The sequence below is a fragment of the Dawidia soli genome, from assembly GCF_018598185.1.
GTDB lineage: Bacteria > Bacteroidota > Bacteroidia > Cytophagales > Cyclobacteriaceae > Ohtaekwangia > Ohtaekwangia soli.
The window spans coordinates 1-115,343 of sequence record NZ_JAHESC010000023.1; the positions used below are offsets into that span (position 1 = coordinate 1).

General features: G+C 53.3%; 101 protein-coding genes and 1 riboswitch (1 of these 102 running past the window's edge). Of the genes, 72 read left to right on the top strand and 29 right to left on the bottom strand.

Annotated features, from left to right (window positions below; translation table 11 throughout):
• The first annotated feature begins 122 nt into the window (after window positions 1-122).
• Complete coding sequence (locus KK078_RS16155; protein ID WP_254091332.1) at window positions 123-743, top strand: ATP-binding protein; 621 nt, start codon at window positions 123-125, stop codon at window positions 741-743.
• Window positions 744-1,052: 309 nt separating this feature from the next.
• On the opposite strand, the gene KK078_RS16160 is transcribed toward KK078_RS16155, so the two are convergent.
• Genes KK078_RS16160 through KK078_RS16170 form a run of 3 tightly spaced genes read right to left on the bottom strand, consistent with a single transcriptional unit; the run spans window position 1,053 to window position 4,542 of the window.
• The gene (locus KK078_RS16160) at window positions 1,053-2,090 is read right to left on the bottom strand and encodes an O-methyltransferase (protein ID WP_254091333.1); all 1,038 of its coding nucleotides are present in this window, start codon (window positions 2,088-2,090) and stop codon (window positions 1,053-1,055) included.
• Window positions 2,090-3,451: an ATP-binding protein gene (locus KK078_RS16165; RefSeq protein ID WP_254091334.1), complete on the bottom strand. Its 1,362-nt coding sequence runs from the start codon at window positions 3,449-3,451 to the stop codon at window positions 2,090-2,092. Before KK078_RS16165 ends, KK078_RS16160 begins: the two co-directional genes overlap by 1 nt.
• Window positions 3,448-4,542, bottom strand: coding sequence for a DNA cytosine methyltransferase (locus KK078_RS16170; protein WP_254091335.1), 1,095 nt, complete (start codon window positions 4,540-4,542; stop codon window positions 3,448-3,450). Before KK078_RS16170 ends, KK078_RS16165 begins: the two co-directional genes overlap by 4 nt.
• A 69-nt stretch (window positions 4,543-4,611) precedes the next feature.
• Here KK078_RS16170 and KK078_RS30830 point away from each other — a divergent pair, with 69 nt between their 5' ends.
• Window positions 4,612-5,013 carry a very short patch repair endonuclease gene (locus KK078_RS30830; protein ID WP_394370569.1) on the top strand — a complete coding sequence of 134 codons (402 nt, stop codon included), beginning with the start codon at window positions 4,612-4,614 and terminating at the stop codon, window positions 5,011-5,013.
• A 1,613-nt stretch (window positions 5,014-6,626) separates the two neighbouring features.
• Here the strand turns inward: KK078_RS30830 and KK078_RS16175 are convergent.
• Genes KK078_RS16175 through KK078_RS16185 form a run of 3 tightly spaced genes read right to left on the bottom strand, consistent with a single transcriptional unit; the run spans window position 6,627 to window position 8,025 of the window.
• Window positions 6,627-6,860, bottom strand: coding sequence for a hypothetical protein (locus KK078_RS16175; protein WP_254091336.1), 234 nt, complete (start codon window positions 6,858-6,860; stop codon window positions 6,627-6,629).
• A complete protein-coding gene (locus tag KK078_RS16180; RefSeq protein WP_254091337.1) occupies window positions 6,857-7,261 on the bottom strand; it encodes a DUF5675 family protein in 405 nt (134 codons plus the stop codon). The genes KK078_RS16175 and KK078_RS16180 overlap by 4 nt, the downstream gene beginning before the upstream one ends.
• A complete protein-coding gene (locus tag KK078_RS16185) occupies window positions 7,261-8,025 on the bottom strand; it encodes a hypothetical protein (protein ID WP_254091338.1) in 765 nt (254 codons plus the stop codon). The genes KK078_RS16180 and KK078_RS16185 overlap by 1 nt, the downstream gene beginning before the upstream one ends.
• A gap of 213 nt (window positions 8,026-8,238) precedes the next feature.
• Here KK078_RS16185 and KK078_RS16190 point away from each other — a divergent pair, with 213 nt between their 5' ends.
• The 11 genes from KK078_RS16190 (at window position 8,239) to KK078_RS16240 (ending at window position 23,843) form a co-directional block, all read left to right on the top strand.
• Window positions 8,239-8,436 carry a hypothetical protein gene (locus tag KK078_RS16190; RefSeq protein WP_254091339.1) on the top strand — a complete coding sequence of 66 codons (198 nt, stop codon included), beginning with the start codon at window positions 8,239-8,241 and terminating at the stop codon, window positions 8,434-8,436.
• Between the two features lie 753 nt (window positions 8,437-9,189).
• On the top strand, window positions 9,190-9,621 hold the full coding sequence (locus KK078_RS16195) for a hypothetical protein (protein WP_254091340.1): 432 nt from the start codon (window positions 9,190-9,192) through the stop codon (window positions 9,619-9,621).
• 27 nt (window positions 9,622-9,648) lie between these two features.
• Complete coding sequence (locus tag KK078_RS16200; protein ID WP_254091341.1) at window positions 9,649-10,272, top strand: hypothetical protein; 624 nt, start codon at window positions 9,649-9,651, stop codon at window positions 10,270-10,272.
• Window positions 10,265-11,701 carry a S1 family peptidase gene (locus KK078_RS16205; protein ID WP_254091342.1) on the top strand — a complete coding sequence of 479 codons (1,437 nt, stop codon included), beginning with the start codon at window positions 10,265-10,267 and terminating at the stop codon, window positions 11,699-11,701. The genes KK078_RS16200 and KK078_RS16205 overlap by 8 nt, the downstream gene beginning before the upstream one ends.
• A gap of 805 nt (window positions 11,702-12,506) precedes the next feature.
• The gene (locus tag KK078_RS16210; protein WP_254091343.1) at window positions 12,507-12,947 is read left to right on the top strand and encodes a hypothetical protein; all 441 of its coding nucleotides are present in this window, start codon (window positions 12,507-12,509) and stop codon (window positions 12,945-12,947) included.
• Window positions 12,948-12,963: 16 nt separating this feature from the next.
• The gene (locus tag KK078_RS16215) at window positions 12,964-15,063 is read left to right on the top strand and encodes a YCF48-related protein (protein ID WP_254091344.1); all 2,100 of its coding nucleotides are present in this window, start codon (window positions 12,964-12,966) and stop codon (window positions 15,061-15,063) included.
• Window positions 15,064-15,164: 101 nt separating this feature from the next.
• Complete coding sequence (locus tag KK078_RS16220) at window positions 15,165-16,622, top strand: T9SS type A sorting domain-containing protein (protein ID WP_254091345.1); 1,458 nt, start codon at window positions 15,165-15,167, stop codon at window positions 16,620-16,622.
• Window positions 16,623-16,640: 18 nt separating this feature from the next.
• A complete protein-coding gene (locus tag KK078_RS16225) occupies window positions 16,641-19,487 on the top strand; it encodes a T9SS type A sorting domain-containing protein (RefSeq protein WP_254091346.1) in 2,847 nt (948 codons plus the stop codon).
• 11 nt (window positions 19,488-19,498) lie between these two features.
• Window positions 19,499-20,299: a DUF4625 domain-containing protein gene (locus KK078_RS16230; protein ID WP_254091347.1), complete on the top strand. Its 801-nt coding sequence runs from the start codon at window positions 19,499-19,501 to the stop codon at window positions 20,297-20,299.
• A gap of 29 nt (window positions 20,300-20,328) precedes the next feature.
• Window positions 20,329-22,788, top strand: coding sequence for a TonB-dependent receptor (locus KK078_RS16235; RefSeq protein WP_254091348.1), 2,460 nt, complete (start codon window positions 20,329-20,331; stop codon window positions 22,786-22,788).
• A gap of 2 nt (window positions 22,789-22,790) precedes the next feature.
• Window positions 22,791-23,843: a succinylglutamate desuccinylase/aspartoacylase family protein gene (locus KK078_RS16240; RefSeq protein WP_254091349.1), complete on the top strand. Its 1,053-nt coding sequence runs from the start codon at window positions 22,791-22,793 to the stop codon at window positions 23,841-23,843.
• A 188-nt stretch (window positions 23,844-24,031) separates the two neighbouring features.
• Here KK078_RS16240 and KK078_RS16245 read toward each other — a convergent pair whose 3' ends face one another.
• Window positions 24,032-24,193: a nucleotidyl transferase AbiEii/AbiGii toxin family protein gene (locus tag KK078_RS16245; protein WP_317195933.1), complete on the bottom strand. Its 162-nt coding sequence runs from the start codon at window positions 24,191-24,193 to the stop codon at window positions 24,032-24,034.
• Between the two features lie 116 nt (window positions 24,194-24,309).
• On the opposite strand from KK078_RS16245, the gene KK078_RS16250 reads away from it, so the two are divergent.
• From KK078_RS16250 to KK078_RS16260, 3 genes are all read left to right on the top strand, one after another.
• Window positions 24,310-24,771 carry a (2Fe-2S)-binding protein gene (locus tag KK078_RS16250; protein ID WP_254091350.1) on the top strand — a complete coding sequence of 154 codons (462 nt, stop codon included), beginning with the start codon at window positions 24,310-24,312 and terminating at the stop codon, window positions 24,769-24,771.
• Between the two features lie 6 nt (window positions 24,772-24,777).
• Window positions 24,778-27,057 (top strand): xanthine dehydrogenase family protein molybdopterin-binding subunit, encoded by a 2,280-nt coding sequence (locus KK078_RS16255; protein ID WP_254091351.1) that lies wholly within the window; start codon window positions 24,778-24,780, stop codon window positions 27,055-27,057.
• Window positions 27,058-27,288: 231 nt separating this feature from the next.
• On the top strand, window positions 27,289-27,957 hold the full coding sequence (locus tag KK078_RS16260; RefSeq protein ID WP_254091352.1) for a matrixin family metalloprotease: 669 nt from the start codon (window positions 27,289-27,291) through the stop codon (window positions 27,955-27,957).
• 126 nt (window positions 27,958-28,083) lie between these two features.
• Here KK078_RS16260 and KK078_RS16265 read toward each other — a convergent pair whose 3' ends face one another.
• Window positions 28,084-28,971 carry an alpha/beta fold hydrolase gene (locus KK078_RS16265; RefSeq protein WP_254091353.1) on the bottom strand — a complete coding sequence of 296 codons (888 nt, stop codon included), beginning with the start codon at window positions 28,969-28,971 and terminating at the stop codon, window positions 28,084-28,086.
• Window positions 28,972-29,088: 117 nt separating this feature from the next.
• Here KK078_RS16265 and KK078_RS16270 point away from each other — a divergent pair, with 117 nt between their 5' ends.
• Window positions 29,089-29,457, top strand: a complete 369-nt coding sequence (locus tag KK078_RS16270; protein WP_254091354.1) for a MerR family DNA-binding protein — start codon at window positions 29,089-29,091, stop codon at window positions 29,455-29,457.
• Between the two features lie 14 nt (window positions 29,458-29,471).
• Here KK078_RS16270 and KK078_RS16275 read toward each other — a convergent pair whose 3' ends face one another.
• Together KK078_RS16275 and KK078_RS16280 are read right to left on the bottom strand one after the other, a co-directional pair.
• Window positions 29,472-30,362 (bottom strand): restriction endonuclease, encoded by an 891-nt coding sequence (locus KK078_RS16275; RefSeq protein ID WP_254091355.1) that lies wholly within the window; start codon window positions 30,360-30,362, stop codon window positions 29,472-29,474.
• Between the two features lie 107 nt (window positions 30,363-30,469).
• Complete coding sequence (locus tag KK078_RS16280; protein WP_254091356.1) at window positions 30,470-30,889, bottom strand: putative quinol monooxygenase; 420 nt, start codon at window positions 30,887-30,889, stop codon at window positions 30,470-30,472.
• A 259-nt stretch (window positions 30,890-31,148) separates the two neighbouring features.
• On the opposite strand from KK078_RS16280, the gene KK078_RS16285 reads away from it, so the two are divergent.
• Together KK078_RS16285 and KK078_RS16290 are read left to right on the top strand one after the other, a co-directional pair.
• The gene (locus KK078_RS16285; RefSeq protein ID WP_254091357.1) at window positions 31,149-32,711 is read left to right on the top strand and encodes a S8 family peptidase; all 1,563 of its coding nucleotides are present in this window, start codon (window positions 31,149-31,151) and stop codon (window positions 32,709-32,711) included.
• A 105-nt stretch (window positions 32,712-32,816) separates the two neighbouring features.
• Complete coding sequence (locus tag KK078_RS16290) at window positions 32,817-33,173, top strand: hypothetical protein (RefSeq protein ID WP_254091358.1); 357 nt, start codon at window positions 32,817-32,819, stop codon at window positions 33,171-33,173.
• On the opposite strand, the gene KK078_RS16295 is transcribed toward KK078_RS16290, so the two are convergent.
• On the bottom strand, window positions 33,174-34,406 hold the full coding sequence (locus KK078_RS16295; RefSeq protein WP_254091359.1) for a clostripain-related cysteine peptidase: 1,233 nt from the start codon (window positions 34,404-34,406) through the stop codon (window positions 33,174-33,176).
• Window positions 34,407-34,564: 158 nt separating this feature from the next.
• Window positions 34,565-35,161 (bottom strand): class I SAM-dependent methyltransferase, encoded by a 597-nt coding sequence (locus tag KK078_RS16300; RefSeq protein WP_254091360.1) that lies wholly within the window; start codon window positions 35,159-35,161, stop codon window positions 34,565-34,567.
• Between the two features lie 157 nt (window positions 35,162-35,318).
• Between KK078_RS16300 and KK078_RS16305 the strand changes: the two genes are divergently transcribed.
• On the top strand, window positions 35,319-35,675 hold the full coding sequence (locus KK078_RS16305) for a nuclear transport factor 2 family protein (RefSeq protein WP_254091361.1): 357 nt from the start codon (window positions 35,319-35,321) through the stop codon (window positions 35,673-35,675).
• 102 nt (window positions 35,676-35,777) lie between these two features.
• Window positions 35,778-36,443 carry a Type 1 glutamine amidotransferase-like domain-containing protein gene (locus tag KK078_RS16310; RefSeq protein ID WP_254091362.1) on the top strand — a complete coding sequence of 222 codons (666 nt, stop codon included), beginning with the start codon at window positions 35,778-35,780 and terminating at the stop codon, window positions 36,441-36,443.
• A gap of 17 nt (window positions 36,444-36,460) precedes the next feature.
• On the opposite strand, the gene KK078_RS16315 is transcribed toward KK078_RS16310, so the two are convergent.
• The gene (locus KK078_RS16315; protein WP_254091363.1) at window positions 36,461-39,214 is read right to left on the bottom strand and encodes a T9SS type B sorting domain-containing protein; all 2,754 of its coding nucleotides are present in this window, start codon (window positions 39,212-39,214) and stop codon (window positions 36,461-36,463) included.
• 89 nt (window positions 39,215-39,303) lie between these two features.
• Here KK078_RS16315 and rlmD point away from each other — a divergent pair, with 89 nt between their 5' ends.
• The 19 genes from rlmD to KK078_RS16410 all read left to right on the top strand — a co-directional run bounded on the left by rlmD (window position 39,304) and on the right by KK078_RS16410 (window position 64,443).
• Window positions 39,304-40,725, top strand: a complete 1,422-nt coding sequence (gene rlmD, locus KK078_RS16320) for a 23S rRNA (uracil(1939)-C(5))-methyltransferase RlmD (protein WP_262898706.1) — start codon at window positions 39,304-39,306, stop codon at window positions 40,723-40,725.
• 350 nt (window positions 40,726-41,075) lie between these two features.
• Window positions 41,076-41,651: a gluconate 2-dehydrogenase subunit 3 family protein gene (locus KK078_RS16325; RefSeq protein WP_254091365.1), complete on the top strand. Its 576-nt coding sequence runs from the start codon at window positions 41,076-41,078 to the stop codon at window positions 41,649-41,651.
• Window positions 41,648-43,357 carry a GMC oxidoreductase gene (locus tag KK078_RS16330; protein ID WP_254091366.1) on the top strand — a complete coding sequence of 570 codons (1,710 nt, stop codon included), beginning with the start codon at window positions 41,648-41,650 and terminating at the stop codon, window positions 43,355-43,357. The genes KK078_RS16325 and KK078_RS16330 overlap by 4 nt, the downstream gene beginning before the upstream one ends.
• Window positions 43,358-43,850: 493 nt before the next feature.
• Window positions 43,851-45,155: a pyridoxal phosphate-dependent aminotransferase gene (locus KK078_RS16335; protein WP_254091367.1), complete on the top strand. Its 1,305-nt coding sequence runs from the start codon at window positions 43,851-43,853 to the stop codon at window positions 45,153-45,155.
• 369 nt (window positions 45,156-45,524) lie between these two features.
• A complete protein-coding gene (locus KK078_RS16340) occupies window positions 45,525-48,008 on the top strand; it encodes an ABC transporter permease (RefSeq protein ID WP_254091368.1) in 2,484 nt (827 codons plus the stop codon).
• A gap of 415 nt (window positions 48,009-48,423) precedes the next feature.
• Complete coding sequence (locus tag KK078_RS16345; protein WP_254091369.1) at window positions 48,424-49,005, top strand: hypothetical protein; 582 nt, start codon at window positions 48,424-48,426, stop codon at window positions 49,003-49,005.
• A gap of 579 nt (window positions 49,006-49,584) precedes the next feature.
• Window positions 49,585-49,734: a hypothetical protein gene (locus KK078_RS16350; protein ID WP_254091370.1), complete on the top strand. Its 150-nt coding sequence runs from the start codon at window positions 49,585-49,587 to the stop codon at window positions 49,732-49,734.
• Between the two features lie 87 nt (window positions 49,735-49,821).
• Complete coding sequence (locus KK078_RS16355) at window positions 49,822-50,709, top strand: branched-chain amino acid transaminase (protein ID WP_254091371.1); 888 nt, start codon at window positions 49,822-49,824, stop codon at window positions 50,707-50,709.
• Between the two features lie 139 nt (window positions 50,710-50,848).
• Window positions 50,849-52,534: a dihydroxy-acid dehydratase gene (ilvD, locus tag KK078_RS16360; protein WP_254091372.1), complete on the top strand. Its 1,686-nt coding sequence runs from the start codon at window positions 50,849-50,851 to the stop codon at window positions 52,532-52,534.
• The gene (gene ilvB / locus KK078_RS16365; RefSeq protein ID WP_254091373.1) at window positions 52,509-54,275 is read left to right on the top strand and encodes a biosynthetic-type acetolactate synthase large subunit; all 1,767 of its coding nucleotides are present in this window, start codon (window positions 52,509-52,511) and stop codon (window positions 54,273-54,275) included. Before ilvD ends, ilvB begins: the two co-directional genes overlap by 26 nt.
• 31 nt (window positions 54,276-54,306) lie before the next feature.
• Window positions 54,307-54,603: an ACT domain-containing protein gene (locus KK078_RS16370; RefSeq protein ID WP_254091374.1), complete on the top strand. Its 297-nt coding sequence runs from the start codon at window positions 54,307-54,309 to the stop codon at window positions 54,601-54,603.
• 55 nt (window positions 54,604-54,658) lie between these two features.
• Window positions 54,659-55,732, top strand: coding sequence for a ketol-acid reductoisomerase (ilvC, locus tag KK078_RS16375; RefSeq protein ID WP_254091375.1), 1,074 nt, complete (start codon window positions 54,659-54,661; stop codon window positions 55,730-55,732).
• Between the two features lie 55 nt (window positions 55,733-55,787).
• Window positions 55,788-57,041 (top strand): threonine ammonia-lyase IlvA, encoded by a 1,254-nt coding sequence (ilvA, locus tag KK078_RS16380; protein ID WP_254091376.1) that lies wholly within the window; start codon window positions 55,788-55,790, stop codon window positions 57,039-57,041.
• Between the two features lie 916 nt (window positions 57,042-57,957).
• Window positions 57,958-59,364 (top strand): 3-isopropylmalate dehydratase large subunit, encoded by a 1,407-nt coding sequence (gene leuC / locus KK078_RS16385; RefSeq protein ID WP_254091377.1) that lies wholly within the window; start codon window positions 57,958-57,960, stop codon window positions 59,362-59,364.
• A 28-nt stretch (window positions 59,365-59,392) separates the two neighbouring features.
• Window positions 59,393-59,980, top strand: coding sequence for a 3-isopropylmalate dehydratase small subunit (leuD, locus tag KK078_RS16390; protein WP_254091378.1), 588 nt, complete (start codon window positions 59,393-59,395; stop codon window positions 59,978-59,980).
• 51 nt (window positions 59,981-60,031) lie between these two features.
• Window positions 60,032-61,132: a 3-isopropylmalate dehydrogenase gene (gene leuB / locus KK078_RS16395; RefSeq protein ID WP_254091379.1), complete on the top strand. Its 1,101-nt coding sequence runs from the start codon at window positions 60,032-60,034 to the stop codon at window positions 61,130-61,132.
• A 61-nt stretch (window positions 61,133-61,193) separates the two neighbouring features.
• On the top strand, window positions 61,194-62,354 hold the full coding sequence (locus KK078_RS16400; protein WP_254091380.1) for a 2-isopropylmalate synthase: 1,161 nt from the start codon (window positions 61,194-61,196) through the stop codon (window positions 62,352-62,354).
• A 102-nt stretch (window positions 62,355-62,456) separates the two neighbouring features.
• Window positions 62,457-63,290, top strand: a complete 834-nt coding sequence (locus KK078_RS16405) for a sugar phosphate isomerase/epimerase family protein (RefSeq protein ID WP_254091381.1) — start codon at window positions 62,457-62,459, stop codon at window positions 63,288-63,290.
• Between the two features lie 10 nt (window positions 63,291-63,300).
• Window positions 63,301-64,443, top strand: coding sequence for an acyltransferase family protein (locus tag KK078_RS16410; protein WP_254091382.1), 1,143 nt, complete (start codon window positions 63,301-63,303; stop codon window positions 64,441-64,443).
• A gap of 128 nt (window positions 64,444-64,571) precedes the next feature.
• On the opposite strand, the gene KK078_RS16415 is transcribed toward KK078_RS16410, so the two are convergent.
• The 4 genes from KK078_RS16415 to KK078_RS16430 all read right to left on the bottom strand — a co-directional run bounded on the left by KK078_RS16415 (window position 64,572) and on the right by KK078_RS16430 (window position 70,061).
• Window positions 64,572-65,489 (bottom strand): aspartyl protease family protein, encoded by a 918-nt coding sequence (locus KK078_RS16415; protein WP_254091383.1) that lies wholly within the window; start codon window positions 65,487-65,489, stop codon window positions 64,572-64,574.
• Window positions 65,490-65,724: 235 nt separating this feature from the next.
• On the bottom strand, window positions 65,725-67,413 hold the full coding sequence (locus KK078_RS16420) for a S8 family peptidase (protein ID WP_254091384.1): 1,689 nt from the start codon (window positions 67,411-67,413) through the stop codon (window positions 65,725-65,727).
• 318 nt (window positions 67,414-67,731) lie between these two features.
• Window positions 67,732-69,168, bottom strand: a complete 1,437-nt coding sequence (locus KK078_RS16425; protein ID WP_254091385.1) for an aminotransferase-like domain-containing protein — start codon at window positions 69,166-69,168, stop codon at window positions 67,732-67,734.
• 290 nt (window positions 69,169-69,458) lie between these two features.
• Window positions 69,459-70,061, bottom strand: a complete 603-nt coding sequence (locus KK078_RS16430; RefSeq protein ID WP_254091386.1) for an RNA polymerase sigma factor — start codon at window positions 70,059-70,061, stop codon at window positions 69,459-69,461.
• Window positions 70,062-70,523: 462 nt separating this feature from the next.
• Between KK078_RS16430 and KK078_RS16435 the strand changes: the two genes are divergently transcribed.
• The 7 genes from KK078_RS16435 to KK078_RS16465 all read left to right on the top strand — a co-directional run bounded on the left by KK078_RS16435 (window position 70,524) and on the right by KK078_RS16465 (window position 82,196).
• Window positions 70,524-71,624 carry a FecR family protein gene (locus tag KK078_RS16435; protein WP_254091387.1) on the top strand — a complete coding sequence of 367 codons (1,101 nt, stop codon included), beginning with the start codon at window positions 70,524-70,526 and terminating at the stop codon, window positions 71,622-71,624.
• Between the two features lie 213 nt (window positions 71,625-71,837).
• A complete protein-coding gene (locus tag KK078_RS16440; RefSeq protein ID WP_254091388.1) occupies window positions 71,838-75,257 on the top strand; it encodes a TonB-dependent receptor in 3,420 nt (1,139 codons plus the stop codon).
• Between the two features lie 14 nt (window positions 75,258-75,271).
• Window positions 75,272-77,143, top strand: a complete 1,872-nt coding sequence (locus KK078_RS16445) for a RagB/SusD family nutrient uptake outer membrane protein (protein WP_254091389.1) — start codon at window positions 75,272-75,274, stop codon at window positions 77,141-77,143.
• Window positions 77,144-77,174: 31 nt separating this feature from the next.
• Window positions 77,175-79,544: a T9SS type B sorting domain-containing protein gene (locus tag KK078_RS16450; protein WP_254091390.1), complete on the top strand. Its 2,370-nt coding sequence runs from the start codon at window positions 77,175-77,177 to the stop codon at window positions 79,542-79,544.
• 8 nt (window positions 79,545-79,552) lie between these two features.
• Complete coding sequence (locus KK078_RS16455; RefSeq protein WP_254091391.1) at window positions 79,553-80,461, top strand: PorP/SprF family type IX secretion system membrane protein; 909 nt, start codon at window positions 79,553-79,555, stop codon at window positions 80,459-80,461.
• 82 nt (window positions 80,462-80,543) lie between these two features.
• Window positions 80,544-81,512 carry a hypothetical protein gene (locus tag KK078_RS16460; RefSeq protein ID WP_254091392.1) on the top strand — a complete coding sequence of 323 codons (969 nt, stop codon included), beginning with the start codon at window positions 80,544-80,546 and terminating at the stop codon, window positions 81,510-81,512.
• Window positions 81,513-81,524: 12 nt separating this feature from the next.
• Window positions 81,525-82,196, top strand: a complete 672-nt coding sequence (locus KK078_RS16465; protein ID WP_254091393.1) for a basic secretory family protein — start codon at window positions 81,525-81,527, stop codon at window positions 82,194-82,196.
• A gap of 136 nt (window positions 82,197-82,332) precedes the next feature.
• Here the strand turns inward: KK078_RS16465 and KK078_RS16470 are convergent, their stop codons facing one another.
• Window positions 82,333-83,601 (bottom strand): DUF1501 domain-containing protein, encoded by a 1,269-nt coding sequence (locus KK078_RS16470; RefSeq protein ID WP_254091394.1) that lies wholly within the window; start codon window positions 83,599-83,601, stop codon window positions 82,333-82,335.
• 37 nt (window positions 83,602-83,638) lie between these two features.
• Window positions 83,639-85,486, bottom strand: a complete 1,848-nt coding sequence (locus tag KK078_RS16475; RefSeq protein WP_254091395.1) for a DUF1800 domain-containing protein — start codon at window positions 85,484-85,486, stop codon at window positions 83,639-83,641.
• Between the two features lie 170 nt (window positions 85,487-85,656).
• Between KK078_RS16475 and KK078_RS16480 the strand changes: the two genes are divergently transcribed.
• A complete protein-coding gene (locus KK078_RS16480) occupies window positions 85,657-86,058 on the top strand; it encodes a LytR/AlgR family response regulator transcription factor (RefSeq protein WP_254091396.1) in 402 nt (133 codons plus the stop codon).
• Here the strand turns inward: KK078_RS16480 and KK078_RS16485 are convergent.
• Genes KK078_RS16485 through KK078_RS16495 form a run of 3 tightly spaced genes read right to left on the bottom strand, consistent with a single transcriptional unit; the run spans window position 86,040 to window position 89,552 of the window.
• Window positions 86,040-87,197, bottom strand: coding sequence for a DegT/DnrJ/EryC1/StrS family aminotransferase (locus KK078_RS16485; protein ID WP_254091397.1), 1,158 nt, complete (start codon window positions 87,195-87,197; stop codon window positions 86,040-86,042). The genes KK078_RS16480 and KK078_RS16485 overlap by 19 nt on opposite strands.
• The gene (locus KK078_RS16490; RefSeq protein ID WP_254091398.1) at window positions 87,194-88,237 is read right to left on the bottom strand and encodes a Gfo/Idh/MocA family protein; all 1,044 of its coding nucleotides are present in this window, start codon (window positions 88,235-88,237) and stop codon (window positions 87,194-87,196) included. Before KK078_RS16490 ends, KK078_RS16485 begins: the two co-directional genes overlap by 4 nt.
• On the bottom strand, window positions 88,218-89,552 hold the full coding sequence (locus KK078_RS16495) for a glycosyltransferase family 4 protein (protein ID WP_254091399.1): 1,335 nt from the start codon (window positions 89,550-89,552) through the stop codon (window positions 88,218-88,220). The genes KK078_RS16490 and KK078_RS16495 overlap by 20 nt, the downstream gene beginning before the upstream one ends.
• Before the next feature lie 234 nt (window positions 89,553-89,786).
• Here KK078_RS16495 and KK078_RS16500 point away from each other — a divergent pair, with 234 nt between their 5' ends.
• The 9 genes from KK078_RS16500 to thiH all read left to right on the top strand — a co-directional run bounded on the left by KK078_RS16500 (window position 89,787) and on the right by thiH (window position 97,347).
• On the top strand, window positions 89,787-90,530 hold the full coding sequence (locus tag KK078_RS16500; protein WP_254091400.1) for a hypothetical protein: 744 nt from the start codon (window positions 89,787-89,789) through the stop codon (window positions 90,528-90,530).
• A gap of 195 nt (window positions 90,531-90,725) precedes the next feature.
• Complete coding sequence (locus tag KK078_RS16505) at window positions 90,726-91,118, top strand: hypothetical protein (protein WP_254091401.1); 393 nt, start codon at window positions 90,726-90,728, stop codon at window positions 91,116-91,118.
• A gap of 187 nt (window positions 91,119-91,305) precedes the next feature.
• Window positions 91,306-91,395, top strand: a riboswitch (TPP riboswitch).
• Window positions 91,396-91,469: 74 nt separating this feature from the next.
• Window positions 91,470-91,673, top strand: coding sequence for a sulfur carrier protein ThiS (gene thiS / locus KK078_RS16510; protein ID WP_254091402.1), 204 nt, complete (start codon window positions 91,470-91,472; stop codon window positions 91,671-91,673).
• Between the two features lie 2 nt (window positions 91,674-91,675).
• Window positions 91,676-93,496: a phosphomethylpyrimidine synthase ThiC gene (thiC, locus tag KK078_RS16515; RefSeq protein ID WP_254091403.1), complete on the top strand. Its 1,821-nt coding sequence runs from the start codon at window positions 91,676-91,678 to the stop codon at window positions 93,494-93,496.
• 5 nt (window positions 93,497-93,501) lie between these two features.
• Window positions 93,502-94,104 carry a thiamine phosphate synthase gene (locus KK078_RS16520; RefSeq protein WP_254091404.1) on the top strand — a complete coding sequence of 201 codons (603 nt, stop codon included), beginning with the start codon at window positions 93,502-93,504 and terminating at the stop codon, window positions 94,102-94,104.
• Window positions 94,083-94,835, top strand: coding sequence for a hydroxymethylpyrimidine/phosphomethylpyrimidine kinase (locus KK078_RS16525; RefSeq protein ID WP_254091405.1), 753 nt, complete (start codon window positions 94,083-94,085; stop codon window positions 94,833-94,835). Before KK078_RS16520 ends, KK078_RS16525 begins: the two co-directional genes overlap by 22 nt.
• Window positions 94,825-95,469, top strand: a complete 645-nt coding sequence (locus KK078_RS16530) for a thiamine phosphate synthase (RefSeq protein ID WP_254091406.1) — start codon at window positions 94,825-94,827, stop codon at window positions 95,467-95,469. The genes KK078_RS16525 and KK078_RS16530 overlap by 11 nt, the downstream gene beginning before the upstream one ends.
• A complete protein-coding gene (locus KK078_RS16535) occupies window positions 95,444-96,214 on the top strand; it encodes a thiazole synthase (RefSeq protein ID WP_254091407.1) in 771 nt (256 codons plus the stop codon). Before KK078_RS16530 ends, KK078_RS16535 begins: the two co-directional genes overlap by 26 nt.
• Window positions 96,215-96,216: 2 nt before the next feature.
• The gene (gene thiH, locus KK078_RS16540; RefSeq protein ID WP_254091408.1) at window positions 96,217-97,347 is read left to right on the top strand and encodes a 2-iminoacetate synthase ThiH; all 1,131 of its coding nucleotides are present in this window, start codon (window positions 96,217-96,219) and stop codon (window positions 97,345-97,347) included.
• A 34-nt stretch (window positions 97,348-97,381) separates the two neighbouring features.
• On the opposite strand, the gene KK078_RS16545 is transcribed toward thiH, so the two are convergent.
• Window positions 97,382-98,242: a lipopolysaccharide kinase InaA family protein gene (locus KK078_RS16545; RefSeq protein WP_254091409.1), complete on the bottom strand. Its 861-nt coding sequence runs from the start codon at window positions 98,240-98,242 to the stop codon at window positions 97,382-97,384.
• Between the two features lie 204 nt (window positions 98,243-98,446).
• On the bottom strand, window positions 98,447-99,496 hold the full coding sequence (locus tag KK078_RS16550; protein ID WP_254091410.1) for a glycosyltransferase family 9 protein: 1,050 nt from the start codon (window positions 99,494-99,496) through the stop codon (window positions 98,447-98,449).
• A gap of 265 nt (window positions 99,497-99,761) precedes the next feature.
• On the opposite strand from KK078_RS16550, the gene KK078_RS16555 reads away from it, so the two are divergent.
• From KK078_RS16555 to KK078_RS16605, 11 genes are all read left to right on the top strand, one after another.
• Window positions 99,762-100,682 (top strand): DMT family transporter, encoded by a 921-nt coding sequence (locus tag KK078_RS16555; protein WP_254091411.1) that lies wholly within the window; start codon window positions 99,762-99,764, stop codon window positions 100,680-100,682.
• Window positions 100,683-100,703: 21 nt separating this feature from the next.
• Window positions 100,704-101,225 carry a GNAT family N-acetyltransferase gene (locus KK078_RS16560; RefSeq protein ID WP_254091412.1) on the top strand — a complete coding sequence of 174 codons (522 nt, stop codon included), beginning with the start codon at window positions 100,704-100,706 and terminating at the stop codon, window positions 101,223-101,225.
• A gap of 42 nt (window positions 101,226-101,267) precedes the next feature.
• Window positions 101,268-101,765 (top strand): GNAT family N-acetyltransferase, encoded by a 498-nt coding sequence (locus KK078_RS16565; RefSeq protein WP_254091413.1) that lies wholly within the window; start codon window positions 101,268-101,270, stop codon window positions 101,763-101,765.
• A gap of 105 nt (window positions 101,766-101,870) precedes the next feature.
• Window positions 101,871-102,446, top strand: coding sequence for a DJ-1/PfpI family protein (locus KK078_RS16570; RefSeq protein WP_254091414.1), 576 nt, complete (start codon window positions 101,871-101,873; stop codon window positions 102,444-102,446).
• Window positions 102,447-102,468: 22 nt separating this feature from the next.
• Window positions 102,469-103,875, top strand: a complete 1,407-nt coding sequence (locus KK078_RS16575) for a pyridoxal phosphate-dependent decarboxylase family protein (protein WP_254091415.1) — start codon at window positions 102,469-102,471, stop codon at window positions 103,873-103,875.
• 55 nt (window positions 103,876-103,930) lie between these two features.
• Complete coding sequence (locus tag KK078_RS16580) at window positions 103,931-105,007, top strand: branched-chain amino acid aminotransferase (RefSeq protein WP_254091416.1); 1,077 nt, start codon at window positions 103,931-103,933, stop codon at window positions 105,005-105,007.
• Between the two features lie 78 nt (window positions 105,008-105,085).
• Window positions 105,086-106,087 (top strand): zinc-binding dehydrogenase, encoded by a 1,002-nt coding sequence (locus tag KK078_RS16585; RefSeq protein WP_254091417.1) that lies wholly within the window; start codon window positions 105,086-105,088, stop codon window positions 106,085-106,087.
• Window positions 106,084-106,545: a GNAT family N-acetyltransferase gene (locus KK078_RS16590; protein WP_254091418.1), complete on the top strand. Its 462-nt coding sequence runs from the start codon at window positions 106,084-106,086 to the stop codon at window positions 106,543-106,545. The genes KK078_RS16585 and KK078_RS16590 overlap by 4 nt, the downstream gene beginning before the upstream one ends.
• 11 nt (window positions 106,546-106,556) lie before the next feature.
• Complete coding sequence (locus KK078_RS16595) at window positions 106,557-106,967, top strand: GNAT family N-acetyltransferase (RefSeq protein ID WP_254091419.1); 411 nt, start codon at window positions 106,557-106,559, stop codon at window positions 106,965-106,967.
• A gap of 131 nt (window positions 106,968-107,098) precedes the next feature.
• Window positions 107,099-107,488, top strand: coding sequence for a VOC family protein (locus KK078_RS16600; protein ID WP_254091420.1), 390 nt, complete (start codon window positions 107,099-107,101; stop codon window positions 107,486-107,488).
• Window positions 107,489-107,557: 69 nt separating this feature from the next.
• Window positions 107,558-107,974 carry a Dabb family protein gene (locus KK078_RS16605; RefSeq protein ID WP_254091421.1) on the top strand — a complete coding sequence of 139 codons (417 nt, stop codon included), beginning with the start codon at window positions 107,558-107,560 and terminating at the stop codon, window positions 107,972-107,974.
• Between the two features lie 87 nt (window positions 107,975-108,061).
• On the opposite strand, the gene KK078_RS16610 is transcribed toward KK078_RS16605, so the two are convergent.
• Window positions 108,062-108,625: a redoxin domain-containing protein gene (locus tag KK078_RS16610; RefSeq protein ID WP_254091422.1), complete on the bottom strand. Its 564-nt coding sequence runs from the start codon at window positions 108,623-108,625 to the stop codon at window positions 108,062-108,064.
• Complete coding sequence (locus KK078_RS16615) at window positions 108,622-109,251, bottom strand: 4'-phosphopantetheinyl transferase family protein (protein WP_254091423.1); 630 nt, start codon at window positions 109,249-109,251, stop codon at window positions 108,622-108,624. The genes KK078_RS16610 and KK078_RS16615 overlap by 4 nt, the downstream gene beginning before the upstream one ends.
• A gap of 63 nt (window positions 109,252-109,314) precedes the next feature.
• On the opposite strand from KK078_RS16615, the gene KK078_RS16620 reads away from it, so the two are divergent.
• The 4 genes from KK078_RS16620 to KK078_RS16635 are packed head-to-tail and all read left to right on the top strand — an operon-like array spanning window position 109,315 to window position 112,285.
• On the top strand, window positions 109,315-110,226 hold the full coding sequence (locus tag KK078_RS16620; RefSeq protein ID WP_254091424.1) for a WD40 repeat domain-containing protein: 912 nt from the start codon (window positions 109,315-109,317) through the stop codon (window positions 110,224-110,226).
• A 12-nt stretch (window positions 110,227-110,238) separates the two neighbouring features.
• Window positions 110,239-111,039, top strand: a complete 801-nt coding sequence (locus KK078_RS16625) for a DivIVA domain-containing protein (protein WP_254091425.1) — start codon at window positions 110,239-110,241, stop codon at window positions 111,037-111,039.
• Window positions 111,036-111,401: a dihydroneopterin aldolase gene (gene folB, locus KK078_RS16630; RefSeq protein WP_254091426.1), complete on the top strand. Its 366-nt coding sequence runs from the start codon at window positions 111,036-111,038 to the stop codon at window positions 111,399-111,401. The genes KK078_RS16625 and folB overlap by 4 nt, the downstream gene beginning before the upstream one ends.
• A gap of 20 nt (window positions 111,402-111,421) precedes the next feature.
• The gene (locus KK078_RS16635; RefSeq protein WP_254091427.1) at window positions 111,422-112,285 is read left to right on the top strand and encodes a ChaN family lipoprotein; all 864 of its coding nucleotides are present in this window, start codon (window positions 111,422-111,424) and stop codon (window positions 112,283-112,285) included.
• Window positions 112,286-112,369: 84 nt separating this feature from the next.
• On the opposite strand, the gene KK078_RS16640 is transcribed toward KK078_RS16635, so the two are convergent.
• The 3 genes in view from KK078_RS16640 to KK078_RS16650 are tightly spaced (at most 31 nt apart) and all read right to left on the bottom strand, a layout consistent with a single transcriptional unit that may run on beyond the window.
• Window positions 112,370-112,834: a hypothetical protein gene (locus KK078_RS16640; protein ID WP_254091428.1), complete on the bottom strand. Its 465-nt coding sequence runs from the start codon at window positions 112,832-112,834 to the stop codon at window positions 112,370-112,372.
• 31 nt (window positions 112,835-112,865) lie between these two features.
• Window positions 112,866-114,308 (bottom strand): SusD/RagB family nutrient-binding outer membrane lipoprotein, encoded by a 1,443-nt coding sequence (locus KK078_RS16645; RefSeq protein ID WP_254091429.1) that lies wholly within the window; start codon window positions 114,306-114,308, stop codon window positions 112,866-112,868.
• 19 nt (window positions 114,309-114,327) lie between these two features.
• A protein-coding gene (locus tag KK078_RS16650; RefSeq protein ID WP_254091430.1) for a SusC/RagA family TonB-linked outer membrane protein crosses the window boundary here: on the bottom strand, window positions 114,328-115,343 show its 3' end. 2,041 nt of this gene lie beyond the right edge of the window; the window shows 1,016 of its 3,057 coding nt (coding positions 2,042-3,057); the start codon falls outside the window, past its right edge; it ends in the stop codon at window positions 114,328-114,330.

Sequence of the window (115,343 nt, forward strand, 5' to 3'; positions counted from 1 at the left end):
CGCCGCGGGGGCTCGTCGTTGGCTATACCCCCCCGCCTCCCCCACGTTGGCCGTCCTGGGGGCCCCGGAGCGGGGTAACCGCTGCCGGGGCGGCTACGCCACCCGCCGGCGCCGCAGCGCTAGTGGACACCATCGCCGGCTATAGCTTCCCCTGGCTAATCCTCAACCTCCAGGCCCACGGACGCAAACAATTCGGTCCCCACTTCGCCATCCGCCAGGCCGACTACGAGCTGGTCCGTCGCCTCCTGGTATACTTCCTTGCCGACGCCGCCCAGGCCGACCAGTTGGGCATAGATCTCTGCAAAGGCATCGCCCTGACCGGTCCGATCGGCTGCGGTAAAACCAGCCTTATGACCCTGATGCGCCTGATCCCGGGTCCAGACCGCAACTTCACCATCAAGCCAACGCGCGACGTCAGCTTCGAGTTCATACAGGACGGCTACGAAGTCATCCATCGCTACAGCCGTCTCTCATTCCACGCCCACGGCCCGCGTACGTACTGCTTCGACGACTTAGGCGCCGATCAAGCCCTGAAGTACTATGGCAATGAATGCAATGTCATGGCGGAGGTAGTTCTTTCTCGCTACGACTTTTTCATAGCCTTTAACATGCTGACACACTTGACCACCAATCTCACAGCTAGTGAAATCGACACCATGTATGGCCCGCGCGTCCGCAGTCGCATGCGAGAGATGTTTAATATTCTTGCTTTCAACGATCATAGTGCAGACAAGCGATCATAATGTTAGAGGAGAGGTCTGATCATTTGGCATAGATGTCGACCTCTGTTCGCGTCACCAGCGAGAACTTACCCAGAATACACATGAGGCTACAGCAGTCATAACGGAATGACCACGAAGCGATACTGACATGAAGAAACCACTGAAGCAATAAAGTTCCCAAAAGGTCATGCTTTAGCTTGACTGTTAGATCGGATCAACTGTAGAATGACAGCTGTGTCCATCGGTCATCACTGTTACAACTCTATTGTCGAACGCCTATCTATAATTATACTTTCAACACTGACTACACAATTTAGACAATCAGCTATCCTATCCGGTAAATATCTCGCTAAAAGTAGGATAATACCTATATAATTGGGAATAACCTCTAAGAGTCTTAACACTGAGAGGAAATCCCAGTTTCTCCTTGGCCAAGTAAGTCTCATTTTCGTGATCTGTAGTGCCAGCTTCCCTGATGAATGCTTCTATATCATTAGAGGGCAATCTTTTGTCGATTTCATACTTTTCCCTGGATGTTAAAATTGGAGCAGAAATTCTAAACGTCTCTTCGTTTAGAAAATAAGGGGACTTGAATGGAGTAAGCTTGTCGATATCGGCGTTTTTATCGCTATCAAGAAGGATAAAACCCTGTGTAAGCATTTCGGCGCCGTCCGAATACGCCATGTCAAAGATTTTTGTACAAACCTTGTGATTACCCGAATTATAAATGCTGTTCTGGATTGTCTCTTCAAAGTATGGTTTAACAAGCGTAGGAAACCGATCCTGATTTGTAAGCATCCTACCTGACACTGACTCCATATTGACCAAACCAAAGGTATTACGGAGCATTCCCGTCACCTTAGGAACCCACGACTCCGGTTCAGTCGTTGCTGCCGCCTGCCTTTTCATTTCTCTAACACCATGACTCACCCCGACATTCATTGTAACAATGAGGAGAGATCCATTCTTACTATAATTGACAATATTGTCGACATCAGCTTGATAAGAGCTACATTGATAAACACTGGCATCGTAGTCGAGCCAGATTATCGATGGCATGTCCGACTTTGAGAGAATGTCTTGAAGAACGGCAGCGGACTCACCGGAAACCAGGTCGATACATGAAAAAGGTTTATTGTAATCGGCGCGGTCATACACTATCCGGTCCTTCTCGATGGAAACCATATCGTGTATCTTCAATGTTTTATGAAAATGTATAAAATCAACAAACCAGAGTGAGCCGAACCCAATATATCGATAAGTGATGTCAAATTTAGACATCACATTGGAAATACCTTCGGACATTATCTTTCTCTCAATCGACTTATTTACTCGAATTGAGTAGTTAATGCTGTTAGAAGAACTCATCAGCCAATTTCATTAGAGTAGAAATATTCGAACGCCTGTTTTCCTAAGTCTCCATTTGACATGGATGGGTTCCCTAATTCAATTTTACACTTCTCAACCCTGCTTTTTTCGACCTTAAACTGGATAGAAACATAATAGTCAGCCTGAGTAGATTGAATTACTGGAAATGACGGCGTTTCTTTCGGAGTGACTGCGTCTTGGCGTCGACTATGGCTGGCGATAATATCGCCGAGGGTTGACTTTGTAGCGGTCTCCTCCAACTGCTTGGCCTTGGGGATATCAGCCTTTCGCTGTTGAGTATAACGAATCCAAGGCTTTGTCATTTCCAGCATTTTGGGCAGAGCGCTTCGATACAGAGTCGACTCCAGATCGACATACCGTTTAGTCGTTGTCCATGGTAAAAGCTTAGGATCGGCACTACTAAAAAATATAAATCCTACGAAACCATTATACTGAGGATGCCAATATGTAAAGTTTTCATGACGCCCCCTCCATATCGTTTTATCGTCTTTGTTCGCTGCAAGTATTATTCTGTTATTGCAGATAACATACCAGCCGCTGATTTTTGGGTCAAAATTCTCGGCATCTTCCGTGTTTTGCGCCTCGAACGTCGAGTGGCAGCCTGATACTATTTTTACCTCAACACCCTGATCAGTATATTCCTCAACACCAGGCTTAAAATCACCGCCCGTCTTCAATTCTAACTGCGCAGGCTTCACTAGATTTCCATTGATCCACACCTCTAATCCCGCCCTTAGAAAAAAGTAGTAGTCCCTACCGATTGTTTCTGATAGCTTAGTAGTAAACACGGGCGAGCCAAAAGATTCCGAAATTTCCGGGTAAAGACCCTGCACAAGCACGCCCACTCCGGTATTTGATGGATCCCCGTTTTCACCTTTTATCTCTATAGGAAAACTCCAATCTCCCGGTTGCCGAGTCCAATTTTCTACCTCAATAGTTACCTGAAATTTTTCTTTCTTGCTCGTCGATTCTACAAAAATTTCCTTTCCCATTTTAAATATGGCTCGTTTGAGTCCGATGCCATAGTAGCCTATTGATTGCTTTTGGGATTTCTTAATCGACCCAAACCTAAAGACAGTATCTATAGCATCTTGAAGTTCGATCCCCTTACCGTTATCAGTCACAGTAAAGGCATTCTTATCAAAGTCAATTTTCACTTTGGAGTTCTTCAAGCTATCAGCAACGTTCAACACATCGCCGGGATTTAAGTGTGAAGAAACACTATCGATCGAATTATCGATAAGATCGAGTACGCAGTCCAATAAGGTAATATCCTTCGTTAAGGATTCAACAAAAAAGTGCTTATCAGGACTCGCATTTGCTACAATCGCTTCGCTCATAAACTTTTTATTATTCGTTTGGCCATAACTGGACTTACGCTATTTCCAATCATTCTGAAACTGTGCCATTTGGTTGGATGAAAAACAAACCAATCAGGAAAACCTTGTATACGCGCCGCTTCCCTAATCGTAATTACTCGCGATTGTGACGGATGAATTGGCCTTGCTGCCTGGAAACCTCCCTTATCTCGTCCGGTTCCCGCCCTAATTGTTCGACTGGGCAAGTCCCAAGACAATTTAAAGTATCGACTGATCGGTTCCACTTCGCCTTGCTTCGTAAGCTTAAATCTATCCTTCACGTCAGAAGTATGAGTAGTTGCGTTTAAACCAGTAATTTGACCCGCGTTGAAACGATCTACTGCCTGACTCCAACCAAGATTTTTCAGTGGTGCGACTCGCAATGCCTTTGCATATTTAGATATATCGCCCCTATAAGTATATTTCGTCCAAACAAATTCGTTTACTTCTGCGGTATTTACCGGTCCAGGTAAATCACTAATCGCGTCCCAGACCGTTGTTCTTTTTTTTACCGGTTTAATTTTTTCTTCAAGACGAGGATCGTCCACATATCTTGAATCAAAACCTACAATGAGGACACGTGGACGTGCGGTGGCCGCACCGAAGTCGGCAGCGTTAACGTTAATAATTCCTGATGTTTTATAGTAACTCGGCAATTGGAGAATAGCCTCTTCAACTATTTTCCTTCCATATTCAGAAGTAGCCAGCCCGTCGACGTTTTCCATAATAAAAACGTTCGGTGTAGCCTTCCTTACATGTCTAAAAAAATGCCAAATCAACTCGTTCCGCGGATCTTCCGCATCTCGCTTTCCCATGTGGCTAAACCCTTGGCATGGGGGACCGCCAATAAGCAAATCAGGCTTTGCTGGAGGGTTTTTCATCATAACTCTGATGTCTTCCACTTGTTTCAGATCAGCAATCTGGAGATTCGATGTTGGGAAATTTAGTCTATAGGAAGATGTTAATATAGGGTCAATATCGACTGAAAGCGCGTTGTGGAAGCCAGCCAAATGGGCCCCCAGACTGAAGCCACCACACCCAGAAAATAAATCTATAAATGTCCTTTTAATCATAAGAGCCCAAATAACATACAAAAAAGGTAATTTATAAACTATCGGAACGTTAACTTGGTTGTTTAATATATGATACCTAGCGAATTGAGAAGCAAGATAATGCGTTCTGTGAAATCTCAAAACACAGGTTGTGAAATAATTGTTCGTCGTCTGATCTGGAAGCTCGGCTTTCGGTTCAGGTTAAATGTAAAATCTCTTCCAGGATCGCCAGATGTTGTTTTAAAAAGGCACCAAAAAGTAATATTTGTTAACGGCTGCTTTTGGCATGGCCATACTTGTCCTAAAGGGAGATTACCTAAGTCGAATATAGAATTTTGGAAGAATAAAGTGGACAGGAACCGACAAAGGGATTCCCGAGTTCGTAGTGAGTTAAAGAAATTGGGTTGGAAATCTCTTGTAATTTGGCAATGTGAACTAAAAAAAATGGATGTTTTAGAACGCAAGCTCATCCGTTTCATGGATAAAACATGAGTAACAGGAGGATATGGTCTCGGTTCGCTTACCCGTTGAAAGTCCAGAGTAAGTCTAATGCTGGGACATCCTCTACCGGCCGTAAACGCTGTGATCATGTTATGAGTTCTGACGCTCCGGTAGCCCACCTCACTCCTCGCGCTTTTACCTAATGATCAGTCGATTTCCTGCCAGGCACAGTTTAATGTCATTGTACATAATATCCCACACTGCGCCACCACACTTTCCTTCCCGCCCAGGGCCTCCTTCGGCAGGCCTCAAGGTAGATAAGGAGCGCTTGCGCGCGGTTGGTTGTGGGGCCGGCACAAAAGTCCCGCCAGGCGCTCACTACATGGCCTACCACTCCGCGCCGGCAGAGAGCTTTAAAGTACTCTCTTCGCTGCCGCTCCGTTCGCACTTTAAAGCACACTGCCGTTCCTGCCACACATGCCCCGTTCCTTAGACCATTCTGTTCGGCGCCTGTCAGGCCTTTTGTCCGGCCCTGCTGATTATTTTTGATCTGGCGCCGCTTCGCTCTGCCTACCGCCAAAGCCAGCTTTGACACAACCACCCGTGCTCGCGCGGTCTTGGCCTGCCACTTTTTTTTTGCGGGGGGCAGCGGAGGCAGGCCAAGACCTATTGTTGGTGCGCGCCTTGATCCTCGCCGGCTCCCCCCGCACCCCCCACACGCCGGCTCGGGCGCGCCTGAATACCAAAAGGCAGGAACTATCCGATGTATGAAGCGAGCATTTAAACACAGAGCAAAGTTACGGGCATGCGGATCAGAAAGCCGCAAGGGTTCGCTACGCCCGCTCAAAAGAAAATCCCACCTTCCGCCCACCCACATGCCAGCCCTTCCTCTAGGTAGTATTTTCTTTTGGCGGCCCTTGCACCTTTCTGTCCGGTCCCGTGGTGTGGCCCTATGTTTAAATATATCCTTCGTTTACCGATTGGCTCCCGGTGGTTGCTGGTCGGCGTTGCCCCTCGTCATTGGGCTGCATTCAGTTTTCACGTTGGCCCTTCGCGGCGTTATCGTCACGAGTTCCTTCTCGTGCGCGTTTTCTGGTTTGAAGTTTGTCTTTCAGGGCTCCCTTTTTAGGGGGCTCTGCCCTTATCGGATAGCTATGTCTATCTGATGTTGAGCGTTCAGTCTCTGAACGCTCGCGCCTGCGTCCTCCCCGCGTCACCATCGTCGCTACTTCCACGTGGCGACCACGCAAGGCCCCCGCTTCGTTCCGCTCGTCTCCCAGGCCGCACATGCCATCGCAGAAGCCAAGGCAAATCCGCCGCCCTCATCCCGCCCTGCTTTGCCTTGGCTGCCGACACCTGGGAGCCACTCCACCCCCCTTTTCGGCTGTTTGTGGGTGAAAAAATTCAATAAACAATAACGATTCTCCAAAGAAGGCACTACGGTGTGATGTATAACCTTTGAAACAAAAAAAGGCCTCCGCGTGGAGGCCCTTCATTATCGCGAGCGAATCTTTTTTCTGATCCATTCCATGCCCAGCGATACCAAGAAACTTACTACAGCACCTAAAACCGATAGCACGATTGTTTCAACGGCGTTCACCAGGTGAAGGGTCGCGAAGATGGAAGAGAGGGTGCCACCGATCACGCCCGCCAGAGTGCTTTCACTATGGCCCGTCATCGTCGTACTCACTCTCTTCATTGGCTACGGCCGTTTGGCTTACTGCAGTAGCCACGGCGCCGGCTACTGTAAGGTAGCCCGCCAGCGTGATCACGGCCGCCGGCAGCGCCACCGGTGCAGCCAGCAGTGCCCCGCTGGCTGCAGCCAGGGCCAGGCCAATGGCCCGTAACGTTTTGAAAAACTTCGGCGTTGGTGCCTGCATTCTTTGAATTACATTCATCTTTTTTCTGATTTAATCGTGATAAAAACTTTCTCTTTTCGATCCAGGGTGGCCATCACCAGGTCTTTTAACTTCTCGTTCGCCGCCCGTGATTGGATCCCGCGACCCGCGCCGGTGAGTTCCGTTACCGGCGCGATGCAGCCAAGCAGCTCCTTCTGTGCGTCGTTTGCCGGGTGGATCAGTATTCCGCTTCGGCCGGGCACGTCTATTACTAAGAGATGGTGCCCGCGCTTTTGCGTATGCCGTTTTCGCACTTCATATCGGCCTTCCGGTATACATGAAATGCTGCGCCGGTTCTCCCGCCAGGGCAGTTCAATAGAGGGGCAGATCGGCTGCCCCTCGTGTTGAATCTGGCCGTTCGTTCCTTCCGGGTAATACACCCGGTTCAACTCCAGCTCCATTAGACACCTCCATCAACAGCTACCAGGGTTAGGGCGTTGTAAGCACCGTTTTTGAGGGTGTACATAACGCCGTTAACAACCTGGTAGAACTCCACACCAAACGCCAGGAAGAGCGGTCGCCCGTCTGTTTCTCCAAACGACATTTCCAGCGAAAGAGCAGGCAGTGGTGCCACGCTGCTCAATGATTGCTCCGCGCTTGTCGCGCTGTCTGTCCCATAGTCTTCATTTTGGAAGTCTATCGAGGCGCAGGCGGCGACCAGCCGCATGTGTGTCGCGCCCTGCGGTGCCGCGATCATGTTAGCAGGAATGAACGCCGGTATTGTTACCGTTGCTGCGCCTGTGGCGCGGTCTAGGGTAGCGATGTACGGCGCAAAAAATGTCCGGTTCAGCTTCGCGTTTTCGTTAAACTCAAACCCGCGCAGCAACTCTGCCTCGCCGTCAATCACGTTGCGCTCGCCGCGCACGTTGGTTGCGTCTGCCTTGAGCACCTTCATCATTTCCGCCGTAAGGCGGCTGGCCATCCGGCTGTCCGATGTATTGATTGTAAGCGCTCGAAACGCGGTGCGGAGCAGCTTGCCGGCTATGCCGGCCCTGCCGAACTCTGCGCCGTTCTCGCGCGTACGCTCAAAAGCTGCGTCGGTTTTGATGCGCTCGCCATCGATGCCGCCCTTTGTCCGCGCCAGGAATCCGTCCTGGGCGGTCTTGTAGAAGCTTACGCCTCCCATTTGGCCTGTCAGTTTAATCAGGCCTTCTTGTCTTGCCATTCATTATTGTTTCGTTGTCCGTCCTGTTTACATGCCCAGGTCGGTTAGGCCGTCGTTGCAACAACAGCAGCAAAAGAATAATGAATGGGGCGGTCCTCAAAAGAGCAGGTTCCGCATCAGGTCATACGGTGCCAACTGTTCCTAATTGTTCCACGTGTTATATTCCAGGCGCAAAGCAAAGACAACGTATACCAACAGTATAGATAAAGTATTATGGAACTCAAACGCGTCGTTATTTACTCAAAAGATATAGAGGTCATAACCGGTAGGAGTGGGCGTTATGCCCGTAAGGTCATGACCAGGATCCGCCGCGCCCTGGGCAAGCAGCGGCACCAACTTGTCTCGCTAGGCGAGTTTTGTGCCTATACCGGCTTGCCGGAAGATGAGGTGGCACGGTATCTTGATCGCTAGGTAGATGGATTCAAAAGCAATTATTTATACTCAATTTGTATTAGAAATTGCTTTTATTTGTATCTTTATACATAGACGTTCTTATAGATTTTGATAGTATTCGAGCCGCTTTGATATGGTGAGTAATTCGGTTAGTAACACAGAGCGGCATATATAACTTTCTGTTTATCAACCCTATGGCTATCCAGTTCGGATGCCAGCGGGATCACTAGTAAAACGTAACACGATGCGCCTCCAGGTTTTCCTGGGGGCGTTTTGCATTTAGGAGGTTCTGAGTCCGAGCGCTTCACTCGAGCGCAGAACCTCCTAAATGCAAAACGACGAGCGAAGCAAGGCGCATCGTGTGGTTTTGCAACTCGGATAGCTGGGAGCACCAACGGTAATCCAGCAGCTCATTTTCACAAGCCACAAGTTTGTCTCGTTCCAGCACCATCACCAGGGTATTGCCACGTAGATCGGCTATTACCCCGAGCGTACATCTTCGTTAACGATAAGACATCAGAGGGTCTCAAACATATACCGGTCTCGCAATCAGAAAACGCTACGCGAACCCCAATTTCACGCCACATTGCCCAACCGAAGAGTGAACATAACCACCCTTCAGATATTGCCTCATTAGCAAAAATATTTTACTTTGGTCAAGATTCCTTGCCCCACCTGATCCACGCGATCGCCAGCCCACTGGGAATCTTCAACTCGATAGCATTTAAAGGATAAGTTCCTCTCGACTGCCTATTTTATAACTTCAAACATATGTATAAGATCCTATTGTGTTTTCTTTTTTGGCTGCCCATAGCCACATGCAATGCTCAAAAACTTGGGCAGTATGAACTCAATATCACAGGGACATATAGTCCAAATTCTTCTGTATACGAAGAATGGCTGAAAGACGATCGTATCTATACCATGCGCTTTCAACGTAATCCCATGGGCTTTAAACATGCCATGGAAGAGGTTCAGCGTATATTGAAACAAAACGATATGACAAATGCAGACCCCGAATTCGACAAATCATCCCAAGGATCTGATATAACGGACGAAGATGATCCGGAACAATGGCATAACTCGATCATGAAAGGAAATTCAGAGGTTCGTATAGGCTTTCTGTTTCCGGGAGGCCAGCTTCTTCAGATCTTGATGACGCAAGAGTCATACGAGCTACATTTATTGGGACTGCAGCGATAACACAAACTTCAACGTAACATAGCAACGATGGGACAAAGGAGAATTCACATATTCAGTGGAATTGGATTAGGCTTGCTGATTGGCATTTGCATTGGGTTATCGAGCTCGCCAGTAGTAGCCATTGTGTTAACGACATTAACATCGCTACTAGCGGCTTATTTTGGCTTAAAACCGGCGAGCGAGCAGATCGAGCAGAAAAGTGAAAGATTATTGATCATGATCGCATTTAGCTTTACGTGCGTAACTGCCATCCTCGGATCCGTTTATATAAGAGCAAATGGACTATTGTCACCACCGACAGGTAAATTGATCGGAGAACTGAGAGAACTTGGTTTTTCACAGGAAGAAGCTCGTACTATCTTTTTGTATAAAGAGTATGGGATCGTTCCGCCAGGTTCACTGGTCGCGAAGGATCCCGTATCCATGCAAGACGAGAAGAGATCCATCTTATACAATGCCGAAGCACAGAGAAGATCTTTCGAAGCATTGCAACGTGACAACTATGGTTCGATTGAAGACCAGTTAACGGCATTTCGAAATAGAAAAGGAAAGTACCAACAATATACCGATACCTTGACCCACTTCGTGAAGGATAGTAAGGCGCAGGCCGCCATTATTCAGGCAACATTAAACCTCTTTCAGAATGAATAACTGCAAGATCCTGATTGCTTTCGCGCTTTTTGTGCTGTTAGCGCGCCATGCAACCGCACAACTTTCGGCTGCGCAGATCAACCAGCTCGGTGCGTCGGTAGTCAAGATCACCATACCCCTTCCCAATGGAAAGGAGAAGATCGCCACAGGCTTTATATATCAATCAAAAGAATATGCTGTTACAGCGTATCACGTAGTGGCCGGAGCCAGCAACATTCTCGTGAGGTACGAGCGTCAGGGAGCCGAGCGCACAGCCACTGTTCAAAAGATCTACAAACATGCCGACCTGGCATTGATCAAAATCGACAATCCGCTGAATGTGGCGGCCCTGCAGCTTGCCACGGCCGAGCTAACATTAAATCAGAACCTAACAGCACTTGGATTTTATTTTGACGCCAAGAGCATGGATCAGCGGAAATTATCGCTGAGTTCTTCCAATGAACTTCGTAATATCTTACCGTCGAAGAATGTCACGGAGATTAAGAATAACGGATGCCCGGGGCTATCGCTTGTCATTCACAAACTGCAGGATAATCCCTTACTGCCGGGATTCTCCGGCTGCCCTGTTCTGAATTCCCAGGGTAGGGTGGTAGGAATTGGCGATGGAGGATTGGAAAATGGCGCATACTCCATAAGTTGGGCCATCCCAGTTTCGGAAATAGCGAAGTTGATGGCATCAACGGAATCTTTCGGGACGACAAGCCTGCAATCAACGTTGTACTTTTCTGCCGATATAACAAACGAGGGAGAAACAGTGAACCTGCAACTGGCAGATCTTAAATTTTTAAAATTGCGCACCAGATCGTTAGCAGAGCTTGCGGCGAGTAGTGAGACAGATGATCTACAGGGCTTGAATCAAATGATCAATACATTTCCAGTGGCAATAGATCGTTCACGCGTACTGTTCGACATTTATCAGGAGGCAAGCTCAGGTGCCGCTCTAGTGCTGCCGAAGGATATGACGATAAGCATAAGCAATACCAAGATTACCGTGACGGACGCCACCAACACATATGAAACGACAATAGAGGTGGCTACAAATCTGAACCAGGATCAGATGCAGCAAAAATCGGCCGAATTCGAAGGGAACGCCGCCGGATTTTCATTGAGTTGGCTGGCAGATCCACAGTTCACATATTTTTGCCCGGCATACAGGGCAGACGGTCTCATTGTACGGAGAAAAGCTTTTGTAGGATGGGCGGGACAACAAAATCCACAGGAGTATATGATGGAAACCTTTGCCTTCAAAAACGGTGTACTCCTATGCGCTGCTAACAAGAAGAAGAACTACAATATCATGTTCCTTAATCAACGGAACATCTGTGTCGGGAGCAACTTTCAAAGTGCGGGATGTTCATCCGTACTGCAAGACATGACAACATGGGGAGCGATGACGGTTGCTATTCACCTAACGTCATTCTCAATCTAAAGTCGCAAGGTGACGGTTAGATACTCTAATCGCCGAATTTTCGATCGCCGGCTCCATTGTCTTTCAGAGCTCCCTTTTAGGGCGCTCTGCCTTGGAATCTGAGCTAATGCGTACACGTTTTTAGCAAGCCCAGACAGCGTCAGATACCAGCATTCGTTCAACCTCCCAGTGCTTTCCATTGTCAGTGCCGCACGCCAATTTTCTTTTGCAATATTGTTGCAAATAATATAATTCGTTTATTTTTGTGGAACATCGCAAGCAAATCGTCACCGTTCGAATGGCATAGCGTGAAACGTAGTATAACGATAGCAAATACTTCACCAGGACTCCCGTTTAGGGCGTACGTGGCATTTCTGCTATTTTTATATATAAGCAGCCTCAGCCTAGGCTGGGTACATCCCGCTGCACATGACCATTCTGAGGAAACACCCCACACCGAAGAAGACGAACGGGATCCCTGTCACATCGCGTTGCATCACAAAGACACGGGAAAAGGTTGCAAGCATGCATTTCACATAACAGTCGGCAAACACAAGTGTACCTTGTGTGACCATCTCTCGAAGAAAGTTGCCAGCTACGCCGCCACACACCGTTTAACCGAAATTATAGCGGAAGAGGTGCATCTCTCTTCACCCATCTATTCTGTCGCGACGGTTAACACCGCGTCTCTCAGCACCAGAGCACCGCCTCTTCAGGCTTAGCTCTTCGTCGTTTTAAGCAGCACAACGCTGCACACCGCAGGTGCTATCGCCGTGGGCTGATGGCAACGCGACTATTTTTTTCTTTAACCAAATCTCTTTATTCAATGAACGCAATGGCAATGCGATTGTGCAGCGTATGCTGCGTGCTTTTTCTACTGGCATTTACGGCCTGTAACAACGACAACAACGAGCCGGGTGAGGAGGCTCTTCAGCGCAAGAAACTCGTCGGCACTTGGACGGTAGGTGAAACCGGTTCCGTAAAACGCGATGACGTTACCCTGTCCGGTTGGGATACATTTGAGCTTACCATGGGAGAACAAACGTATCAGACCTCAAATGCATCGGCGGCCGTATGGCCGGCACAAGGCACCTGGAAGTTAGTGACCGGGGATGTAAGTAAGGTCGAACGCGACGACGATGTGATCCTCACGGTAAATGTATCCGGCGAGACGCTGCAAATCAGTTTTCAGTACGGTGACGACGCAGCGAACGGCCGTGCGGCAAGCATTGCCGGGAGCTATGTATTTAACCTGATCAAAAACTAAAATGTGAAGTAAGCCTATGACAAGACATATACTGATAATGATTCTCACGCTGAGCGTCCATGCTTTGCATGCTCAGGGTGGTTGGCATTGGCAAATGCCCCGTGAGTTGCAACACGGTTTTACCGACATCAGGGTGTTTGGCAATGACAAAATATACCTGTTATGTTCGTTTGGTGACTTCTGGAAAAGCGGTGACGGCGGAGCAACATTCAAGACTGCGGCGCTGCCCGAGCGCGTGAATGGTTATGCACTTAGTTTCATCAATGAAAACGAAGGCTGGGTATGCGCGGCCGGCGGCCGCGTGTATCACACGACAAATGGCGGTACCTCCTGGGAGAAACAGCTCGAAGATCCGACGGGGGGGACGTTTCGCAATATCCACTTTGTTACGTCCCAGGTAGGCTATATTTGCGGCGACGCAGGATACGTGGATAACGTTTTGTACAAGACCGTCGACGGCGGGCGTACCTGGACCACGATATCAAATCTGCCCGCAAAAACAGCAGATTTTTCCGGCTTCTTTTATGTCCGAAGTTTCGAGGGCGATACGGTCGTTGCCGTAAGTTGGAATAACCTTTTGTACCGGTCAACGGACGGCGGCGCCAGCTGGGACACTACGCACATCGATCCTGCCCACCATACGACGTTTCACGAAGGAGCGTATTTCACAGATCCGCGTCACGGCTGGGTCGTCGGGCCGAACCAAAGCATTGTCCATACGGCCGATTTTGGAGTAACGTGGACAAATCAGATCGGCGGCGGAAACGACGACTATTTTTCCGAAGTATTTTTTCAGGACAATCAGACCGGATGGGCCAGCGCCTTCAACACCACTACCATGAATGGCTGCCTGTACCGCACCGGTGACGGCGGAAACACCTGGAACGCGCTGTGCGATGTCTATGGAAGAAATCGCAAGAATTCTCTCGTGTTTGTCAATTCCCAAACAGGCTATGCGATGGACGGCTTTAACCTGTATCGCACCACTAACGCCGGCGCGAGCTTTAGCAACCTCAATAAAAACTTCCAGGGAAGTTTCACCGCGGCTGCCTTTGTGGAGCCGCGGGTAGCCATCGCGGTATCGGATGTCGGCTACATTCTGAAAACAACCAACGGTGGTAACGAGTGGACTCGAAGTTCCGAGCGCTACGGACCACTTAACGATGTGACGATGACATCGGCCATGCACGGTGTTGCCGTCGGAAGCGGTGGCGTGATCGTGCGTACGAGCGACACCGGCGCCTCCTGGCAGACTGTACCGAGCAATACGAACCGCAATATCCGGGCAATTGCAGGGTTGACATCGACTATGCTACTCGTCGCCGGCGACTCGAATACGATACTTAAATCCATCGATGCCGGAAACACCTGGGCTCCAAAAGCAGCAAAGGCAAATACACAGTTGACAGCGGTCCGCAGGATCTCGACGTCCAAGGCCGTCGTTGTGGGAAGCACCGGGTACATTGCTACATCTTCAGACGGCGGTGAAACATGGGCGCAGGTGCCATCAAACACCCTGCGTACTTTAAACGACGCACATTTTCCCAGCGAATCTGTAGGATACGTTGCAGGGGGCAGTGGAACGATTTTGAAGTCTACGGACGGCGGACGGAGCTGGCTTCCGCAGATATCCGGCGTCAGCGCGTCGCTGTCCTGCGTGTATTTCCTCGACGAATTGACAGGCTGGATAGGAGGTGGCGCCGGAACGTTGTTAATCACCCATGACGGTGGTACCACCTGGACAAAAGACAATACCTTTCTTTCCGGCAATTCTATTGGTCACATCTATTTTTCCGACACGGAGAATGGTTGGGCGTTTACCGGCAGCGGCGGCATTCTGAAGCATGGCGGTACCATCACGGCCATAGAGCGCCCGTCACCCCGTGAGAACGCAGTCACGGCATATCCCAATCCCGCCACCAGATTCATTCGCATAAAAGACGTGCCGGCCGGCGAACCACTACACATTCACGCGATGGATGGAAAGAACGTTACCGTTGTCGGGTATAATGCCGATGCGGAGGGATACGACGTTTCAACCATACCGGCGGGCACCTATATAGGCAGGATTCGGAATGCGTACGGCGTATTGACCATCAAACTGGTAAAAAAATGAGGACGATGCGTAGAGCGGATTTATCTCTTTTGCGCCAACTCGCCTTCACAGTACTGTTGGCTGCCATACCTGGCGTTGGTTTGCATGCACAACGTGATACTTTGCGAAACTTTTCGGCGGATACGGAGTTGTATGCCCCGCAATACAGCAACCCAGGCCAATGGGGATATATACTCGGCCAAAATCACTTGTATCGGCAACAATTCGCTGAGAAGTATAACGTGCACGGAAAAGTAAAGATCATAGGCATAATTGCCTATCTGGCCGGGAGCTTTGAGAATGAGAATAACTTTGTCGAGTTTAATGTATACAGTGTCGGCTCCACGCGTCTGCCCGACAAGAAGCTGGCAAGCGTTCAGCGCCTCTACAAAGACCTGCAGCTCGACGGCGGGGCGTATTATCTACCGCTAACGGCGCCCATTACAGTTGCCGATTCGTTCTACGTCACCTTCAACGTACAGGACTATATGCACGGTGGCTACGACGGCGATACCCTGGGATTGTACTGCGGCCTTCCGGGATCACGCAGTGAGGCCGACCTGAAAAAGTTCGGCAGAAATGCCGTTCAGGCGCACAATCACGTGATGGAAGACTGGAAGGACTTTTACTCCCAGAACTTTTCACCGATTTCAACACACTTTGCACTGTTTCCGGTCGTGGAGTACAGCGGGCAGGGCACAAGCACGCTGAAAAATCATGCTGTGGATGCGCCGTTGGAAGTTACGAAATATAACAAGGCGCAGGGATGGGGATATATCCTCGGTCACAATTACATGTATCGCCAGCAGTATGCCGAACGTTACGATATAAAGGGAAATGCGGAAGTGAGCGGAATAGTCACGCACCTCAAAGGTCGCTATGCGCATGCAGACACACTCGCTGAATTTAACGTCTTTAATGTTTCAGAAAGGCACGTGCCGGGCCGAAAGTTGGGCGGCAAAAAAGTGCCGTATGGAGATCTGAATGTTCAGGGAGGTACGACCACCGTTTTATTCGACGATCCGATCGCGGTGACGGACTCTTTCTACGTGTCCTTCAACCTCTTCGACTATGCGCACGGCGGGTATGAAGGTGATACCATCGGCCTGTATATGTCTGTGCCAGGTTCACGGCTGGTGACCGACTTTAAGGTGGCCGGCAGGAATGTTGTCCAACGACACAATCACGAGTTCACAGACTGGGTTGACTTCCGGACGCAGAACTTCACGCCCTTTGCAGTTCATTTCGCGCTGTACCCCATCGTGACCTTCAAGGAAGACGTTCCGACCGGCATCGAAGACAACCATATCGAACAAGGGGGCGTCCGCCTCCTGGTGCCCTATCCCAACCCTGCCTCTGAGGTATTGCACATCCGGTATTCGCTCGCGAAGCCCTCCCGCGTAACGCTGCAAGTGCTTGATCCAAAAGGCAACGACGCGCGCCGGTATCAACTGGGGTATGTGCCTGCTGAAAATCATGAATATGAACTCGACGTGTCGGAGTTCCCGGCAGGGATGTACATATACATCATACATGTTGGTGGCATTTCCCTCGGCAGCCGGTTTTTAGTTGTTCACTAATTCTTATCAGAAAACTGCATGAAAAAAATACTGTCATTCATTATATCCATATCGGTTGGTGCCGCATGTTACGGTCAGCAGTGGTCGTACCAGGCCGGCGGCTACGGTCTGGGAGGTAGCTTGCAGGGCATCTACCAGGCGCCGTCCGGAACACTGTTCCTGCAATCGTCGCCCATGATGCGCTCGGCCGATGCCGGGGCAACGTGGCAATACGTCTCGCATCCCGGAGACGTCTTCACATCCTCCAAGCCAAGCTTTATCAACGCCACAGAGGGATGGAGCGCGGGCGCAAAAGTCGACATGTATACCCCCCCCAGCGGCCCGTTCGGTACACCCTACATCCCGCAGGTGTTGGCAACGACCGATGGCGGCAAAACATGGAACCTGCTGCCGGTTTCCGGACTGGAAGGTTTAAATGTCCCCCGGTTCATCCATTTCTTTGACAGGAATGTCGGTATCATTGCCGGTGAGACACTCGACTTCGAGCTATTGGTCTTTAAGACCAACGACGGCGGGAAAACATGGAATAGACGACTGTTTTCATCAGAGTTGTTCAGTATTGTAGACGGCCAGTTTCTGACAAGCTCGATCGGTTATCTGTCATCATCCAACGGTATGATCAAATCTACCGATGCAGGCGAGACATGGCACATGCTGACGTCGCCCGCAGACCCTGCAAAAAATCAGACGATCTCCAGGCAGAGTTTCACTTCCGTCACAGACGGATGGGTGGCCGGTAGTGGCAACCTCCTGGCTCGCACGACAGATGGTGGGCTGACCTGGACACCCGTTGCCAGCGGCCTCGATGCCGGCGGTTCTTCCAGCAGTGTTTATATCACGGGACTAAAGTTTTTTGACGCAACGCATGGTTATATCTCCTCGATGTACGGTAAGCTCCTTTATACTGACAACGCCGGAGCTACCTGGCAGGAGCGCACGCCCGAAGGGGTTGACTTCAGCTATGCCCAGGACATTGCGTTCATGGGCACCGTCGCAGACATCGTTTTTATTACCGGGGGCGATGGCATCCTCACCAGCAGTGACGGCGGTATCCACTGGCAGAAAAAACTCGATCCCTTCATTTGGGAGAGCGGCCTTTTCGATATTACTTTCTCCAACGACAATTCGGGGTGGGCTGTAGGATACTCAGGCGCGTTGTTGCAAACGACCGATGGTGGAGCCAGCTGGAACGTCGCAAACACCCCTGCATGGGAGAACGAGTCGCAATCCTGGCACGACCTGAAAAGCCTGGCAGTCCAGGATGAAACGAAGATCTGGGCGGTCGGCGGACGCGGGAACGTCCTACATACGACTAACGGTGTCGATTGGACGGCACAAACCGTAGGCGAAAAAGATTTGCACGATGTTTTCTTTTTAAAAGGAACGGATAAAGGCTGGATTGTGGGAGATGGCAATACCCTTCTGCACTATACCGGCACGACCTGGGTTCCTCAAGTTGAGGCAGCGGCAAATGCGCCCGCATTAACCGCCATTTTCTTCCTGGACGAAGATCACGGCTGGGCCGTGGGCGAGCGCGGTACGATTCTTAAGACCACTAACGGTGGTGCTACATGGACGCCTAAAAATTCGGGCATCCTGCGTCAGCTTAATGACGTGTATTTTGCCGATGAGCACGTCGGTTATGCCGTCGGAAACAATGACTACATACTCAAAACCACCGACGGTGGGGAAAGCTGGCGATACCAGGTCATTCCCCACGCATTTGTCGGCCACATGACGGGCGTATACTTTGCAACGCCGCACCGTGGTTGGATTGTCGGTAGCGACGAGACACGCGGCGCTATTTATTCAACAACCGACGGTGGCTATACCTGGCACCGCGCACCGGTCTTTGGCGCCAGCATGCTGAGCGTCTATTTCCAGGATATGAACCGGGGCTGGGCCACCGACAGCAACGGAAAGATCTACCGATACAGCGATAACGCAACAGGTGAAGGTGATCAAACGATTACGCCTCCCATAATGAATTTCGAGGCAGTCGCCGATACGCTGTACAATTTCAGCGCAAGTCAGTTCGCACTCATCGATTCCACAAATAACAGCATACCATTCCTGGGGAAAAATGGTTCTGGCCACGAAGAGTTTGGCGAAAAGTATACTACCGACGGAGAAACCTGGGTAGCAGGTATAATCGTTTACCATCACGGCCGCTCCAAGAACGGAAACAACGTGGGCGAGTACAACGTCTTTTCGGTTAACGATCAGGGATACCCCGATCGAAAAATCGGCCGGAAAGATGTATACTTCAAGGATATTGATCTGTCATCTCATGCGATGGAGGTGCGTTTCAGCGAGCCGGTTCCCGTGGACGGATCTTTCTTCGTTACCTTTAATCTTACTGACTATTACCATGGAGGTTTCGATGGCGATGACATCGGTATCATGCACACGTCAAACAATACCCGCCCGCAAGCCGATGATCGCGCCCGCAACGTAGTCCGTGTTCATGACCACAGCGACCGCGTATGGCGCCCCATTTCAGAAGCGTACCAAACAGCAGGATATTACGGTCATCTCGGCATCTTTCCCATAATCTATCGCAAGGACCAGGTTACCGGTATAGAGGCCCCCTCCCATACCAGCGGGCTACAGCTTCTCACGGCTTATCCGAACCCCGCCATACACGAGGCGTCTATAGCATACTCGTTGCAAAAACCAGCCAGCACTTCTGTTGCCATTTACGATATGCGAGGCAAAAAAGTAATGCACACTGAACCGGCCTTGAAGGAAGCCGGTCATCACGTCGAAACGTTCGACGTCCGTACACTTCCCACCGGACTTTATATCTATAAGATCCATTCGGGGAATGCTTCACAGACATCCAAACTTGTTATCGTTCGATGAAAAGAGAAGATATGAGAATAGTAAAATATACGCTGCTCATCGCATTGTTTGCTGCCTGCAGCTCCGGCTCGGAAGAGGAAAAGCCAGATACAGCGGTGCCGGTTATCGAGCTTCAGAACAGCGATCCGCTCTACGGTACACAGGATATTTGTGGTTTCCCGGATACACATGTCTTTTCGCTGTTATCAGGTCAAACGCTTTACCTCGATCTTCACTTTTCGGATGATGTCGGTCTGTCGCAATACAAGATCGATATCCACCACAATTTCGACTGCCATACACATGGGCGAACCGGGGCAACAGGGGAACCGTGGTTTGTTGCGCGGATCGAAAAGATCGACGGTGTCCGCCAGCACATAACCGAAGAGCTGACCGTGCCGGATAACGTAGCAGCCGGAAACTATCATTTACTGGTCTATGGGTTGGATCAGGTCGGCAACGAGGCAAAGCCCCTGGTCTTTAGCATGAAGATCAAAAATAGCGACGATGTCCAGGCACCTGAGCTTACCGTCGCCACCCCGGCGTCGGAAACGGCTGTAAAGCCCGGTGACTCAATATTGTTCGAAGGTGAGATAACCGACAACAGCGATCTGCCAGGCGGCAGAATAGAGCTGTTTTATTATGATCCGGCCAATACGCTGTACACCGTCGACCAATACTTTTTTCCCGTCGATACACGGCGGCAATACCTTTTTTCGATCCCGTATCACATCGGCGAATCATCCGTAGCCGGCATTTACCAGTTCCATATTAAAGTTTACGATCAATATAACAACGCAACCGAAAAGGTGCTGGCAATTACGGTTAATTGAAAGGATAAAAATCACAAAGAGTTACTGCCATGCCTTTTCTTCATTCCGACAACGGCCCTGGAAAACCATTGCGCTGGAGAGTTTGTCTGCCAGTCCTGATGGCCGTGCTAGGCACGTCGATAAATGCAGTGGCCCAACAGTTCTCACTGATCGGCACCGTAAAGGCGGAAGCTTCGCCTGTGATCGGAGCTTCCGTTCTGCTGGTAGAAACACGTCTTGGTGCCGTCACTGATTCGAGCGGCGCATTTATACTATCACGATTGCGTGCAGGCGAGTATACGTTGTCCATTTCCGCAGTGGGCTTCAGGACTGTCGTTAGAGCCATTACCGTTCCCGACACACGGGATGTTCAGATCGATCTGGAACCGTCGACGCAGCGGTTGGAAGAAGTCGTTATTCTGGAGGATGTTTTTAAGCAAACACAACGGGAGAGCTCTGTCGTAATGACCAAAGTGGTCGGAGAGGAGATCCTTCGCAGGGGCGGCACTACCTTAATGAATAGCCTGGAACGTTTGCCGGGCGTCAGTTCCATCAACATGGGCGTAGGTGTTTCCAAACCGGTTATCCGCGGGTTGAGCTTTAACCGCGTAGTCGTTAACGACGCTGGCATTAAACAAGAGGGCCAGCAATGGGGCAGTGACCACGGCCTCGAAATAGATCAGTTCCATGTAGAAAGCGTCGAGATCATCCGTGGTCCGGCCTCGCTGGCCTACGGCTCGGATGCCCTCGGCGGCGTGATGAATATCGGCCGCCCGGCAATGAAGCTGCCCGGTCATCACGAGGCAGAAACAAACCTGATCTTTCGCTCCAACAACAACACCCTCGGCGCGACAACCGCCATGGCCGGAAATGTTGATGGCCTGGTGTACAAATTGCGCTTTACCGCGCTCGACTATGGCGATTACAAAGTACCCGCGAATGAATTTCAATACAACCGGTTTGTACTGCCGATATATGATAACGCATTAAAAAACACGGCTGGGAAAGAGCGCCACATCAACGGCACGGTCGGCGTGCAGCGCTCGTGGGGCTTTACACATGTTACTGTTTCCAGCTACAACCAAAAAGTGGGAATATTCAGCGGAGCCATGGGCATTCCACGAGCCTATCAGCTGACCCCCGATGGAGATGACCGCAATATCGACCTGCCTTCACAAGATGTCGCGCACTTCAAAGTGATCTCGAACACCAACCTGAAGCTCGGCACAAAGTGGCTTGAGATCGATGCCGCATTCCAGCATAACGTACGTCAGGAATACTCTTTTCCACACGCGCATGGCGCCCCCGAACAGCAACACACCAATCTCGCACTGCGTCTCGGCTTGAACACCATCACCCTTAACGCCCGGCTGCTCCAGGTCGCCGATAACCATCAACAAATTACTGGCATTCAATCGTCTATGCAAGAAAACAAAACCGGCGGCTACGAATTTCTCATACCAGCGTATCGAGCGTTCCAATTCGGAATTTTTCACTTGTACCAATACAAGCCATCTGAGAGTTTTACTTTTAACGCTGGCGTACGGGGTGACTACGGCACGATACAAGCTGACCAGGTCAGATATCCCTTTTACTACGAGGGTAACTACATGGATAGTTTGGAACGAAGCCCATCTATAGATCGCACATTTCTAAATTACGCGGTTGGCGCAGGCGTTTCATACCAGGTCAATCCAGCCAATCAGCTGAAGCTTAACATAGGGAGAACGTTTCGAATACCCGCTCCTTCCGAACTTACGGCCAACGGTATGCATCACGGCACCTTCCGTTATGAACGCGGCGATGCAACCCTTGATGTCGAGCAGGGCTTCCAGTTTGATGCCGCATGGCTTTATACCGGCGGCAGTCTCGCCGTCACAATCAGTCCGTTCTATAATTATTTCCTGAATTACATCTATTTAAGCCCGTCCGGTCAATTCCCAACGGTCGAGATAAACGACAACGTTTATCCCGTGGCCGAAGCCGGCCAGGCGTACAACTTCAAACAGACCTCGGCGGTACACATGGGAGGAGAACTGGAAATCAGCAAGCAACTCAATGCATACATGCAAATGTCCGTCTCTGGTGAGTACGTATGGGCGGAAAACAACGTAAATGGGCTTCCACTGCCCTTTACACCACCGGCCAATATGCAAGCAACGATCGACATCGCGGGAACTTCAGTTGCCATTTTCAAAAAGCCCTTTGTCTACATTCAATACGGCCACTACTGGAACCAGAACCGGGTAGAGCGAAACGAAGCCGCAACATCAGGTTATCAGCTCGCAAGCGTAGCAAGTGGTTTCTCCGTCGGCAAGAAACAATGGCTCAAACTGGTTGTTAATGTTCAAAACGTCACGAATACAAAATACTATAACCATCTCAGCCGATACCGGATCTTAAACCTTCCGGAACCGGGAAGAAGCATCAGTATCTCGCTCCGCTGCAAATTTGCCACTTCACCGGCGCCAAGGCCCGAAACGAAACAAGGAAACAAACGAAAACAATGAATATGAAGTCAATCTTAGTTGTTCTGCTGGCATTAGGCATCCAGCTCGCAGTCGGACAAGACAAGCCCTTTGCCTTTCAAAACACTACAATAAAACCAGGCGAACGAAAATCGTTTTCAGTGACTATAAAAGCACCCAACGGTGACACAACGTTCATTCCCATCACCGTACTGCATGGCAAATCCAAGGGACCGGTATTGGGCCTTATAGCCGGCATACACGGGTATGAGTACCCACCGATTATGGCATTACAAGAATTGCCGAACAAAATAGACCCGGAAAAGCTACGAGGGACAATTATTATGGTCCGCATCGCCAACGTAAACGCCTTCTTCAAACGCAGCGTGTTTTACAATCCGGCAGACGGAAAGAACTTGAACCGCGTTTTCCCCGGAAACAAAGCAGGTACTATTACAGAATGCATAGCCCATACGATCACCACAGAAGTGATCAGCCGCTGTGACTATTTGGTAGATATCCACGCAGGAGATGCCAGTGAAGATCTCCAGCCCTACGTAGGTTTCTACACCTGTGGCAAACAATTTTCCACCGCCCGCAAAATGGCGGACGCATTGGGATTCCCATGGGTGATTGGCAGCGACAATGTACCCACGCCAGGAAATACAAAGTACTGCTCTGCCGAAGCTGTTTCCCGTGGCATTCCAACGGTTGCCATAGAGTATGGAAAGCTCGGCCACGTAACATCGGAAGAGGCAGGGTTCATATCGGCTAGGTTAATGAACATGATGCGTACTATGGAATGGTACGATGGCGTACCGCAAAAATACAGCCCACCAGTAGAAATCAAAGCACGAACCTACATTGAAGCTGAACATACCGGAATATTCTATCCCAACTTCAAAAGCGGAGCACTAATCAGAAAGGGAACGCTACTTGGTACCATCACCGATCCTTTCAACAATACAATCCAAGAAATCCTTTCGCCCATCGACGGGTTTATTATCTATATGACTGTTACTCCGCCGATTACAAAAGGTGAGACAATTTTCAGTCTCGGCAGTTATCCAAATAGTAGTATACAACGTGAAAATTGAAGAGCAGCTGGTAATAATGTTTAATAATCGAAAATTATCATGTATACTTTTTTATCAATGGGTGTTTGGTCTCCTTATGTAACTCCTATGTATTTTACTCAAAAGATATAGAGGTCATGACCGGTAGGAGTTGGCGCTATGTCCGTAAGATCAGGATGCGCCGCCACCTCGGCAAAATTCTTCATCGGTCAGGTGACCGCTGGCTTTTGCGCGTTCCGGAAATGGCCCGGGTGTAGAGGCGTTTTATTTTTTATATACCATTCCAGATCGTACCAGTCACAGCCTTTTACATTGTTCTTCCATTTTCTGAACAGCAATGCGTGCATTTTTCCTGCAAACAAAAAGGGCATAGAAAAACATCGTACATTAGAATCGTCTGAAAAGTCTACAGGTGAATTATACGCAAAAAAAAAACACTTGTTCCTATGCAATTGTAGTCGTAACTTCTAGTTCGTAAACCAAACCTATGGCTAAATATTCGATCAATATTAATGGACAGACCCACGATGTAGAGGCAATGGAAGACATGCCTCTTCTTTGGGTATTACGAGACGTTGTTGGGCTAAAGGGGACGAAATTCGGTTGTGGAAAAGCTTTGTGCGGAGCTTGTACGGTCCACCTGAATGACAATGCGGTGCGGTCGTGTAGTCTGCCGGTTTCTGCCGTTGGAGAAGGCAGGATCACAACGATCGAAGGCTTATCGAAAGAAGGCGAGCACCCTATTCAGCAAGCTTGGGAGAAATTTGTTGTGCCGCAGTGTGGCTATTGCCAAACCGGTCAAATAATGAACGCGGCTGCATTGATCAAGAGAAATCCACAGCCTTCGGAGCAGGAAATCGAGCAATCGATGCAAGGCAATCTCTGCAGGTGTGGAACTTATAATCGCATCAAGGCTGCAATCATCAGCGTTACTTCACAACCTAAATAAGCACCTATGAAACACAATTCATTTCTCGGCAAAGACAATAGCTTGGTGGAAGGCCGTGTCTTCAAGGTCTCAAGACGTGATGTATTAAAAGCAGGTGCGCTTCTCGCGGGAGGACTTGTATTTGGTGTAGGTCTTGTGCGATGTGACAGCAAAAAGAATGAAGTAACATATCTAACGCCAAATGTATATCTTAAGATTGGTTCAGACGGTGTTGTAAGTATCATTGCCCATCGCTCTGAGATGGGCCAGGGTATAAGAACATCTCTGCCTCTCATTATAGCGGACGAGCTGGGCGCTGACTGGAGCAGCGTTAAAATTGTCCAGGCGGAAGGCGATGTAAAGTACGGTGACCAGAATACAGACGGATCTTATTCGATCCGAATGTTCTATAAACCTATGCGTGAGGCAGGCGCAGCTGCGAGATATTTGCTTATCCAAGTGGCGGCCAAGAGGTGGCACGTTCCTGCTGAAGAATGCGACACTGAAAATGGTAGTGTAACGCACAAATCGACAAACAGGGCAATTAATTTTGGTGAGCTGGTGGAGGAAGCAAGCGGAATTTCTGTTCCACCTGGAGAAATTAAGTTGAAGGAGCAACAGAATTTTAAACTCATTGGAAAGGAAACTCCAATCGTTGACCTGCATGATATCGTAACCGGCAAAGCTGTGTTCGGAGCCGATGTTGATGTCAAGGGTTTAAAGGTAGCGGTAATAGCCAGGTGCCCGGTAGTTGGAGGATCGGTAAAATCTTTCAAAGATGGCAACGCTAAGAAGGTCCCAGGTGTTGTTGGTGTCTACCAGGTTAAAGGGGCGGGGCTGCCTGCCACACTGAATAAACCATTAGCTGGCGTCGCCGTTGTTGCTGACAACACGTGGGCAGCAATAAAAGGAAGGGATCTGCTCGAAATTGAATGGGAGTTTGGCCCAAATGCATCCTATGATTCGGCAAAAGAAATTGCTGAATTGACTAAAAGCATTTCTTCCAAAGGCGTCGTACGTAGAAATCGAGGAGACTTTGATAAGGCTAGAAAAAATGCAGCTAAGGTTATCGAGCATGTTTACGTTGCGCCACACTTAGCCCATGCCACAATCGAGCCGCCTGCTGCACTTGCCATCGCGGACAAGAATAGCTGCGAAGTATGGGCTTGCACTCAAAATCCGCAAGGTGCCAGGAAGGTTCTTTCAGAGGTATTGGAAATTCCCGAAGACAAGGTAAAAGTAAACGTTACTCTTCTTGGAGGAGCTTTTGGACGCAAATCCAAACCCGATTTTATAGTTGAGGCGGCTATCCTCGCAAAAGAGTCTGGACATCCTGTGAGAGTGCAATGGACACGCGAAGATGATCTCCATCACGATTACTTCCATTCACTCAGTGTTCAGCGTACAATAGCAACAATAGGAAAAGACAACAAGCTTAGTGGCTGGAATCACCACATTGCATATCCAACGATCGGTGCAACTGCAAATAATTCAGAACTTCAGCCGAGCGATGGCGAGTTAGGTCTGGGCGCTACCGATTTTCCGTATGATGTCCCAGCAGTCAGAATTGAGACACATGATGCCCCATCACATCTTCGTGTCGGATGGTTGAGATCGGTTCGGAACATACCACACGTTTTTGCTATTGGCACGATGATGGACGAGATAGCAGAAGCACGTGGTGTTGACCCCATCACCAACGCACTTCAACTGCTGGGAGATGATCGTCAAATCACATTCAACGGAGAGATCCTCAACGGCACTTATCCAAACTACGGCGAAGATATCGCGAATTATCCCTGGGAGACAGGCCGAATGAAAGCGGTAATCGAACGTGTCGCCAAGGAGTCTGATTGGGGGAGGAAGCTTCCGAAGGGATCAGGTTTGGGTTTCGCAGCGCATAAAAGTTTTCTAACATACGTCGCATGCGTGGTGGAGGTTCAAGTCAACGAAAACAAGGTAACAATTCCGAGCGTACACTATGTCGTGGACTGTGGAGTTGCTGTCAATGTTGATCGGATAAAATCACAATTCGAAGGCGGAGCACAATTTACGGCAAGTCTTGCATTGAAGAGTGCGATCACCTTTAAGGATGGCCGTGTTCAGCAGAATAATTTTGACGGCTATCAGATCATACGAATGTCTGAATCTCCGAAACAGATCCATGTCCATATCATGGATAGCGACGGAAAACCTACAGGCGTTGGAGAACCACCGGTACCACCATTCACTCCCGCGCTCTGTAATGCGATTTATGCAGCGATAGGAAAACGGATTTATACATTGCCGATCGATTTGGGTGCATAAGGCCTTTAATCATTTGGATTTTAGTTTTTTTCAACGTGGCAGACCCTTGGAAAGTGACTTTGTCAACGGAAATTTGAGCATCACGTGGAGGGTCACCCCGGTCTAAGAGGTTGGCAGGAATTTAATGGGAAAACATTGAAATTTCGCATAAAAAGCTCCCTAACCAGTGGGATCACTGCAAGTAATCCCAAACAGATCACAAGTTGTACTGATAACGATTGCCGACTCAGAATGAACACACAAGTCGAAAGTTTGTTAAACGCAGGCACTAAGCCTTTAATGGTATGTATACTGCTTTCACTTTTGTCATGCTCAACCGACAAAACGGTTAACGTGGGAATTCAGCCGCTAGAAAATTTTGACAGATCATTGACTGATACCGTTTTAAATGTGCTGGCCAATACCTACAGCGTAAAGGTATATGTTCTGAAACGTAAGCCGCTTCCCCAAGAAGCCTTCATCGATGTTAAAACGCCCAGGTATCGCGCGGATAAGCTCATCAGTATGGCTAAGGAGCAGAAGCCTGATTCTCTGGATCACCTCGTTTTATTGACCGATAAAGATATTTCCACCACAAAGCGGGACGACCTTGGCAGGATAAAAGCGCCTGAAAGCAAGTACAGTGACTGGGGCGTATTCGGTCTTGGTTATCGACCGGGACCAAGTTGTATTGTATCCACGTATAGACTGAAAAATACCGATCAGCGCAGGTTTATTGAAAGATTAAAGAAGGTTTCGATGCATGAATTGGGGCACAGCCTGGGCTTGGATCATTGTGAATCAGAGCATTGTGTTATGAGAGATGCTGTAGAGACAATAAAGACCATTGATGGGGTGGATTCAAAACTATGTGAACCGTGCCGGAGGAAGCTTGGCCCATACGCAACCCCGAATGCGTAACACCTCCAAATGGAAACGGCCCCGGAGTGTTCGGCGCATTTTAGAGTGGCTCAAGGGCTCTCGCAGGGCCGTCATCATAGCCGGCGAATCTTTTCATAACAGCGGACCGTTTAACGCACGTTCTCTTTACACCGATCCCAAGAACTGAGCAATACAGCGTGCAGTTTCATCAGGCTTTTCCGCCAAAATAAAATGCCCGGCATCATCGAACTTTTCCAGGCTATACGTAGTAGCAACCGCCGGTAAAACATGCTGCAATAACGCATATCCGCTGCCGCCCACACCCAACACCGGCATGGTAAGCTTAGCATACGTTCGACTGTCCGCGATATCTTGCGTAAAGGCCTGGTACCAGGCATTCGAAGCACGGATGGCATCCGCGCTGTTGTAAGCCGCGGCATAAACAGCGCGATCAAAATCCGTAACAGCGTCTTTGTTCTGTAGCAACTGGTTGAAGATCCAATCGATCACGATGGACATGCGCCCCTCCAGAAGTTGTTCAGGAAGCTGTTTGATCTGGTTAAACGCCAGCCACCAGGGATACACATAGGCCGCTCCCGGTATGGGCAGCATCGGCAGACGGTACATACTCTCGTCCGGATGGGGTGTGTCAAGAAGAATGAGGTTGGATGCGAACGCCGGATAGTTGGCGGCAAAGCTGAAGGCAACGTGAGCGCCTATGTCGTGTCCGCCGATAGCGACTTGATGATACCCCATTACTTTAACCAGTTCGAACAGGTCACGTGCCATATTCCGTTTATCATAACCTTCCAACGGTTTACCCGACCCTCCCATGCCGCGCAGATCGACAACGATCACTTCGTGATGTTTAGCCAGAAGATGCATTACTTTGTGATAGGCCCACCAGGTTTCCGGCCATCCCGGAACCAGCACCAACGGTGTCCCTGCACCTCCCTTCACGAAGTGAAGGTCTACATCGTTTACGTTTGCGTAGCCATGGGTAAAACCAGGCAGCAGCTTCACAAGCTCGTCGTCTGAATAGTTCATTTCCATACAGTAGTTTCGATGACAGATTTTTTGGTTGCCCGGCTCAAAAATAAGCCGGACTTTTGTGCATAACAACCATACAGTATACTGCATGGTTTGGATTTATTTTTAATACCGACGCGAATGAAATTGATCAGTCAACTCTCTAAAGAAACCGGCGTTCCGGTTGGAACGATACGTTTTTACGAAAAAGCCGGACTCTTCAGCGGTGTGAAGAGAAAAGACGTTACGACCAACAATTATGTCTATTATGACCAGGATGTAGTCGAGAAGATCCGGTTCATTAAAATGGCGAAAGCTGTTGGATTTACGCTCGCCGAAATTCGTGAAGTAGTCGATGCCTGGTATAAGAAACAATTTACTAAAAATGCAAGACTGCGCGTACTCGATAAAAAGCTGGCTCAACTGGACGAAAAGATCGCTGAGCTAAAAGCCATGAAAAAACAAATTGCGATCTGCAAAGACAATATCGAAAACGATCGGAGTACGTGACAGTCGCCTGTTTTTTATCTGTATTTTGAAAAGAAAACTTTACCAGCCCCATCAATTTGGGCAACATATACAGGTAGTGCATTTTTATCTCCATCAAATCGTATCCTGGCGCCGCTGACGAGCGCCCCCTCGTACATTTTATGAATTAAGGCAATGTCTGTTGCCGTGGAGGACAGTGAAAAGTACAAAGCAACAGCTTTAACTCGCTGCTCGTGAATTCCGGTTTTAAACGTCACTACTTCGTCGATGTTTCGAATCGCACAAAACGTCACGTTGCTGTCCATATCAGCTCTTGTTTTCCAAATGTCCGACGCATTTTTTATAAATTCATCAAAAGATTTTTCTCTAAATTCCACGAAATATGGCTGAACAAACTCTTCCACAGTCTTTATTTTTCCATCCGAAGAATATACGTGCTCTCTATGATGAGGCTGGACATGACGAGGTATAGAGAACGTCTCAAACGTAACGAAACTTAATGGCACAACTTGTATTCTAACCTCCGCCAACCCGAGGTTAACAAATTTCACGAAATCAATCTTTTTAACCTCTTTCAGGGAGACTACACTGATGTTGTGAAATGCCGCCTTTTTTCGAGCATCCTTGGAGAAATAGGTATTTGAAACAGCGACAACCTCATGAACAGGCAGATTTTTATATTTACCTATAAGTTCATCAATCCAACCAATTTTTTGTGGCCTCCCGTGATCTCTGCATTCAATAGCTATCCGATAACATTCGCCATTAATTTCCTTTTCTATAAGAATATCGATCTCCCGTTTCGTTGACGAATCGCCAAGGCTCTCAATCAAGAAAGCGGATTCGGTAACCTTTGCGCCGACTCCTTCCAGTTTTTGATGAATGAAGTGAATTACCTGTTGAAATGCGTTCGTTCGTTTTGACATATTCGATATGTTGACTATAAAAAGGATACCTCTGCATCCTGGAAATTGATGGTTTCCACGGATTATTGAAAATACTTTTAACAGAAGTATTGGTAAAAGATAGCCCGCTATTTCTCTCGCCGCAAAGCGCTCCCACCATCCTTAATCTTCATATCCGGCATCAACGGAACCGTCTCCACAAGCTCCAGCGACCTAACCATATCCTTCGTACTCGTCTTATATTTAAGAAAATGCGGCGTTTTCAGATGAGCCTTATACGCCGTCGAGTCGGCATAGATCTCCAGGATTGTAAAATGGGTCGGATTATCTTTCTCCGAAACGGCATATAACGTCAGCACCCCCGGTTCAACACGAACGGACGTTTCGGCCTCCTCTTTCAAAATGGCCTTATACTGCTCCAGCTGCCCCGGGTCGATAACGAGCCTGGCGAGCCGCACCATCGGACGCTTCTCTTGCGCAAAGGCCCGTTCACCCGATAGCGAGATCACAACTACCAATGCAAGGGTCAAAGAAAGTTTGTTGAACATACGTATTGGTTTAAAGATACTTTAGGAACAAGGTGAAGTTAAACATAAATCACCGCCCCCAACAACCCGCCCGAACCGTCCGTAAAGACCCCGGGAAAAATCACGGGGTCCACCCCGTGGTTAATACGCTTTCCCCGTTCCCGTCTCCCACCCAATTTTACAATGTGAACACAGCGTTCCCCCACTAAACCCACAACTCATCACAGATTTTACCATCCCCAACATCAAGCGTTGATCTTAACCCTCAAACACTACCCCCATGGCCAAAACAAAAAAAGCCCCCGCCAGGCAAACCTTCTCGCTCAAGTACGGCAGCACAAACCTCACGCTGTCAAAAAGTGATTCGATGGTAGCCGTCAAACCGACCGTAAAAAAGAAACCAAATCTCGAAAGCTCCCTCAAACATCTCACAAGCCTGAATGGATTCGAGATCTACAAGCTCGACAAAAATGAGAGATCGAACGTGGAAACAAAGCTCCAGACACTACGCGAATCCCCCGAAGTACTGGTGGGTTCGCACGTGTACCACACTTCAGACGACGGCGTTCCCTTTGTACCCAACGGCGAGGTCTTTGTCCGCTTCAAAGCCAGGGCAACACCACAAAAGATCCAGGCCGCCATCGACGATCTGCACCTGATGGTACTGGAAACACGGGAAGACAATTCCTATGTATTTAAAACAACCCCCGAGTCACCGAACCCGGTAAAAGTAGCCGTAGCCTTACAGCAAAATGAGATCGTAGACATCGCCGAACCCTCACTGATAACAGAAGGCAAAGTCTTCAATTTTGTGATCCCGGTCGATGAGCTCGTCAAAGATCAATGGCATCTGAAAAATACTGGCACCCACCGGGGCACAAGCGTAGGCCTGTTGAAAGGCGCCGACGCAAGAGTAATAGAAGCCTGGCAAAAAGCGCAATCGCTCGGGTCACCCGATGTGATCGTGGCCGTGATCGACGATGGCTTTGATGTCACCCATCCCGATCTCAAAGAAGACGGCAAGATCGTGACGCCATTTGATTTTGAAAGTAACACAACAGACCCACGCCCGCGCAATACAGGCGAGCAGGGCGACTGGCACGGCACGGCCTGTGCCGGTGTAGCCGTAGGCGTCGCCAACGGTCAGGGCATTACCGGCGCGGCACCGCGTTGCAAGCTCATGCCCGTGCGGTGGGGGATCAATCTTTCAGACCGCGAAGTGGAACGCTGGTTTGATTTTGTCTCGCGCAACGGCGCCTGGGTGGTGAGTTGCAGCTGGGGCGCGCTGGCCCGGCGATTCGTTCTTTCCACCCGGCAGACCCTGGCCATTCAGAATTGTGCCCGGAATGGAAGGGGAGGCAAAGGCACCATCATTTGTTTCGCCGCGGGAAATGAAAACCGTGACGTCGATGCCCCCGCGACCTACAACGGCTTTGCCACACATGCCGACGTGCTCGCCATCGCAGCCTGCACCAGCCGGGACACGCGTTCGCACTATTCAAACTTCGGCGATTCGATATTCATGACAGCCCCTTCCAGCGGGCAGGGCGGCATGGGCATCCTCACCACCGACGTGTTGAACGAAGAAGGCTATGACCTGGGTGACTACACGTTCGACTTCGGCGGAACCTCCAGCGCCACGCCCCTGGTAGCGGGTATCTGCGCGCTGTTGCTTTCACTCAAACCCACATTAACATCCGCGGAGCTGAAAGACGTGCTGAAGTCGACCGCGCGCAAGATCGGAGGAGACGCGGAGTATAATGCCGCCGGCCACTCTAAAAAATTCGGCTACGGCTGTATCAATGCGCTGGAAGCCGTCACGAACATCCTGTCGCATCCCTAAACGCGTTCGTTGGCCGCAGCCATTGTACATTTCCGGAAGGAAGTTTATATTCATTGCTTCGCTCGAATTCATCTGATAATTTATAAACTCTTAAATAGTAAAACTATGCCTAAACCAGCAGCAAGGCTTGAGCTCAACAAGCCCGAAAGGATCTCAGACAAGTTTGAAGACGTCATTCCGGAAATACGATTTAAAAGAGGCGGGAAGAAGGCATCCGGTATAGACCGGTCACAGCTCATCATTATCATCCCCATCGATGTAATAGGAGACGTTGTCGAGCATTCGGATGCTAACGTACCGCCCGACATACAGACCCGTTTCCGGGATGCAAAGATCAACGTAAAAGATTTTTTTCTGCCCCAGCAGGTAGTGGTCGAATTCAAGGGGAATGGTACAGCCGACGAATGTCAAATGATCCTGAAAGCAACGTTACCGACAAAAGTACCTGGAACCGGCGGTTGATCAGGTTTCAGCACAGGCTTCGATCAGCATCTTCCAGGTTGAATCCTTCATAAAAGCGGTCTCGAAAAAATCGTCGAAACCTTCTCGGGGGATCTCCGAAGCCCCGGCCATTGGAAAAAATATTGAAAATCCGGAATTGGGTTTTTCGATTTTTTTTCCAATGTGGCTTTGGATCACAACCAGGTCCCGGATCGAGAGCAGCCTGCTGGCGCACAAAAAATTCTCGCTCAATAATTTCTGCGCTGCCATTTGCCGGGTGAAGTGGTAGAAATCGAGCAAGCCCACCGCGAGAAAGTGACCGTTGTCCCTTGCTTCCACGATTGCCTCCTTGTCTGTCGCAAGACGCTGCAGCAGTATATTCGCCAGGACCTCGATTTGCTCCGCCAGTGAATCGTAATATCGCAGATCCGTGGCAAATAACGCGGTACTGTTTTTGGCCAATTCTTCCTCATCCACATCGGTATATACCTTGGAAGCAAAGGACTTTACCGCCAGTCTGGCGATCTTCCGCGGGGTTACATGTTCATCATTGTTCAGTACCTGGAAAAGGTAATGATAGTTATACCCCTCAAAGTCCATATGGCCTTCCGGGGCCACCAGGTACTTCACCGAATGGCGCAAGGCATATCCCGCGTCGAAGAACTGCATATAACAATTCATCATGATCGCAACGTCAACTTTCTTTTTGCCAAAGGTGCAACGGATGGCCCATGCCAGCTCTTCCATAGTCAGTATCTTAGCCTCTTCGTTGCAAACAGGCTCGAACGTGCGCTTCAGGGTATGAAGGGCGGTGAACTTGAGAGAAAACATGCCATAGGCTCTCCCATGATCCCAGCTGAATAAAATATAGTGCTTTGCCTTGAACGGCAATAATACCTGTTGCCGGAAATATTTCTCCAGGTGCACGGGATTGGTAATGTCAAAGTCGCGTTCTTCCAGGACCTCATACAACTCATGAGAAAAACCGGTTGTACCCGCCGGTAAAGGGAGCAGTCGGAAGAACATGGTCGTTAACGTGGGATCGGGGATTTCAACCGGAAGCAGCGACACATCGCCCTTTAGCAGGGCCGTTAGATTCTCACGGTAGAAATGCAGGCACACGATCACATTGACATGTGCCTTCAATTCCAAACACCGGATGTCGTTGATCATCCGGATCACCTCCGGCATGTTTCCTCCTACAGATTTGATCAGGAAGAAAACGGTCCATTTTCGTTTCTTTTTAGAACCCATTTCGTACAGTGCCCTATACGAAATATACACAGAAAGGAACCCTGAACAACCGCCCCTCCCAAAATATCATCCAGTCAAAATCACAGGCAAACCACAGGCATCCGCACGAACGCGCACAAGCCGTTTGCCAAAGCGTGTGCGGATAACCGCATCCCGCGTCAATATACTTTTTCCCAGAGCTTTAAATTACCCTTGAACTGCGTATCGACCAGCGTAAAGTTGGTAGGAATCATCCATTCCTCCGTGAAATAGGTCGCCAGGCGTACGCCCGACGGCAAAGAGCTGAGCTTGTTGGCCGTCTGAACGCCATAACTATTATAATACCCCGCGCTCAGCGCAATCGTTTGGTCAATGCTCTGACGAGGATCCATATTCTCGTAGAACGAATTGTAGAAATAGAATCCGTTGAAATCCCGGAAATCGATCGAAATGATGTTGGCGTTGATATAGGTCGTATTGGTAAGGTGGTAGGCGTCAGCGAGCGTTCTGGACAATTCCACGAGCTCGGCTCGTTGCTCCACACCGGTAAAATGACCGTGCGTGGTAGCGGCGCCGATCATGCAGAACTTACCCACGCCCGAGCCGATGTCCAGCACATGTACGCCCCGCCGGTTGGCCAGGAATTGAGCCGCTGCTTTTGCGACAGAGACCGGCGTCCAATGTTTCCGGGCCAATCGCCGGATATGAGCAGGATAGATCGCGTCGAAGTCGTCGTCGGTGGTATCGATCAGGTTTTGAAGATCAAGGTTCATCATAAGCCGCAACAAAGCAGCGTACAAAACTATCATTTATAAGAAATTCACACCTACATTTCAGTGATTCAGGAAGCGACCCGCCACGGCGCGGTCGGTAGATGCGTAACCCGGGTACGATCTTTTTACGATCGGTAGTCATTCACAATGATCGATCTGCATGTCACAGCAGCACAAAGATATTTTACTCCAGGCCAACGCCGCGATAGCCGCCCGCAATTATGAAGGTTTTTTGTCGCACTGCACCGACGACACCGAATGGACCTTCGTAGGCGACCAGGTGCTGAAAGGAAAAGAAGCCGTTCGCCGATACATGGCAGCAACGTATATCGAACCGCCCAGGGTAACAGTCGACAACCTGATCGCAGAAGGAGACTTCCTCACCGCCGTAGGCGAAATATCGATGAAAGACAAGGACGGCAGGGAAACGCACTACGCCTATTGCGACGTCTGGCGTTTCCGCGACGGAAAGATGGCCGGGCTGAAGGCATTCGTCATCAAAACAGACCCCCGGTAACAAAGCGCGACACATTTGCCCCCTTTGAATGTCATCTTATCCCCGCGCGGAGACAAACGACGTTCGCTAGTTTTATAACGTCGCACAACCACCGACCGAATTATGAAACTACTTCTCACCGCAGCCGGCATCAGCAACGCAAGCATCCACCGCGCCCTGGTTGACCTCCTGGGAAAACCCGTGAGCGAAGCAAGCGCCCTCTTCGTCCCCACCGCGATCTACGCTATACCCAACGGGAGTAACATCATACGCGGCGTGATCACCGGATCATTAGGCGACCCCTTCTGCGACCTGGGCTGGAAGTCGCTGGGCCTGCTGGAGCTCACCGCGCTGCCCAGCATCAAACGCGAGCTTTGGGTACCCATGCTCCAGGAGACCGACGCCCTGCTCGTGGGCGGCGGCGACTGCCAGTACTTATGCTATTGGATGAAACGATCCGGACTCACCGACCTCTTACCGACGCTCCTCAACAAGATAGTCTACGTAGGCCTGAGCGCCGGAAGCATGATCATGACCCGCTACGGAACGACCTATAACAACCATACCTTGCCGGCCGAAAGCGACAAATCACTAGGCCTGCTTGACTTTGCCCTGCATCCCCACCTCGATCATGAATGGTTCCCCGAAAATTCCCTGGCCAACCTGGAAAAGCTGGCCGCCACGATCCCCGTACCGTCGTATATGATCGACGATCAGACCGCCATGAAAGTGACCGATGGCACGATCGAAGTCATTTCCGAAGGGAACTGGAAATTGTTCACCCCCTAACGGCCACCACGAAAATTTTATTGATCCTTGCCGGAATAAGCCACCGTGATCACCCCGCGATACTCTTTGTTGGAATACCCCAGGTGATAGAAATACATACCCGGAGCCTCCCCGTTGGGGTGCCATTGAAACGCGCGGTTGCCGCTGCTATAAACGCGGCGGCCCCAGCGGTTGAAGATCGTAATACGTTCGAAATGTCCCGCGCAGTTGTCGAGGGGCAGGATGTTGACCCATTCGCCCGTGGCCTCGTCGCGTTTCTGCATGGCGAAGTAGTCGTTCTTGTCATCGCCGTTGGGCGAGACGAAGTTAGGCGGGAGGAAGTTATCGTCGCTGCCGTCGATGTCTTCAATGTGCAGGCTTACCGTTACCGTGTCGGCCAGGTTGGCAAAACAGCGGTCGTCGCTTACGCGGAAGGTAAAGGTATAGTCGTTCGCATATACCTGGTTTACGAAAATGCTGCAGTCGGGCTCCCAAACAAACGTACCCTCCACCGGACTTTGAGACGGTGCCGATGTAAACGTATACCCCGACGGTTCGACCGTACCCGTCGCGCCCACCAGGGTCATCGTGAGCATGTCGGGGTGGGGGAAGAGATCGCTGTCGCGGCCGGTCAGCGCGAGCGAGATCGGCTGACCGAGAATGACGTTCATGGAGTTGTCGGCCGCCAGTACCAGGTCCGCGTTGGTGTTGACGACCGACAGCGCGGGCGCGCTGTTGTCCGGTGGCGCCACGTTGACGTTCACCACCAGCGTGTCGGAATATTTAAAACGGCATTTGTTATTGTAATCCGTTACAAAAAAGTGAAAGGTAAAAGAGCTCTTCACACGCAGGTCGATGGGCCCGCAACGCAGGTCCCAGGCAAACGGCGATTGCACATCGCGAATTCCCTCTTCCGCCGGGAAGACCGCATTGTAATCCGACAGCGCAAAGCCCTTGCCTTCACCGAACAAAGACAGCAGATCACCGTCGTCGTCGTGACCGAAGACCGTAAAGCGAAGCGACTCGTTTATCTTCCGGTTCACCGTCACCGTATCGGCAAAAGTATCGCCCGTCAGCCCGCTTGTGGAAATAACCGGTTTAGTATTTCCCGGCAGGATGATCCGCAGATCCACCTTCAGCTGATCCGGATTTTTAAAATCGCACCGGTCGGCATCTTCTACCTGGAGCACCACCGGAAAGAACGTCTGCTGCGTAAAGTCGAAGACGCTGCACCGCGTGTCCCAACGAACCTTCGCCGTCAGCGTGTTGCCCGTCTGTTTGACGTCCGTCAAGCTTATGCCCGCTTGCGCCAGGGTAGTAGGACCGGTCAGCGGCAGCAACGTCAGGGTCATGATATCGCCGTCGGCATCAAACGCTTCGATGTCCCAGGTCTTGATACCAGAGTCTTCGTTCACCGACGCCGCGATATCGGTGGTGATAAACACCGCGGGCGCATTGACCGGCGGTGTGATCGTGACGTTCACCAGCAACGTATCGAGGTACGGCAGGCTACACGCATCGTCGGCGGCGATAATGGCGACCTGGAAAGGGCGGTTTACAAAAGGGCACTCCGGAAAGCACAGGCGGAAAGTCGCCGCGGGATTCGCACGCGTAAGCCGCACCGATGTCAGCGCAGGCAAAATGCCACTGATGTCCTCTTGAAAACCTACGGGCACCGCGCGCAGCTCGATGTCTTCGGTGAAACCATCGAGCTGGTTGTTGATATCGTCGTCGGTAACACGCACCTCGATGCAGCGGTTGGCATCCGGCGTACCGGCGGCAAACGTCACATTCATGACTTCATCGTGCGTAAAAGAGCCTTCGCTCAGGGTACGTCCAAGGATCTGCGGAGGCACCGCCGTAGGGCATTCGTCCACGACAAACATCTGGAAGTCGCGGCGCACCTCGCCGATCTTGCGCCCCTCGCGGAATTCTTCACACCGCACCGCAAAGACATACAGGCCGAGACCGTTGAACGACGGCGTGACCGTAAGCAATCCGTCGCGGCTGATGGCCAGGTTCGGACTGGCGCGCATGACATTCGTGAGACTGAACGGCGAGAGCCACTGCACGTCCGGATACGGGCCGGCATGCGGTCCGTTGGCAGGCACTGCCTCGGCGGTGACCGTGTTGAGTGGCGTAATGAGTGAGTACACCAGCGAGTCGCCATCCGGATCCGTACCCGTAAAGTTGGCATAGTAAGGCTTGGAAGGACATGCATAGTCGCTCAGCGGTATAAACAACTGCGGCGACGAGTTGACGAACGCGCGGTTGCGCCAAACGACTGCCGGGAACTCCATGTAAAACGTTTGACCCGCCGCGTTGGGAAAGTCGACGGCCCCCACGGGCGGCTCCTGGCTGACGATGTTGAGCAGGCCCACGTTGTTATAGTTGCGGCAGCAGCGCTCCCAGCTCACGTAGTAGCCATCCGCGTGGTTGAAGGCGTTGCTGCGCAACGCGATCGTATCGCTGTATACGATCTTGTCGGTAATGATGCCACCCGCCGAGCATTCAGGTTGTGTATACTCCACGCGCGACCGCGAGCTGAAAATGAGCTCCTTGAGACGCAGGCGCCGGTTGTCGAATTTTCGAAACACCCCTACCTCGATCGTGGGCTCTTCCGCCGCCGGGTCGCGGCCGGGGTTGTTCTGCACGTCCAGGTAATAGATGAGGTTGATGCGATAGATATTGCCCGACACGTGCACCAGCTCGATCTCTCCCCCTACAATATGCCGGGCTGCCGCGGGCAGGCAGAAAAATACAAACAGCAGGATCGGAACAAGACGCTTCATAGGGCAACACGGGCCGGTTCAGGAATGTTAAAGATAGAGAATCGAGGCGAGGGGGAAAACCCCCGCCAGTTTGTATTTTTGCGCTCTTTATGCGAAAAGGCGACGTAATCGAAAATATTGTAGTCGAAACCATGGCTTCTGAAGGCAAATGCGTTTCGCACGTAGACGGAAAAGTGATCTTCCTGGAGGGCGGTGCCCCCGGCGACACGGTAGATGCCGCCCTCACCAAGATCAAAGGCAGTTACCTGGAAGGCCGCGTCACGCAGATCCGCCAGCTGTCACCCGACCGCGCGCAGCCGTTCTGTGAGCATTTCGGCCTGTGCGGCGGCTGCTCCTGGCAGCACATCCAATACGAAAACCAGCTGCACTACAAACAACGCCAGGTGGTCGACAACCTCGAGCGCCTGGGTGGCCTGACACTGCCGCCGCTCACGCCGATCCTGGGTTCGGCCAAAACCCGCTACTACCGCAACAAGCTCGACTATACTTTCTCCGCGCAGCGCTGGCTCACACGCGAAGAGATGCACGACGAAAACAAGCCCGGCCAGGGCGAAGTAGCATTGGGCTATCACATCCCGCGCAAATACGATCTGGTATTTGACGTCCGCCAATGCCACCTGCAACCCGATCCCTCCAACGCCATCCGCCTGGCCGTAAAAGACGAGGCCGTGCAGCACCATATTCCCTTCTTCGACCTGCGCAAGCAGATCGGATTTTTACGGACCATCACCATCCGCACCGCCAACACCGGCGAAACGATGGTGATCCTGCAGGTAACATACGACAAGATGGAATGGATCGAATTGATCCTGCGCCGCCTGGAGCGCGATTTCCCGCAGATCACGTCGTTCCAGTACGTCATCAACGGCAAAAAGAACGACACCTTCGCCGACCTGAATATCCTCACCTGGAAAGGCAACGCCTACATCACCGAGCAAATGCCCAAGCCCGACGGCAGCGGCATACTGCAGTTCCGCGTAGGCCCCAAATCATTCTACCAAACCAACTCCGACCAGGCCTTTGAATTATACAAGATCGCCTGGGCCATGGCCGACCTGAAAGGCCACGAGCTGGTATACGATCTCTACACCGGCACCGGCACCATCGCCAACTTCGTCGCCGGCCAGGCACGCAAGGTCGTAGGCCTGGAGTACGTCGCCGCCGCCATCGACGACGCCAAAGTAAACTCCGCGATCAACGGCATCACCAACACCGACTTTTACGCCGGCGACATCAAAGACCTCCTCGACGACGAGTTCCTCTCACAGCACGGCCGCCCCGACACCGTCATCACCGACCCCCCGCGTGCCGGCATGCACGAAGACGTCTGCAAAATGCTCCTCAAAGCCGAACCCGAAAAGATCGTCTACGTAAGCTGCAACCCCGCCACCCAAGCCCGCGACCTGAAGTGGCTCTCCGAAAAATACGAGATCTCCGCCGTCCAACCCGTCGACATGTTCCCCCACACCATGCACGTCGAAAACGTCGTCCGCCTGGACCGGAAGCGGTAGGCTGGCGCCTTTTGTTTTTAAGGGAATCGGGAGACTGCTGCCATACCAGGCCGGTACAAGTAAAGTCAACCGCGCGCGCAGCGCGCAAAAAGCAACAACTGGTTCGAGTCTTCCGACCGGAGGGAGGGCGACTCGGACCCAGCATTGTGCGGGTCTCCTGACCCGCTCCTTATCGTCGTCCACCAAAGCTTCCACCACAAAAACGTCCCAGCGTCGTCCCCAACGCCCACGTCGTCCACCAACGTCAATAAAAAACTTCCCTCCACCGTCCTCACCCTCACACTGTTTTTTACCGGCGGTGGGGAACAAAATCTATAATATTGCTAGTTTAGTGCAGACGATTGAATTACATGCAACGAAGAACTGCACTGAAACAGCTGGGCTTGATCGCGGGGGCGGCTATCATCCTGCCGCATTGCACCAGCAAGGAGGCCGCCACCGAGGCCACCATCAAACTCCACAAGCTGCAAGTCAGCAGTCAGCAGGAAAACCTGCTGGCAACCATGACCGAAGCCCTCATCCCCAAAACCGATACCCCCGGCGCCAAAGAGCTGAACATCCACCAATTCGTACTGCGGATGATGGACGACTGCTTCGACGCCGACGCGCAAAAGAAATTTATGACAGGCCTGGGGCAGGCGCAGAAGTTGCTGGCCGATAAGACCGGCAAGGACGCCGAAGACTGCACACCGGCAGACATCCAGGCCCTCTTCAAGGACATCGAAGCCAGCAAAACGTCCGCGCCCGCACAAGGCGACGATAACGTGAAAGCTTTTTACGAGTCCTTCCGCCAGCTCACCATTCGCGGCTACCTCGGCTCCGAATATGTCATGACCAATGTGTTTGGCTACCAGATGATCCCCGGTAAGTTTACCGGCGAAGTGAAGATCGATGCCAACAGTGACCTCAAAACGATTCTTGCATGAACGCCAATATTGACGCAACCAAACAAAATACATTCGACGCCATCGTGATCGGCTCCGGCATCAGCGGCGGCTGGGCGGCGAAAGAGCTGACGGAAAAAGGATTGAAGACGCTCGTCCTCGAACGCGGCCGCGACGTAAAACACCTCAAGGATTACCCCACTACCAACATGCAGCCGTGGGAGTTTCCACACTACGGCCAGATGCCGAAGGAGGTTAAAGATGCCAATCCCGTCGTCAGCAAGTGCTACGCCTTCAACGAAGATGCCGCCCACTTCTTTGTAAAAGATCAGGAGCATCCGTACGTGCAAGACAAACCCTTCGACTGGATCCGCGGCTACCAGGTAGGCGGCAAGTCGCTGCTGTGGGCGCGCCAGACACAACGGTGGAGTAACTTCGACTTCGAAGGCCCCGCACGCGACGGCTTTGCCGTAGACTGGCCCATCCGGTATAAAGACATCGAGCCCTGGTATAGCTACGTCGAAAAGTTCGCCGGTATCTCCGGCAACAAAGACGGCATCCCCGCCCTGCCCGACGGCGAGTTCCTGCCGCCCATGGAAATGACCAAAGTAGAAAGCTACTTCAAAGACAAAGTAGCCGAGAACTATAAAGACCGCCACATCATCATCGGCCGCTGCGCGCACATCACGCAGCAACAGCCGATCCACGCCGAGCAGGGCCGCGCCAAATGCCAGCACCGGAACCTCTGCCAGCGGGGCTGCCCGTTTGGCGGGTACTTCAGCAGCAATGCCTCGACCATCCCCTGGGCCGAGCGCACCGGCAATATGACACTGCGCCCGAACTCGGTCGTGCACTCCATCATCTACGACGAGCAGAAAGGCCGCGCCACAGGTGTTCGCGTCATCGACGCAGAGACCAAAGCAAGCACGGAATACTACGCCCGCATCATCTTCGTCAACGCCGCCGCGCTGAATACAAACCTCCTTCTTCTCAACTCGACATCCAACCGTTTCCCGAACGGCCTGGGCAACGACAGCGGCACGCTGGGTAAATATGTGGCGTTCCACAACTACCGCGCACGTGTATCAGCCCAGTACGAAGGCTACGCCGAGTATACCAAAGCGGGCAATCGCCCCAACGGCTGCTATATCCCGCGCTTCCGCAATGTATTCAAGCAGGAAACGGACTTCCTGCGTGGCTACGCCGCGGGCTTCCAGGCCTTCCGCCACGTAGAGCGCTCGTCCGATGGCATCGGCGCCGATCTGAAAGACAATATTTTACATCCGTCGCTGGGTGTATGGAGCGTAGGCTCACACATGATGGGCGAGACCATCCCCAAGGAAAGCAACTACGTAGCCCTGGACAAAGACCAGAAGGACGCATGGGGCATGCCACTGCTCAAAATCTCGATGGACTACGACGACAACGACGAGAAGATGGTAAAAGACTATCTGGAACAGATCTCCGAGATGTATAGCAAAGCAGGCTTCACCAACATCCAGACCTTCGACAGCCACCAGGCCCCCGGCCTCGACATCCACGAAATGGGCGGCGCCCGCATGGGCCACGACCCGAAGACGTCGATGCTCAACAAATGGAACCAGCTGCACGCCTGCAAGAACGTATTCGTAACCGACGGCGCCTGCATGACCTCAACGTCGACACAAAACCCGTCACTGACGTACATGGCCTTCACCGCCCGCGCCGCCGACTACGCCGTAAAACAAATGAAAGCCAACGAGCTGTAGCAATCTTTTATAATATGAATAATAAAATACCCTGCGTCATCAACGCAGGGTATTTTTTTGCGGACCAAAAAGAGGAGGGGTGCAGGGGCTTAGCCCCTGCATAATACGGAGGCATCTGGTTCGAGTCTTCCGACCGAAGGGAGGGCGACTCGGACCCACCATAGTTAGTACACCCATGGAGGGGGTCTCCGACCCCCGGTCGCCGTACCAAATATTTTCGTGCATCAAGGATAACAGCCATCCAACCAACAGTGTCGTTGTAGCCTGGGCCGCTACTCACAACTAAGCACCTGGTTCAAGTCTTCCGACCGAAGGGAGGGCGTCACGCAATTTCCACCCCATCCCCGAAAATCAAAAACATACCCACGCGCCCGTCGACCGGCGTAGAGCAAGCCTTAGCCCAACAAACACTTGTTCCCAAAAAAATAAAATCCCTCATCCGCTTGAATCCTTTCCGCAATCTTCCCAACATCGCCTTTCAATTTTTTGGCGCATGCGACAGAAGTTATTAAGCGAAGGAGCAAAAGAGCTCAGCTACGAAATTCGCGAGATCGTAAAGAAGGCAGACCAGCTGAAGAAGCTGGGAGTAACAATCTCATGGGAAAACATCGGCGATCCCATTCAAAAGAATCACAAGCTGCCGCAGTGGATCAAGGACATCATCGCCGACCTGATGAAGCAGGACGACACCTACAGCTACTGCCCCTCCAAGGGCATGCTGGAGACCCGTGAGTTCCTCGCGCGCCAGACAAACGCCATGGGCGGCGTACAGATCACCGCCGAAGACATCTGTTTCTTTAACGGCCTGGGCGATGCCATTTCGAAAGCCTATCAATTCATCTCGCGCACCTCGCGCGTGATCGGTCCCTCGCCCGCATACTCCACGCACTCAAGCGCCGAAGCAGCCCACGCCGCGCACGAACCGCTGACCTACAAGCTCGATCCGGACAACAAATGGTATCCGGACCTGGACGACCTATACAACAAGATCAAATACAACCCCAACGTCGTCGGCATCCTGATCATCAACCCGGATAACCCCACGGGCATGGTATACCCGCTGGAAACCTTACAGCGCATCGTAGCCATCGCCAAAGAGTTCAACCTGTTTTTGTTAGCCGACGAGATCTATATCAACATCACCTACAACGGCGCGCGCGCCTACTCCCTCGCCGAGATCATAGGCGACGTACCCGGCATTTCCATGAAGGGAATCTCGAAAGAGCTGCCTTGGCCCGGCTCACGCTGCGGCTGGATGGAATATTACAACCGCGACAAAGACCAGGACTTCAACCGCTTCTGCCAGGCCCTCGACAACGCCAAGATGATCGAAGTGTGCTCGACAAAGCTGCCCCAGCTGGCCATCCCCAAGATCCTGGGCGACCCCCGCTTCAAAGGCTACCGCGAAGCCACCAACACCAACATCGGCCGCCGCAGCAAGATCATTTCCGATATATTAGGCACCGTACCGGAACTGACCTTCAACGAAACCTTCGGCGCATTTTATAATACGATCATCTTCCGCAACGGCGTTCTGAAGCCGCACCAGAAAATGCGCATCGACAACGCCGAAGTAAGAACCCTGGTAGAAGACTGGGTAAGCCAGGACAACATCCCATACGATAAACGCTTCGTGTATTACCTGCTGGGCGCGAAGGGCGTCTGCGTAGTGCCGATCTCCTCCTTCTGCTCCGAGCTCCAGGGCTTCCGCGTGACCTTGCTGGAAGAGGACGAAGAAACCCTCGTCCGCACCTTCACCGCCATCCGCGACAGCATCGTCGAATACCTGGCATCGTAGATCAGTAATGGGGTAGTAGGGGCAAAGCCCCTACAAAAAGCGACATCTGGTTCGAGTCTTAGCCCCGCCCCGGGGCGGAGACTCGGACCCAGCATGCTTCGTGCACGAATAGAGGGGGTCTCCGACCCCCGGCCGCCCTTCCAATGATCTTCGTGCCCCCCAGGCAACAGCACAAGCCCGCTGACGCCAGTTTAAAACTGGCGTCAGCCTTCGCCAGCCCTCAACCGGAAACACCATGCTATCCGAAATCGGACACCCCGTAACAATACCGAACGTCTTCCGGCCCTAAGAACGCCCCAATCCCACCCAAAAACGCCTTTCCCCCAACTGGTACGACCTTTGGTCCCCACCTTCCAAATCTTCGCCCCCATGCTCAAATACCACGTTCTCCTCTTTCTGCGCAACATGCGGCGCCAGAAACTGTTCTCCGCCATCAACCTGTTGGGGCTGACCGCAGGCATCGTCAGCACGTTGCTGATCTACCTGTACGTGCAGCACGAGCTGAGCTACGATCGCTTCCACGCAAACGCCGACCGCATCTATCGCATCAACCAGACCTTCATCTGGGGCGAAAACGACGACCACTTGTTTTCCTCCACCGGCCCCGGTGTAGCCTATGCGTTGGACGCCGAGATCCCCGAGGTAGAGCAGGTAACACGCCTGCACCCCACCGGCAACTTCCTGGTATCCTACACCGATGCCAAACACGAAGCACACGCATTTGACGAGGGCAAGATCCTCGCAGCCGATTCCAATTTCTTTTCCGTCTTCTCCTTTCCATTGGTAAAAGGCAATGCCGCCACCGCATTGACCCTGGCGCGCAGCGTCGTGCTGACCGAAGAAACCGCCCGCCGCTACTTTGGCAACGAAGACGCCCTGGGCAAGCTGCTGGAAGTAAAAGACACCAGCCCCAACGGCGACGGCTCCATACAAACATATCAGGTAACAGCCGTGGTAAAAGACATACCCTCCAACTCCTATATCGACTTCGACATGCTGGTGTCGATGAACAGCTTCGAGGCGATCACAAAGTCCAGCTGGAGCTGGATCTGGACGACCTTCGAGACGTTCGTACTGCTCGACAAACATGCCACGCCGGAGGCCCTCACCGCCAAACTGCCCATCCTGCCGCGCAAGTATGCAGAGACCACCCTGCGCCGCATAATGAACCAGTCGTTTGACGAGTACACCAGGAACGGTCGCAAGTGGGAGTTGTTCGCGCAACCCTTCACCAGCATTCGCCTGTATTCGGACGATATATACAACCGCCTGAATACCGTCGGCAGCGTCGTGATCCTGTACGTGTTGTCGGGCGTCGAGATCTTTATCGTGTTGCTGTCGTGCATCAACTTCATGAATTTGTCCACGGCACAGTATACACGTCGCATCAAAGAGTCGAGCCTGCGCAAGATCCTGGGCTCCGACCGCGCACAGCTGGCCGTACATTTCTTTACCGAGGCCTTGTTGTTCTGTGCCCTGGCTGCGGGTGTGGGCCTGGCGGTAACACAGCTGGTCCTGCCGCTCTTTAACGTGCTCACGGGCAACGCCCTTCACCTCAACTTGTTTATGGACGCCGAGATCCTGATGGTGTTGGGCGCGTTGATCCTGATCATGAGCGCCCTGTCAGGTAGCTATCCCGCCATTTTCCTGAGCCGTTTCTCGCCCGTAGAGGCCATGAAAGGCACGCTGCGTACCGGCAAGCAAGGCAAGATGCTGCGCAACGGATTGGTGATGTTTCAGTTTGCCATCTCCATGGTGCTGATCGTCTGTACGGTGGTGGTATTCCAGCAGCTGAGCTTCCTGGCCAACAAAGACGTGGGCTTTAACCGCGAGAACCTCGTGGTGGTGAAGCGCGGCGAATGGATCAAAGACAGAAAAACATTTGGGCACGCGCTCGAAGGCATTCAACACGTAGAAGATGTAGCGTGGGCTACCTCGGTGCCCCCGCGCCTGTATGATGGCGACCAGTTCCAGGCAGAAGGCCATACCGATAAGACCTCGTCGCTGAATTATGTAAAGGCAGACGAGCAATACGTGCCCACGCTCAAGTTGCAGATGGTGGTCGGTCGCAACTTCTCGAACGAGATTCCCGCAGACAAAGAGCGGGTCATTCTGAACGAGAATGCCGTGCAAGCCTTTGGCTGGAATGTCGACGAAAGCGTGCTGGGCAAAAAGATCTTCTACCCCGGCATGGAAAAGACCTACGAAGTAGTGGGCGTGGTAAAAGACTTCCACTACTGGGCATTGGCAGCGCCCGTACAACCCATGGGCATCTTTCACATGGAGGGCTCTGTGTTCTCCAACCAACAGCAATTTGCCGTGGTGCGTGTAGAAGCCGGACAAGCCGATGCCTGGCGCAACGTATTGGCATCGCTGGAAAAAGAATGGCACGTGTTTGCGGGTGACGCACCGTTCCAATACGAATTTGTCGATCAGGCTTTCGCCGAAGCCTTTAAAGGACAGGAGCAGTTCGCACGGGCGTTGACGATCTTTGCAGCCATGGCCATCCTCATCGCATGCTTCGGTCTGCTGGGCATGATCATCTATACCCTCGAGCAACGCACCAAGGAGATCGGTATTCGCAAAGTCGTGGGCGCCTCTGTGTGGAGCATCTGGGTGCTGGTGGTACGCGAATATACCGGGCTCATCCTGGTATCGGTCGTGGTAAGCACACCCCTGTGTATCTACCTGCTTTCAAAATGGCTTGAAACCTTCGAGTATAAAGTGCCGCTGACGCCCTGGGCTTTTGTCCTGGCCGCAGGCAGCATGCTGGCGACATCGATCATCATTACCGGCTACCATGTATTGAAGGCCGCGTTGATGAATCCCGTCGCCGTCTTAAAAGATGAATGATCTTACACGTTGTTATGGATAGTTTAGGTTAATGGTTAAGTTCAATATGCGCAAGCTGCCGGCGAACCGGCAGCTTTTTTTTGTGCTTCCCAGCTCAAACTAACCCCCGGCTCACCCCAGACTAACGCTAGGGCATCCCTATCCTTTACCCATAGCAAACCTATACCAAAAGTATGCATTCTCCACTCATCCTCCACTCACGATCCACTCCCGAGTCTATAAACCCACATTTTATACCTCAGTAAGTTTTTGGAAGAAAAAGCACACGCTTCAAGGAACAGATAGCGATCAACAATCTATCCACATGGCACACAACAATATTTAGGAAATTATATACCTGAACAAATTTAATGATATATACTGGCTTATCTCCAAAGAAGTTTCGGTATATTGATGAAAAGTACAACAGCAACGTATGGCAGTAGTAGTCGGAAATTCTCCCTTAAAAGACCTGAGTGGATCGATAGATGAGCTTGTATTCAAGAAGTACAAAGACAAAACCGTCGTCACGCGCAAGCCCACCAGAAAACGTAAAAAGAACAGCCCGCTCCAGCAGCTCCGCTGTGACAGGTTCAAAGACGCCTCGCGCCATGCCCGCACCATTCTCCGCGACCCCGCAAAACGCGAGCACTATCGCAAGCTCGCCATCAAGCTGAAAAAGCACTGTGCCTACAACGTTATCATCTCCGAGTATATGCTGAGCGTCGACATGGAGACAAAAACCGTGAAGTCATCCGGCAAAGGCAAAACACGCATCGTCCTCTCGGCCACAAAAAAGGCATTCAAGGTAAAACAGGTAGAGATGAAAATAACATCGCCCGCAGGCAAGCCCCTCGCCACAGGCCTGGCCCGTCAGATCAACAGCACCGACTGGGTATACACCCCCGACATCCCACTCCCGCAAACCGGCACCCTCGTCGTCACCGCCACCGACGCCCTCGACCAGATCACCCTGAAAATATTCCGCTTCGACGGAAGCACCTGGCGCGAATTATAGCGCCAGCAATCCGCTATTGCTGGCACCGGTCTTTGACCGTGCCACGTACTGTGTCCGACAACTGGCGGATGGCTGCGATCTCCTGACCGCCTTTGGACCAGCTAGCGTAGTCGGCAACGCGAACCCTATACACTCCCGCAGAACACTGCCTGATAATCGCTCCAGGGAAATTCTACACGGAGCAAGCTCCACGACTTACATCATCAGCTCGCATCTTCCAACTATATACTTTTTCCCTACTTAAGGAAAATATTTTCTGCCTTTCAGCCCTGAAAGGGCGTAATACAATAGCCCAGGCCAGAGCGACAGCGGAGGCCTGGGCAACAGGTAACACAGATACATAAGCCCTGAAAGGGCGTAACAATTTTTCTTCGCCCTCACATACACGGATTCGCCCACCCCATCCCCCAACTATATACTTTCCCCTACTTTTGGGGAAACATTCCAGCCTTCCCGAAAACGCTTGCGGAAGGAGGATGATCGGCGCAATCGAAAGCCTGTAACTGTCAACCTAACATTCGTTTTTGAGCTGATTTCGAAACATTTCCGGAAGTTTGCTTGAATGGTAAATGATAATTTGTGATAATTGTACTCGCACAGAATTTTATGATGAAAGATTCTAAAATAACCGAACGATCGTTAAGCCTCACAGGGCTGATCAACGGTACTGTGCTCGTCATCGTCGTCATTCTCGTCGTGGTCAAACCCGCGGGGGCGATGGTGATTTAAGATTTTAAACAAGATATCACGAACCGCCCCGACTACTCGGGGCGGTTTTGTTTTATACAGGCAACTACAAACTAACAGTTGTAAATTATGTACTACACGAAAGACACGATCCTTTTCCTGAATGGGAAATTTATCAAGGCGGTCGATGCCCATATTGATCTGTACAGTCAGACGCTGCACTATGGCTTCGGAGCGTTCGAGGGGATCCGTGCCTATCAGACCATGAACGGCACGAAGGTCTTCAAGGCCTACGAGCACTTCGAGCGCCTCAAGAAAAGCTGCGCCCTGGTCGGCATTCCGTTTCAGTACGAAACCGAAGAGCTGGTGCAAATTGCCTATCAACTGTTAGAGAAGAACGACCTGTCGGATGCTTACATCCGTCCGCTGGTGTATGGCGGCGCCAACATGCAGCTGACACAAACAAACGAAGTATACCTCATGATGTGTGCGTGGGAGTGGGACAAGTACCATGGCGACAAACATCTCAAGATGTGCATCTCGTCGTATCAGCGTCCGAACCCCGGTGCGCTGAAGGTCGAAGCCAAAGTAACCGGACATTATGTGAACTCGATCCTGGCCACCAGCGAAGCCAAAGTACGCGGCTACGACGAAGCCCTCATGCTCGACATGAACGGCAACATCGCCGAAGCGCCCGGCGCCAACTTCTTCCTGGAGAAAGACGGTGTGTTGTACACGCCGGCCCTCGGCCATATCCTGCCGGGCATCACCCGGCAAACCGTCCTGAACATTTGCCGCGAGCTGGACATCCCGGTAAAAGAAAAACAGCTCCGGCCCGAAGAGCTGGAAGCCGCCGACAGCGCCTTTTTGTGTGGCACCGCGGCCGAAATAGTAGGTATCGAGTCCGTTGATGCAAAACCTTTTAAGAAAGAATGGTTTGACAGTTTAGGGGCGACCGTACAGGAAGCTTACAAGTGTCAAGTATTGGAGAAATCATTTAGCTACGTCATCATCTAGACAACCAGATGGTCCGTGGAGGCGGAGTATTCAAGCTCGGAATACTCCTGCCGTCCACGAGTGCCGGCGGTGATAAAGAGAAGAGAGATCAGCAGGGGAGAAAATTTTTTAAACTAAGGATCATTATATAGTCAACAACGTGAGTACAGAATTGAATAAGTACAGTAAGACACTGACCCAGGACCCGACCCTACCTGCCGCACAGGCGATGCTCTACGGCATTGGCCTGACGGACGAAGACATGCAGAAGGCGCAGGTAGGCATCGTGAGCACGGGTTTCGACGGCAACACCTGCAACATGCACCTCAACGGGCTGGCGCAGGATGTAAAGAAGTCGGTATGGGCGAGTGACCTGGTAGGATTGGTCTTCAACACCATCGGCGTCAGCGACGGCATCAGCAACGGTACGGCTGGCATGCGTTATTCGCTGGTGAGCCGCGACATCATTGCCGATTCGATCGAAGCCGTGTGCGGCGCGCAATATTACGACGGCCTAGTCGCCATCATGGGCTGCGACAAGAACATGCCGGGTGCGCTCATCGCGATGGGCCGGTTGAACCGCCCCGCCCTCATGGTATACGGCGGCACGATCGCCGGTGGCCATTACAAAGGCCAGGAACTGAACATCATCTCGTCGTTCGAAGCGCTCGGCAAAAAGCTCGCCGGCACCATCAGCGACGAGGATTATAAAGGCATCATCAAAAACTCCTGCCCCGGCGCCGGCGCCTGTGGGGGGATGTACACCGCCAACACCATGGCCTCGGCCATCGAAGCGATGGGCATGTCGCTGCCCAACTCTTCGTCTAACCCGGCGATTGACCCGTCGAAGAAAGAGGAATGCGCCGCCGTGGGCAAGGCGATTCACAACCTGCTGAAGCTGGACCTCAAGCCCCGCGACATCATGACGCGCAAGGCCTTCGAAAACGCCATCACGGTCGTCATGGCCACCGGCGGCTCGACAAACGCCGTCCTTCACCTCATCGCCATGGCCAAAGCCGTAGACGTAGAGCTTACCCAGGACGACTTCCAGAAGATCTCCGACCGCATCCCGCTGCTCGCCGACTTCAAGCCGAGCGGCACGCACCTCATGGGCGCATTGCACAAGGTTGGCGGCATGTCGTCGGTATTGAAGTACCTGTTGGAAAAAGGCTTCCTGCATGGCGACTGCATCACCGTCACCGGCAAGACCCTTGCTGAAAATGTGAAAGATGCACCGAGCCTCGTCTTCGGCGAAAACAACGTGATCTTCCCCGTAGAGACACCGCTCAAGCCCACCGCCCACTTACAGATCCTCTACGGCAACCTGGCCGAGAAAGGCTCCGTCGCCAAGATCACCGGCAAAGAAGGCGAACGCTTCAAAGGACCCGCCCGCGTCTTCAACGGCGAGTTTGAATTGATCGACGGCATCCAGAACGGCCGCGTAAAATCCGGTGACGTGGTCGTGATCCGCTACGTCGGACCGAAAGGCGCCCCCGGCATGCCCGAGATGCTGAAGCCCACGTCGGCCATCATGGGCTCGGGCCTGGGCAAGAGCGTGGCTATGATCACCGACGGTCGCTTCTCCGGCGGCTCGCACGGATTTGTGATCGGCCACATCGTACCCGAAGCCTTCGCCGGCGGCCTCATCGCCCTCGTGGAAGACGACGACCTCATTGAAATCGATATTACGAATCATTCCATCAACCTGTTGGTCGATGAGAAGACGATAGCCCTACGCAGAGCGGCGTGGAAACAACCCGCGCTGAACGTTAAGAATGGAGTTTTATGGAAGTATGCTAAACAAGTAAAAACTGCTGCTGATGGATGCGTTACTGACGAAGAATAAACCGGCCGTCGCTGTAGCCAGCGAGGTTGAAACCGCCAAGAAGATCACGGGATCGGAAGTGCTGCTCAACTCGCTCGTGGCGGAAGGTGTTGACATAATTTTTGGTTACCCCGGCGGAGCCATTATGCCTGTATACGATGCGTTGTACGGCTATGCCGACCGCCTCAACCATATCCTCGTGCGCCACGAGCAAGGCGCCATACACGCCGCCCAGGGCTTTGCCCGCGTATCGGGCCGTACGGGTGTGGTGTTTGCCACCTCGGGTCCCGGTGCGACCAACCTGGTGACGGGTCTGGCCGATGCGCTGATCGACTCGACGCCGCTGGTCTGCATCACCGGCCAGGTGTTTGCGCACCTGCTGGGCACGGATGCCTTCCAGGAAACCGATGTGGTCAATACTACTATTCCGGTCACGAAGTGGAATATCCAGGTGGCGGAAGCGAAGGACATTGCGCCGGCCGTGGCAAAGGCATTTTATATTGCCCGCACGGGCCGTCCCGGTCCGGTGCTGATCGATATCACCAAGAATGCGCAGAATGAAATGATCGCGGAGCAGCCCCACAAGAAGTGCGAGGAGATCCGTACCTATAAGCCGAAGCCGGTGCTGCAGCAAGCGCAGGTCGACAAGGCCGCCGAGCTGATCAACGGCGCCAAGCGCCCGTATATCCTGGCAGGCCAGGGTGTCTTGCTGTCGGGTGCGACAGACGCGCTGGTGGCCCTCTCTGAGAAGACCGGCATACCGGTGGCCTGTACGTTGCTCGGACTGGGCGCTTTCCCGGCGGACCATCCCAACTATGTCGGCTACCTGGGCATGCACGGCAACTACGGCCCGAACATCAATACCAACGAATGCGACGTGCTGATCGGCATCGGTATGCGCTTTGACGACCGTGTCACAGGCAACGTGAGTAAGTACGCCAAGCAAGCGCAGGTGGTGCACATCGACATCGATAAGGCCGAGATCAACAAGATCATCCCGACGGCGGCGTATGTGCATGCCGATGCGAAAGAAGCTATCCAGGCATTGCAGTCGAAGTGTAACGCCGGCAAGCATGCCGATTGGGTGGAGAGCTTCCACAAGCTGAATAAGATCGAATTCGACAAGGTCATACACCCCGAGTGTAACCCTTCGGGCAAGATCACCATGGGAGAAGTGATCAGCAACCTGTCGACGTTGTCGCACGGTGAGGCGATCGTCGTGACGGACGTAGGCCAGCACCAGATGGTGACCTCGCGTTATTATCAATACAAGAATCCGCGCACGAACGTAACGTCAGGGGGAGCGGGTACCATGGGCTTCGCATTGCCGGCCGCGCTCGGCGCCAAGCTGGCGATACCGCAGAAGCAAGTCGTGGCCGTGATCGGCGACGGCGGTTTCCAGATGACGCTGCAAGAGCTGGGTACCATCATGCAATACGACATCCCTGTAAAGGTGATGGTGCTGAACAACAGCTTCCTGGGCATGGTGCGTCAGTGGCAGCAGCTGTTCCACGGCAAGCGTTATTCGTTCACCGAAATGACGAACCCCAACTTCATCAAGCTGGCAGAAGCCTATAGCATTAAAGCCCGTAAGGTGGAGGCACGCGAAGATCTACAAGACGCCCTGAAAGAAATGCTGGCTTCGAAGACCTCGTACTTCCTGGAAGTAGTAGTAGGCAAAGAAGACAACGTATTCCCGATGGTACCGGCAGGGGCCGGCGTCGCCGATGTACTGCTGGAGGCACCGGAAGGCTGCAAGTAAACCTGACGGAGGTTAGACCAAAGATTGAGACATGAAACAGGATTTCACATTAGAGATACATTCGGATAACAACTTTTCGGTGATCAACCGGATCGTCAACATCCTGAACCGCCGCCGGGTGCGCATTAAACGGTTGCTGGCCCACGAAGCGGAAGATGATTTTCGTCGCGGTACCGCCGTGTTGCTGCTGTTCGCGACGGAAGACATGATGGAAAAAGTAAAACATCAGGTAGAAAAGCTCATAGAAGTAGAGCAGGCGTTGTATTATACCGGCAGCGCCTTGTACTGCGAGCTGAGCGCAAAACACAGCGTGATCGAAAACGCATAACATCAGAAAGCACCTATTCTTAACAGTAAAACATAAACAATTAAACACATAGAAAATGGCTAAGATTAATTTTGGCGGAACTATAGAAGAAGTAGTTACACGGGAAGAGTTTCCGATGGAAAAGGCCCTGGACGTATTGAAGAACGAGACCATCGCCATCATCGGCTATGGCGTACAAGGCCCTGCACAGGCATTGAACCTGCGCGACAACGGATTTAAAGTGATCGTAGGCCAACGCAAAGGCTCCAAGACCTGGGACAAGGCTGTAGAGCACGGCTGGGTACCGGGCGAAACGCTGTTCGAGATCGAAGAAGCCGCCAAGCGTGGTACCATCCTCGAGTTCCTGCTGTCAGACGCCGGCCAGATTGCCCTGTGGCCTACCATTAAGCCTTTCCTGACCAAAGGTAAAACACTGTATTTCTCACACGGCTTTGGCATCACCTTCAAAGACCAGACCGGCATCGTGCCTCCGGCCGATATCGACGTAGTACTCGCTGCACCCAAAGGTTCAGGTACTTCGGTACGCCGTCTGTTCCTCCAGGGCAAAGGGATCAACTCCAGCTACGCCGTATTCCAGGATGCATCCGGTAACGCCACACAGAAGGCCATCGCCCTCGGTATCGGCGTAGGCTCAGGCTACCTGTTCCAGACAGATTTCAAGAAAGAAGTATATTCCGACCTGTCGGGCGAGCGTGGTACACTCATGGGTGCTATCGCCGGTATCTTCGAAGCACAATACGAAGTACTGCGCGCCAACGGCCACTCACCGTCAGAAGCCTTCAACGAAACCGTAGAAGAGCTGACACAAAGCCTCATGCCCCTCGTAGCCGAGAACGGTATGGACTGGATGTATGCCAACTGCTCTACGACCGCACAACGCGGTGCGCTGGACTGGAAGAAAAAATTCAAAGCCGCTACCTTGCCTGTGTTCCAGGAACTGTACAAGAGCGTGGCGACCGGCGAAGAAGCCCGCCGTACGATCGATACCTGCAGCAAGCCGGATTACCGCGAGAAGCTTGCCGAAGAGCTGAAAGAGCTTCGCGAAAGCGAGCTCTGGCAGGCAGGCGCCGCGGTGCGCCAGCTGAGACCTGAAAAGAACCAGGTGGAAGCCAGCATGATCAACTCATAATTCAGATCAATGTGCAGGTAGAAAATACCTGCACATTGTTTTTACGACAATACCCATGGTATCAGATAAACAAACGGAAAGCCTCGACGTCAACGCAGCGGCCGCCGTGCTCAAGTCCATCGCGTTGAAGACCCCGTTGCAGTTCCACCGCAAGCTCTCCGAAAAATTCAAGGCGGAGGTCTACCTCAAGCGTGAAGACCTGCAGGTTGTTCGCTCGTACAAGCTGCGGGGCGCCTATAATCTCATTCAAAGCCTGACCGCCGACCAGCGCCAGCGCGGTGTGGTCTGCGCCAGCGCGGGCAACCACGCCCAGGGCGTAGCCTTCTCGTGCCGCCAGCTGGACATTCGCGGCGTGATCTATATGCCGGCCATTACGCCCAAGCAGAAGATCAACCAGGTGAAGATGTTCGGTGGCGAAAACATCGAGATCGTGCTGATCGGCGATACGTTTGACGAGTGCCAGGCACATGCGCTGGCGTTTACGCAAGCCAACAACATGGTGTTTATTCCGCCGTTCGACCACCTCAAGGTGATCGAGGGGCAAGGTACTGTCGGCAAAGAAGTGCTCGACGAGCTGAGCGACATCGACTATATGTTTGTGCCGATCGGCGGCGGCGGTCTGTGCGCCGGCGTAGGGCAATATTTCAAACTGTTTTCACCGAAGACAAAGATCATCGGCGTGGAGCCCCTCGGTGCACCGTCGATGAAAGAAGCGCTGAAGGCCGGCCACCCGGTGGTGCTCGATACCATTCAACGCTTTGTAGACGGCGCTGCCGTAAAAAAGGTAGGCGACCTGACCTTTGCCCTGAGCAAAGACCTGCTGTCGGATATGCTGCTGGTGCCGGAAGGCAAGGTAAGCACGACGATCCTCCAGCTGTACAACGAAGATGCTATCGTGGCAGAGCCGGCGGGCGCATTGTCTATCGCCGCGCTGGAGCAGTATGCGGATCAGATCAAAGGCAAGAAGGTAGTATGTATCCTCAGCGGCGGTAACAACGACATCGACCGCATGCAGGAGATCAAAGAACGCTCGCTGCTGTATGAAGGTTTAAAACATTACTTTATCGTGCGTTTTGCGCAGCGCCCCGGCGCGTTGAAGCAATTCGTAAACGAGATCCTCGGCCCGACGGACGACATCGTTCGGTTCGAGTTCATCCAGAAGCACAACAAAGAATCGGGGCCGGCGCTGATCGGCATCGAGCTGAAGTCGAAGGATGACTTTCATACGCTCATTGCCCGCATGGACAGCCACAAGCTGAACTATACGCTGGTGAACCAAAACGAGAACCTATTCGAATACCTGGTGTAAACTGGCGCAACTCTGAGCGCGCAGCGCGGAGACTTGTGCCTGCATCTGTTGGCAGTTTATACTGCCCGGGCGTAGCCCGACTGTATAAGCACTCGTGACGCTACGTAAGTAGCGAATCACAGGCCGCTAAGTAAAATACGTAGATCGTCGTATTGACCGCGGGGCGCACGCTGTCGATTTTTATCCTCTGATAAACCGATGACAAAAAAATAAAAGATAAGAGCAGACCCTCTTTATGAAAATGGTGTCCCGAAGCACATGCGGGTCGCGCCGGCAGAACAATCCAGAGCCTGTTCCTGTTGGTAGCGCCGCTGGCGCGGGGCACCTTTTCAGCTTTAGCCCTGAAAGGGCGAGACACATCAGCCCAGGCTGTAGGCCTGGGTCTGTCACCGTAACCGAATGCATAGCCCTGAAAGGGCGTAACAATTCGAGGCACGCACACAGCTAACGCACCTGCGACTAGCACCGGTCGCTGGCTCGCACACTGGCGCCGGTGTTGCGCCCAGCGAAGCGCAGGCGTATCACCGGTGCCTTGTATGGTGGCGGTCTCCCGACCGCCTTTCGACCAGGAACACAAAGGAACTACTCTCCCCACCTCATCGTTATATATCCGCAGGGAGTTAACGTTCCTATACTATACTACCTAGTGGTTGTTAGGAATGATAAAAAAATGTTAACAATTCGTTGATGCACGCCCTAACTTTTGTGATCTTCGTGTATAAGAACCCTCGTTGATTTTACATTGACAAAACAAACAGGCTTCGGCCTGAATTGAATAGAAAATACCGAAAGCAACCGTCACCGTCCCGATACCCTCGGGACGGTTTCGTTTTTTTTAGGCTGGAGCAAACTAACAGTTGTTACTGCTTCGGGATTTTCAGGAAAAAACTAAAGGATTTTACAGACACAAAAACAAATGAGTCAACCAAAAACACTGTTCGACAAGCTCTGGGATGCGCACGTGGTGAAGAAAAGCGAAGGCTATCCGGATGTGTTGTTCATCGACCGTCATTTCATTCACGAAGTAACCAGCCCGCAGGCGTTTGACGGTCTGCGCAAGCGCGGTATCCCCGTGTTTAATCCCAGCCGCACCACGGCGGTTCCCGACCACAACGTGCCCACGCTGGAGCAGCACCTGCCCATCAAAGAAGCGCTTTCCCGCCACCAGGTAGAAACGCTGCGCAAGAACACAGCCGAATTTGGCATCACGCTGTATGACCTGGGTCATCCGTACCAGGGCATCGTACACATCATCGGCCCCGAGCTGGGCCTTACGCTGCCGGGTATGACGATCGTCTGCGGCGACAGCCATACGTCCACGCACGGCGCGTTTGGTAACATCGCGTTCGGTATCGGCACCAGCGAAGTTGAACAAGTATTGTCCACACAGTGTATTTTACAGTACCGTCCTAAAACAATGCGGATCGAGATCAACGGCACGCTGGGCAAAGGTGTGGTAGCAAAAGATATCATCCTGTATGTGATCTCCAAGATCTCTGCCAGCGGTGCTACGGGCTACTTCGTGGAATACGCCGGCGACGCCATTCGCAACCTGTCCATGGAAGCGCGGATGACGATCTGTAACATGAGCATTGAAATGGGGGCTCGCGGGGGCCTGATCGCGCCCGACGAAACCACCTTCAACTACATCAAAGGTCGCAAGTTCGCCCCCCAGGGTGCCGAGTTCGACCGCCAGGTAGAAGCATGGAAAAAGCTGAAGACCGACGAAGGCGCTACGTACGACGCCGTGCTGAAATACGACGCCGCCGACATCGCCCCGATGATCACCTACGGAACAAACCCGGGCATGGGCATTAAGGTCATGGACCGCATTCCGACCGTAGAAGAGCTGAAAGACGTAACCGAACAAGCTTCGTTTAAAAAGTCGCTGGAATATATGGGCCTCGAGCCCGGCTCGCAACTGTTGGGCAAGGCGGTGGACTACGTGTTCATCGGCAGCTGTACCAATGCCCGCATCGAAGACCTGCGCGCCGTGGCGTCACTGGTGAAAGGCCGCAAGAAGGCCGAGAACGTAGAGGTATGGGTAGTGCCGGGTTCCAAACAGGTAGAAGAACAAGCCCGCAAGGAAGGCCTCGACAAAGTCTTCGAGGAGGCTGGTTTCCAGCTGCGCCAGCCCGGCTGCTCGGCTTGTCTCGGCATGAACGAAGACAAGATCCCCGCGGGTAAATATTGCATCAGCACGTCAAACCGCAATTTCGAAGGACGTCAGGGACCGAAATCCCGCACCTTTCTCGCCAGCCCGCTCAGCGCCGCCGCCGCGGCCATCACGGGTAAAGTAACAGATGTACGGAGCCTGGTATAATTCCTTCTGGAGCGAAACGAAAGCATTTATGTCGAAAGAAAAATTCACTACTCTGAAAAGCTCGGCCGTACCACTGCCGATCGAAAATATTGATACCGACCAGATCATACCCGCGCGCTTTCTGAAAGCCACCACGCGCGACGGATTTGGCGACAACCTCTTCCGCGACTGGCGCTACAACAGCGACGACACGCCCAAGGCAGATTTTGTTTTGAACGATAAGACCTATACCGGCAAGATCCTGGTCGCCGGCAAAAACTTCGGTTGCGGCAGCAGCCGCGAGCACGCAGCCTGGGCCATTGCCGATTATGGCTTCCGTGTCGTGATCTCGAGCTTCTTTGCCGACATCTTCAAGAACAACGCGTTGAACAACGCCACCCTGCCGATCCAGGTAACAGACGCTTTTCTAAAAAGCGTATTTGCGGCGATCGAAAAAGATCCGAACACGCTCATTACCGTAGACCTCGAAAACCAGCGCGTAACGCTGGCGGACGGTACGTCGGAGCCGTTCGACATCAATGCGTACAAGAAAACGTGCCTGGCCAACGGGTACGACGACATTGATTACCTCCTGAGCCTGCGCGAGGAGATCCGCCAGTTTGATGTAGCGCACTAACTCTTAACCCTAAACCGATACTTGCTGCGTTGCAGCAAGCCCGTAAGAAAAATGAAAAAGAAAATCGTAATCCTTCCCGGCGACGGCATTGGAAAAGAAGTGACGGCCTGTGGCAAGAAAGTGCTGGAGCAGGTAGCCGAATGTTTCGGTCACCAGTTCTCGTTCGACTATGCTACCATCGGCCACGAGGCGATCGAAGCGACCGGCACACCGCTGCCGGATGCTTCCCTGGAGAAGATGAAGAACTGCGATGCCGTATTGTTCGGCGCTGTAGGGCACCCGAAGTATGACAACGACCCGTCGGCGAAAGTGCGCCCGGAGCAAGGTTTGCTCAAGATGCGCAAGGAGCTGGGCCTGTATGCCAACCTGCGCCCCATCAAATTGTTTGATGAGCTGCTCGGGGCGTCCAGCATTAAGCCCGAGATCCTGAAAGGTGCCGATATCCTCTTCTTCCGCGAGCTGACCGGCGACGTATACTTTGGCGAGCGCGGCCGCAAGGACGAAGGCAAGACGGCGTACGATACCATGATCTACTCGCGTTATGAAGTAGAGCGCATCGCACACAAAGCATTCAAGGCGGCGCTGACCCGCGGTAAGAAAGTTACGTCGGTCGACAAAGCCAACGTGCTGGAAAGCTCACGCCTTTGGCGCGAGGTGGTACAAGACGTAGCACGTCAATACCCGGATGTAGAAGTAGAGCACATGTTTGTAGACGCTGCCGCCATGAAGCTGATCCAGAACCCGCGCGGCTTTGACGTAGTGGTGACAGGCAACCTGTTTGGTGATATCCTCACAGACGAGGCCTCGCAGATCGCCGGCTCCATGGGCATGCTGGCCTCGGCATCTATAGGCGACACCGTCGGGCTATACGAGCCGATCCACGGCAGTGCGCACGACATTACCGGTAAAGGGATTGCCAACCCGCTGGCGTCGATCCTGTCGGCGGCGTTGCTGCTGGATATTTCCTTCGGTTTAAAAGAAGAGTCGGAAACGGTGATCAAGGCGGTGGAGAAGACGCTGCGCGAAGGATACCGCACCCGTGATATTGCCGATGCCACGACGGCCCATGAGAAGATCCTGGGTACGGAGGTGATGGGCAATGTAGTATGCAACAACGCCCGCATGCTGGTCAACTGCCAGGTAGCGGTATAGATACGAACGCAGACGCCACCACTTATATATAAACGAACATCAAAAGTCTTATTTCCAAACCATGAGCAGAAAAATTGAAATCTTCGACACTACGCTGCGCGATGGCGAGCAAGTGCCCGGCTGTCAATTGTCAACCGAAGAAAAGGTCGTCATAGCACGGGAGCTTGAGCTACTCGGTGTAGATGTGATCGAGGCAGGTTTCCCGATCTCGAGCCCTGGCGACTTTCTTTCCGTGGTGGAGCTTTCCAAAGCGGTGAGCACCGGTATCTGTGCGCTGACCCGGTCTAAAAAAGAAGATATCGATGTGGCTGCCGAAGCCCTGCACCATGCGAAGCGTGGCCGGATCCATACAGGCATCGGTTCGTCGGATATCCACATTAAAACCAAATTCAACAGCAGCCGCGAGAAGGTTCTCGAACAAGGCGTATGGGCCGTTAGTTATGCCAAGGCCAAGGGCTATGAAGTCGAGTTCTTTGCCGAAGACGCCGGCCGTGCCGACCTGGCCTTCCTGGCACAGATGGTGGAAGCCGTTATCGCTGCCGGTGCCGACGTGGTGAACATACCCGACACGACGGGCTACTGCCTGCCGCACCTGTATGGCAAACGCATTCAGTACCTGTTCGAGCATGTGAAGAACATTCACAAGGCTACGATCTCGGTGCATTGCCACAACGACCTGGGCATGGCTACCGCCAACACCATGGCCGGCCTGATCGCCGGCGCGGGACAGGCCGAAGTGACCATCAACGGTATCGGCGAGCGCGCGGGCAACACGTCGCTGGAAGAAGTAGCGATGATCATCCGCACGCACAAAGACCTGGATTTACATACCAACATCGTTTCAGAGCGTCTTTACGGTGTCAGCAACCTGGTGTCGGACATGATGCGCATGCCCGTGCAGCCCAACAAGGCCATCGTGGGGGCGAATGCGTTCGCGCACTCGTCGGGCATACACCAGGACGGCTTCCTGAAGAACTCGGAGAACTACGAGATCATCAACCCTTCCGACGTGGGCGTGCCGACATCGTCGATCGTGCTCACGGCCCGCAGCGGTCGCGCGGCGCTGAAGCACCGCCTGGAGTTACTGGGCTACCAGCCGAGCAAGCCCGAGCTGGATCAGCTGTACGAAGCATTCCTGATCGTGGCCGACGAAAAGAAAAATGTCAACGACGCAGACCTGATGGTGATCGCCGCGAACACCTCCCTGCTGGTACAGAAATAGTTTCAAGCCAAACCTCCCAAACCCCAAAAGGCATCATCGCAAGGTGATGCCTTTTTGCTGGTTCCGTTCTTTCCGCTACCTTCATGTCCGGAACCGCCTGCTATGCAACCCTCTCTGAAAAGTCTCTGCTTTTTAGTCATACTTCTTATTTCCGTATCCCGGCTGAACGCCCAGGAGATCGGCTTACAATTGTACAGTTTACGCCATCAGTTTGCGAAGGACGTGCCCGGCACCATGGCCAAAGTGGAGGCGATGGGCATCCGCGAGGTGGAAATGGCGGGCACGTATGGGCTGGCGTTTCCCGAAATGATCAAGCTGATCGCCAAGCACAAGCTCCAGGTCATCAGCTTTGGCGCCGACTTCGAGCGCCTGGAAAAGGCCCCCCAGCAGGTAGCCGACGAGGCACGGGCGTACGGCGCCAAGTTCGTGGTATGCGCCTGGATCCCGTTCGGGGATATGTTCGACTCCGACGATGTGAACTACGCGGCATCGGTCTTTAACGAGGCCGGCAAGGTGATGGCGCGCAACGGCCTGCTGCTGTGTTACCATCCGCATGGCTACGAGTTTCAACCCTACGAGTCGGGCACCGTGTTCGACTATATGGTAGACGCGCTGGACTCGCGGTATGTATACTTTGAAATGGATGTGTTCTGGATCAAACAGGCCGGGCAGGACCCGGTGGCGTTGCTGAAGAAATATTCCACCCGTTGGGTATTGCTGCACCTGAAGGACCGCAAGCGCGGTACGCCCAATAGCCACGACGGTAAGGCGCCTGACGAAACCAACGTGGTGCTGGGCCAGGGCGATGTGGGCATTGCAGCGGTGATGAAAGAGGCAAAGACGATGGGCATCCAGCATTTTTTTATTGAAGACGAATCGCCCAAAGCCGAACAGCAGATTCCGAAGAGCCTGGCCTATCTCAAAACCTTAAAATAGAACGGCCTCCATGCAGGAGACTATACCTCGTAAGAGATACTTTGAAAACCTGGACGGTCTGCGGTTTCTCCTGGCACTTGTCGTGTTCCTTTCACACTCGCAATTTGGCGCAGCCCTCAAGGAAGTTTGTAACAGTGACTTTTTAAAGCGGTTCATCGAAGTATTCACCACCGGATATTACGGCGTGTCATTCTTTTTCGTGCTGAGCGGCTTCCTCATTACCTACCTCATGCTCGAGGAACAGGAGACAACAAGCTACTTCAATGTACGAAACTTCTATATCCGCCGCATCCTCCGCATCTGGCCGGTATACTACGCCGCGCTGCTTTTTTCATTCGTGCTCTATCCCCTGGTAAAAGTCTACGTGGGCTACACCGATCAGAACCCGTACAACTTCCTCTACCAGGCATTCTTCCTGGCGAACTTCGACAGTATACACGTCCGCGAAGCGGGACTGGCCGATGTTGCACCAATGATGGTCGGTATAAACTGGTCGGTGTCGGTAGAAGAACAATTTTATGTGGTCTGGCCGCTACTCTTTCTGGTGTTCCGTGGTAAAAAATTCATCGTGGCGGTGGTCATTACATTTATTACAAGCTGTTTGTTCCGCGGCGCGGATATCAGCCCGGCTGCCCTATACTACCATACACTTTCGATGGCGGCAGACCTGGCGTTGGGGGCGGGATTTGCCTACCTGGCGTTTTATCGCGAAGCTGCGGTGATCGGATTCTTTAAGCGCCTACCGCGTATTGCCGTGATCCTGGCATACGCCGCGGGTATCCTGTTCATGATGTACCGGGACCGGCTGTTACCGGGTCTTCACGGGCTGGTATTTCCGCGTGTCATCAACACGTTGTTCTATAGCTTTATTATCCTCGAGCAGTGCTATTCGCCCCACTCCTTCTATAAGTTCTCGCACGCCAAACGCATGTCCTCGTTTGGCAAGTACACCTACGCACTGTACATGCTCCATCCCATCGGCATCCAGGCCGCGATCATCCTTTTTCGGTACGCCGGCCTGGACCGCGAAACCAGTTTCGGGATGGCCATGCTGTACGTACTGATCGCTCTCCTGGTGGCGATGCCGTTGTCAATGGCTAGCTACCACCTGATGGAAAAGAAATTTCTCGCCCTCCGAAAGAAATTCTATTAGGCCAACACAGCCCTGTAAGGGCGCAACAAATTAGCCCAGGCAGGCGCGTCACCGGTGCCAAGTACTTGTCCGACAACTGGCCGATGGCTGCGGTCTCTGACCGCCTTTTACCGGTTGGATAAAGATGTTTACGCCCGAATGCTCTTAAACCCCGCATACCCCTTGCAATAGTTTAACACGAGCCGGTATTCCTTCAGCACTTCCATACCCACCGACGCATAGTTCTGCCATTGCGCATAAATGATACCGGTTGTGAGATTTTTCATTTCCATGGACGCCAGGAGCAGTTTATCCGACAGTGTCTCATAGCCTTTGATCAAACCATTGAACCCGCGGCCCAGCGTGCGTGACGGGCCCTTGCGATAGCTGCACAGGTCAGTCGTCTTTAATAGCAGACCGCGGGCAGAGCCAGTGTCGATCATGAGGTTGCAAGCCTGGCCTTTCTCCTGCTTTTGGAGAAAGACCGTGGCTTGTATCAGGGGGCGCGAGTCGGTGACTTCAATCGGTACATGCTGATAGCCGTCGGGCAGGGAGGCCGTGGCGGCGGGGCGCAGGGTTATTTCCTGGTTGCCGGGATGCAGCTCCACTTCAAATTTGATAAACAGGTCGTAGCCGATCACGCCGTGTACATTCGGATATTCACTGAAGAGATTCTGCTCGGGAATGATCACGACGGGGATGCGGTTGCCGAGCACGGCGTCGATCGCTACTGTGTTGCCGAGGGAGAGCTTGCCTTGTACCGTGCGGCCGGTGCCGAGGCCGGAGAACTCTACGTGGCGGTTGGGCTCGGTACGAAACAGCTTGCTGAATTTTTTTCCGAACAGTACGAGGTTGCGACAGCCGGTGTCAAGTATCAGGTTGACCTGTATGGAGTCGTTGATGCGTACGGGCAGTACGATGAGGTTGTTGATGACGGTATAGTTGAACTTTGTTTCCCGCAGGTGTGAAGGGAGATAAAACCCTGCTTCGGTCGGTGTGTGGAGCGCAAAACACGGTGTGCCCAGCAAGAGCACGCCTGCGACGATGATCCGGTAAAATGTAGCCATACCCAGTGTGATTAGGCTATGAAACTACCGGAATGCTATCGGCTGGGAAACACGCAGAAAGGCTGATTTTTATACCGCACCGAAAGCGGCATGCCGTGGCGCGTCCAAAGGGTTACACAAGAAGTCGGTAGGTGGAAGGGTAAATATACCGCGATTCTCTCCCGCGGCCTGCGGTACAAACAAAAGAGGCGCCCCTTTACGGAACGCCTCTTTGTTATAACATCTATACTATATTTTATTTGCTTTTGGGCTGCGTCTTGATGGTAGCGGCCAGTCTGACGGCTTCATAAGCGTTCACCAGACCGCCCGTGTTGCTGAGGTCACTGAACGGCACCTCGTCGTGCGTGCCGGGCTTGATCACTTTCAGACCATCGAACTTGCGGGTAGACTGACGCAGGATGTCTTTTAATTGTGCGGCAGTCAGGTCGGGGAAGTAGGAGAGTACCACCGCGGCAACGCCGGCAGCGGCGGGGCTGGCCATGCTGGTGCCCTGCAGGTTTTCGTACGTGTTGTGGGGCGTAGTAGAATAGATCTGTACGCCGGGTGAGAACAGGTCTACTGTTTTCTTGCCGTAGTTCGAGAATGAGCCTACGAAGTTCGAGTCTGCACCGAAAGAGGAGGCGCCGATCTCCAGCCAGTTTTTGGCTTCGCCGCCCTTCAGGTATTTACGGTTGGGGAAGTTAGACTCGACGTCGGTGTTGTCGCCGTCGTTACCGGCTGCGTGCACGAGCAGAACGCCTTTTGACTCGGCGTATTTTACGGCCTTATCGACCAGCTCCTTGTTGGGCGAGAAGGCTTTGCCGAAGCTCATGTTGATGATCTTCGCGCCGTTGTCGGCTGCATAGATAATGGCGTTGGCTACGTCCTTGTCGCGTTCGTCACCGTTGGGCACAGCGCGTACGGACATGATGCGGACGTTGTCGGCAATGCCTCTCACGCCGATGTTGTTCTTGCGGTTGGCACCGATGATGCCGGCTACGTGTGTGCCGTGTTTGGGATCAGGGCCAGCTACATCGTTGTTGCCATAGTTCTTTTCGGTCATGTTCTTCGGATCGTCACCCACCACCGTGCGTGCGTTGAAGTCGAGGTTGTAACCGTAGTTTACGGCAGTGCCGAAGTGGTCTACCGCTTCCTTGAGCATGTCTACATAGCGTTGCAGACCTTCCAGAAACTCGCTGACGAGGATGTCTTCATCAATAGAGCCGAGCACTTCCGTCAGGATGGCTTTGGCCTGGCGCAGCGTGTCGCTGGTAGGGTTGATGGTCGTCAGGGTGGATTTGCTGAGCGGCTTGCCTACACTGCGGGAAAGAATGCTGTCGCAGAACGAGAGATTCTCCATGGCGCTGGCATACATGGTGTACTGGCCGTTGTATTCATCGTACTGATCCTTGTTGGCTTTGAAGTCGCGCTCGTATTTAAACTTCACGCGCTTCCAGTATTCATATTCGGCTTTGTCTTTTTTGCCCACTTTGGCCTCTTCGATGTTTTCGTATTTGGGTTTGAGGCGTTTGTATTCGCGGGTCACTTCATACGTGTCCTGGTCGACGTTCCCGTTCTTGCCGCCGATGAAGTTCCAGCCGTGTACGTCGTCGATGTAGCCGTTCTTGTCATCGTCGATACCGTTGCCGGGGATCTCGTCTTCGTTCGTCCAGATAATGTCTTTGAGGTCTTCATGGTCGATGTCGATGCCCGAATCGATCACTGCCACCAGTACCGTTTTAGAGGGTTTTCCTTTGAGGAGCGTGTTATAGGCCTTTTCGGCGCTGACGCCCTGCACATGGTCATCTTGCGGATCGCGTAAGAACCAGTCGGAAGGTGTCGTTATTGTATCTTCTTGTTGGTTTTCTGCCTGAAAGGCAGCTGCCCAATGGGCTGAGAGGGTCATAATTGCCGCAACTACCACCCCTGCTTTTCGTGTCATCATAAATCGTTGGTTTTCAAGTCAACAAGCGCGCAAGATAACGAGTTATGGTTTAAATCCGGTATCGTTTATATGCGCGGGTTGTTTTTTTAGAATCTGGCAAATCACGCGCCGATCTTACCTCGGTGACACCCCGGAAGAGACAAATCAGCGTCGCAACAGAGAATGTAGCAACTTTGATGACAGAAAACCGCTACGCCTATGATCCTCGTATTTACTTCAATAGTCGCGTTTTTTACCGTTTTTTTCGTGTGCGCCGGTAAGATGAACAACGATGTGACGTGGCCTGGATTGGTCCGGCTTTTTCCGCGTCTGGCGCGGTTATTTCCATTCGCGGACTAGTTTTCCGAGTGTTTTAATTCCTTCTTCCACACTTTCCGACCACGGTTCGCCGTAGCTGAGGCGGAAGCAATTCTCAAACCTGCCCTGTGTTGAAAAGATGGGGCCGGGCGCAATGCCGATGTTGTATTTCAGTGCCTTGCGGTGCAGCTTGTAAGCATCCACCTTTTTATTCATCTCCAGCCACAACGTAAAGCCTCCCGTCGGCCGCGTAACGCGCGTATCGTCCGGGAAATATTCGGCCACGGCCTGCTGATACCGCAGCGACTGCGTGTGCAGGGCCTTGCGCAAGTGCCGCAGGTGGAGCTCATACCGGCCGTTGCTGAGGAAGTTGGCGAGCGCCGCCTGCGTTAACGTATTGGTCGACACCGAGTGCATGCGTTTCAGGCGCATGAAGCGCTCCTTGAACTTGCCGGGGATCGTCCAGCCGATGCGATAACCGGGAGCCAGCGATTTGGAAAACGATGAGCAGTATAATACCAATCCTTTGCGATCAAACGATTTGCAGGTCCGGGGGCGCGTCTTGCCAAAATACATCTCGCCATAGATGTCGTCTTCTACGAGCGGAATGTCTTTCTTGGCCAGCATGTCCACGAGCTTTTTCTTGCGGTCGTCGGGCATGCAGCTACCCAGGGGGTTATTGAAGGTGTTTACAAACAGACAGGCTTTGATGTCGAAGCGTGGAATGGCTTGCTCCAGGTAATCGATGTCGATGCCCCGTGTGGGATCGGTGGGGATCTCGACCACTTTTAACCCGTGGCTTTCCATAACCTGGAAGATGGCGTAGTAAGTAGGTGTCTCAATTGCCACCGTGTCACCCGGTTTGGTAATGGCCTTCATACAAAGCGACATCGCTTCAACAGCGCCGGCGGTCACGACGATGTCGTCTTCGCTGGGTGTGCCCCCCCAGTTGAACGCCTGCCGGGCGATCTGTTTGCGCAGGGCGGCGTTGCCCTGCACGTTCTCATAATTCAGACAGCCGGTAGGAGAGTCGCGGATCGCTTGCATGGTAGCTTTGGCAAGCTTGGCTACCGGCAGCAGTTTAATAGAAGGTGTCGCGACGGAAAAATTGACGATGCCTTTTGCGTTGAGGTCAGAGTATACTTGCTTGATCATGTCGTCGACACTGACCGGCAATGCGTCATCGATGGGGTCGCTGATGCTGGGCAGCTCCAGCGCATGTTCGTGCGAGTGCTTAACATAGTAGCCCGATTGCGGGCGGGCTTCGATGAGGCCTTTGCTTTCGAGGAAGTAGTATGCCTGGAAGGCGGTGCTGAGGCTGATACCCTGTTCCTTGCTGAGGGCACGTACAGACAGAAGCTTATCACCCATCTTCAGCACCTTCTTTTCGATAAGCGATTCGATACGCTCCGCAACTTCAGCGTACTTATGATCGGGCTTTAATACGGTCTTTTCCATGGGATGTGTCGAGGGGATGTCAGCGAGCGTTAAGTTAAACTGATCTGCCCGAAATTGCTAGAATGGAAACTGTTTTTTGGCGTACCCAGCCCTGTGCATCAGGCCTGCAGTCTGCTAATGTGTTTCGCCCTTTCATGCTTGCCTGAAAGTGACACATAAAGCAGTAGAGGCCTTGGCAGACAGAGAGCCCTGAAGGGGCGTGACACATTAGGCTAAAGGCCTGGGTCTATAAAAACGAAACAAAAAGCCCTGAAAGGGCGAAACAGTTGATGTGCACTTCCGCCAACAAACTACTTCGTCAACTCATCTAAAAGAGCCAACAACATCACCGAAGAAATATGATGCTGCAGCCGATGGCGTATAAACTGCAATGCTGCGACCATTTGGTTTTTTACGGTGTTGGGAGAGATCTGCAAACGCTCCGCAATAGCCTCATGACTCAACCCTTCCACCTTTGCTAACTGAAAGATGTGCTTACGTTGCGGTGGCAGCAGCTCGACGGCTTGTTCGAGCAATGCTTCGTACTGCTTATCCAACACCGCTGCTTCACCGGCGTTGATGGACGGTGTCTCCTTTTTTGCGAATTCATAATTCGCGACGGCTTCTATGGCGAGTTTCTTTAAATGTTTGTAGGCCATGTTGCGCGTCATGGTTACGAGGTACACGTGCAGGTGCTGCACTTCCGTGAATTCCGTGCGTTTTTGCCAAAGCTTTGAAAAGATCTCTTGTACGATGTCTTCGGCCAGATCGGCCGATTGAAGATAACGATAGGCCACTTTATATATAGCGGGCCAATGCTTGTCATACAGTTGACGGAACGCCGTTTCGCTTCCCTGCGCCAGCAATGCTAGCACCTCATTTTCATGATATGAAATGGATTGCGTTGTTGGCATTAGGTTTAGCGACAGGATACATATTTAAATGATTCGCTTAACTAAAGCAAAACATTAAATTAAATTTTGATTCATTTCAATAAATGGTCGTGTGCGTGCGATGGTAGTCGCGTGATTCTATTGCCGACAGGAACTGCTCCCCGCGGTCCTGCTGACTTCTATGATTTGTTTATACAAAGGCGTCAGATAAGTTTTCGTAACGCCAGTCAATCCTGAAAGGGTGTAACACAATAGCCCAGGCCGGAGCGGCAGCAGAGGCCTTGGTAGACAACACGTAAGCCGAAAGGGCGTAACGATCCGGCGCACGCACATGAGCCCGGGACCAATCCCCAAAAAAATATTTTGACCCCGGATAGTCCTACCCTGTTCCTGAAAGACTCTTAGTATTAAAATGTGCCGAATTCTGTGTTTGGCATATTTTGAGTCAATAAATAAACCTAAAACCAATAAATATTTTGCTGCATGGCAAGTCGTTTTACCTTTTTGCTTGAACGTTACCTGGAAAATAAGGCCTCGGAGGCCGAACGATTGGAGCTCATGCAGTTGCTTTCCTCGGGACAATTTGAAGAGCAGATCAAGCAGAGTATTGCCGAACGATTGCGTGTCGAAATGCAGGCCGATCCTGTTGTGCAAGATGATGTTCTGCTGGCAAACAATGCGTATGATCGTGCGCAGCAGATCGTAGACCGTATCCTTTCGCAAGAGCGTCCGGAGGCAGAGGTCGTGCCCTTGCACCCCGCCACATCGCCCAAACGTTGGTGGTTCGCTGCCGCGGCTGCGGCTGCGATACTATCGGCGGCCAGCTATATACTATGGATGACACCGCAGGCTGTGGAGCATCAGTTTACCGCGAAGAACCCCGTACACACCGTATGGGAAGAGGTAAACCAGGGTACTGCGCAGCGTTGGGTAATGCTGGATGACAGCACGCGTGTGACCTTGCAACCGGGTGCCCACCTGATCTATCCCATTCATTTTTCTACTGCTAAACGCGAAGTATACCTCACGGGTGAAGCCTTCTTTGAAGTGACCAAAGACCCGTCGCGTCCCTTCTTTGTTTATAGTAAGACGCTGGTGACCGAGGTGGTAGGTACCAGCTTCAGGGTGCGTGCCGACAATACGTTGCAAGGCAGCGAAGTGGCGGTGGTAACGGGCAAGGTGAGCGTGGCACAGAACGAGGAGGACAAAAATCTGCTGCAACGGCTTATGCCGGGACGCAGGAAGGTGATGCTCACGCCGAACCATCGTGCCGTGTATCAACGCGAAACCGAAGAGCTGGTGGTGAAGCTGGTGGAAAAACCGCTGCCGTTGGCCGCAGACCATGTGAAAACTAACGCCTTTCGCTTTCACTCGGCGTCGCTGGCGCTGGTGTTGAGAGATCTATCCTATGCTTACGGAATCGAGATCGTGGCGCAGAACGCACGCATAAACCAATGCACGTTTACGGGCGATCTGTCAGAGACCGACGACCTATACACACGCCTGGAGCTGATCTGCCAGTCGATCGGGGCTTCCTACGTCGTACGCGACGCAAAGATCCTGATCACGGGCAACGGCTGCTGAGCGGCCAGGATCCTAGTACAAACCTAACCCAAACCTATGCAGAAAGACCAATACCAGAATCCAACCTGATAGCAAAAAGAAAGCCGGCAATGTGGGGACATCGCCAGCTTTTAAACTACCCAGGGTAGTTGTTTTGTCCGGACTTATCACATCAAGAACAAAACTTTCTAATTTATGAAAAAGAAGCGAATTGTTGCTTTACTAAAGACAACAATGAGAATATCTATTATCCAGATTGTACTTGCGGCGGGCTTCACCTGCAGTGCACTGGCCGGCAGTGTTGAGGCCCAGATACTCGATAAACCGATTTCCCTCTCCTTATATCAGACCCGGATGGAGCAAGTATTGCTCCAGATCCAGCAGATGACGGACGTGAAATTTGTTTACAGCCCGTCCATTGTCGAAATCGAAAAGAAGATCTCTGTAAATGTTACCGACCGCAAGCTCAGTGCGGTGCTGGATGAGATCCTGAAGCCCAGCGCCATTCAGTACAAGCTGATCAACGACTATATTTTGTTGTATCGCAACGCGCCGGTGCCGGTCGAAGAGCAGAAGCCCGGCAAGGCGGAATCAGCCGATCATTCCAACATCGACGAAAATGACTGGAAGCTGCTGCAGTTTACCGTGAAGGGGCGCGTGACCGATGACGCCAACGAGCCGCTGCCGGGGGTGAGCATTTTACTGAAAGGCACGATCCTGGGTACGACCACGGACGCCAACGGTGAATATACCATCGCCGTGCCCGACGACATGGCGTCGACCGGTGTGCTGGTGGTTTCTTTCATCGGTTATACCAAGCAGGAAATTGCGATCGGAAGCCAATCGGTGGTGAACGTACAGCTGGCGTCGGACATCACGTCGCTGGGTGAAGTAGTGGTGGTGGGGTTTGGTGAGCAACGTAAGATCAGCGTGGTGGGCGCGAACGCCGAGGTGAAGGTGGACGAGCTCAAGCAACCGGTAGCCAATATCGGTACGATGCTGGCCGGTCGGGTAGCCGGTGTTGTACAGGTGCAGCGGTCGGGTGAGCCGGGCCGCGACGGTGCCAACATTTGGATCCGCGGTATTTCCAGCTGGCCCGACTTCGGCGGTGTATCGCCGCTGATCCTCATCGACGGTGTGGAACGAAGCCTCGACAATATCGATCCGGAAGATGTCGAATCGTTTAACATTCTGAAAGATGCGTCGGCCACGGCCGTGTACGGCATGCGGGGTGCGAACGGCGTGATCCTGATCAAAACAAAAACGGGTAAGATCGGCAAGACCAAGATCGACTTTAACTACTCGCAAGGTGTTACCAGCTTTACGCGTGTGCCCGACCTGGCCGATGGCCCTACGTTCATGCGGCTGACGAACGAGGCGTTGACGACGCGCGGCGACACGCCCAAGTATACCCAAGAACAGATCGATGGTACCGTGTCGGGCGAAGATCCCTACGTATACCCTAATGTAGACTGGTACGACGCCGTCTTTAACAATACCGCCCGGAATCGCAAAATAAATCTGAATGCCCATGGCGGCAACGACCGCGCTACCTACTACATCTCGCTGGGTTACTACAACGAAGAAGGGTTTTTTAAGACGGAAGGCCTGGAGCAGTATAACTCTACCACCAGTTTTACCCGTTACAATTTTACGAGTAACCTCGATTTTGAGCTCAGCCGCACAACCCAACTGATGCTTGGTGTGCAAGGGTATATTTCTGAAGCGAACTATCCCGGCGAAACATCGGAAGATGTTTTTCAGCAGATCATGTATACCTCGCCGGTGGCCTATCCCATTATGTACCCGGGCGGGCTCGTGCCGGGTCGTGAGACCAACGGTGACTTCCGTAACCCCTACGCCGACATCACACAGCGGGGCTACCGCAACAATTTCCGTAACCAGCTGTTCTCCAACGTGCGGCTCACGCAAGACCTGAAGGCGATTACACCCGGACTGAGTTTTACCACAATGTTTAGCTTTGACGCCTGGAACCGCCACGATATCGAGCGTAAGAAAAGAAAGGATACCTACTTTGTCGATCCCAACGATCCACGCAATCCCGATGGATCACTCAACCTCAACCTCACCTACACGTCAACCAGCAACACCCTGGCGTATAATCGCATTACCGCGGGGAATCGCCGCTACTATACCGAGTCGGCCCTGAATTACAATCGCACCTTTGGCAAGCACGTCGTGACCGGCATGCTGCTGTACAACCAGTCCGACTACACAAACATAGTACCGACAGACTCGGACGACGATAACTTCACCAACTCCATTCCCTTTCGTACACGTGGTCTGGCCGGTCGGATCACCTACTCGTTTATGGATCGTTATTTCGTAGAAGTAAACGGAGGCTACAACGGTTCCGAAAACTTTGCCCCCAGCCGTCGGTATGGTTTCTTTCCGTCCTATGCGGTGGGCTGGCTTATTTCAGAGGAGGCATTTTTTGAGCCGATCCGAAATGCGGTTCCCTTCCTGAAGGTCCGTTTCTCAGACGGCCTTGTCGGCATCGCCGGCGGTGGCCGCCGGTTTGGTTATCTCACAATCCTCGACAACGAAGACAAGCCAGGCTATTGGTATGGAACACCGGGAAATAGCAGAGAGATCAGAGGTATCGAGATCAGTGATTACGGCGTGGATGTCGGGTGGGCCAAAGCAAGGAAGACCAACCTCGGCATTGACATCCGAACCTGGCAAGAGCGGGTTTCCCTTACGGTCGACCTCTGGAAAGAACACCGAACCGACATATTCTTACAGCGCGGTGTAGTGCCCGACTATATCGGTCTCTACAACCTGCCGTGGGGTAACCTGGGCGTAGTGGATAATAAAGGTATTGATATCGCTTTGAATGTTACCGACCTGAAGCTCGGGCAGACAACCTGGTCACTGCGTGGCAATTTCAACTATAACCGCGACGAAGTGATTGAGAACGACCAACCTAAACAGCCGTACCCCTGGTTGGAGAAGCGAGGTTCGAACGTGCTGGCCTATTGGGGGTTCCAGGCGGAAGGACTTTTCGAAAGCCAGGAGGAAATTGACAATCACGCCGTGCAGAACTTTGGTCCGATAGCGCCCGGAGACATCAAGTATAAGGATATGAACGGTGATAACATCATCAACAATCTCGACCGGGTAAAAATTGGCATTGGTGACGTTCCGCGCATGACATACGGGTTTGGGTTTACCATGCTCTGGAAAGGATTTGATGCCGGCGCATTCTTTCAAGGGACCGCGGAGGCCGATCGTGCCATCAGCGGTATGGCTGTGCAACCTTTCTCACAGGCTGCTGGCGCAGGAAACGTCTATGCCATCGCGACAGACCGGTGGACGGAAGAGAATCCCTCACAGGATGTCACCTATCCACGCCTGGCGTATGGTACAGAATATTCGAATAACACCCAGCCTAGCTCTTGGTGGGTACGCGACATGAGCTTTCTCCGCCTGAAAACGGCCGAGATCGGGTATACGCTGCGCTCCGAGCTGTTGCGTTCGATCGGCATCAACAACACGCGCTTTTACGTGATGGGGGTGAACCTGCTAACCTTCAGCAAATTCAAAATGTGGGATCCTGAACTCAACACCGGCAATGGAACGAGATATCCGAATGTGCGGACGATCTCGGTCGGTGTTAATGTATCACTCTAAATTCAACAGCATTTATGAAACTGACAATAATAAAGCTCTGCCTGGCAGGGGTCATGGTCGTGAGCGTGTGTTCTTGCGAGGAGGGTTTCCTCGACCAGGTGCCTGACGACCGCCTCACCGAAGCCGACGTCTTTATCAATAAAAACAATACGGAAATGTTTCTGGCCAATATCTACGCCAACATTCCCGATGAAATGGCGCAGCGATTTGTGACCACCGGCAACGGTCACGGTAACTCAGGTCCATGGACAGGCGGTTCTGACGAGGCGGAGTATGCTCCGTGGAGCACCGTACCGAACGAGATCAATATCGGTAACTGGAATGCCAACAGCAGCTGGGTCGAAACGTTCTGGCGTCGCTATTACCAGGGCATCCGCAACGCAACGTACTTCATGGCAAACGTCGATAAATGCGTACCGTGCCGGGAGCCTCTGGTAAACCAATACAAAGCAGAGGCACGTGCCCTCCGCGCCTTGTACTATTATTACCTCATGCGCATGTTCGGTCCCGTCATTCTGCTGGGCGACGAAGTTGTTCCCCCCGATGCCGGACTGGAAGATGTGGTGTTACCCCGTAGCTCGTTCGACGAGTGCGTAGACTACGTGGTAAGCGAAATGGATGCTGCTGCGCAGGCGCTGCCCAATGCCCCTGCCGGCCTTAGCTCCTACGGTCGCATGACCCGAAGCATCATGCTGGCCATGAAACAGGAAGTGCTCCTCATGGCAGCCAGTCCGTTGTTTAACGGAAACACCGACTATGCCGAGCTGAAAAACATCGACGGCAAACAGCTCATCCCCCAGGATTATTCCCCGGCTAAATGGCAACGCGCGGCGGAGGCAGCAAAAGCCTATATCAACGAGTTCGTACCGACGTACCACGACCTGTATCGCAAGAACGACGCCGGCGGAAATTTCAGTGCATTCCTCTCCTGCCGGGATGTGGTGCTCGACAGTTGGAACACCGAGTGGATCTTCGGTCGCCCGGGCAGCGACGTAACAACGCGCCAGTACGACATGACACCCTACCACTCCGGTGCACTCGATGTGAGCCGCGGCGGCGGTGGCCTGGGCGTAACACAGAAAATGGTCGATGCATACTTCATGGCCAACGGCACCAGCCCCGTACTGGGCTACAATGACGACGGTACACCCATTGTTAACCCCGCTTCCGGCTACCTAACAACCGGAACGAGTTCATTCCGTGCGCCCGACGATACCCAGGCACGCACGATCTACAACCAGTGGGTAAACCGCGAGCCGCGCTTCTATGTGGGCATTACCTACGACGGCCGCCTGTGGATCAATCCCAATACACCCGGCCTGATCACCTACACCCGTAAGACCGGTAACTCCGGCGCCAGCCAAAGCCAGTGGGACTTCAGCCCCACGGGGTACATTGCGCGGAAGAATATGATCGTAGGCGATCGTGGTGTAGGCGGTCGTGCGCTCGTGTTATACCGGTTGGCAAATGTCTACCTCAACTATGCGGAGGCCCTCAACGAATACGACCCCGGTAACCCCGAGATCGTGAATTACCTCAACAAGATTCGCGACCGTGCTGGCATTCCCGGCTATGGCGACGAACCGGAAGTTCCCATCCCGGCATCGCAGGAAGAAATGCGGGAGGCGATCCGCAAAGAGCGTCGTGTGGAGTTTGCCTTCGAGAGCGTGCGCTGGTTCGATACACGTCGCTGGAAGATCGCAGAAGAGACCGACAACGGGGCGCAGTATGGATTGGACATCAATTCAGACCCGCCGAACTTCTACAACGTCGTGCGTTTCGAGACCCGTGTGTTCGAGAAGAAACACTACCTGTTCCCGATACCGCTGGACGAAACCCTGATCAATAATCTATTGGTGCAGAATACAGGTTGGTCCGCGAACTAAGCGGACCGACCCTCATCCAAAATAACCTATCATGAGAAGATTATTATACCTCATCACACCCTTGCTGTGTGCAGGGCTGCTCGTGCCGGCGATTGGCCTGCACGCGCAGGATATCATCGGTTTGGGCGGCACCGTGACCGGGCAATTCGCGGGCAACGGTGCCAACGAGGCGGTCGAGAAAGTGGTCGACAAAAATACCGCATCGAAATACCTGACGTTCAACGCCGCGCCGCTTTGGATCATGTGGCAATGCAATACGCCTCAGGCGGCGGCGCAATATGCGCTGACATCAGGTAACGACTCGCCGGAGCGCGATCCGAAGGACTGGACATTCGAAGGGTCGAACAACGGCACGGACTGGACCGTACTCGACACACGTACCGGGGAGGATTTCAGCGGACGCGGTATGACGAAGACCTATACGTTTTCCAACAGCACGAATTATACCTACTACCGGTTGAATGTCGCGCAGATGCTCGATCCCGGCTCGACCATCTTTCAGATGGCCGAGTGGGGTATTGCGGGCTCCAATCCTCCCGATGCGCCGTCGGGCCTGGTGGTGAAGACCACCGGGGGACAGGAAACGATCCTGAAGTGGACGGACAACGCCGCTACCGAAAGCGGCTTTGAGATCGTACGTTCCGAAAACGGAACGGACTTTGTGAACGCAGGCGCCGTGGCGGCGAACACAACCACGTTCGCAGACCAGGGCGTGGTGGCCGGCACGCAGTATTATTACAAAGTACGGGCTGTAAACGCCTTTGGCGGATCAACGTATACACCGGCCGTTTCTGTTACGACGATGACCCCGACAGGCAGGCTGGTCGATCTTACCGACGACGGCGGAACGATCACGGTGAAATACGAAAACGGCGATAACGCGGCTGAGACGAGCGACAAGCTGATCGACAACGGTTTTTCATCCAAGTACCTCATTCCGAACGGTAACCCGTTGCCCTATTGGTTCCGCTACGAGTCGACTACGGGCGCGGATATACTGCTGACAAAATATACGCTTACGTCCGGCGGTGATGCTGCCGGCCGTGATCCGAAAGACTGGGTGCTGGAAGGCTCCAACAATGGTACGAGCTGGACGGTAGTCGATACACGCACGGGTTTTTTGTTTGCCTCCCGCAATCAAACCGTCGCCTTTGTACTGGCAACGCCGGTGCAGTACAAGTATTATCAGATAACCGTAACGGTCAATAATGGCAGTACGACGATACCGGGACAGATCTCCGAGTGGGAACTGTGGGGTGTTGATCCCAACGCGCCGCCGCTGCCCGCAAACATCACGGCAACACCGCTCTCCAAGACGGTGGCCGAGCTTACCTGGGAGGACGTAGCCACGAACGAGACCGGTTACGAGATCTTCCGTTCCGACAACGGCGTTGACTTTACATCCATCAAAAAGACGGGTCCTGACGAGGTAACCTATACCGATCCCGGGCGCCGCGGGGGACTTACGTACTATTACCGTATCCGCACGCTGTACGGCACAAACGCGACGACTATTCTTTCGGCGATCACCTCCGTAACAATGCCCGGACAAAATGCGGCGCCGACCCTTGACGCCGTGGCCGACATTCGCACCTGTAATGCGTCGGTGGACCACGTCATCGCGTTGGCGGGGATCACTCCGGGTGAGGGCGACGACGATCAGCAGGTGGCCTTGTCTGTTACGATCAGAGACGGCGATGAAACGTTATTTGAAAAAGTACCGGCTGTAACCGAGATCGTTGATGGCAAAGCTACATTGTCTTTTAAGCTCAACCCCGAAGCAGATGCAGGTACCGTTGTTTTGAAAGTGCAGGTGAAGGACGACGGCGGCACGGGTAACAACGGTGTGGACACAGTTGTATATAATGTTCAGGTCGTCTTTGATCCGCTGCCGGTGGCGGTGGGCCTGGATGCAAGCCTGCCGCTGCAGCGCGGCACCACGATCCAACTGAAGGCTACGGGTGCCGAGCAGTATGCATGGGAAGAAGGCCCCGGGATCATTGCCGGTTCTTCTACCGACGTGCTGACCGTACGCCCTACGCAAGGGTATAGCTATGTCGTAACCGGTAAAAATGCCGAAGGTTGCGAGCGCAATGCTTCGTTCTTTGTGGGCATTGACGGCAGCTATGCGCTCGATCCTACCAATATCCTGACACCCGACCAGGATGGTAAGAACGATACATGGGTAGTGTGGAACATCCATATCTTTCCGGGCAACCGGGTGAGTGTATACGACCGCGCGGGCAAGCGTGTGTTCGACATGGAAGACTATACAAACGATTGGACCGGTACCTATCAGGGCTCGCCGCTGGCCAACGGTGTATACTTCTATGTCATCGAACCCGGCGCAGGCATCAAACCGCTGAAGGGTTCTCTTACCATCATTCGCTACGATAAATAAAGACTATCATGAAAAACATTTCTATACGACTGTGGTTTGTGGCAGGAGGGGTGCTGATCGGCACGATGGCTAGCCTGCCGGCACAAGCGCAATTAAATCCTCCGGCGGCGATCTACTTTCAGAACCAATACCTGGCCAATCCGGCCTGGGCGGGTGCTGAAGAAGGAGCGACGATAAACCTGGGCTATCGTCGGCAGTGGAACGACATCGAGCAGGCGCCTGTAACGCAGTACCTGAGCGGTGTCTATAAATTTGACGAGAAGGCCGGCGTCGGCGCGGTGCTCTATAGCGAAAAGGCCGGCCTGCTGCGACGCACAAAGGTTATGGCTTCCTATGGCTATCATTTATCGCTGGCCACGGAACGCACCCTGCACCTGGGGCTGTCGGCCGGCGTGATGAGCGAAAAGATCAGCACCAGTGACCTGCACGGCGACCTGGACGATCCCACGGTCATGCAGTTCAACGACCGCGGCCTGTATGTTGATGGCGACTTTGGGATTGCTTTTACAGACCATCGCTTTACGCTGCAGGCGTCGGTTCCCAACATCCGGTCGACGTTCGAAAACGATGAGAACCCCGTGGACAAGTCGCTCTTCTTTGCCGCCGCCAGCTACGTTTGGGTGTTTGAGCGTGCAGTCAATACCGTGCGGCTGGAACCCAAGGTAGCCTTTCGGGGAGTGAAGGGTCACGATAACATCGTCGACGTGGGCGCCGATGTACGCCTGGAGAACCAGCGCTTGAACTTCTTCGCATTGTACCACACGACCAAGAATGCCACGCTGGGCGCAGGCCTGGAGGTGATCGAACGGTTGACCCTGACGGCCATGTTCACCTCGGAAACAAGTGGTCTGCGGGAGTATGGTGGCGGGACGTTTGAATTTGGCCTAAAAGGAAAATTGTTGGGTAAGGAAAAATAAGTATGCCAGGATAAAGGCCGGCGGATCTTCCTCCGGCCTTTTTAGGGTACCCGTGACTTTTATTGACTTAATCTGTGAACACATGATACGGAAATTTCAAGTAGGTTTGCTATGCCTGCTCTTTTGGGCTATGGGCAGCACGATGGTGGCCTGTAGCGGTGGCGAAGACGAAGAGCCCGTTGTAGAGACTCCGGATCCGGATGGCGAAGAAGAGGAGGAGGAAGAGACGTTGTCGGTGCCGCCGGAATCGTGGACGGAACACTGGCACGATCATCGCCAGGTATTGGAACGTGTATATTACGACGACGACCTGGTGGTGTATTTTGATAAAGATGTAGATCGTTCGGTGCGGTGGCCTTTTCAATACGTAGGCGATGTATGGCGCTATACCAAAAAGACCTATGGCGGTTATGGTGACGACCCGAGGCTGTACGCGGTATTCCACACCGGCCGTCATAGCGGGGGACACCCGGGGTATTACTTTGACGCATCGCACGATTACCACAATGCCATCGACTGTGGCGACGGAACCTGGTTGACGCAGGCCGGTAATATCGACCTCCCCACCCACGAGGTATTTCACATTGTAGAGTCGGCCAGCTTTGGTGCGAAGGGCTCGCCGGGCTTTGGTGATCCGCCGAACGGTGTCTGGGGCGACAGTAAGTTTGCCGAGATCTATCAGTACGATGTATACCTGGGCTTGGGCTTGACGGATGAAGCCAACCGGTGGAAAGACCACGTGATGAACCAGGTCAATAACAACCCGAAAGCGCTTACATACTGGTTCCGCGATTGGTTCTATCCGATCTATACCAAGTATGGTAAGACAAAGGTGCTGGTGGAATACTTTAAGCTTCAGGCGAAATATATCCCCAAGGACGCCAACAATCACTTTACCCGGCAGATGAACTGGGGCGAGTTTGTGCACTTCTTCAGCGGCGCCGCCAAAACAGACTTGCTGGAGACGGCCAAGACCGCATTCGGCTGGACGACGGAAATGGAGGGTCAGCTGTACCAGGCAAAGATCGATTTTCCCGATATTACCTACTAATTGTATTTATATATGAAAAACTGTTCTATTGCTTTGTTGTTATGGGTGTTGTCGGTATGCGGCGTGCAGGCGCAAACCCCCGAGGTCTTTCGTGAGAAAGGCTATACGCTGAATTTTATCAATCAGGATCCGTCGTTTGATCCCGCGGTGAAGGCCCGCCTGATCAAGACGTTCTTTGAAGTATACCCGGTGTTGGTAGATCAATACAACAAAGCCTCACTTAAAGAAGTGACATTCTTCGTAGACACCACCTACAAAGCCGTAGCCGAAGCGGGCGGCGGTCGCGTGCGGTTCAGTCCCGGATGGTTCAAGGCACATCCCGGCGACATCGACGTCGTCACCCACGAAGTAATGCACATCGTGCAGTCCTATCCGCACCGCGCAGGCCCCGGATGGCTCACCGAAGGCATCGCCGACTACGTACGCTACGCCTACGGCGTCGACAACCAGGGCGCAGGTTGGTCGCTACCCGCCTATAATCCGAGTCAGCACTACACAAACGCCTACCGCATCACCGCCCGCTTCCTCGCATGGCTGGAAAAAGACATAAAACCCGGCCTGGTAAAAACATTAGACAACGCCATGCGCACCAACACCTACACCGCCGACATCTGGAGCAAGCAAACCGGCAAGACCCTCGATGACCTCTGGACAGCCTATACCACACAAGCCAGCAAAAGCTGAAATATAGGCCGGAGCAAACAGCCCCGAAGGGGCGTGATACAACAGCCCAGGCTAAAGGCCTGGGTCTGCAAATGCGAGTAAAAGCATAGCCCTGTAAGGGCGTAACAATTCGAAGCACGTAGGCTATAGCCCGGTGTCATGCTCTATGCATGACACCGATTTTTTTACCGTTCCACTCCGGAAACAACACATCCTTGTTTTGAATGTCCAGATGCACACCGGCAACCTCACTAAATATACTCCGGAAGTCCGTCGTTACCGCCAGATCACGTCCATCCTCCAGATTCTCGACCGCCAGCGGCTGCATCGCCCCGTGTACCAATCCTCCCTTCACATCATTTCCGATAATAAAAGAACACGAGGCACGCCCATGATCGGTACCCCGCGTACCGTTCTGTTTTACCGTGCGTCCAAATTCCGTCATGGTGAGAACCGTGACATCATCCTGCCGTGCGGCCAGGTCGGCCCAGAAAGCGGCAATGCTGTTGCTGAAGTCTTGTGCGTTACGGGCAAAGGCGCCATTGCCGGTACCTTGGTTAAAGTGGGTATCCCAACCACCTGATTCAGCAAAGGCCACTTCGAGGCCGACATCCATCTTGATAAGCTGTGCGATCTGTCTCAACGATGTGCCCAACGCTGTGGCCGGATATACCACCCCCGCGGCGGGTGTATACCTGCCCGTTTGTACCTGCTGCAGCATCTTCATGGCTTCGAAGCTTTCTTTGCCCGTTTGTTTGAGCAGCACGGACGAGGTCTGATCGTATAAGCTCTCAAAGCTCTGGGCGGTGGTGGAAAGATCTACCGGCGTGCCTTTAGATTGCAGGGCAAAGTCTTTGAGATCGTGTATAGCCAGGGCCGGCTGATCGCCATAAAGCGAACGGGGCATCGCAGGCGTCAGGCTGACCGCCTGGAACGGCGAGGCGTCGTGCCCCAGCAAGCCCACGGCGCGATTGAGCCAGCCGCTGGTGGTAGCTTTACTGAACGGTGTGCCAGACTCCATATAGTCCTGGGCGTCGAAGTGCGAGCGCGTGTTGTTGGGGGAACCCATGCCGTGTACGATCGCCAGCCGCTTTTCGCGAAAGAGTGGCTCGAAGGCTTGCATCGCCGGATGCAGGCCGAAGCTGCCGTCGAGATCCATCAAGGCTTTACCCGTGCCGTTGCGGGCGGGCGACATAAAGAGGTCGGGGCGTGCAGCGCGCAGGTATGGATCGTTGAACGGGCATACGGCCATGAGCCCGTCCATGGCGCCGCGTTGGAAGATACACACCAGTATTTTGTTACGTTTATACAGGCCAGTACGTTTTTGACTGTCGGCGGCACGGGCCATAAAGCCGGGCACGCCGCCGAGGCCTATTCCCACCAGGGCCAGGCCGCCTGCTTTTAGAAATGCTCTTCGGGATGTCATCGGTCGATGTTGTTTTGTTTACAGAATAGCCGAGTTGTTACCTCCGTTGAAATTCAGGAGAGCCCAGAATGATACCGGCTACCTGCGATAGTTTATATCGTTTGGGCGCGGCGTTATTCGCGGGAACAGTCTCGTCTTCTTCGGGGTCATCGTCTGCCATGCGTCTTGTCGCCGCGGTGCCATGTGCGGCGCTGTCGATCTTTTCCTGTAGGGCGGGATCATTGAGTAAGGGCGTGAGGCGTCGGATGGTTTCTTGTGTGTTGCGCTCGGGCAGGAGCAACGCGCTATAGGTGGCGAGTGCATCGGCTGCGCTTTCGGGTTCATGCTCGTGATTAAGTGCCAGCAGGTCCACCTTCACACCGGGTATCCGCCCCGCGGCCAGGGCCATGCCGAAGTTCATGCGGTTTAGTAGCGCACCGGTGTTGATCCAATGCGCGGCCTTGTCGGGAAATCCCGTGGGGGCCTGGTAGAAGTATACCTTTTGTCCCATGCGTGTTACCCATTGAAAGAGCGGATAGGGACGTTGTACGTCGGCATGCAGGCTGCGCAGCGCGCTGACAACAAGCTCAAACGGTGACTTCGTCTTTTCGCGCAGGGCGTTCTTATCCCAGAAGGCCGGCGATGTTACGAGGGTGGTCAGCAGTGCGCGGATGTCGCCGTGGGTTTGTCGGTACGTTTTGGCGAGGGCGTCGACCAATGCCTGCGGCGGGGTGTCGCTCACGAACCGAACGGCAAGCTTGCGTGCGATAAAAGCGGCGGTGGAGGGATGCTCTGCGAGCATGTTCAAGAGTTGCACTCCCTCGTCGTAGCCACCCCCTGCCGGGAATTTTTTTCCAAGGACGATCTTTTCACCGTCGTCGTGACGGTTGGGGGCGAACAGGAAATCATCTTTGTGAAAACCGCCGCGTTTTTGCAGTGTGGCGTCGTCGGGCAACCTCCGGAGAAGGCTATCACCCAGGTAGGTGCCGCGGGGGTATACCGTCCAGCCGGTAAGGATGCGGGCGGCTTCGGTTACGTCGTGCTGCGTATAGCCCCCGTCGACTCCGAGTGTATGGAGCTCCATCACTTCCCGGGCGTAGTTCTCGTTGAGTCCCCTGGGTCTCTGCGGAACGTTCGACTGTCGTTTGGCACGCGCGGGGTTGACGCCACGGCTGCTGGCATTGTCGAGGTATAAAAGCATGGCGGGCGATTGGGCTGTTGCGTGTAACAGCGCGTGGAAATGTCCCAGCGCCTGCGGCCGGATCACGTCCCGCTCATACGCCGGGATATAGAGCGTACAGAGGCCCTTGGTGAACGATACGTTGAAGTGGTTGAACCAAAAATCGGTCAGTACCTCCTGTACCTGGTTTTGTGTATAGGTAGCCCGCAGGATCTTTTGGTTGACGAATTGCCGTATGAGCTCCTGCTCGGAGCGCAAGCCTTTTTGCTGCCGGTATTGTTGTAACGCGGCGCGATATTCTTTTTTATCTTTCGTCGAGTCGATCCGGATGGCGCCGTCTTTTATCGCCATGCGCAGCAAGGCGCCGTTCCGGACAAAGGTGCGTGCTATTGTTTCGTTGCTCAGTGTCAAAGCGTCATAGGGTGCCAGGCGTTGTTGTAACGTATCGTCCGGAAGGGTAGCCTCGAGCTGTGTGGTGAACCATTCTTCCAGTCCCACGCGCGTTACTTCGTCTACGAGGCCGGGCGTTGCTCCGTAAGTAAAACGGCTCACGAGGTGTGCGGCGGCTTGCCGCGGCGTGAGTCCGGCTTCTACGTAGGGAAAATGCAGCGGCTTGGTGCGCGTGGCAACAGGCGTGTGCGCAGGCAGGACCAGGAGCACGAGGATGAGCAGCAGCCCCGGGTGCATCCACCGGCTCAACGACGATGTGTTTTTGGCGTGTGTCATGCTGATCGTATTAGAGCCCGTGGGCCACAACGGCCGATTAGACACGGCGTGGATGCAAAGGTTTAATAGCTTTTAACCTTTTTTACATCCACCATCCAACGTTTTTTCGAACAGATCAGTCTCACTATCAATAGCCGCCCGGTTGTGGGCGGTGCGCTAACCTTACTGCCATGACCAGACCGGCCGAGAACATCTTGCCACGCCCGTATTTTTTAGAAGAAGCTTCCCTGGCATCGCCGTTTGCCCGCAAGATCGGGTTCCCGGTACGCGAAGGGTTTGTGTTCCTGTCGGCGCACGACATCACCTGGTGCCAGGCCAGCGGCGCATATTCCATTATCTATTATGGAGCCGGTAAAAAGCTGCTGTTGTCCAAGAACCTGACCGAGCTGGAATCGTTGCTGCATACCGGTATTTTTTTTCGGGTGCATCATTCGGCCATCATCAACCTGTACAAGGTAACCCGCTACTTCCGGGGCAAGGGTGGCGAGCTGGAAATGGAAGATGGCAGCCTGGTGGCAGTATCCGCACAAAAGAAAAAGCTCTTACTCGAACGCTATACGCTTCCTGCCTGACGCAGGCCCGCCAGGAACGTTTTAATTTCTGAACAGATAAACATCAGCTCGTCCTCCTGCATCTCGGGATGGATGGGAAGGGAAAGCATGTGTGCCTGTATGTGCCCGGCTACCGGAAAGGTGTCGCTACTATAGGCCCGATACGCCTTTTGCTGATGTAACAGCAGGGGGTAATATAAGGCGGCCGGAATGCCACGGGCAACCAGGTGCGCTTTGAGCGCATCGCGGTGTTTGGTCTGAATGGTATATTGATGAAAGACGTGGGTGGAGCGATCGCTGCGCGCGGGCAGTTGGATTTCAGACGTCGTGCACAGCTGGCTATCGTAGAAGGCAGCAACGGCATTGCGTTTCTGAATTTCTTCCGGAAGGTACTGAAGCTTTACCTGCAGAATGGCAGCTTGCAACGTGTCGAGCCGGCTGTTGATGCCTACCAGTTCGTGATGATACTTGATGCGCTGGCCGTGGTTGGCAATCATGCGCATCTTTTCGGCATACAGGGCATTGTTTGTAAAAATGGCACCGCCGTCGCCGTAACAGCCCAGGCTCTTGGTGGGGAAAAAGGATGTCGTGCCGAGGGTGCCCATGGTACCGGCCATTTGTTGCCGGCCGTCGGAGAAAGTATAGACTGCGCCGAGCGCTTGCGCGGTATCTTCAATAACGAACAGGTTGTGCCGCGCGGCGATATCGAGTATACTTTCCATGTCAGCACACTGGCCGTACAGGTGCACCGGCACGATGGCCCGGGTCTTTGGTGTTATATAGGAATGCAGCCGGCGCTCATCCAATAAAAAACGGGCGGGGTCCACGTCCGCAAATACGGGGGTGATGCGTAGCAGGGCCAGCACTTCGGCCGTCGCTACGTAGGTGTTGACGGGCACGATGACTTCGTCGCCGGGCTTCAGCCCCAAGGCCATCATGGCGATCTGCAGCGCATCCGTTCCGTTGCCGCACGATACAACGGCGGCGGCACCGGTGTGATTGCGCAGGGCTTGCTCGAACGAGGCGACCTGCGGCCCCTGGATGAAGGCGGCCGTCGCCAGTACATCGCGAATGGCCGCATCGATCTCCAGCTGGTAGCGACGGTATTGCGCGGCGAGATCGACGATGCGGATCTCGCGTGGAAAAGGTTGTAATGTCATCGGTATACAGGTTGGGCCATCACGGCGCTTTTATAGATCTTCTCGATAATCTCGACCGTCTTCAGACCCTCGTAGCAGTTGGTGAGGATCGAACCGTTGTGGCGCAGCACGTCCACGATGTTGTCGTACACCAGGTTGTGATTCGACATCGAGCCGCGGTATTTGCCGTAGTCGTTAGCGGGGTTTCCTGGTGCCACGTCGGGAATGGTATAGCCTTCGATCTTTTGGTAGTCTACCGTGTTGAGGTATTGCCCGCCGATCTTGACAGTGCCTTTCTCGCCAAAGAGGGTAAGCGAGCCTTCCATGTTCTCGTGGTAGGCGTTGATCGTAAAGTGGATGGTGCCGAGGGCGCCGTTGTGAAACTTCAGGATCACCACGCCGCTGTCTTCGAACTCGACGGTATCCTGGTGCTCGAAGTTCCCGGCCAGGGCATGGACTTCGCGAATGTCGCCTACCAGCCAGTATAATAAGTCGATGAAGTGGCTGAACTGGGTGTAGAGCGTACCGCCGTCCAGCGCCAGCGTGCCTTTCCAGTCGGACGAGGAATAATATTCCTGGTCACGATTCCAAAAGCAGTTGAGCTGAACGGTATAGATGCGGCCGAGCTTGCCTTCTTCGATGAGCTTTTTAACGGCGGCCACCGGTGGGTTGAGTCGGTTTTGCTTCACGATAAACAATCGGCGGTTGGCGTGCTCCGCCTGCTGGATCATCTCACCGCAGTCCTGCGTAGACAGGGCCATGGGTTTTTCGCAGAGCACATGTATACCGGCGCGCAGGGCCTGGATCGAATGGCGTGCGTGCAAACCGTTAGGCGTACAGATCGCGACCAGGTTAAGGTCTTTTTCTTGTTCCAGTAGGGCGTCGAGGGAATCATAAGCGATGGCGCCGCTGCTCGCGGCAAGCGCCGTGGCTTTGGTGACGTCGACATCGCATACCGCTGCTAGTATGCCGTACTTTTGCATTTGGGAGGCGTGCCGCAGGCCTATGCGGCCGCAGCCGGCGAGTGCAAACCGGATCGGGTTATCCAGGTGAGGTTCCATGAGAAGATGGGGTCGGTAGATGTGTGTTGAGTAGATCGGCCAGCGCCGCTGTCAGGTTTCTGCGTGAAAATTGTGCGAGGGATGACGACGCTTCGAACGGTATGTGATCCTGATAGGCCTGAAAGCGTTCGCGGAAATAGTGGATCAATGCATCCAGGTCGGTATAGTGTACGGTCACACCCGCCTGCAGCGATCGGATCACATTCGCGGCATCGCCATGCACCGGGCCGATCGAAATAATGGGACGTCGTGCCGCCAGGTATTCAAATAATTTTCCGGGTAAGAAGCCCGCATCGATGGCACAGTCGTGTATAGGCAGGTATAATAACTGTGCACGCTGGAGGATCTTCGGCACGACGGCATGCGGTACATAATGTTCGAGGGAGGTATTGCGGGCTAATACCGGCGGCACGGCTTCCAGGATCCCGGCATCGACTTTGCCGTACAGGCGTATTTCCAGCGCCTCGTGAAAAGCCTGATCGTGTTGAGCCAGCGTGGCCAGGGCTTGCCAGAAGATGCGATGGTCGCGTGCGCCGCCCAGCATGCCCATGTGTACGATCGTGAACCGCGTGTCGGGTGCCGGTCGTTTATGGATAAAGTTTTCTTCGTCAAACCCGTTGGTAATGACATGTACCTTTCTGTGGGAAATCCCTTCGAGCATTTTTTGCAGGAACGGGCTCACGGTAATGACACTGTCGGCTTGTGTCAACGTGCGGTATTCCAGCCGTTGGTGTAGTCTTCGCGCGGCGGAGGTCAACGCAAGCTTGTCGAAGTAGTCGATGCCCGTCCAGGGATCACGAAAGTCTGCCAGCCACGGTATGGAGAATTTCTTGCTGACGCTGGCGGCGATGAGGTGTACGGTATGGGGTGGACCTGTGCTGATAATGGCGTCTACGCTTTCCTGCCGTAGGAATGTATTCAGCCGGCGCTTCGCGGGGATCAGCCAGCCTATGCGCGCGTCGGGTATAAAAAGATTGCTTCTTATCCAGAAGAGCAGGCGACTGATGACACCTTTCTTTTGCCGGTTATGAAAGAGGTTGGCGTTAACGTGTTGTTTATGACCGGTAAGTGCGCGAAAGATAGCGTAAGGCTCGTACGTGGGGGCTGTGACTACCTCTATATCCTCGGGGATGTCGCGTATCAGAGTCTGGTCGCGCTCGGGGTATTCGCCGTTGCGAACGGTAAAAATGATCGGCTCCCAGCCGAACTCCCGCAGGTATTTGGTAAATTTTACGGAACGCTGTACACCCGATCCACCGGCCGGTGGCCAGTAATAGGTGATCAGCAATACGCGTTTTCTTCGCTCTGCACTCATCGCAACAGGCTCATGGTTTAACCCTGGTATCCAGCGTTCTGCACCAAGGTAGTGACCCTTCGCACGGAAGAAATGTATGATTTACCGATGCACTTTCCGGGTTTGCCGGAAGGACCTTAACGGTAAAAAAAAGTTTCCGGGAGTATTAAACCTTTGCCGGCGTGGGGTTTCTAAACATCGAAAATTCACACGAACGCGACTCTTTAAACCATCATTCCTTAACGACAATCCACTATGAAAACTTTAAAAGCGACATTTCTGACATGTTTGGTACTGGCTGCCGGTGCCTGTAAAGACGATGATGAAAAGGAAGCCGTCTCAAACGATGAAGCGGCCGAAATGATCGCATCGTCTCTGGCGGAAAGCTCTTCTGGCTTTGCGGCGGTCGTAGATCAGTCGGCCACTGTTACCGGTAGCGTGGTGGACGCCTATGATGGCGGCCGCACGGCCACGTGCGGTTTTGAAAGTGATCTTACATTGAACGTGACAAACCCGTCGGGCTCCTCTGTCACCTATTCGTTTGCGTACACCTACCATTATGAGCTTATCTGCGAAAACGATGCGCCCAAAACAATGGAGGTGGACGTTACCTACGACGGCGAATTTGACGGCCCGCGTATTTCGTCTGCACACGAGGGGACGGCAGACGTTACGATCACGAAACTGGAGAATACCGTAGTCACGTACAGCATAGACGCTCACTACCAGAGCGCGGGAACGTTTCAATCGAAGATCCGCAATCGAAACTCGACCTCGAGCAGCGTTGACATTACCCTCGACGATGTCGTGGTCGATAAAGCGTCGCACCAAATTCTGAGCGGCACCGCGTCGGCGACGATCACCGGCACCGTTACCGGCAAGGGATCCTTCACCTATACCGGCACCATTGTATTCAATGGCAACCACACCGCCGAGCTAACAGTAAAAGGTATAAAATATATACTAAACCTCACCACAGGCAGCATAACCCCCGCATAGCGCAATAATAGGGCCTTCACCCCAAACATAATAAGCAAAAATTCCCGTCAGCCCTGTAAGGGCGTAACAGATCAGGCCAGGCTGAGCGCCAGCGAAGGCCTGGGGTTAAACAACACATGGCGTTAAAACAACACATGACGTTAAAACACACCGGGCGTTAAAAGAACATTAAACAAATACATAACCAACAATAAAATGAGCACAATAAAAATTTCAATACTCCTGGCCGCATTAGTAGCCATCATCTCCCACATCCCAGCCACCGCCCAAACAGCCGACCGCACCCCATTAACCGCCGAACAACGCGCCCAGAAATGGACCGACTGGATGAAGACAGAATTAGCGCTCACAACCGAGCAAGAACCTAAGGTACACGCCATCAATGTAAAATATGCCGGCCAGATGGAGGACATCAAGGCCGAGGGCGGCGATCGCCGGAGCAGGTTTAAGGAGGCAAAAGATAATAACAAGGCGAAGGATGAAGAGCTGAAGGCTGTATTAACGCCGGATCAATTCACGAAGTATACCGAAAAGAAGCAGGAAATGCGACAGAAGGTCCGGGAGAACCGGAAGCGTGGGGGAAAATAAAGATCAGGTCCGGGGTCGGTAATGACTCCGGACTTTTGCTTTTTGGCGTTATACCCGACCCCGCCGATGTATAAATTACAGGCTGCTGCACGAGTTTTATGTAGTTATGGATCAGTGTTTTAGGTGATCCCCTGCCGGGCCGTCTGTCAGATTTATTTTGACAATCTCAAATAAACTCCTAACCTTTGTTACGCTTTAGGGGTGCCATAGTGCTGAGATAATACCCTACGAACCTGATGCAGTTAGTACTGCCGAAGGGAAAAGTAAGATTGACCGCGTGCGTTTTAGTTTGTTATTGTTCTTGCGCGCTTATCGTCATTCCTAAAGCAACATGCTTTTCAGGAATGCGACATGAAGATCACCATCAACGACCGTCCGTATGAAGTAGCCGAAGGGGCTACGCTCCAAAGCGTTGTTGTGGCCCACATGGGCGACAAACAAACCGGCTTTGCTGTTGCCGTGAACCAGGAAGTTATCGCCCGGGGAGATCATGACCGTCATTACCTGCAAGCCCACGATTCGATTCTCATCATTCAAGCAACACAAGGAGGATAGCTATGAAAAAAACAGTTTCGACGGGAGCCATCAGCGGCTCGCGGAAAGTATACGTGGCGGGGTCGCTGCACCCCGTGCAGGTGGCCATGCGTGAGATCACGCTGTCGCCGACGCGTCTGCACAACGGTCAGCTGGTGGAAAATCCACCGGTGACGGTATACGACACGGGCGGCGCCTATACCGACGACCAACAGGACATCAACGTGCGCAAAGGACTGCCGCGCCTGCGCGAGTCGTGGATCATGGGCCGTGGTGATGTCGAGTCGCTGGAGAACGTCAGCTCCGACTACGGCCGTGCCCGGCAGGAAGACAAGAGCCTGGAACATCTTCGGTTCGAGCACATCCGGAAGCCGCTGAAGGCAAAGGCCGGCGCGAACGTAACGCAGCTGCACTATGCCAAGCAAGGGATCATTACCGCCGAGATGGAATATATCGCCATCCGCGAAAACCAACGGATCCAGGAGCAGCAGGAGGCGAGCCGCCACGACGCCATGTTGTGTCACCAGCACGCGGGCAACAGCTTTGGCGCGCGTACGCCGAAGAACTATATCACACCCGAGTTTGTACGCGACGAGATCGCCGCCGGCCGGGCGATCATTCCCAACAACATCAACCACCCCGAAAGTGAGCCGATGATCATCGGGCGCAACTTCCTGGTGAAGATCAACGCCAACATCGGTAACAGCGCGGTTACATCCTCCATCGAAGAGGAGGTAGAGAAAGCCGTGTGGGCCTGCCGTTGGGGCGCGGATACGATCATGGACCTGTCCACCGGAAAGAACATTCACGAAACACGGGAGTGGATCATCCGCAACTCGCCCGTGCCGATCGGTACGGTGCCCATTTACCAGGCGCTGGAGAAAGTGCACGGCAAGGCCGAGGACCTGACGTGGGAGATCTTCCGCGACACGCTGATCGAGCAGGCCGAACAAGGCGTTTCGTACTTTACCATCCACGCCGGTGTGCTGCTGCGGTATATTCCGCTCACGGCCCGGCGCGTGACGGGCATCGTTTCGCGGGGCGGCAGTATCATGGCTAAATGGTGCCTGTCACACCATCGGGAGAATTTCTTATATACCCACTTCGAGGAGATCTGTGCGATCATGAAGGCATACGATGTAGCTTTTTCCCTCGGCGATGGCCTGCGGCCCGGATCCATTGCCGATGCCAATGATGCCGCGCAGTTTGCCGAACTGGAGACGCTGGGTGAGCTGACGAAGATTGCCTGGAAGCACGACGTGCAGGTAATGATCGAAGGCCCGGGCCACGTGCCCATGCACCTCATCAAAGAGAACATGGACAAACAGCTGCGGGAATGTCACGAGGCACCGTTCTACACGCTGGGCCCGTTGACCACCGATATCGCCCCGGGATATGATCACATCACTTCCGCGATCGGTGCCGCCATGATCGGCTGGTTTGGTACGGCCATGTTGTGTTATGTCACACCCAAGGAGCATCTCGGCCTTCCGAACAAGAAGGATGTAAAAGACGGTGTTATTACCTACAAGCTGGCGGCGCACGCGGCCGACCTGGCAAAAGGTCATCCCGGTGCGCAGTATCGCGACAATGCGTTGAGCAAAGCACGGTTTGAGTTCCGGTGGGAAGATCAATTCAACCTGTCGCTGGACCCCGACACGGCGCGGGAGTTTCATGACGAGACCTTGCCGGCAGACGGTGCAAAAGTGGCGCACTTCTGCTCCATGTGCGGGCCGAAGTTCTGCTCGATGAAGATCACGCAGGAGATCCGCGACTCGGCCGCGCAAGGCATGTTTGATAAGTCGGAAGAGTTTCGCCTGCAAGGCAGCGAGCTGTATAGTTAACGGGTATGCTGGTCGTTATTTCAAGCCCCGTGCCGATGCCCCGTGAAGCGGAGTGCTTCAACCGTCTCTTTGAGGCGGGACTGGAGGTGTTGCATGTGCGCAAACCCAAGGCGGGCGCGGGCGTATTCCGTGACCTTCTGCAGGGCATCGATCTGCGCTATTATGGCCGGCTGACCTGGCATCAGCACCACGCGGAGGGCGAGACATGGGGCATGCAGCGTATACACCTGCCGTCGATCGTGCGGCAGCAAACGCCGTCGGCGCAGCTTGACCGCTGGAAAGCATTGGGGAAAACGATCTCGACATCGATCCATTCGCCGGAGGAGTATCGAACGCTGTCATCGGCAATAGACTATGCGTTGCTGGGCCCCGTCTTTCCGAGCATTTCCAAGCCGGGGTATCGATCGACAGCTCCGCTGGAGGCGCCCGCAAGGGCTTCGCAGACGACGAAGCGGATCGCGATCGGGGGCCTCGATCCCTATCGTTGTGAAGCGGTATACAACCTGGGGTTTGACGGCATCGCGGCATTGGGGTCGATCTGGCAACAGGGTGACCCGGTACAGAACTTTAAACAATTGCAGGAAGCATGGTATATACACGCCCGGTAGTGGTGAGCATCGCCGGCCTGGATCCCACGGCGGGCGCGGGTTTGCTGGCGGACGTAAAGACCTGCGAGCAGCACCGGTGCCTGGGCTTTGGTGTGGCGTCGGCGCTGACGATACAGACAGAGAATACGTTTCACCGGGTGGACTGGCTGCCGTTGACGACGATCCTGGATCAGGCCGCGCCGCTGTTCGCACAATATGCGGTGGCGGTCGTCAAGATCGGGATCATCGAAAACTTTACCGTGCTCGACAGCCTGGTGCGATGGATCACCGCACAGCGTGCCGACATCCGCCTGGTGTGGGACCCGGTGCTGGCGGCCTCTGCCGGGTTCAGGTTTGTGGACGATGTAGAGCCCGCGCGGCTTCAAGAAGTGTTACAGCATATCTGCCTGGTCACACCGAATGTACCGGAAGCGCGCCAGCTGGCGGGTATAGACGATGCACAAGAAGCCGCGCGCCAACTGGCCCGCTATTGCCGTGTATACCTCAAGGGTGGCCACCTGGCCGAGCACATGGGAACGGATTACCTGTACGAAGCAGAACAGGTCACGACGTTTTTACCGGGTATACCCCGTGCATGGCCCAAGCATGGTTCGGGGTGTATCCTTTCTTCGGCCATTGCCTCGAACCTGGCGTGGGGAAGATCGTTGCCCCAGGCTTGTACCGAAGGCAAGGCATATATAGAACGTATTTTAAACAGCAACGAAAATCTACTCGCGTATCATGTTCAGTAGAATTCAATACATATCACAAGGCCATACGGCACAAGAACAACGGCAAAATATCCAGGCGGCCCTCGATGCCGGCTGTACCTGGATTCAGCTGCGCTTCAAAGAACAGGAGGAAGCGGTGGTTCGCATGTTGGCGGAGTCTGTGCGCAAGCTGTGCGCGGAGTATAAAGCTTTCTTTATTGTGAACGACTTCGCGCGCGTGGCGTTGGAGACCGATGCCCACGGTGTACACCTGGGGCTGCAAGATATGCCGGTGGCCGAAGCCCGTGCCATCGTAGGTCCAGCGCGCCTGGTGGGCGGCACGGCCAATACGTTACAGGACCTGCGCCAGCGTGCCGCGGAAGGATGTGACTACATCGGCCTGGGGCCGTTCCGGTTCACGACGACGAAAGCCAGGCTCAGCCCGGTGCTAGGGTTGGAAGGGTATACGGCTCTTCTGGACGCGCTGCGCCGGGAGAATATTATGACCCCTGTTTATGCCATCGGGGGCATAACCGTAGACGATGTACCGGCACTGCGCGAGACCGGTGTATATGGCGTGGCGCTTTCGGGCGCCATCACGCAGGCTCCGGATAAAAGAAAGACAGTCGATCAATTAAGAGAAATATTGTATGCAACCACTACACATAGCCGGTAAAACATTCCGATCGCGGTTGTTCCTCGGGACGGGTAAATTTGGCTCTCCTGCAGAAATGGCGCAGGCGGTACAGGCCTCGGGTACAGAGCTTGTAACCGTAGCGTTAAAGCGCGTGGACCGGGAGACCGACACGGATGCGCTGCTGGCACCGTTGCGCACAGCGTCGCTCGGACTCTTGCCCAATACGTCGGGTGCCCGCAACGCGCGCGAGGCGGTATTTGCCGCGCAACTGGCACGGGAGGCGCTGGAGACAAACTGGGTAAAGCTGGAAATACACCCCGATCCTAAATACCTGTTACCCGATGCGTTGGAGACCTTGAAAGCAACGGAGGCATTGGCTAAGCTCGGCTTTGTTGTGCTGCCGTATATTCACGCCGATCCCGTGCTCTGTAAACAACTGGAAGGCGCGGGTACCGCGGCCGTGATGCCGCTGGGATCTCCGATCGGGAGCAATAAGGGTCTGCGTACCCTGGACTTTTTAGAGATCATTATCGAGCAAAGCCAGGTGCCGGTGATCATCGATGCGGGCATTGGCGCGCCCTCGGACGCGGCGAAGGCCATGGAGATCGGTGCCGACGCGGTGCTGGTGAATACGGCCATTGCCGTCTCGCAAGATCCGGCGGCGATGGCGCGTGCCTTTGCATTGGCAGTAGACGCCGGGCGTATGGCGTATGAAGCACGGCTGGCCGCCGCGCACGATCATGCGCAGGCAAGCAGTCCGCTGACATCATTCCTGAAAGACTGATCATGTTCACCGAATACTTCAACCGATTTTCCTGGCAGGATGTACAGGCGGACATCCGGGCAAAGACCGATGCCGATGTGCGGCGCGCTTTGCAGAAGGAACGGTGCGACCTGGAAGATTTTAAAGCGCTGGTATCACCGGCAGCGGCGCCGCACCTCGAGGCGATGGCACGTCTCAGCCGGACGCGTACGTTGAAACGCTTTGGCCGCACGATACAGATGTATGTGCCGCTATACCTCAGCAACGAGTGTCAGAACATCTGCACCTATTGCGCCTTCAGCCTCGATAACAAGATCAAACGCAAAACCCTGACAGACGCCGAGATCTTACAGGAGGTACAGGCTATTAAAGCCATGGGCTATGATCACATCCTGCTCGTAACAGGCGAGGCTAACCAGACGGTGGGCGTGCCATACCTGCAACATGCCATCCGGCTGGTGAGACCTTACTTCGCGCACATATCGTTGGAAGTGCAGCCGTTGGATCAAGCGGACTATGAAACCCTGATCGCAGAAGGGCTGCACACGGTGCTGGTATACCAGGAAACGTATCACACTGACCGGTATAAACACTACCATCCCAAGGGGAAGAAATCGAAGTTTCAATACCGGCTCGAAACGCCCGACCGGCTGGGTAAGGCCGGGATACATAAAATTGGCGTAGGGGCATTGATCGGCCTGGAGGACTGGCGTGTCGATAGCTTCTTTACGGCGCTGCATGTTCAGTACCTGGAAAAGACGTATTGGCAGACAAAGTACTCGGTGTCGTTCCCCCGGTTGCGGCCGATCGAGGTCGGCAAGGCCGGCGAAAGCGAAGTGCGGGAGTTCCATAGTTACATGAGCGACCGCGAGCTGGTGCAACTCATCTGTGCTTACCGGCTGCTGAATGATACATTGGAAATATCGATCTCCACGCGGGAGCGGGAGGCGTTTCGTGATAACATTATCCCGTTAGGCATTACAAGCATGAGCGCGGGATCGAAGACGAATCCCGGCGGATATAGTGTGGAACCCGAGTCACTGGAGCAGTTTGAGGTTTCGGATGAGCGGTCTTCAAAGGAGATTGCTGCTATGATCCGGAAGCAGGGGTATGAACCCGTGTGGAAGGATTGGGATGTTGTATATGGTAGTTAGTTAAGACTTGCGCCAGACGCTAACGCCTGCCATGCTAAGACTTCCTCCACCAATAGGCTACCAACAACACAAAGTTCGTCATAAAATTGACCGCGGCCAGATAGCGTGTTGACAGCGCTCTCATTACCGGGGATGTTTCCCGGAGATTCTTCAGACCGGCAAGGACCTGCTTTAAAGCCTTTTTCCGCAACCGCTTCTCCAACTGCTTTCTTTTATAATAAAAAAGTCGCTCGATGGCGATGACCTCCGGCACATTCCACAGCCGCGCATATTCCCTACCCACAAACGTAAGGTGTTCGGTCGACAGGCCCAGCCGTTCAAAGTTGCGGATGCCATCGTTGAAGCGGATCAGGCCAAACTTCATGCGGTTGTTGTCGATCAGCGACAGCTCGTATCGACCGTCGTGCTGCCGGAAAAGTATATTTTCAAGGTTGTAGTCGATGTGGTAGACGCCGGTCTGGTGCAGTTGGTAGGTATGCCGGGCCAGTTGCAGAAGCAGGGGCCTGGCCTCTTCCAGCGGTGCTTCGCGTATCTTGTCAAGGGCGACAAAGTCCGTGTACTCCGAGACAAAATACATGTCGGTGATCAGGCCGTCGCGGGTGATCTCGATGTAGGCGATTGGACGCGGGGTGGTAAAGCCCAGTTTCGTGAGGATGTGGGCGTTGTCAAAGGCGCGTTGCGCCTTGGAGGAAGCGAAATAGGTATACCGGATGCGGTTGGGCAGGTAAATGCGTTTAAAAGACTTGATGACCAGGTGAACACCGTGTACCGTATCTTCCTTGATAATATTCCGCTTGGCATGCAGCACGATTCCCCGATCTCCAAAGGTGTGGGGAATATTCTCGACGTACTCCTGTAGAAAGGAATACGCAGGATCAGTAATAATTCTCTTCATGGGTGTTAAGGGTATCGTCGAAGAGACCTCCCGAAATATTGTATACTTTTTCAAGCAAACGATTTCGGTTACAGTATTCGACGGCTCTGTAAAACCAACGCGAACAAAAAGCAAAAGATTGCTTACAGCGGTCGCGAAATAATCATACCCGGGTAAAAAAGCGACGAAAGAGAAAAGATGATCTACGAACGTAGCGGGAGAGACTTATGCTTGCTCCAAAATATCCCGGATGGTGCGGATCCAGCGGTCGGGATCGGAGTGACGGGTGTCGATGCCGAGGCTGCGATGCCCGTAAGGCTGGTATGCCCCCGGATCGGTGATGGAAAACAACCCAACGGTAGGTGCATGCGACGATGTGGCCAGGTGCATAATACCGCTGTCGGCGCCAATGAAAACGGCGGTGGCAGCAATGAACGCCGCGATCGCGCGGATATCTTTACTATAGAAGGTCGGCGCCTGGAAAGAAAGCATCGAGATATTTTCGATGGGTAGGACCTCGACAATGTTATAGTGGGGGAACTCAGCCTTTAGTCGGGTGTAGAAGGTTGTCCACCAGTCAGATGAATAGCATTTGTCGCCGGTGGCGTAGGTATACACGCTGATGGCTTTTCGGTCGTTGCCCGTTAGCTGATGCAGGAGTGTTTGCCCGGCAGCCCGTTCGGCCGCGGTTAACCGAAGGTCCAGGGGCGGCGTGTCGGCTGTGCGCGGGGGGATACCCCAGGCCGCCAGGTGGTTTCGGAATTGGTATACCGGGTACCGGGCAATATGCTGGTGGCCGGTCAGCCCGGGGTCGATCGTCGTTTCGTCTCCAAAGATCTTATAGGGCGCGGTGGAGAATTTCGTCGCCAGTCTCCCGGAAGAGGAACCTTTTACGACATTTATTACCAGGTCGTACCGCGTACGCTTTAAGGACACCCACACGCGCAGGTAGCGCAGTAGCTCTTTAAACGGTTTCTTGGGCAGGGAAATGATACGGTCGATATTGTCGTAGCCCTGAAAGATCACGGGGGCTACACCGCCTTTTACCAGCAGGTCGATGCGGCAACCGGGAAAGACGGCGGTCACTTCTTGTAGTAGCGGGGTGATCAACAGCAAGTTGCCGAGGCGGTGGTTGGGACGGCAGATAAGCACGCGTTGAACAACGATCGGGTCGCGGGGCGTCCCGGCAGGAAGGTTGTTTGACCGGCCGATGCCACGGGTAAGGCTGCGCATCAGGCTTCTCCGGAAGGAGTTGATTTTCTTAGAAACGCTCATGGACGAGGATGAAAAGCGAAATGTAACGACTGTGCTGACATAAACGTTTTTCAAGCGTGCTTATTTTATCAGCGCCTGTGTGGTCACCGTGGCATGTATTAGGGCAGTTGTCATTCACCAGGATGATCTCAAAGGTGCTGGTGATTTTTCCAGTGTTGACGATGCGATAAACTGATATGGTCAAAATACCCGAAACTGAAACTGTTTTTTCTGCGTATTAAAAGCAAGTTTTGACCATTCTTTACACGTATTTAACCACACCGCTTTGAAAAGAGATCTACTGTTTGCGTACCTGGCCCTTGTAGCGATCTGTATTATCTGGGGAACTACCTTTTTGGCCATGCGGATGGCGGTCGTTGATTTCCCGCCGTTCCTGTTCACCGTTATCCGGCAGATCACGGCCGGGTCGATCCTCGTTGTCTTTATGCTGACCATTGGAAAGGTGAAAGTGCCGAATAAGCGTTACATTCTTCGCCAGGCGTTGGCGGGCTTCCTCATGATCTCGGTCGGCAACGGCTTTGTGGCGTGGGCGGAAGTGCACATCCCCAGCGGTATTGCCGCGGTGATCTGCTCATTCATGCCGGTGGTGGTGATCCTGTTGAACATGGCGATCCAAAAAGACGAGCGCCCGACGATGCCGATCATGCTGGGTGTTGCCCTGGGTGCCGTGGGGATTGCCTTGATCTTCGGTGAGCACTTAAGCGACTTTGCCCGCCCGGAGTATGTCATGGGCATTGTGATGACACTGACGGCCGTGATGTCGTGGGCGACGGGCATGATCTGGATGAAGAAGCACAGCGCCGACAGCAATCCGTTTTTGAATGCGGGCTTGCAGATGCTCTTCGGGGGACTGTGGCTGATCCCGTTCTCGCTGCTCTTTGATGATTTGCACGCCATACCGTGGACGGCCAAGACGTTGCTGCCGCTGGCATACCTGATCGTGTTCGGCTCGGTGATCGCGTATACCTGCTACTCCTACGCATTGCGTAAGCTTCCGGTAACGATCGTATCGCTCTATGCCTATGTAAACCCGCTGGTGGCGGTGGTGCTGGGATGGCTGGTGCTGGACGAGAAGCTCAATACCCGCATGGGCATCGCCATCCTGCTGACCATCGCGGGCATCTATATCGTGAACCGCGGGTATCAGCTGCGCAATGCGTGGAAGGCACAGCTCTCGCATGATTAAAGGTGCTATCTTTATAGAAGTATGGAAGAAGAATTTGTGATCCAGACGGTGGGGCGCGATGCGTTGCCGGTGCTGCGTGAGCTTGCCATCAAGACCTTTGAAGATACATTCCGCGAACACAACACAGCGGAAGACATGGCGCTTTACCGCGAGCGGAACTTTGGTTTGCAAAAGCTGGAGATGGAATGGCAGGAAGAAGGCACTGTTTTTTTCCTGGCTTATGCGGGGACAGCGGCGGTAGGCTATGCTAAGGTGCGCAAGGGCGAGCCGCTGGAGGCGCTTCACTCCGAAGTGGCCCTGGAGATCGAGCGCATTTATGTGCACCAGGATTACCTGGGGCGACAGGTAGGCAAGATCCTGCTGCAAGCGTGTCTGCACCATGCACGCAAAGCCGGCTACCGAACGGTATGGCTGGGTGTATGGGAACACAACACCCGCGCGCAGGCCTTCTATAAAAAGTTCGGCTTCGAGCGGTTCAGCGAGCATGCCTTTGTGCTGGGAGACGACGTGCAGACCGACTGGCTTATGAAAAAAACGCTTTGACCCTATAAACATCCACCAGACCTTAGACCTATTCTTATTTATATGAAGTTCCGAGATGCCATGTTGCAAGACCTGCCGCAGATCGTAGCGATCTACAACACGACGGTGCCGGGCAGAATGGTGACAGCCGACACTGAGCCGGTGACTGTTGAAAGCCGCGTGAAGTGGTTTGAAGAGTTTACACCCGACCGCCGCCCCCTGTGGATCGTAGAAGATGACGCCGGCACGACACTCGGCTGGGTCAGCATCAAATCGTTCTACGGTCGTCCGGCCTACAACGGCACCACCGAGATCGCCATCTACCTCGACCCCGCCGCGCGTGGCAAGGGGTATGGCAAGAAGATTTTAGAAGAGGCGACTATCCGGTGCCGCGCCCTGGGGGTGAGCACGCTGCTGGGGTTCATCTTCGCGCACAACGCGCCAAGCCTTCGGTTGTTTGAAGGCGCGGGCTTTGCACAGTGGGGGTTGTTCCCCGACGTCGCCGTGCTTGACGGGGTGCAGCGAAGCCTCGCCATTCTCGGAAAACGTATCGATACGTAACCCCGGATCTATACTTTGACGGCTTCGGCCGAAAGACATCAACTGTGGCGTATACTTCCACGGACGATCCTGTATTGTCAACATAAAACCATAACCAGACCCGCCATGAAAAAAGTTACCATTGTTGCCTTTGAAAAGTTCACCGACATCGACGTGCACCTGCCCTGGGACCTGTTCAACCGCGTGCGTTTCGTCGATCCCGCATGGAGTGTTCGCATTGTGGGTACGGAAAAGATCCATACTTCCGTCACCGGCATGCCGCTGAAGACACACGGTACGATCGAGGAATGTGCCGACGCCGATGTCGTATTCTTCGCCAGTGGTGCGGGTACACGCGCGTTGATCAAAGACGAACAATACCTGAAGCGATTCAACCTCGATCCGTCGCGGCAGATCATCTGCTCGATGTGCTCGGGTGCGTTGATCCTGGCCGCCCTGGGACTGCTGGACGGTATTACGGCGACCACCTACCCCACGGCAGTCGAAGAGTTGCGATCGATGGGGGTGACGGTAGAAGATAAAGCCCTGGTCGTACACGGCAACATCGCTACTGCCGCCGGATGTCTGGCTGCGCTGGACCTGGTGGGATGGATCGTCGAGCGGCTGGTGGGATCTGTGGCAAAAGAAGAAGTGCTGGCCTCTGTACAGCCGGCAGGGAAAGGACTGGTATGTATATATTAATCACCGCTAACGCGATCGGACTATGAATGCAGTATTACGAAGCGACAAAGAAGCCATCACCGCCATCCTGCAACAGGTGGGAAGACTGGCTGATGAGCATTTCCACCCTACCGAGCCGGCGCCACCATCGCGCTATGTGCCCGACGATGCCTTTGCCGACCTGCCCGCCGAGGGGTGGGGTGCATTGGATGTGCTGGTACAATTCCGCGAGCGGTATGCGCCACGCATGGCGAACAGCGCGGGGCCCCGCTACTTCGGTTTTGTTACCGGGGGCTCGACGCCCGCGTCACTGGCGGGCGACTGGCTGGTGAGTGTTTATGACCAGGTCATGTCGGGCAGCACCGACTCGGTGGCTCATTTCCTGGAGCGCCAAACGCTACACTTCCTCAAGCAGCTCTTTGGTCTCGACATGGCGTATACCGGCACGTTTGTGACGGGGGCCACGATGTCCAACTTTGTGAGCCTGGCGTCGGCACGTCAGTGGATCGGCGAGCAGCACGGCGTAAACCTGAGTGAAGACGGCCTGTATGGCATGCCGCCCATGCGGGTACTCAGTGCAACACCGCACTCCAGCATTTTGAAAAGCCTTTCCATGCTGGGCGTGGGGCGCACGTCGTGGGTGAAGGTCGATACGCTGCCCGGCCGCGAGGCGATCGATGTACGGGCGCTGGAGGCTGCGCTGGCGCAGGCATCCGGACCGGTGGTGGTCGTGGCCAATGCAGGTACTGTCAATACCGTAGACTTTGACGATCTGCAGACCATCGGTGCCCTGAAACAGAAATATAACTTCTGGCTACACGTAGACGCTGCCTTTGGCGGTTTTGCCGCGTGCTCGCCGCAACATCAACACCTGATGCAGGGCATTAACCTGGCCGATAGTGTAACGATCGATGCGCATAAATGGCTGAATGTACCATACGATGCGGCCATGCAATTCACCCGTCATAAAAGCATCCAGGTAAAGGTGTTCCAGAACCAGGCGGCCTACCTGGGAGATCCGGCGCTGATGCCCGATTCCATGCATGTAACACCGGAGAATTCCAGGCGGTTTCGCGCCCTGCCGTCGTGGTTTACGCTGATGGCGTATGGCCGCAACGGTTACCGGGAGATCGTCGAGCGCAACTGCGCTGTAGCGCACGGCCTGGGCGAACGCCTGGAGCGCTCGGACGAGTTTCGCCTGCTGGCGCCGGTGCGGATGAATGTAGTATGTTTTTCTTTCCGCGGCGAAACTACCCTGGACGAGATCCGGGCGTTTCTCGATGCCGTTCGCGACGACGGACGTGTTTTCTTTACGCCTACCGTGTACAAAGGTACGCCGGCCATACGCGCGGCGATCTCTAACTGGCAGACGGGCGAGGCCGACGGAAAGCTCGCTTTTGATGTGCTGCTGGCGGTGTATCGGGCGCATGCGCTAAAAATATCCGTATAAACCATGCTTATTAGACAGATAATTATGAAATTTCCACCTCATAACCCATAGAACTATGACGACCTTGACGACTTCTATTCCTGTGCAGCGTGTTTCGAAATCGAGAATCAAAGAAGTTGATTTCAACAACCTGGAATTTGGTAAATACATTGCAGATCACATGATCGTAGCCGACTTCAAAGACGGCAAGTGGCATGAGCCCACGATCGTGCCATACGGCGACATGCTCATGAGCCCTGCGATGCTCTCCCTGCACTACGGCCAGGCGGTCTTTGAAGGAATGAAGGCGTTTTGGACCAGCGATAAGAACATCAATATCTTCCGTCCGGCGCGCCACGCGCAGCGGTTCAACCGCTCGCTGAACCGCATGTGCATGCCGGAAGTACCCGAAGAGATGTTTGTACAGTCGCTGCATGCGTTGATCGAGCTCGACAAGGATTGGATCCCCACCAGCGAGGGCTCGTCGTTCTATATCCGTCCGTTCATGTTTGCGTATGAAGCGCGCCTGGGCGTTAAAGTGGCGGATCACTTTAAGTTTATCATCATCAATAGTCCCGTGGCGGCATACCAGGCCAAACCTTACCGCCTGAAAGTAGAAGACCACTATGTGCGTACCGCCGAAGGGGGTACCGGTTTTGCGAAATGCGCCGGTAACTATGGCGGTGCCTTTTACCCGACACAGATCGCCCGCGAAGAAGGCTTTGATCAGATCTTGTGGACGGACCACAAAGAACATAAGTATATCGACGAGGTAGGCATGATGAACGTGATGTTCGTGATCAACGGTACGCTCGTGACGCCGCAGCTTAATACGGCCATCCTGGACGGCATTACCCGCGACACGATCCTGACGCTGGCCAAAGATATGGGGATGAAGATCGAGGAGCGCCGCGTGAGCATCGACGAGATCGAAGCGGGTCTGAAGAGCGGTGCAGTGACCGAAGCGTTCGGTACCGGTACAGCGGCCGTGGTAGCGCCCATTGCGCTGATCAACATCAAAGGGCAGGACCTGGCCGTTCCCGAGGCGGGTCCGTCGAGCTTCCAGCTGCGTGTAAAAGAAAAGCTCAACAACATTCGCATGGGCAAGGAGGCGGATACACACCAGTGGAATTACATCATCCCCGTACGCTGATAACTTTTTGCGGTATAACAACGTATCACTACCTGACCGGCATCGGTCGCTTGGGTAGTGATATTTTTTTGATGCTATATGAAAGCCCTATTGTTTAAAGGCAAAGACCAACCCCTGACAGTTGGCGATTTCAAGAAACCCCGGCCTGTTAAAGACCAGGTGCTCATCCGGCTATACGCCGCGGCCCTCAACCATCGTGACCTGTGGGTGATGCAGGAGCAGGAACAGATGTTCCCCGACGGCGTGATCCTCGGCTCCGACGGCTGTGGCGTGGTGGAAGATGTAGGAGAGGATGCCGATCCGTTCCTGGTGGGCATGGAAGTCGTGATCAATCCGTCGCTGGAGTGGGGCGCGAACCCGATGGTACAGGGCGATAAATTCCGCATCCTGGGTTTCCCGGACAACGGCACCTTTGCCGAATACATGGTCATTTCCAAGAAATATATCTTTGAGAAGCCCGAGCATCTGTCGAATGAAGAGTGCGCGGCGATCCCGTTGTCGGCGTTGACGGCTTACCGTGCGTTGTTCTCGAAGGCGCGGTTGCGGGCGAAGGAGAAGGTGCTCATTACCGGCATCGGCGGTGGTGCCGCCCTGTGGCTGCTGCAATTCGCCGTGGCGTACCAGGCGCGGGTATATGTCACGTCGAGCTCACGCGAGAAGATCGAGAAGGCGAAGACGCTGGGCGCGGCCGGCGGATTTGTTTATACCGAAGCCGACTGGGCGGCACAAGCACAAAAAGAGACCGGTGGTTTCGATATCATCATCGACAGTGCCGGCGGTGATCAGTTTAATAGATTTATTGAGCTGGCGTTACCGGGCGGGCGCATTGTGAACTTTGGTCGTACGGCTGGCAACATTACCGACGTGGCCACACGCCTGCTCTATTGGAAGCAACTCTCCATACACGGCACCACCATGGGCACACGCGACGAGTTCCTGTCCATGCTCGACTTTATCGAAAGCCGCAAACTCAAACCGGTGATTGATGAAGTATACCCGCTGGCACAAGCACCCGAAGCATTTAAGCGCATGGAACAAGGCGGACAGTTTGGTAAGATCGTATTGAAGATCGGATCATGAATGGAATAACATTTCCAGAGCTGGTAGCAGACGGCTTTCTCTTTAGCGCAGACAAACAGCGTCTGAACGTACCGTATATACACCAGTTTCTTTCCCAGCAGTCGTATTGGGCGGCAAACATACCCCTGGAGATCGTTCAACGCTCCATCGATAACGCTCTCTGTTTTGGTATTTATCATGCGGGACGCCAGGTGGGATTTGCCCGGCTCGTTACCGACCACGCCACCTTCGGTTACCTGGGCGACGTGTTTGTCGACGAAGCCTACCGCGGCCGCGGCCTTTCGAAACAGTTGATGAAATATATATTTGAAGCGGAGCCCCTGCAGGGTTTTCGCCGCATCGTGCTGGTGACCTCGGACGCACAGGGACTATACAGCCAATATGGCTTTCGGCCGTTGGACCATCCCGAGCGTTACATGGAAGTACGTCGCACCAATGTGTATCAGAAACCCGACTAACCCCTTCCGATATGATAGCAGACATTCAGTATTTCGACAACCGCCCGATTACGACAGAAGAATTTATTGATGTATTGACGCGCTCGACGTTGTCCGAACGGCGGCCGGTAAGCGAGCCCGACCGTGTCGCCCGTATGCTGGAGCACGCCAACGTGTTAGTCACCGCCTGGAAAGGCGACCTGCTGGTGGGAGTATCACGGGCGCTGACGGATTTTTCCTTTTGCTGTTATCTGTCTGACTTAGCGGTGGACGAAGCCTTTCAACACCAGGGCATCGGCAAGGAGCTGATCCGACGTACCCACGTGGCGTCGGGAGAGGAGACCACGCTGATCTTATTGGCGGCGCCGAAGGCGATCGGTTATTATCCGAAGATCGGGATGGAGAAGTATGAGCATTGTTTCCGGATAAACCGGAAGGTTTAGATAGTTGCATGGTCTGCCTGGAAAACCGGTATATTCGAAGCGTTAAATTCTTGTGATATGCCTACAGGTCTATGCCCCATTGATGTGGCCTTTTACTTAAAAGTATAGCAAAGATGATTTATTAGTGGATCATGAAGATCGAACACATTGCCGTATGGACACACGACCTGGAGAAGCTCCGGGCCTTTTATGAAAAATACTTTGGCGCGCGTGCCAACGATAAGTATATCAATCCGAAGAAGGGCTTTGCGTCATACTTTCTAAGCTTTGACGAGGGGTGCCGCCTGGAGATCATGCAGATGCCGGGTATCCCGAACAGTGAGAATGATGTATACAAACAATTCACGGGGCTGGTACATTTCGCGCTCTCGACGGGCAGCAAGGTGGAGGTAGACCGGCTGACCGAAGTGCTGCGGGGGGATGGTTATGAAGTGGTGGGCGAGCCGCGTACCACGGGCGACGGGTATTACGAAAGCGTGGTGCTGGATCCTGACGGCAACCGGATTGAAATCACCGAATAGTACCGGCAGGGGCTTCCGCCGTTGGCGGTTATGTCGTACCTTGCCCGTGTTACCGATACATTTATACCCATGAAAAAGCAAACCCGCAGAACTTTTATGGCCAGCGCCGCCGTCTTAACCGCCGGTGTCGCCTCTGGCATGTCACTTACAACTATGGAAACAGCAAAAGGTAAAAAGCAATTAGCGCATCACGTGTTCTTCTGGCTGAAGAACCGCGACTCAAAAGAAGATCTCAATAAACTGCTCGAAGGACTGCGTACGCTGCGCAAGATCGAGAGCGTGCGCAGCCTGCATATCGGCGTGCCGGCCAGTACGGAGCTGCGGCCGGTGGTGGATGCCAGCTATAGTGCGTCGGAGCTTATCTTCTTTGATGATGTGGAGGGACAGAATGTGTACCAGGTGCATCCTATTCATGAGAAGTTCGTGAAGGAGTATTCGCACCTGTGGGAGAAGGTGGTGGTATATGATGCTATTGGTGTGGAATAGCGCCAGCTATGCAGCTGTCGATATTGGATAAAATAAAACCACCGGACAATTAATCCGGTGGTTTTTTATGTCCCGTTGTAGATGTGATTATTTCTTGCGAATGCTGCAGCCTGCGGGGCGGACTTCGGTGGTGGCTACTTTTTGGTTGGCCAGCATGATGTCGATGGCGTCTTTCAGGTGGTGGTGGCGTACGTCAGCTTCTACCTGCGCGTTGTCGTCGATGGCGCCGCTGTAGATCAGCGTGAATTTGCCGCCGTTGTTTTTCAGCAGATAGGCCGAGGGGCTTTTGGCAACGCCCAGGCTGGTCATCAATACCTGGTCTTTGTCGGCCAGGTAGGGCAGGGACCAACCCGCGGCTTTCTTTTTCATGTTGTCGATCGACTCGTTGGGGTCGTTGTGTGCGTTGACCAGCAGCACGGGCACTTTGTCCTGGTACTCGCGGGCCACCTTGTCGATGCGGCCGCGGTAATATTCATCGTAAGGACAGGCATTGCTGGTGAACACGATCACAATGCCCGCGCACGAGGGGTAGGTGTTCAATGACACAGTCTTGCCGTTGGCGACATTGACAAGGCTAAAGTCTTTTACTTCCTGGGCGTGTGCCGCCAGGGAAGCTACAGCCGCGGCAAAAAGGAAAATGATCTTTTTCATAGTGTGGTGGCTTTGTTGAATACCATGACAAAGTCGGGGGTGACCGTGTAGCATAAAGGTATTACCCTTTCCTGACTATCGACAATAATGCTGCCAACTATCTCCCCTCCTGTTTTCTGCGAAAATGGGGCCACTAACAGGCTTTTTGCGAAGGTGAGATCCTTCTTGCCATACACTTTTACGAGGGCTTCTTTGGCGCACCAGTAAATGCAGAGCTTGACTAGGTCCGTGCCGGCGTCAGCCAGCTCGGCGGGGTGGAACATGCGCGGGGCAACGCGCAGCAATTTCTCTTTCGGTTGTTCGAGGTCGATGCCGACCGGTTGGTGAGCATCCAGCAGCACGGCAGCGTAGGGAAACGAGTGGCTCAACGACAGCTGGTAGTCGTGGCCGGCGGGAAAGGGCTTGCCAAAGGCGTCTTTGATAATGCCGTGATAGGAGAGGCCCAGTGTCTGGAGGGCCTCCTTCACCAGCATGCGGCCGGCCAGCCACTCCAGTCGTTTTTGCGGGTTGGTGACGTTTTCGGGGGCTTTTTCGCCGAGGAGGGCCGCCAGCGTGGACTCGTCTTCATGCATGTGCCATAGGGCCAGCACGCGGCCGGGGCTTGCTTCTATTGTTTCAAGTCCCATTATTTTACGGACATCTTTTTAGAAAACATCCCGAAAGTTAGAACTTTGCCCGTTTAATTCAGGATGGTGGGCAAGATAGAAGTCGTTAAGCAGCACACCCTTACGGGGCACCGCGATTGTGTTTACACGCTGGCCGGCGGGGGCGAGGCGCACCGCTTTTTCTCCGGTGCCGGCGACGGCATGGTGGCGGCGTGGGACTTGAACGATCCCGAGAACGGCCAGCTCATTGCCAAGCTGCCCAACTCGGTGTATGCGTTGGCGTATCATCACGCCTCGGGGCTGTTGGTGGCGGGGCATAATTACGACGGCATTCATTTGCTGGACTGGGAGAATAAAAAGGAGACCGGGTCGTTACAATTAACCAAGGCGGCTATATTTGATCTACAGCAGTCCGGTGATTTTGTCTACGTTGGCACCGGCGATGGCACGATTTTAAAGGTACATGTGGCGTCACTCACGATCGTGGCCCGGCATCAGGCGTCAGACAAGAGCGCGCGAACGATCAGTCTGAACCCGGCAAACGGTGATGTGGCGGTAGGTTACAGCGACGACAGCATCCGGATCTATGATCCGGCATTGCAGTTGAAGCACGAATGGCAGGCGCACGGAAAATCAGTGTTTACCGTCCGGTATACGTCAGACGGTCATTTTTTGCTGAGCGGAGCCCGCGATGCACGGTTGAAAATGTGGGATGTCCAGGCCGGATATGCGCAAGTGGCGGAGGTCGTAGCGCATATGTATGCGATAAATCACCTTGATTTTAGCCCGGATAACAAACATTTCGTAACTTGTAGCATGGATAAGTCCTTGAAAGTGTGGAATATGGAAGAGTTGAAGTTGCTCAAGGTCATAGACCGGTCGCGGCATGCGGGGCATGGGACGTCTGTGAACAAGGTATTATGGACACACCATCACAACCTGTTGCTGAGCGCAAGCGACGACCGTACGATATCAGTCTGGAACATCATTTTTTAAACTAATACACTTATGCGAGTAACACCACTTGAAATACGCCAGAAGACGTTCGAGAAGAACTTCCGGGGGTATCAGATCGATGAAGTTAACGGTTTTTTACAGACGCTTTCCCAGGAATGGGAACGCATCCAGGACGATAACAAGGAACTCCGCATTAAGCTCGAAGCGACCGAACGCGAAGTGAACAAGCTGCGCGAAGTAGAGAGCTCTCTGTACAAGACCCTCAAGACCGCCGAAGATACCGGTGCCAATGTCATCGAGCAGGCACGTCTCGCGGCCGATCTTCACATGAAGGAAACGCAGATGAAGGCCGATGCCATCATGCACGAAGCCAAGACCAAGGCAAAAGATACCATCGAAGAATCCGACCAGCGCGCAAAAGAGATCGTAGCCGAAATGGAAGAGCGTCTCAAGATGCTGGTAGAGAACTATAAGAAGCTGGAGTCATCGCGCGAAGACCTGCTGGCCGACCTGAAACGCCTCGGCAACGAGACGCTGGAGCGCGTAGAGCGCGCGAAGAACCACACCAAAGAGTTCGATGCCGACCAGCACCTGGTGACGGCACGCCGCGAGGCCCGCAAAATTGCCTTCCCCAATAACTATAGCGAAAAGATCCTTCGCCCCGAACCGGTAGCGGCGATCACGCACATTCACGCCGAGCAAATGATGAGCACACAGCACATCGTACAGCTGGTGGAGAAAGACATCGTCGTAGAGTCGCAACCAGTCCCTGTGCTGGTAGAAGCAACACCGGTTGCCGTCGCGGCGCCCGCGAAAAAGGTGCTGAAGTCTTTCTTTGACGAGATCGCATGACAGGACGCGTAGCGCTCGAGGGGCTCGAGTTCCATGCTTTTCACGGTGTATATCCCCATGAACGCGAATCGGGCAACTGGTTCGAAGTAGACATCGTCGTGGATACCGATTTCAGCCAGGCTGCCGCCGAAGACGACCTGAACGGCACCGTGAACTACGAGACCCTGTTCCGGATCATCCAGGAGGAAATGGACAAACCTTCCAAGCTGTTGGAAACGGTCGTGGCCAAGATCGCCGACGATGTTATGGACACATGGTCGGCGGTAAGCGCCGTAGAGGTGAAACTGTCCAAGCTCAACCCTCCCATCGGGGGCAAGTGCCGGCGGTCGTCGGTCACGGTGATCCGCCGCCGGGGTGAATAACTGATCTTACTTTTCTTCTTATGCGTATTTGTATCGCCTGCCTGTTCCTCGTGGTTATCACAACGGTCCGGGCACAGGATAAGCCTGCCTATAAACTGTTTACCCAGGAGGGCAAAGATGTAGAGTATACCAAAATGATCAAGGCGCTCGCCAAGGCGGACGTTGTGCTGGTGGGCGAGCTGCACGACAACGCCATCGACCACTGGCTGGAATTGCAAGTGGCAAAGGATCTGTATGCCGTGCGCAACGACCTCGTGCTGGGCTTCGAGATGTTCGAGGCAGACGATCAGATCGTATTAGGTGAATACCTTACCGGTGTTATCGAGGAACGTCATTTGCTGAGCGAAGCCAAGGTGTGGGATAACTACAAAAATGACTATAAGCCACTGATCGAGCTGGCCAAAGAAAAGAAGTTGCCGGCGATCGCCACCAACGTACCGCGCCGCTATGCGAACCTGGTCTATCGCAAAGGTATCGATGCCTTGCAGACATTGCCGGAGGAGGCAAAGAAATGGATCGCGCCGCTGCCTATCGAGATCGATCTGACGTTGCCGGGGTATAAAAGCCTTGCTTCAATGTCGATGGGTGGACATGGTGGCGCGCCGTCGAACGAGAATATGGCCAGGTCGCAAGCTGTGAAAGATGCAACGATGGCGTATTTCATTCTTAAAAACCGAAAGGGGCTCTTCGTGCATTACAATGGCGCGTATCATTCGCAAAACTTCGAGGGTATTGTATGGTATCTGAAAAAGGCAGCGCCCGAGTTGAAGATCGTGACGATCCACTCCGTGGAGCAGGATTCGATTGAAGAACTGGAAGAGAAGAATCAAAAGGTGGCGGACTTTGTTATTGCCATTCCAAAGGATATGACGAAGACGTATTAGTGCACCATCATGGGTGATATAAAAAGCGGTAGTTACTACAGGGTAACTACCGCTTTTTGTTTGGGGTGTTGATCCTTTATCTCCTCAGGGTATCGCCGTCACATTGCGGGTTCGCGTAAGCGTTAATGTGTTTTCGTTTATTATTTCCATTTCCAGTTTGACGGTTGTCTCGGCGGCGACGGTGGGTACCGTGTACCGCAGAACGAGCGTGTCGGCGGATTTCATTCTGGAAAAGGCTGCAATCGCGGCGTATTGACCTGTGTAGATCTTCTCGCGTGTGCCGGTGCCGACAGACGCGTACATATTGATCTCTTTTACCTGGTCCTCCGTCCAGTACACCAGCTCCAGGGCAAGCTCAGAACCTCCGGTGTAACGCCAGGTGGTGTTGGTGGGGTTGTTGAGGTTTGTGAATGTATTCGCTGAAACCGGGTAGTAGCCTTTGCCGGGAGTTGCATGATCGAAGAGCACTTTGTCGTTGTCATCCTCCTCATAGCAAGCGGAAAGACCGGCAAGAAGAATCAGGGTTGTTGTTAGCGTATGTATATTCATGGTTGAATGCGTTTAATCGTGTGTCGATACATTATTCTTCCCACCACATTTTTATTTCCATGGTCTTGATGTGCGGTGTGACCGATGCGCTGTTGCGATTGATCTCGTCGAAAGGGTATAGTACGCGGCGAACAAACTCGTTATTAAGGTTGCTGTTATAGTTGCCCGGCAGCTCCATGCCCCTGTACAACGTATTGTTATATTGATAACGCCGTACGTCGACCCACGCTTCAGGATTCAGGAACATGGCAATGTATTTTTCTTTTAAGATTAGCTCAAGTGTAAGATTGTCCTTGCCGACAGCGACCTCGTCGGTATTGGAGAGGTAAGCGGCGGGGTCGAGCCCCAGCTTGGCAAAGTGAGCAGTAATGCCGGCGATATAGGCATCATACGCTTCCTGCGTCGTGCCAACAGAGGTGGTTGTACCGCCGTTTTGCAGAAAGCGTGCTTCGGCTTCGAGAAACCTGGCCTCGATCAGGGTCACCATCAGCAGCGGCGCTGTTTGTGCTGCGTACCAGGTATTGACGCTCAGACGACTATTGCCCCCCGTGGCCAGCCCGTTGGTCAGGCCACTATAAGTGGCAGCGCCCTGATTGTCGAACATTTTTGGGAGGCGCGGATCGATCACGTCGTAATACGTGCCGTTCATCAGGCTGATGATCTGTTCCGATGGCCCCACCGTAAAGTTACCAGTAGTAATGGGCGACGATACATTGTTATACCAGGGATTGCGGTTCACCGTGTTGTAGTTCAGCTGGAGATCTTCGGTTGCTGCACTGATGCCCAGGGGCAGGGCTGTGAGCGCGGCCGACACGGCAGCATCCCGGTCGCGGTTAGTGAGGTGCATGGCATAGCGGGCTTTCAATGTATAGGCCACTTTTACCCAGTTCACAAGCTTTCCACCAAAGATAAGATCGTCGGTCGCGGGTTTGAAAAGCGACGTGGGTTGTTGCAGGTCGGTAATGGCCTCGTCGAGCAGAGTATTGATGGTCTGATAGATTTGCTCCTGGCTGTCATAGTCAGGTGTCAGACCATTCTCTCCCTGGAAGGCATCGGAGAACGGTACATCTCCCCACGTATCGGTTGCTATACCAAGATTGAGGGCTTGCAGAACCTTGCCGATGCCTGCATAGTACGGCGAGCTCTGCTCTTCCGCCTGGTCAACCAAAACATCCAGATTGGTAAGGGCTGTCAGGTAGATTCCCACCCACGTAGTGGCCATGCGTGTCTCTTCGTAGGAATCGGTTCCGCCGGGGAAATACGACGCCAGGTGTTGTGTGAACTGGCCCGTAGTAAATGCTGCCAGGTAATGATTGTTACTGGTGGCGTCTATACAGGGTGCCAGGAGTGCCTCCAGCGTTACCGTTTGGGTACGGTTCGGATCGATGTTTGTATCCAGGTAGTTGTCGCAGGCAGTGAGGAGAACAATGACCGCCAGCGCGCTGCTTATTTTTAGGGCAATGTTATGTATCATATAGATCGATGATTAGAGGTCAGAAATTGGCACTTACAGTAAAGGTCAGGCTGCGGGTCATCGGGATGTTCAGCCCGGTGTAACCGAGCGAATTGCTGCCCGAGCCATAAGAACTACCCTCGGGGTCAAAGCCCTTAAAAGGAGTGAACAGCAGCAGGTTGTTGCCGGCCGCCGACAGCGTAAGCGCGTTAAGCGGCGTATTGGCCAGCACACTTCGGCCAAACGTGTACGAAAACGTGGCACTGCGCAGACGCAGCCACGAGGCATCCTGTAGCAGAACCTCGGCTACGTCGGCATAACGTGCCGCCACGCGGTAATAGGTGTCGCCGTCAATGCGCGCGGACCGGGTATTAGGCGAGCCATCGGCAGTGACGCCCTGGAAGACTACGTCGACGTTGCGCGGCACCGTGCGCTCGTCTACACCGTTGCGTAAGCGGTTGCGCATGCCTGTATCATAGGCGTCGCCACCCTCGCGTACTTCGATCAGAAAAGACAACGACAGGCCTTTCCAGCTCAGCGTATTTGTCAGGCCGCCCAGCCAGTCTGGTAAGGCATTTCCTACTTTTATATAGCTGTCAGAAAACGTCGGATAACCGTCTGCATCGAGCAACAGCTGGCCCTGATCGTTTCGGCGATACGGGCGGCCATAGAGATCGGCAATCGAGCCACCCCGCACAAATTTATTGGCAATGCGATCGTCCATAAACATGATCTCATTGATGCCGTCAGGCATCGTGATGATCTTGTTCCGGTTGGCGGACCAGTTCAGCGAAACATCCCAGCTAAAATTACCCGTGCGCACAGGGCTGCCGCTCAGCAGAAGCTCGACACCCTGGTTGCGGATTTTACCCGCGTTCGTAACGTACAACGCCAGGCCTGATACGTTGGTGACCGGTATCTCGGTAATTTGGTTGGTGCTGATGGCCCGGTAGTAGGTAGCGTCGAGCGAAAGACGGTTATTGAAAAATTTCAGCTCCGCACCCAATTCGAGCGAGCGGGTTCTTTCAGGCTCGAGGCTCGCCGCGCCATAGGTCG

Coding starts and splice junctions, on each gene's coding strand:
- KK078_RS16160 (WP_254091333.1), bottom strand. CDS start 2,090: ATGAGTTCTTCTAACAGCATTAACTACTCAATTCGAGTAAATAAGTCG.
- KK078_RS16165 (WP_254091334.1), bottom strand. CDS start 3,451: ATGAGCGAAGCGATTGTAGCAAATGCGAGTCCTGATAAGCACTTTTTT.
- KK078_RS16170 (WP_254091335.1), bottom strand. CDS start 4,542: ATGATTAAAAGGACATTTATAGATTTATTTTCTGGGTGTGGTGGCTTC.
- KK078_RS30830 (WP_394370569.1), top strand. CDS start 4,612: ATGATACCTAGCGAATTGAGAAGCAAGATAATGCGTTCTGTGAAATCT.
- KK078_RS16175 (WP_254091336.1), bottom strand. CDS start 6,860: ATGAATGTAATTCAAAGAATGCAGGCACCAACGCCGAAGTTTTTCAAA.
- KK078_RS16180 (WP_254091337.1), bottom strand. CDS start 7,261: ATGGAGCTGGAGTTGAACCGGGTGTATTACCCGGAAGGAACGAACGGC.
- KK078_RS16185 (WP_254091338.1), bottom strand. CDS start 8,025: ATGGCAAGACAAGAAGGCCTGATTAAACTGACAGGCCAAATGGGAGGC.
- KK078_RS16190 (WP_254091339.1), top strand. CDS start 8,239: ATGGAACTCAAACGCGTCGTTATTTACTCAAAAGATATAGAGGTCATA.
- KK078_RS16195 (WP_254091340.1), top strand. CDS start 9,190: ATGTATAAGATCCTATTGTGTTTTCTTTTTTGGCTGCCCATAGCCACA.
- KK078_RS16200 (WP_254091341.1), top strand. CDS start 9,649: ATGGGACAAAGGAGAATTCACATATTCAGTGGAATTGGATTAGGCTTG.
- KK078_RS16205 (WP_254091342.1), top strand. CDS start 10,265: ATGAATAACTGCAAGATCCTGATTGCTTTCGCGCTTTTTGTGCTGTTA.
- KK078_RS16210 (WP_254091343.1), top strand. CDS start 12,507: ATGAACGCAATGGCAATGCGATTGTGCAGCGTATGCTGCGTGCTTTTT.
- KK078_RS16215 (WP_254091344.1), top strand. CDS start 12,964: ATGACAAGACATATACTGATAATGATTCTCACGCTGAGCGTCCATGCT.
- KK078_RS16225 (WP_254091346.1), top strand. CDS start 16,641: ATGAAAAAAATACTGTCATTCATTATATCCATATCGGTTGGTGCCGCA.
- KK078_RS16230 (WP_254091347.1), top strand. CDS start 19,499: ATGAGAATAGTAAAATATACGCTGCTCATCGCATTGTTTGCTGCCTGC.
- KK078_RS16235 (WP_254091348.1), top strand. CDS start 20,329: ATGCCTTTTCTTCATTCCGACAACGGCCCTGGAAAACCATTGCGCTGG.
- KK078_RS16240 (WP_254091349.1), top strand. CDS start 22,791: ATGAAGTCAATCTTAGTTGTTCTGCTGGCATTAGGCATCCAGCTCGCA.
- KK078_RS16245 (WP_317195933.1), bottom strand. CDS start 24,193: ATGCCCTTTTTGTTTGCAGGAAAAATGCACGCATTGCTGTTCAGAAAA.
- KK078_RS16250 (WP_254091350.1), top strand. CDS start 24,310: ATGGCTAAATATTCGATCAATATTAATGGACAGACCCACGATGTAGAG.
- KK078_RS16255 (WP_254091351.1), top strand. CDS start 24,778: ATGAAACACAATTCATTTCTCGGCAAAGACAATAGCTTGGTGGAAGGC.
- KK078_RS16260 (WP_254091352.1), top strand. CDS start 27,289: ATGAACACACAAGTCGAAAGTTTGTTAAACGCAGGCACTAAGCCTTTA.
- KK078_RS16265 (WP_254091353.1), bottom strand. CDS start 28,971: ATGGAAATGAACTATTCAGACGACGAGCTTGTGAAGCTGCTGCCTGGT.
- KK078_RS16270 (WP_254091354.1), top strand. CDS start 29,089: ATGAAATTGATCAGTCAACTCTCTAAAGAAACCGGCGTTCCGGTTGGA.
- KK078_RS16275 (WP_254091355.1), bottom strand. CDS start 30,362: ATGTCAAAACGAACGAACGCATTTCAACAGGTAATTCACTTCATTCAT.
- KK078_RS16280 (WP_254091356.1), bottom strand. CDS start 30,889: ATGTTCAACAAACTTTCTTTGACCCTTGCATTGGTAGTTGTGATCTCG.
- KK078_RS16285 (WP_254091357.1), top strand. CDS start 31,149: ATGGCCAAAACAAAAAAAGCCCCCGCCAGGCAAACCTTCTCGCTCAAG.
- KK078_RS16290 (WP_254091358.1), top strand. CDS start 32,817: ATGCCTAAACCAGCAGCAAGGCTTGAGCTCAACAAGCCCGAAAGGATC.
- KK078_RS16295 (WP_254091359.1), bottom strand. CDS start 34,406: ATGGGTTCTAAAAAGAAACGAAAATGGACCGTTTTCTTCCTGATCAAA.
- KK078_RS16300 (WP_254091360.1), bottom strand. CDS start 35,161: ATGATGAACCTTGATCTTCAAAACCTGATCGATACCACCGACGACGAC.
- KK078_RS16305 (WP_254091361.1), top strand. CDS start 35,319: ATGTCACAGCAGCACAAAGATATTTTACTCCAGGCCAACGCCGCGATA.
- KK078_RS16310 (WP_254091362.1), top strand. CDS start 35,778: ATGAAACTACTTCTCACCGCAGCCGGCATCAGCAACGCAAGCATCCAC.
- KK078_RS16315 (WP_254091363.1), bottom strand. CDS start 39,214: ATGAAGCGTCTTGTTCCGATCCTGCTGTTTGTATTTTTCTGCCTGCCC.
- rlmD (WP_262898706.1), top strand. CDS start 39,304: ATGCGAAAAGGCGACGTAATCGAAAATATTGTAGTCGAAACCATGGCT.
- KK078_RS16325 (WP_254091365.1), top strand. CDS start 41,076: ATGCAACGAAGAACTGCACTGAAACAGCTGGGCTTGATCGCGGGGGCG.
- KK078_RS16330 (WP_254091366.1), top strand. CDS start 41,648: ATGAACGCCAATATTGACGCAACCAAACAAAATACATTCGACGCCATC.
- KK078_RS16335 (WP_254091367.1), top strand. CDS start 43,851: ATGCGACAGAAGTTATTAAGCGAAGGAGCAAAAGAGCTCAGCTACGAA.
- KK078_RS16340 (WP_254091368.1), top strand. CDS start 45,525: ATGCTCAAATACCACGTTCTCCTCTTTCTGCGCAACATGCGGCGCCAG.
- KK078_RS16345 (WP_254091369.1), top strand. CDS start 48,424: ATGGCAGTAGTAGTCGGAAATTCTCCCTTAAAAGACCTGAGTGGATCG.
- KK078_RS16355 (WP_254091371.1), top strand. CDS start 49,822: ATGTACTACACGAAAGACACGATCCTTTTCCTGAATGGGAAATTTATC.
- ilvB (WP_254091373.1), top strand. CDS start 52,509: ATGGATGCGTTACTGACGAAGAATAAACCGGCCGTCGCTGTAGCCAGC.
- KK078_RS16370 (WP_254091374.1), top strand. CDS start 54,307: ATGAAACAGGATTTCACATTAGAGATACATTCGGATAACAACTTTTCG.
- ilvC (WP_254091375.1), top strand. CDS start 54,659: ATGGCTAAGATTAATTTTGGCGGAACTATAGAAGAAGTAGTTACACGG.
- ilvA (WP_254091376.1), top strand. CDS start 55,788: ATGGTATCAGATAAACAAACGGAAAGCCTCGACGTCAACGCAGCGGCC.
- leuC (WP_254091377.1), top strand. CDS start 57,958: ATGAGTCAACCAAAAACACTGTTCGACAAGCTCTGGGATGCGCACGTG.
- leuD (WP_254091378.1), top strand. CDS start 59,393: ATGTCGAAAGAAAAATTCACTACTCTGAAAAGCTCGGCCGTACCACTG.
- leuB (WP_254091379.1), top strand. CDS start 60,032: ATGAAAAAGAAAATCGTAATCCTTCCCGGCGACGGCATTGGAAAAGAA.
- KK078_RS16400 (WP_254091380.1), top strand. CDS start 61,194: ATGAGCAGAAAAATTGAAATCTTCGACACTACGCTGCGCGATGGCGAG.
- KK078_RS16405 (WP_254091381.1), top strand. CDS start 62,457: ATGCAACCCTCTCTGAAAAGTCTCTGCTTTTTAGTCATACTTCTTATT.
- KK078_RS16410 (WP_254091382.1), top strand. CDS start 63,301: ATGCAGGAGACTATACCTCGTAAGAGATACTTTGAAAACCTGGACGGT.
- KK078_RS16415 (WP_254091383.1), bottom strand. CDS start 65,489: ATGGCTACATTTTACCGGATCATCGTCGCAGGCGTGCTCTTGCTGGGC.
- KK078_RS16420 (WP_254091384.1), bottom strand. CDS start 67,413: ATGATGACACGAAAAGCAGGGGTGGTAGTTGCGGCAATTATGACCCTC.
- KK078_RS16425 (WP_254091385.1), bottom strand. CDS start 69,168: ATGGAAAAGACCGTATTAAAGCCCGATCATAAGTACGCTGAAGTTGCG.
- KK078_RS16430 (WP_254091386.1), bottom strand. CDS start 70,061: ATGCCAACAACGCAATCCATTTCATATCATGAAAATGAGGTGCTAGCA.
- KK078_RS16435 (WP_254091387.1), top strand. CDS start 70,524: ATGGCAAGTCGTTTTACCTTTTTGCTTGAACGTTACCTGGAAAATAAG.
- KK078_RS16440 (WP_254091388.1), top strand. CDS start 71,838: ATGAGAATATCTATTATCCAGATTGTACTTGCGGCGGGCTTCACCTGC.
- KK078_RS16445 (WP_254091389.1), top strand. CDS start 75,272: ATGAAACTGACAATAATAAAGCTCTGCCTGGCAGGGGTCATGGTCGTG.
- KK078_RS16450 (WP_254091390.1), top strand. CDS start 77,175: ATGAGAAGATTATTATACCTCATCACACCCTTGCTGTGTGCAGGGCTG.
- KK078_RS16455 (WP_254091391.1), top strand. CDS start 79,553: ATGAAAAACATTTCTATACGACTGTGGTTTGTGGCAGGAGGGGTGCTG.
- KK078_RS16460 (WP_254091392.1), top strand. CDS start 80,544: ATGATACGGAAATTTCAAGTAGGTTTGCTATGCCTGCTCTTTTGGGCT.
- KK078_RS16465 (WP_254091393.1), top strand. CDS start 81,525: ATGAAAAACTGTTCTATTGCTTTGTTGTTATGGGTGTTGTCGGTATGC.
- KK078_RS16470 (WP_254091394.1), bottom strand. CDS start 83,601: ATGACATCCCGAAGAGCATTTCTAAAAGCAGGCGGCCTGGCCCTGGTG.
- KK078_RS16475 (WP_254091395.1), bottom strand. CDS start 85,486: ATGACACACGCCAAAAACACATCGTCGTTGAGCCGGTGGATGCACCCG.
- KK078_RS16480 (WP_254091396.1), top strand. CDS start 85,657: ATGACCAGACCGGCCGAGAACATCTTGCCACGCCCGTATTTTTTAGAA.
- KK078_RS16485 (WP_254091397.1), bottom strand. CDS start 87,197: ATGACATTACAACCTTTTCCACGCGAGATCCGCATCGTCGATCTCGCC.
- KK078_RS16490 (WP_254091398.1), bottom strand. CDS start 88,237: ATGGAACCTCACCTGGATAACCCGATCCGGTTTGCACTCGCCGGCTGC.
- KK078_RS16495 (WP_254091399.1), bottom strand. CDS start 89,552: ATGAGTGCAGAGCGAAGAAAACGCGTATTGCTGATCACCTATTACTGG.
- KK078_RS16500 (WP_254091400.1), top strand. CDS start 89,787: ATGAAAACTTTAAAAGCGACATTTCTGACATGTTTGGTACTGGCTGCC.
- KK078_RS16505 (WP_254091401.1), top strand. CDS start 90,726: ATGAGCACAATAAAAATTTCAATACTCCTGGCCGCATTAGTAGCCATC.
- thiS (WP_254091402.1), top strand. CDS start 91,470: ATGAAGATCACCATCAACGACCGTCCGTATGAAGTAGCCGAAGGGGCT.
- thiC (WP_254091403.1), top strand. CDS start 91,676: ATGAAAAAAACAGTTTCGACGGGAGCCATCAGCGGCTCGCGGAAAGTA.
- KK078_RS16520 (WP_254091404.1), top strand. CDS start 93,502: ATGCTGGTCGTTATTTCAAGCCCCGTGCCGATGCCCCGTGAAGCGGAG.
- KK078_RS16525 (WP_254091405.1), top strand. CDS start 94,083: ATGGTATATACACGCCCGGTAGTGGTGAGCATCGCCGGCCTGGATCCC.
- KK078_RS16530 (WP_254091406.1), top strand. CDS start 94,825: ATGTTCAGTAGAATTCAATACATATCACAAGGCCATACGGCACAAGAA.
- KK078_RS16535 (WP_254091407.1), top strand. CDS start 95,444: ATGCAACCACTACACATAGCCGGTAAAACATTCCGATCGCGGTTGTTC.
- thiH (WP_254091408.1), top strand. CDS start 96,217: ATGTTCACCGAATACTTCAACCGATTTTCCTGGCAGGATGTACAGGCG.
- KK078_RS16545 (WP_254091409.1), bottom strand. CDS start 98,242: ATGAAGAGAATTATTACTGATCCTGCGTATTCCTTTCTACAGGAGTAC.
- KK078_RS16550 (WP_254091410.1), bottom strand. CDS start 99,496: ATGAGCGTTTCTAAGAAAATCAACTCCTTCCGGAGAAGCCTGATGCGC.
- KK078_RS16560 (WP_254091412.1), top strand. CDS start 100,704: ATGGAAGAAGAATTTGTGATCCAGACGGTGGGGCGCGATGCGTTGCCG.
- KK078_RS16565 (WP_254091413.1), top strand. CDS start 101,268: ATGAAGTTCCGAGATGCCATGTTGCAAGACCTGCCGCAGATCGTAGCG.
- KK078_RS16570 (WP_254091414.1), top strand. CDS start 101,871: ATGAAAAAAGTTACCATTGTTGCCTTTGAAAAGTTCACCGACATCGAC.
- KK078_RS16575 (WP_254091415.1), top strand. CDS start 102,469: ATGAATGCAGTATTACGAAGCGACAAAGAAGCCATCACCGCCATCCTG.
- KK078_RS16580 (WP_254091416.1), top strand. CDS start 103,931: ATGACGACCTTGACGACTTCTATTCCTGTGCAGCGTGTTTCGAAATCG.
- KK078_RS16585 (WP_254091417.1), top strand. CDS start 105,086: ATGAAAGCCCTATTGTTTAAAGGCAAAGACCAACCCCTGACAGTTGGC.
- KK078_RS16590 (WP_254091418.1), top strand. CDS start 106,084: ATGAATGGAATAACATTTCCAGAGCTGGTAGCAGACGGCTTTCTCTTT.
- KK078_RS16595 (WP_254091419.1), top strand. CDS start 106,557: ATGATAGCAGACATTCAGTATTTCGACAACCGCCCGATTACGACAGAA.
- KK078_RS16600 (WP_254091420.1), top strand. CDS start 107,099: ATGAAGATCGAACACATTGCCGTATGGACACACGACCTGGAGAAGCTC.
- KK078_RS16605 (WP_254091421.1), top strand. CDS start 107,558: ATGAAAAAGCAAACCCGCAGAACTTTTATGGCCAGCGCCGCCGTCTTA.
- KK078_RS16610 (WP_254091422.1), bottom strand. CDS start 108,625: ATGAAAAAGATCATTTTCCTTTTTGCCGCGGCTGTAGCTTCCCTGGCG.
- KK078_RS16615 (WP_254091423.1), bottom strand. CDS start 109,251: ATGGGACTTGAAACAATAGAAGCAAGCCCCGGCCGCGTGCTGGCCCTA.
- KK078_RS16620 (WP_254091424.1), top strand. CDS start 109,315: ATGGTGGGCAAGATAGAAGTCGTTAAGCAGCACACCCTTACGGGGCAC.
- KK078_RS16625 (WP_254091425.1), top strand. CDS start 110,239: ATGCGAGTAACACCACTTGAAATACGCCAGAAGACGTTCGAGAAGAAC.
- folB (WP_254091426.1), top strand. CDS start 111,036: ATGACAGGACGCGTAGCGCTCGAGGGGCTCGAGTTCCATGCTTTTCAC.
- KK078_RS16635 (WP_254091427.1), top strand. CDS start 111,422: ATGCGTATTTGTATCGCCTGCCTGTTCCTCGTGGTTATCACAACGGTC.
- KK078_RS16640 (WP_254091428.1), bottom strand. CDS start 112,834: ATGAATATACATACGCTAACAACAACCCTGATTCTTCTTGCCGGTCTT.
- KK078_RS16645 (WP_254091429.1), bottom strand. CDS start 114,308: ATGATACATAACATTGCCCTAAAAATAAGCAGCGCGCTGGCGGTCATT.